Annotated in this window: 98 protein-coding genes, 2 tRNA genes and 1 pseudogene (1 of these 101 running past the window's edge); 47 read left to right on the plus strand and 54 right to left on the minus strand. The window is 68.9% G+C overall.

Annotation, left to right across the window (positions count from 1 at the left end; genetic code table 11):
• Positions 1-149: 149 nt before the first annotated feature.
• Together ACX12L_RS10700 and ACX12L_RS10705 are read left to right on the plus strand one after the other, a co-directional pair.
• Positions 150-761 (plus strand): hypothetical protein, encoded by a 612-nt coding sequence (locus ACX12L_RS10700; RefSeq protein WP_459262532.1) that lies wholly within the window; start codon positions 150-152, stop codon positions 759-761.
• A gap of 213 nt (positions 762-974) precedes the next feature.
• A complete protein-coding gene (locus ACX12L_RS10705; protein WP_459262533.1) occupies positions 975-1334 on the plus strand; it encodes a hypothetical protein in 360 nt (119 codons plus the stop codon).
• Between the two features lie 392 nt (positions 1335-1726).
• On the opposite strand, the gene ACX12L_RS10710 is transcribed toward ACX12L_RS10705, so the two are convergent.
• Positions 1727-2893 carry an AraC family transcriptional regulator gene (locus tag ACX12L_RS10710; protein WP_459262534.1) on the minus strand — a complete coding sequence of 389 codons (1167 nt, stop codon included), beginning with the start codon at positions 2891-2893 and terminating at the stop codon, positions 1727-1729.
• Here ACX12L_RS10710 and ACX12L_RS10715 point away from each other — a divergent pair.
• Genes ACX12L_RS10715 through ACX12L_RS10730 form a run of 4 tightly spaced genes read left to right on the plus strand, consistent with a single transcriptional unit; the run spans position 2892 to position 7690 of the window.
• The gene (locus tag ACX12L_RS10715; RefSeq protein WP_459262535.1) at positions 2892-4556 is read left to right on the plus strand and encodes an AMP-binding protein; all 1665 of its coding nucleotides are present in this window, start codon (positions 2892-2894) and stop codon (positions 4554-4556) included. The two genes, ACX12L_RS10710 and ACX12L_RS10715, sit on opposite strands and share 2 nt — an antisense overlap.
• Before the next feature lie 13 nt (positions 4557-4569).
• Entirely contained in the window at positions 4570-5337 is a 768-nt protein-coding gene (locus ACX12L_RS10720) for a 3-hydroxyacyl-CoA dehydrogenase (protein ID WP_459262536.1), read from the plus strand.
• 21 nt (positions 5338-5358) lie between these two features.
• Positions 5359-6537 (plus strand): acetyl-CoA C-acyltransferase, encoded by a 1179-nt coding sequence (locus tag ACX12L_RS10725; RefSeq protein WP_459262537.1) that lies wholly within the window; start codon positions 5359-5361, stop codon positions 6535-6537.
• A gap of 16 nt (positions 6538-6553) precedes the next feature.
• Complete coding sequence (locus tag ACX12L_RS10730; protein ID WP_459262538.1) at positions 6554-7690, plus strand: acyl-CoA dehydrogenase family protein; 1137 nt, start codon at positions 6554-6556, stop codon at positions 7688-7690.
• A gap of 188 nt (positions 7691-7878) precedes the next feature.
• Here the strand turns inward: ACX12L_RS10730 and ACX12L_RS10735 are convergent, their stop codons facing one another.
• On the minus strand, positions 7879-8217 hold the full coding sequence (locus ACX12L_RS10735; RefSeq protein ID WP_013519133.1) for an ArsR/SmtB family transcription factor: 339 nt from the start codon (positions 8215-8217) through the stop codon (positions 7879-7881).
• Positions 8218-8321: 104 nt separating this feature from the next.
• Between ACX12L_RS10735 and ACX12L_RS10740 the strand changes: the two genes are divergently transcribed.
• The 10 genes from ACX12L_RS10740 to ACX12L_RS10785 all read left to right on the plus strand — a co-directional run bounded on the left by ACX12L_RS10740 (position 8322) and on the right by ACX12L_RS10785 (position 18739).
• Positions 8322-9362 carry an efflux RND transporter periplasmic adaptor subunit gene (locus tag ACX12L_RS10740; RefSeq protein ID WP_459262539.1) on the plus strand — a complete coding sequence of 347 codons (1041 nt, stop codon included), beginning with the start codon at positions 8322-8324 and terminating at the stop codon, positions 9360-9362.
• Between the two features lies 1 nt (position 9363).
• Positions 9364-12600, plus strand: coding sequence for an efflux RND transporter permease subunit (locus tag ACX12L_RS10745; protein ID WP_459262540.1), 3237 nt, complete (start codon positions 9364-9366; stop codon positions 12598-12600).
• A complete protein-coding gene (locus ACX12L_RS10750; protein ID WP_459262541.1) occupies positions 12597-14039 on the plus strand; it encodes a TolC family protein in 1443 nt (480 codons plus the stop codon). Before ACX12L_RS10745 ends, ACX12L_RS10750 begins: the two co-directional genes overlap by 4 nt.
• Positions 14040-14109: 70 nt before the next feature.
• Positions 14110-14733, plus strand: a complete 624-nt coding sequence (locus tag ACX12L_RS10755; protein ID WP_459262542.1) for a class I SAM-dependent methyltransferase — start codon at positions 14110-14112, stop codon at positions 14731-14733.
• 26 nt (positions 14734-14759) lie between these two features.
• Entirely contained in the window at positions 14760-15902 is a 1143-nt protein-coding gene (locus tag ACX12L_RS10760; protein WP_459262543.1) for an NAD(P)/FAD-dependent oxidoreductase, read from the plus strand.
• A gap of 50 nt (positions 15903-15952) precedes the next feature.
• Positions 15953-17296, plus strand: a complete 1344-nt coding sequence (locus ACX12L_RS10765) for an NAD(P)/FAD-dependent oxidoreductase (RefSeq protein WP_459262544.1) — start codon at positions 15953-15955, stop codon at positions 17294-17296.
• Between the two features lie 23 nt (positions 17297-17319).
• Positions 17320-17661, plus strand: a complete 342-nt coding sequence (locus tag ACX12L_RS10770; protein ID WP_459262545.1) for a hypothetical protein — start codon at positions 17320-17322, stop codon at positions 17659-17661.
• A gap of 34 nt (positions 17662-17695) precedes the next feature.
• Positions 17696-17905 carry a YgaP family membrane protein gene (locus ACX12L_RS10775; RefSeq protein ID WP_459262546.1) on the plus strand — a complete coding sequence of 70 codons (210 nt, stop codon included), beginning with the start codon at positions 17696-17698 and terminating at the stop codon, positions 17903-17905.
• 97 nt (positions 17906-18002) lie between these two features.
• A complete protein-coding gene (locus tag ACX12L_RS10780) occupies positions 18003-18296 on the plus strand; it encodes a rhodanese-like domain-containing protein (RefSeq protein WP_459262547.1) in 294 nt (97 codons plus the stop codon).
• Entirely contained in the window at positions 18293-18739 is a 447-nt protein-coding gene (locus ACX12L_RS10785; RefSeq protein WP_459262548.1) for an OsmC family protein, read from the plus strand. The genes ACX12L_RS10780 and ACX12L_RS10785 overlap by 4 nt, the downstream gene beginning before the upstream one ends.
• Positions 18740-18849: 110 nt before the next feature.
• On the opposite strand, the gene ACX12L_RS10790 is transcribed toward ACX12L_RS10785, so the two are convergent.
• The 3 genes from ACX12L_RS10790 to ACX12L_RS10800 are packed head-to-tail and all read right to left on the minus strand — an operon-like array spanning position 18850 to position 21852.
• Positions 18850-19821 (minus strand): Bug family tripartite tricarboxylate transporter substrate binding protein, encoded by a 972-nt coding sequence (locus ACX12L_RS10790; protein ID WP_459262549.1) that lies wholly within the window; start codon positions 19819-19821, stop codon positions 18850-18852.
• Complete coding sequence (locus ACX12L_RS10795; protein ID WP_459262550.1) at positions 19818-21206, minus strand: sensor histidine kinase; 1389 nt, start codon at positions 21204-21206, stop codon at positions 19818-19820. Before ACX12L_RS10795 ends, ACX12L_RS10790 begins: the two co-directional genes overlap by 4 nt.
• Positions 21172-21852 carry a response regulator gene (locus tag ACX12L_RS10800; protein ID WP_094436809.1) on the minus strand — a complete coding sequence of 227 codons (681 nt, stop codon included), beginning with the start codon at positions 21850-21852 and terminating at the stop codon, positions 21172-21174. Before ACX12L_RS10800 ends, ACX12L_RS10795 begins: the two co-directional genes overlap by 35 nt.
• Before the next feature lie 120 nt (positions 21853-21972).
• Here ACX12L_RS10800 and ACX12L_RS10805 point away from each other — a divergent pair, with 120 nt between their 5' ends.
• Positions 21973-22980, plus strand: coding sequence for a Bug family tripartite tricarboxylate transporter substrate binding protein (locus ACX12L_RS10805; RefSeq protein ID WP_459262551.1), 1008 nt, complete (start codon positions 21973-21975; stop codon positions 22978-22980).
• 65 nt (positions 22981-23045) lie between these two features.
• Here the strand turns inward: ACX12L_RS10805 and bioB are convergent, their stop codons facing one another.
• The 7 genes from bioB to scpA all read right to left on the minus strand — a co-directional run bounded on the left by bioB (position 23046) and on the right by scpA (position 32155).
• Positions 23046-24083, minus strand: coding sequence for a biotin synthase BioB (bioB, locus tag ACX12L_RS10810; protein ID WP_459262552.1), 1038 nt, complete (start codon positions 24081-24083; stop codon positions 23046-23048).
• A 359-nt stretch (positions 24084-24442) separates the two neighbouring features.
• A complete protein-coding gene (locus ACX12L_RS10815) occupies positions 24443-24904 on the minus strand; it encodes a VOC family protein (protein ID WP_459262553.1) in 462 nt (153 codons plus the stop codon).
• Positions 24905-24964: 60 nt separating this feature from the next.
• A complete protein-coding gene (gene accC, locus ACX12L_RS10820) occupies positions 24965-27013 on the minus strand; it encodes an acetyl-CoA carboxylase biotin carboxylase subunit (protein ID WP_459262554.1) in 2049 nt (682 codons plus the stop codon).
• Positions 27014-27060: 47 nt separating this feature from the next.
• The gene (locus ACX12L_RS10825; RefSeq protein WP_459262555.1) at positions 27061-27357 is read right to left on the minus strand and encodes a hypothetical protein; all 297 of its coding nucleotides are present in this window, start codon (positions 27355-27357) and stop codon (positions 27061-27063) included.
• Positions 27358-27367: 10 nt separating this feature from the next.
• A complete protein-coding gene (locus ACX12L_RS10830) occupies positions 27368-28900 on the minus strand; it encodes an acyl-CoA carboxylase subunit beta (RefSeq protein WP_459262556.1) in 1533 nt (510 codons plus the stop codon).
• 56 nt (positions 28901-28956) lie between these two features.
• Positions 28957-29964, minus strand: a complete 1008-nt coding sequence (meaB, locus tag ACX12L_RS10835; protein WP_459262557.1) for a methylmalonyl Co-A mutase-associated GTPase MeaB — start codon at positions 29962-29964, stop codon at positions 28957-28959.
• A 49-nt stretch (positions 29965-30013) separates the two neighbouring features.
• Positions 30014-32155 (minus strand): methylmalonyl-CoA mutase, encoded by a 2142-nt coding sequence (scpA, locus tag ACX12L_RS10840; RefSeq protein ID WP_459262558.1) that lies wholly within the window; start codon positions 32153-32155, stop codon positions 30014-30016.
• 116 nt (positions 32156-32271) lie between these two features.
• Here scpA and ACX12L_RS10845 point away from each other — a divergent pair, with 116 nt between their 5' ends.
• The 6 genes from ACX12L_RS10845 (at position 32272) to ACX12L_RS10870 (ending at position 39564) form a co-directional block, all read left to right on the plus strand.
• A complete protein-coding gene (locus ACX12L_RS10845) occupies positions 32272-33723 on the plus strand; it encodes a short-chain fatty acyl-CoA regulator family protein (RefSeq protein WP_459262559.1) in 1452 nt (483 codons plus the stop codon).
• A 93-nt stretch (positions 33724-33816) separates the two neighbouring features.
• A complete protein-coding gene (locus tag ACX12L_RS10850; protein ID WP_459262560.1) occupies positions 33817-35040 on the plus strand; it encodes a CaiB/BaiF CoA transferase family protein in 1224 nt (407 codons plus the stop codon).
• A gap of 37 nt (positions 35041-35077) precedes the next feature.
• A complete protein-coding gene (locus ACX12L_RS10855) occupies positions 35078-36046 on the plus strand; it encodes a Bug family tripartite tricarboxylate transporter substrate binding protein (RefSeq protein WP_459262561.1) in 969 nt (322 codons plus the stop codon).
• An 8-nt stretch (positions 36047-36054) separates the two neighbouring features.
• The gene (locus ACX12L_RS10860; protein ID WP_459262562.1) at positions 36055-36987 is read left to right on the plus strand and encodes a hydroxymethylglutaryl-CoA lyase; all 933 of its coding nucleotides are present in this window, start codon (positions 36055-36057) and stop codon (positions 36985-36987) included.
• Positions 36988-37000: 13 nt separating this feature from the next.
• On the plus strand, positions 37001-37636 hold the full coding sequence (locus ACX12L_RS10865) for a GntR family transcriptional regulator (protein ID WP_459262563.1): 636 nt from the start codon (positions 37001-37003) through the stop codon (positions 37634-37636).
• Between the two features lie 101 nt (positions 37637-37737).
• Positions 37738-39564 carry an AMP-dependent synthetase/ligase gene (locus ACX12L_RS10870; protein WP_459262564.1) on the plus strand — a complete coding sequence of 609 codons (1827 nt, stop codon included), beginning with the start codon at positions 37738-37740 and terminating at the stop codon, positions 39562-39564.
• On the opposite strand, the gene ACX12L_RS10875 is transcribed toward ACX12L_RS10870, so the two are convergent.
• The gene (locus tag ACX12L_RS10875; RefSeq protein WP_459262565.1) at positions 39565-40692 is read right to left on the minus strand and encodes a saccharopine dehydrogenase family protein; all 1128 of its coding nucleotides are present in this window, start codon (positions 40690-40692) and stop codon (positions 39565-39567) included.
• Between the two features lie 236 nt (positions 40693-40928).
• Here ACX12L_RS10875 and dusA point away from each other — a divergent pair, with 236 nt between their 5' ends.
• The 10 genes from dusA to ACX12L_RS10925 all read left to right on the plus strand — a co-directional run bounded on the left by dusA (position 40929) and on the right by ACX12L_RS10925 (position 52711).
• The gene (dusA, locus tag ACX12L_RS10880) at positions 40929-41927 is read left to right on the plus strand and encodes a tRNA dihydrouridine(20/20a) synthase DusA (protein WP_459262566.1); all 999 of its coding nucleotides are present in this window, start codon (positions 40929-40931) and stop codon (positions 41925-41927) included.
• Between the two features lie 82 nt (positions 41928-42009).
• Positions 42010-43068 carry a GTP pyrophosphokinase gene (locus ACX12L_RS10885; RefSeq protein ID WP_459262567.1) on the plus strand — a complete coding sequence of 353 codons (1059 nt, stop codon included), beginning with the start codon at positions 42010-42012 and terminating at the stop codon, positions 43066-43068.
• 176 nt (positions 43069-43244) lie between these two features.
• Complete coding sequence (locus tag ACX12L_RS10890) at positions 43245-44561, plus strand: polyhydroxyalkanoate depolymerase (RefSeq protein WP_459262568.1); 1317 nt, start codon at positions 43245-43247, stop codon at positions 44559-44561.
• Positions 44562-44574: 13 nt separating this feature from the next.
• Positions 44575-45273: an electron transport complex subunit RsxB gene (rsxB, locus tag ACX12L_RS10895; RefSeq protein WP_459262569.1), complete on the plus strand. Its 699-nt coding sequence runs from the start codon at positions 44575-44577 to the stop codon at positions 45271-45273.
• Between the two features lie 146 nt (positions 45274-45419).
• A complete protein-coding gene (gene dapC / locus ACX12L_RS10900) occupies positions 45420-46622 on the plus strand; it encodes a succinyldiaminopimelate transaminase (protein ID WP_459262570.1) in 1203 nt (400 codons plus the stop codon).
• Positions 46623-46629: 7 nt separating this feature from the next.
• A complete protein-coding gene (gene dapD / locus ACX12L_RS10905) occupies positions 46630-47454 on the plus strand; it encodes a 2,3,4,5-tetrahydropyridine-2,6-dicarboxylate N-succinyltransferase (RefSeq protein ID WP_459262571.1) in 825 nt (274 codons plus the stop codon).
• A gap of 61 nt (positions 47455-47515) precedes the next feature.
• Positions 47516-48679, plus strand: a complete 1164-nt coding sequence (locus ACX12L_RS10910) for a PilT/PilU family type 4a pilus ATPase (RefSeq protein ID WP_459262572.1) — start codon at positions 47516-47518, stop codon at positions 48677-48679.
• A 23-nt stretch (positions 48680-48702) separates the two neighbouring features.
• A complete protein-coding gene (gene dapE, locus ACX12L_RS10915; RefSeq protein WP_459262573.1) occupies positions 48703-49878 on the plus strand; it encodes a succinyl-diaminopimelate desuccinylase in 1176 nt (391 codons plus the stop codon).
• The gene (gene prmB / locus ACX12L_RS10920) at positions 49875-50786 is read left to right on the plus strand and encodes a 50S ribosomal protein L3 N(5)-glutamine methyltransferase (RefSeq protein ID WP_459262574.1); all 912 of its coding nucleotides are present in this window, start codon (positions 49875-49877) and stop codon (positions 50784-50786) included. Before dapE ends, prmB begins: the two co-directional genes overlap by 4 nt.
• The gene (locus ACX12L_RS10925; protein ID WP_459262575.1) at positions 50783-52711 is read left to right on the plus strand and encodes an ABC-F family ATP-binding cassette domain-containing protein; all 1929 of its coding nucleotides are present in this window, start codon (positions 50783-50785) and stop codon (positions 52709-52711) included. Before prmB ends, ACX12L_RS10925 begins: the two co-directional genes overlap by 4 nt.
• Positions 52712-53139: 428 nt before the next feature.
• Here ACX12L_RS10925 and phbB read toward each other — a convergent pair whose 3' ends face one another.
• From phbB to ACX12L_RS10940, 3 genes are all read right to left on the minus strand, one after another.
• Complete coding sequence (phbB, locus tag ACX12L_RS10930) at positions 53140-53877, minus strand: acetoacetyl-CoA reductase (protein ID WP_459262576.1); 738 nt, start codon at positions 53875-53877, stop codon at positions 53140-53142.
• Positions 53878-54061: 184 nt separating this feature from the next.
• Complete coding sequence (locus ACX12L_RS10935) at positions 54062-55240, minus strand: acetyl-CoA C-acetyltransferase (RefSeq protein ID WP_459262577.1); 1179 nt, start codon at positions 55238-55240, stop codon at positions 54062-54064.
• A gap of 72 nt (positions 55241-55312) precedes the next feature.
• Positions 55313-57022: a PHA/PHB synthase family protein gene (locus ACX12L_RS10940; RefSeq protein WP_459262578.1), complete on the minus strand. Its 1710-nt coding sequence runs from the start codon at positions 57020-57022 to the stop codon at positions 55313-55315.
• Positions 57023-57179: 157 nt separating this feature from the next.
• Between ACX12L_RS10940 and ACX12L_RS10945 the strand changes: the two genes are divergently transcribed.
• Positions 57180-57467 carry a hypothetical protein gene (locus tag ACX12L_RS10945; RefSeq protein WP_459262579.1) on the plus strand — a complete coding sequence of 96 codons (288 nt, stop codon included), beginning with the start codon at positions 57180-57182 and terminating at the stop codon, positions 57465-57467.
• Here ACX12L_RS10945 and pgeF read toward each other — a convergent pair.
• Positions 57384-58235 (minus strand): peptidoglycan editing factor PgeF, encoded by an 852-nt coding sequence (pgeF, locus tag ACX12L_RS10950; RefSeq protein WP_459262580.1) that lies wholly within the window; start codon positions 58233-58235, stop codon positions 57384-57386. The two genes, ACX12L_RS10945 and pgeF, sit on opposite strands and share 84 nt — an antisense overlap.
• Positions 58228-58893, minus strand: coding sequence for a maleylacetoacetate isomerase (gene maiA / locus ACX12L_RS10955; protein WP_459262581.1), 666 nt, complete (start codon positions 58891-58893; stop codon positions 58228-58230). Before maiA ends, pgeF begins: the two co-directional genes overlap by 8 nt.
• 114 nt (positions 58894-59007) lie before the next feature.
• Between maiA and ACX12L_RS10960 the strand changes: the two genes are divergently transcribed.
• Entirely contained in the window at positions 59008-59703 is a 696-nt protein-coding gene (locus ACX12L_RS10960) for a fumarylacetoacetate hydrolase family protein (RefSeq protein WP_459262582.1), read from the plus strand.
• Positions 59704-59770: 67 nt separating this feature from the next.
• A complete protein-coding gene (locus tag ACX12L_RS10965; protein WP_013519084.1) occupies positions 59771-60319 on the plus strand; it encodes an NUDIX hydrolase in 549 nt (182 codons plus the stop codon).
• On the opposite strand, the gene ACX12L_RS10970 is transcribed toward ACX12L_RS10965, so the two are convergent.
• The 6 genes from ACX12L_RS10970 to smc all read right to left on the minus strand — a co-directional run bounded on the left by ACX12L_RS10970 (position 60312) and on the right by smc (position 71936).
• Positions 60312-61508 (minus strand): MFS transporter, encoded by a 1197-nt coding sequence (locus ACX12L_RS10970; RefSeq protein ID WP_459262583.1) that lies wholly within the window; start codon positions 61506-61508, stop codon positions 60312-60314. The two genes, ACX12L_RS10965 and ACX12L_RS10970, sit on opposite strands and share 8 nt — an antisense overlap.
• A 10-nt stretch (positions 61509-61518) precedes the next feature.
• A complete protein-coding gene (locus tag ACX12L_RS10975; RefSeq protein ID WP_459262584.1) occupies positions 61519-64008 on the minus strand; it encodes a penicillin-binding protein 1A in 2490 nt (829 codons plus the stop codon).
• Between the two features lie 188 nt (positions 64009-64196).
• Positions 64197-65138 carry a patatin-like phospholipase family protein gene (locus ACX12L_RS10980; protein ID WP_459262585.1) on the minus strand — a complete coding sequence of 314 codons (942 nt, stop codon included), beginning with the start codon at positions 65136-65138 and terminating at the stop codon, positions 64197-64199.
• Positions 65139-65141: 3 nt separating this feature from the next.
• On the minus strand, positions 65142-67295 hold the full coding sequence (gene ligA, locus ACX12L_RS10985) for an NAD-dependent DNA ligase LigA (protein ID WP_459262586.1): 2154 nt from the start codon (positions 67293-67295) through the stop codon (positions 65142-65144).
• 11 nt (positions 67296-67306) lie between these two features.
• Positions 67307-68401: a cell division protein FtsZ gene (locus tag ACX12L_RS10990; protein ID WP_459262587.1), complete on the minus strand. Its 1095-nt coding sequence runs from the start codon at positions 68399-68401 to the stop codon at positions 67307-67309.
• A gap of 10 nt (positions 68402-68411) precedes the next feature.
• The gene (smc, locus tag ACX12L_RS10995; protein WP_459262588.1) at positions 68412-71936 is read right to left on the minus strand and encodes a chromosome segregation protein SMC; all 3525 of its coding nucleotides are present in this window, start codon (positions 71934-71936) and stop codon (positions 68412-68414) included.
• A 266-nt stretch (positions 71937-72202) separates the two neighbouring features.
• Here smc and ACX12L_RS11000 point away from each other — a divergent pair, with 266 nt between their 5' ends.
• Positions 72203-72865 (plus strand): cistern family PEP-CTERM protein, encoded by a 663-nt coding sequence (locus tag ACX12L_RS11000; protein WP_459262589.1) that lies wholly within the window; start codon positions 72203-72205, stop codon positions 72863-72865.
• Positions 72866-73017: 152 nt separating this feature from the next.
• On the opposite strand, the gene ACX12L_RS11005 is transcribed toward ACX12L_RS11000, so the two are convergent.
• The 4 genes and pseudogenes from ACX12L_RS11005 to cycA all read right to left on the minus strand — a co-directional run bounded on the left by ACX12L_RS11005 (position 73018) and on the right by cycA (position 79661).
• Entirely contained in the window at positions 73018-73347 is a 330-nt protein-coding gene (locus tag ACX12L_RS11005) for a YnfA family protein (protein WP_459262590.1), read from the minus strand.
• A 14-nt stretch (positions 73348-73361) separates the two neighbouring features.
• Positions 73362-76523: pseudogene (locus ACX12L_RS11010) on the minus strand (bifunctional diguanylate cyclase/phosphodiesterase).
• Positions 76524-76732: 209 nt separating this feature from the next.
• Entirely contained in the window at positions 76733-78151 is a 1419-nt protein-coding gene (gene mdtD / locus ACX12L_RS11015) for a multidrug transporter subunit MdtD (protein WP_459262591.1), read from the minus strand.
• An 85-nt stretch (positions 78152-78236) separates the two neighbouring features.
• Positions 78237-79661 carry a D-serine/D-alanine/glycine transporter gene (gene cycA, locus ACX12L_RS11020; protein WP_459262592.1) on the minus strand — a complete coding sequence of 475 codons (1425 nt, stop codon included), beginning with the start codon at positions 79659-79661 and terminating at the stop codon, positions 78237-78239.
• 314 nt (positions 79662-79975) lie between these two features.
• On the opposite strand from cycA, the gene ACX12L_RS11025 reads away from it, so the two are divergent.
• The 3 genes from ACX12L_RS11025 to ACX12L_RS11035 all read left to right on the plus strand — a co-directional run bounded on the left by ACX12L_RS11025 (position 79976) and on the right by ACX12L_RS11035 (position 81455).
• Positions 79976-80533, plus strand: coding sequence for a C40 family peptidase (locus tag ACX12L_RS11025; protein WP_459262661.1), 558 nt, complete (start codon positions 79976-79978; stop codon positions 80531-80533).
• Between the two features lie 173 nt (positions 80534-80706).
• Positions 80707-80958 carry a GlsB/YeaQ/YmgE family stress response membrane protein gene (locus tag ACX12L_RS11030; RefSeq protein ID WP_459262593.1) on the plus strand — a complete coding sequence of 84 codons (252 nt, stop codon included), beginning with the start codon at positions 80707-80709 and terminating at the stop codon, positions 80956-80958.
• Positions 80955-81455, plus strand: coding sequence for an EVE domain-containing protein (locus ACX12L_RS11035; protein WP_459262594.1), 501 nt, complete (start codon positions 80955-80957; stop codon positions 81453-81455). Before ACX12L_RS11030 ends, ACX12L_RS11035 begins: the two co-directional genes overlap by 4 nt.
• Before the next feature lie 24 nt (positions 81456-81479).
• Here ACX12L_RS11035 and ACX12L_RS11040 read toward each other — a convergent pair whose 3' ends face one another.
• Positions 81480-82364, minus strand: coding sequence for an NAD(P)-dependent oxidoreductase (locus ACX12L_RS11040; RefSeq protein ID WP_459262595.1), 885 nt, complete (start codon positions 82362-82364; stop codon positions 81480-81482).
• A 239-nt stretch (positions 82365-82603) separates the two neighbouring features.
• On the opposite strand from ACX12L_RS11040, the gene ACX12L_RS11045 reads away from it, so the two are divergent.
• Positions 82604-83314 carry a hypothetical protein gene (locus tag ACX12L_RS11045; protein WP_459262596.1) on the plus strand — a complete coding sequence of 237 codons (711 nt, stop codon included), beginning with the start codon at positions 82604-82606 and terminating at the stop codon, positions 83312-83314.
• A gap of 13 nt (positions 83315-83327) precedes the next feature.
• On the opposite strand, the gene ACX12L_RS11050 is transcribed toward ACX12L_RS11045, so the two are convergent.
• From ACX12L_RS11050 to aceE, 9 genes are all read right to left on the minus strand, one after another.
• Complete coding sequence (locus tag ACX12L_RS11050) at positions 83328-84278, minus strand: class I SAM-dependent methyltransferase (RefSeq protein WP_459262597.1); 951 nt, start codon at positions 84276-84278, stop codon at positions 83328-83330.
• 65 nt (positions 84279-84343) lie between these two features.
• Complete coding sequence (locus ACX12L_RS11055; RefSeq protein WP_459262598.1) at positions 84344-85774, minus strand: Fic family protein; 1431 nt, start codon at positions 85772-85774, stop codon at positions 84344-84346.
• A 64-nt stretch (positions 85775-85838) separates the two neighbouring features.
• A complete protein-coding gene (locus ACX12L_RS11060; protein ID WP_459262599.1) occupies positions 85839-86807 on the minus strand; it encodes a Bug family tripartite tricarboxylate transporter substrate binding protein in 969 nt (322 codons plus the stop codon).
• A gap of 158 nt (positions 86808-86965) precedes the next feature.
• A complete protein-coding gene (locus tag ACX12L_RS11065; RefSeq protein WP_459262600.1) occupies positions 86966-87493 on the minus strand; it encodes a hypothetical protein in 528 nt (175 codons plus the stop codon).
• Positions 87494-87519: 26 nt separating this feature from the next.
• Positions 87520-87894, minus strand: a complete 375-nt coding sequence (locus ACX12L_RS11070) for a hypothetical protein (RefSeq protein WP_459262601.1) — start codon at positions 87892-87894, stop codon at positions 87520-87522.
• Complete coding sequence (locus ACX12L_RS11075) at positions 87884-88177, minus strand: hypothetical protein (RefSeq protein ID WP_459262602.1); 294 nt, start codon at positions 88175-88177, stop codon at positions 87884-87886. The genes ACX12L_RS11070 and ACX12L_RS11075 overlap by 11 nt, the downstream gene beginning before the upstream one ends.
• Before the next feature lie 151 nt (positions 88178-88328).
• Complete coding sequence (gene lpdA / locus ACX12L_RS11080; protein ID WP_459262603.1) at positions 88329-90158, minus strand: dihydrolipoyl dehydrogenase; 1830 nt, start codon at positions 90156-90158, stop codon at positions 88329-88331.
• 13 nt (positions 90159-90171) lie between these two features.
• Positions 90172-91827 (minus strand): dihydrolipoyllysine-residue acetyltransferase, encoded by a 1656-nt coding sequence (gene aceF / locus ACX12L_RS11085; protein WP_459262604.1) that lies wholly within the window; start codon positions 91825-91827, stop codon positions 90172-90174.
• A gap of 18 nt (positions 91828-91845) precedes the next feature.
• A complete protein-coding gene (gene aceE / locus ACX12L_RS11090; protein WP_459262605.1) occupies positions 91846-94542 on the minus strand; it encodes a pyruvate dehydrogenase (acetyl-transferring), homodimeric type in 2697 nt (898 codons plus the stop codon).
• Positions 94543-94766: 224 nt separating this feature from the next.
• Between aceE and ACX12L_RS11095 the strand changes: the two genes are divergently transcribed.
• The 5 genes from ACX12L_RS11095 to ACX12L_RS11115 all read left to right on the plus strand — a co-directional run bounded on the left by ACX12L_RS11095 (position 94767) and on the right by ACX12L_RS11115 (position 101717).
• Positions 94767-97328: a PAS domain S-box protein gene (locus ACX12L_RS11095; RefSeq protein WP_459262662.1), complete on the plus strand. Its 2562-nt coding sequence runs from the start codon at positions 94767-94769 to the stop codon at positions 97326-97328.
• Positions 97325-97951, plus strand: a complete 627-nt coding sequence (locus tag ACX12L_RS11100) for a response regulator transcription factor (RefSeq protein WP_459262606.1) — start codon at positions 97325-97327, stop codon at positions 97949-97951. The genes ACX12L_RS11095 and ACX12L_RS11100 overlap by 4 nt, the downstream gene beginning before the upstream one ends.
• Before the next feature lie 82 nt (positions 97952-98033).
• Positions 98034-98888 carry a bifunctional methylenetetrahydrofolate dehydrogenase/methenyltetrahydrofolate cyclohydrolase FolD gene (gene folD / locus ACX12L_RS11105; RefSeq protein ID WP_459262607.1) on the plus strand — a complete coding sequence of 285 codons (855 nt, stop codon included), beginning with the start codon at positions 98034-98036 and terminating at the stop codon, positions 98886-98888.
• Positions 98889-98919: 31 nt separating this feature from the next.
• The gene (locus tag ACX12L_RS11110; protein ID WP_459262608.1) at positions 98920-100953 is read left to right on the plus strand and encodes a M3 family metallopeptidase; all 2034 of its coding nucleotides are present in this window, start codon (positions 98920-98922) and stop codon (positions 100951-100953) included.
• Positions 100954-101075: 122 nt separating this feature from the next.
• Entirely contained in the window at positions 101076-101717 is a 642-nt protein-coding gene (locus ACX12L_RS11115) for a glutaredoxin family protein (protein WP_459262609.1), read from the plus strand.
• 3 nt (positions 101718-101720) lie between these two features.
• Here the strand turns inward: ACX12L_RS11115 and rpiA are convergent, their stop codons facing one another.
• The gene (gene rpiA / locus ACX12L_RS11120) at positions 101721-102410 is read right to left on the minus strand and encodes a ribose-5-phosphate isomerase RpiA (protein WP_459262610.1); all 690 of its coding nucleotides are present in this window, start codon (positions 102408-102410) and stop codon (positions 101721-101723) included.
• A gap of 35 nt (positions 102411-102445) precedes the next feature.
• Here rpiA and ACX12L_RS11125 point away from each other — a divergent pair, with 35 nt between their 5' ends.
• Positions 102446-103492, plus strand: coding sequence for a quinone-dependent dihydroorotate dehydrogenase (locus tag ACX12L_RS11125; RefSeq protein WP_459262611.1), 1047 nt, complete (start codon positions 102446-102448; stop codon positions 103490-103492).
• A 55-nt stretch (positions 103493-103547) separates the two neighbouring features.
• Here the strand turns inward: ACX12L_RS11125 and ACX12L_RS11130 are convergent, their stop codons facing one another.
• The 15 genes from ACX12L_RS11130 to uvrB all read right to left on the minus strand — a co-directional run.
• Complete coding sequence (locus tag ACX12L_RS11130) at positions 103548-103847, minus strand: hypothetical protein (protein ID WP_459262612.1); 300 nt, start codon at positions 103845-103847, stop codon at positions 103548-103550.
• Positions 103847-104242, minus strand: a complete 396-nt coding sequence (locus ACX12L_RS11135; protein WP_459262663.1) for a phage holin family protein — start codon at positions 104240-104242, stop codon at positions 103847-103849. Before ACX12L_RS11135 ends, ACX12L_RS11130 begins: the two co-directional genes overlap by 1 nt.
• A gap of 33 nt (positions 104243-104275) precedes the next feature.
• On the minus strand, positions 104276-104584 hold the full coding sequence (locus tag ACX12L_RS11140) for a DUF883 family protein (protein WP_459262613.1): 309 nt from the start codon (positions 104582-104584) through the stop codon (positions 104276-104278).
• A gap of 125 nt (positions 104585-104709) precedes the next feature.
• Complete coding sequence (locus ACX12L_RS11145) at positions 104710-105822, minus strand: NAD(P)/FAD-dependent oxidoreductase (protein WP_459262614.1); 1113 nt, start codon at positions 105820-105822, stop codon at positions 104710-104712.
• An 86-nt stretch (positions 105823-105908) separates the two neighbouring features.
• Positions 105909-105983, minus strand: a tRNA-Val gene (locus tag ACX12L_RS11150).
• A gap of 34 nt (positions 105984-106017) precedes the next feature.
• Positions 106018-106092, minus strand: a tRNA-Val gene (locus tag ACX12L_RS11155).
• A gap of 26 nt (positions 106093-106118) precedes the next feature.
• Positions 106119-106847: a DNA polymerase III subunit epsilon gene (dnaQ, locus tag ACX12L_RS11160; RefSeq protein ID WP_459262615.1), complete on the minus strand. Its 729-nt coding sequence runs from the start codon at positions 106845-106847 to the stop codon at positions 106119-106121.
• Positions 106847-107185, minus strand: coding sequence for an ISC system 2Fe-2S type ferredoxin (fdx, locus tag ACX12L_RS11165; protein WP_459262616.1), 339 nt, complete (start codon positions 107183-107185; stop codon positions 106847-106849). The genes dnaQ and fdx overlap by 1 nt, the downstream gene beginning before the upstream one ends.
• Before the next feature lie 35 nt (positions 107186-107220).
• Positions 107221-109089: a Fe-S protein assembly chaperone HscA gene (gene hscA / locus ACX12L_RS11170; RefSeq protein WP_459262617.1), complete on the minus strand. Its 1869-nt coding sequence runs from the start codon at positions 109087-109089 to the stop codon at positions 107221-107223.
• 36 nt (positions 109090-109125) lie between these two features.
• Positions 109126-109644 carry a Fe-S protein assembly co-chaperone HscB gene (gene hscB, locus ACX12L_RS11175; RefSeq protein WP_459262618.1) on the minus strand — a complete coding sequence of 173 codons (519 nt, stop codon included), beginning with the start codon at positions 109642-109644 and terminating at the stop codon, positions 109126-109128.
• A gap of 57 nt (positions 109645-109701) precedes the next feature.
• Positions 109702-110025: an iron-sulfur cluster assembly protein IscA gene (gene iscA / locus ACX12L_RS11180; protein ID WP_013519039.1), complete on the minus strand. Its 324-nt coding sequence runs from the start codon at positions 110023-110025 to the stop codon at positions 109702-109704.
• A 7-nt stretch (positions 110026-110032) separates the two neighbouring features.
• Positions 110033-110434 (minus strand): Fe-S cluster assembly scaffold IscU, encoded by a 402-nt coding sequence (gene iscU / locus ACX12L_RS11185; protein WP_459262619.1) that lies wholly within the window; start codon positions 110432-110434, stop codon positions 110033-110035.
• 34 nt (positions 110435-110468) lie between these two features.
• Complete coding sequence (locus tag ACX12L_RS11190; RefSeq protein ID WP_459262620.1) at positions 110469-111689, minus strand: IscS subfamily cysteine desulfurase; 1221 nt, start codon at positions 111687-111689, stop codon at positions 110469-110471.
• Between the two features lie 84 nt (positions 111690-111773).
• Complete coding sequence (iscR, locus tag ACX12L_RS11195; protein WP_459262621.1) at positions 111774-112310, minus strand: Fe-S cluster assembly transcriptional regulator IscR; 537 nt, start codon at positions 112308-112310, stop codon at positions 111774-111776.
• 238 nt (positions 112311-112548) lie between these two features.
• Positions 112549-114356 carry the 3' portion of an excinuclease ABC subunit UvrB gene (gene uvrB / locus ACX12L_RS11200; protein WP_459262622.1) on the minus strand. Its footprint extends 280 nt past the window's final position, so 1808 of the gene's 2088 nt are visible here — the last part of the coding sequence; its start codon lies off the right edge, out of view — the gene reads right to left on this strand; the stop codon is at positions 112549-112551.

Below are 114356 nucleotides of genomic sequence, written 5' to 3' on the forward strand. Positions count from 1 at the left end.
GTGGCCTCATTACGCCGATCCGAGACTGGCTCCAATACGGCGATCACGCCCTGGCTCCATTACGCCGGTCAGCGGGTGGCGCCTATATGCCGATCATGGAGTGGATCCAATATGCCGGTCGGTGACAGGCCGAGGCGTTGTCGTCCTCAATGCCGTTCAGCGATGAACCACCGGGGCATGAAGTTTTCCAAGGACGTCCACCGTCGTTCTATTCAAACGAAGCCGTTGCGGATTTTCTGGGCGTCAGTGGGCCCACCGTCCACGCACTCATCAAAGCCAGAAAAATTGCCATTCCAGCTATGGGTGAGGCCTTCGACATTGATGAACTACTCGGGGCCCAGCGGTTTTTGAGCGACGGTCTGCTGACTCCCGCTGAACTGGCTATGTTGCTCGGCATCCCCCTGTTCGGTGCTGATGATGCTGGCGAGACCGGTTTGCCATCGTGGAATCCCAGAAACAACTCGGACAGGCGCATCGAGCTGGGGGTTGTCATGGAATACCACTTACAGCTGCTCGCCAAGTTCGATGAACATGTGCCTTTGGCCGGGATGGTCTCGCTTGGAAAGCTGGCGACTCGGACGACAAAACCGCTCGACACATTGATTCGCGGCGTGAAGGTGCTGCTGAGCGGGGCTGTTGGCTCGTTTGCCTGGAGCCGACCATTTAGGTGGGCTGACCTGCTTGTTCCAGAGGATGAAGCAAATTTGATATTGGCTGGCGCACAGCAGGCCTGCAATACCGCGATTGGTCAGCAGGAGTAGGCCTGGTAAGCGGCATCAAAAAAATTCCTACGAACCCAGGAATTTAGTCGCTGCCCAATATTTCGTGGACACAATTCCTGCTATCGAAGGAATATTTTGATAATTCCTCTTACTTCCGTCCAGTCCGCCGGTGTTGCGATTCGCACGATGCGTAAGCGTGCCAGAATCCGCATCGACGATTTTGCTCTCACTGCAAGTGTGAGCAAGCAGTTCATGACAGACCTCGAAAATGGCAAAGACACTGTACAAATGGGTATGGTGCTCAGTTTGCTGCAGCGCATGGGCGTTCGCGTCAGCTTGGAACTGCCGGACGAGGTTGCCAACGTTTTTCACGCCGAGTTCGACAGAGTGACTCGCCGACGTTCACTTAAAAGCGCATCAAGGTCCAAGCCTGCTCAAGTCAGTTCAAAGTTTCCCTCTGCTCTGGATAGTGATATTCCCACTATGAGCGAACCAACTCACACAGAGCTACCCGACGTTTGGGACAGTTTCTTCTTGGGGCCCCCTGGGGTCAGTGAGGACTATTTGCCCGAGCGCGCCACGCAGAATCAGCCGGAGCGGGATGCCCTCTGATGCTGGGCTACCAGCTGGACACAACCGTCATCTATGTCCTGAAGTGGCGCCCGGGTGACGTTTCCAACAGTGAAACGAGGGGGGTTTGACTGGCCCTGTTGGACCAATCGCCTGCTACGGTGACACGGCACCAATTAAAGCGGGGTGACGTTGGGGTGTTGGTTACCAAAAATTTGGCCCCGTCTGACGGTCGTCACACGGGGCCAAACGCAAGCTATTGATTTTTAAAGACTTTTGAAAAAGCGCTTCGCCAGGCGAAGAAACACGCGAAGTTTCGTAAGTCGTTGATTTTCTGGCCAACGGGTTACCGAAACTTTGTGGTCCCTACACATGCAACGCTGCACTCGCCGCCCCGGCGCTTGGGCACGACCTTGATTCGGCCATGTCCACTGTCAGGCCAGGCTTTTAAACGGTCGCCGCGGCTCAACAAGCTTCGATACGCCGCGGCGATATGCACCGGGACTGGCCCCGGTCCATTTGCGGAACGCGCGATGAAACGCACTGTGTTCGGCAAACCCCAGTGCGTGCGCGATATCCGAAACCCCCATTTCGGAATTGCTGAGATAGTTGATGGCCAAGTCCCTGCGTAGATCATCCTTTATGGCCTGGTAGGAATAGCCTTCCTGCTCCAGATGACGCCTCAGGGTGGAAGGTGTCGAGTGCATCGAGGCCGCCAGGACCTCGAAGTCCGGCCATTCGGCGGGCTGCATGCGGCAAAGCCGCGTCCGCACCATTGCCGCCGGCCCGTTCTGGTTGCGAAACTTGACCAGGAAGTTGGCCGGCGCTTCGCGCAGGAACTCCCGCGCCGCCCTCGCGTCGCGGACCAGCGGCAGGCCGAGATGGGCGGCGTCCATGACCAGGCTGCTCGCCGGCTGTCCGAACCCCACCGATTCACCAAAGATCAAACGATATTCCGCGGCATGGTCTGGCGCCATCTGACGGAAAGAGGCGGCCAGGATCGGCAGGCGACGCCCTACCAGCCAGCAGGCCAGGCCGTAGATGATCACGAACAGGGTGCCGTGGGCAAAAAGCCGCCCGGGCCGGGCTAGATCGACGAGGGTCAAGACTGCCCGGCCATCGGCCACACTCAAATGACCCGACACGTCGTCCAGCACCAGCGAGAAGAAACGCAGCGCCCGCTCGAGCGCGTGGCGCAGGTCCCGGCAATCGAGCAATGCGTGGCAGAGGATGACGAAACTCCCCGGGCGCATCGGATGCGAGTCCATGCCGAAGAACTCGTCGCCCAGCTCTGCGGCGAGGACATGCCACAACGCCCCGTACTGCTGCGGCGAGACCCGGGCCAGCGGCATTCCGACGAGGTCGGCGGAAAAGCCGGCGCGCGCCGTCAAGGCCGCCACATCCAGTCCACGGCGACGGGCCTCGGCCAGGGCCTCGGCGACAAAGCTGATCGAAATCGTCCCCTTTTTCATCCGTTCTTCAGGTGGCAAAAGCCACCACCCATTTTGACCGATTTGGGCGTAGGACAGCAGCGACCAACTCCCTAGACTGCTGCGCGAATCCCCAGAACCTGTCACCACGATTTCACAGGAGATGACCATGGCCGCCAACGCCACCGAAGGCAGCACCCTGCCCCCGTATCAGGACTTTGTCGCGAACTTCCGCCTGGAGAACCTGGCCAAGGAGTTTTCCGGCGACTTCAAGAACGGCATCAATGCCGCCATCGAGTGCTGCGACCGCCACGCCCAGCCCGGCCGCGTGGCGCTGAACTGGGAGGCGCAGGACGGCCGCAGCGCCAGCTACACCTTCGAGCAGCTGCGCGACCTGTCCTCGCGCTTTGCCAACTTCCTGGTCAGCCAGGGCGTTCAGCCCGGCGACCGCGTCGCGGGCCTGCTGCCACGCACGCCCGAGCTGCTGGTGGTCATCCTGGGCGTCTGGCGCGCCGGAGCCGTTTATCAGCCGCTCTTCACCGCCTTCGGTTCCAAGTCCATCGAGCACCGTGTGGGCTCCAGCGAGGCCAAGCTGATCGTCACCGACACCACCAACCGCCCCAAGCTCGACGACGTCAAGGGCTGCCCGCCGGTGGTCACCGTGGCCGGTGCCGGGGCCGCCACCCGCGCCGGCGACTTCGACTTCCAGGCCGAGATCACCCGCCAGAGCAACGCCTTCACGCCCGTGCTGCGCACCGGCGACGACGCCTGCATGATGCTGTTCACCTCCGGCACCACCGGCCTCGCCAAGGGCGTGGCCGTGCCGCACAAGGCGCTGATGGCGATTTACATGTACATGCGCTACGCGGTGGACCTGCGCCCCGGCGACAACTACTGGAACATCGCCGACCCCGGCTGGGCCTACGGCCTGTACTTCGCCGCCATCGGGCCGCTGCTGCTGGGCCAGGCCACGACCTTCTACGACGGCCACTTCACGGTGGACAGCACCTGCCACGTGATCGAGAAGTACGGCATCGACAACCTGGCCGGCGCTCCCACCGCCTACCGCCTGTTGATCAACGCGGGCGATGAGGTGACCCGGCGCCTGCGCGGCCGGCTGCGCGTGGTCAGCAGCGCCGGCGAGCCGCTGAACCCGGAAGTCATCCGCTGGTTCCGCGAGCACCTGGACTGTCCGATCAACGACCACTACGGGCAGACCGAGATCGGCATGGTGCTGTGCAACTTCCACGGGCTGAAGCACGAGGTGCGCCTGGGCAGCGCCGGCCTGCCGATCCCCGGCTACCGCCTGGTGGTCGTCGATGATGCTGGCAACGAGCTGCCCGTGGGCACGCAGGGCACGCTGGCGGTGGACCGCGAGAGCTCGCCGCTGTACTACTTCCCCGGCTACTGGCGCCAGGAAACCGCGGGCTTCGTCGGCAAGTATTACCTCACCGGAGACACCGTGGAGATGGCGAGCGACGGCACCATCGCCTTCGTCGGCCGCGGCGACGACATCATCACCTCGTCGGGCTACCGCATCGGGCCCTTCGACGTGGAAAGCTGCCTCATCGAGCACCCGGCCGTGGCAGAGACCGCCGTGATCGGCAAGCCCGACCCCGAGCGCACCGAGATCGTCAAGGCCTTCGTGGTGCTGCGCGCCGGCCATGAGCCATCCGACGCCCTGGCCGACGAATTGCAAGCGATGGTCAAGCGCCGCCTTGCCGCGCACGCCTATCCGCGTGAGATCCAGTTCGTGACCGAACTGCCCAAGACCCCCAGCGGCAAGATCCAGCGCTTTCTACTGCGCCAGCAGCAGGCGGCCGGCAACCAATAAGGAATGCGCCACCATGATGATCGAAAACCATACTTTCCTGGTCACCGGCGGCGCCTCCGGCCTGGGCGCGGCCACCGTGCGCATGCTCGCAAACGCCGGCGGCAACGTCGTCATCGCCGACTTGAACGAGCCAGCGGGCAAGGCCCTGGCCGCCGAGCTGGGTGCCAAGGCGCGCTTTGCCGCCACCGACGTGGCCGACGAGGCCAGCGCGCGCGCCGCCGTGAATCTGGCGTGCGACACGTTCGGCGCGCTGCATGGCCTGGTCAACTGCGCCGGCATCGCGCCGGCCGAAAAGGTGCTCGGCAAGGAGGGGCCGCATCGCCTCGCGAGCTTCGGCAAGGCCATCCAGGTGAACCTGGTGGGCGCCTTCAACATGCTGCGGCTGGCGGCCGATGCCATGTCGGCCAACGCGCCGAGCGCCGACGGCGAGCGCGGCGTGATCGTCAACACCGCCTCCGTGGCGGCCTTCGACGGCCAGGTCGGCCAGGCCGCCTACGCCGCCTCCAAGGGCGGCGTCGTGGCCATGGCCCTGCCGGTCGCGCGCGAATTGAGCCGCTTCGGCATCCGCGTCATGACCATCGCCCCCGGCATCATGGAAACGCCCATGCTGCTGGGCATGCCGCAGGAGGTGCAGGACTCGCTGGGCAAGATGGTGCCCTTCCCCTCGCGCCTGGGCAAGCCCGCCGAATTCGCCGGCCTGGTGCGCCACATCGTCGGCAACCCCTACCTGAATGGCGAAGTCATCCGCCTCGACGGCGCCATCCGCATGGGCGCCAAATAAAAACGATCACAGGAGAATTTCATGACCGATCCCATCGTCATCGTCGCCGCACGGCGCACCCCCATCGGCGCCTTCCAGGGGCAGTTCGCCGCCGTCACCGCCCCGCAACTGGGCAGCGCCGCCATTGCCGGCGTGCTCGCCGACATCGGCCAGCACGCTGCCGACATCGACGAAGCCATCCTGGGCTGCTGCCTGTATGCGGGCCTGAAGCAGGCGCCCGCCCGCCAAGCGGTGCTGGGCGCGGGCCTGTCGCCCGCGGTGCCGTCCACCACCCTCACCAAGATGTGCGGTTCGGGCATGAAGGCCACCATGCTGGTGCACGACCTGCTGCTCGCCGGCACCTGCAAGGTGGGCCTGGCCGGCGGCATGGAGTCGATGACCAACGCCCCCTACGTGCTCCCCAAGGCGCGCCAGGGCTACCGCCTGGGCCATGACCAGATCTTCGACCACATGTTCCTCGACGGGCTGGAAGACGCCTACGAGGGCAAGCTCATGGGCTACTACGCCGACCTGTCGGCGCAGGAGCACGGCATCGCGCGCGAGCGCCAGGACGCCTACGCCGTCGAATCGGTGCGCCGCGCCCAGCACGCGGTCGGCAGCGGCGCCTTCCGCGCCGAAATCGCCCCGGTCAAGATCACCGGCCGCAAGGGCGAGGTCGTGCTGGCGGACGATGAAACGCCCGGCAAGTGCGACGCGGCGAAGATCCCGCAACTGAAGGCCGCCTTCCGCAAGGACGGCACGGTGACCCCGGCCAACGCCTCGTCGATCTCCGACGGCGCAGCCGCGCTGGTGCTGATGCGCGCATCGGAGGCTGAGCGCCGCGGCCTGGCGCCGCTGGCGCGCATCCACGCCCATGCCAGCCACGCGCAGGCGCCGGGCCAGTTCACCACCGCCCCCGCCACCGCGATCCGCAACGTGCTGGCCAGGACCGGCTGGAGCGTGGGCGACGTGGACCTGTTCGAGATCAACGAGGCCTTCGCGGTCGTCACGCTGCTGGCCATGGACGCGCTCGGCCTGCCGCACGACAAGGTGAACGTGAACGGCGGCGCCTGCGCCCTGGGCCACCCGATCGGCGCCACCGGCGCGCGCATCATCGTCACGCTGATCCATGCCCTGCGCCAGCGCGGCGGCAAGCGCGGCATCGCCAGCCTGTGCATCGGCGGCGGCGAGGCCACGGCCGTGGCCCTCGAAGTCCTGTAAGCGAGGAGCGACAAAAATGATCTTCACGCAAGAACAGGAAATGATCCGCGACGCGCTGCGCCAGTTCGCCGGCGAGCGCCTGGCGCCCTTTGCCGCCGAGTGGGACAAGCAGCACACCTTCCCCCGGCAGGCGCTGAAGGAATTGGGCGAACTGGGCGTGCTCGGCATGGTCGTGCCCGAGCGCTGGGGCGGCGCCGAGCTGGACTATGTGTCGCTGGCGCTGGCGATCGAGGAGGTCGCGGTCGGCGACGGCGCCACGTCCAGCATCGTCAGCGTGCAGAACTCGCTGGCCTGCGGCATCACCATGAACTACGGCAGCGATGCGCAGAAGGACAAATACCTGACGCGCCTGGCCAGCGGCGAATGGCTGGGCTGCTTCTGCCTGACCGAGCCGCACGTGGGCTCTGACGCCTCCGCCATCCGCACCACGGCCGTGCGCGACGGCGACGCCTGGGTGCTGAACGGCGTCAAGCAGTTCATCACCACCGGCAAGAATGCGCAACTGGCGATCGTCTTCGCCGTGACCGACAGGCAGGCGGGCAAGAAGGGCATCTCGGCCTTCCTGGTGCCCACCGACACGCCCGGCTACCAGGTGGCGCGCATCGAGGACAAGATGGGCCAGCACGCCTCGGACACGGCGCAGATCCTGTTCGAGAACTGCCGCATCCCGGCCGACCACCTGCTGGGCAAGGAAGGCGAAGGCTACAAGATCGCCCTGTCCAACCTGGAGGCCGGGCGCATCGGCATCGCCGCACAGTCGGTGGGCATGGCGCGCGCCGCGCTGGAGGCGGCGCTCAAATACGCCAAGGAGCGCGAAGCCTTCGGCGTGCCCATCGTCGAGCACCAGGCGGTCGCCTTCCGGCTCGCCAACATGGCCACGCAGATCGAGGCCGCACGCCAGCTCGTGCTGCACGCCGCCACGCTCAAGGACGCCGCCAGGCCGTGCCTGAAGGAAGCGTCGATGGCCAAGCTGTTCGCCTCGGAAATGGCCGAGCGGGTGTGTTCCGACGCCATCCAGATCCATGGCGGCTACGGCTACGTCAGCGACTTCCCGGTGGAGCGCATCTACCGCGACGTGCGCGTCAGCCAGATCTACGAAGGCGCGTCCGACATCCAGCGCATGGTGATCGCCCGGGCGCTCATTGCCGACTGATTCGATTTCTAAATCAACCGATTATTTGTCGGCTTCATAAGCGGGGATGAAGCCGCGCGCCAGCGCCACTTCCCGCCCTTCATAGGCGCCATGGCCTCGATGGGGTTGCGCCCCTCGGGGCCATCGCCCGCCTGCCCTGTCATGTGCAGTTTGCTCGACGAGCCCTATCGGCATGGGGTGCCCCATGCTCACAGCCTTGCCCGAAAGGCGCTGTTCGTCTCCGACGCCTGCTCCAGCCGCCGCGCGATGTTGCCACAGACCAGGTCGCACAGGGCATCCACCGATTCGTCCGTCAGGCGGTAGTACACGCTGGTGCCGCGCCCCTCGCGGGCGACGATGCCCTGCTTGGTCATCAGCGACAGATGCCGCGAGATGTTGGCCGCCGTATAGCCGCAGGCCTGGGCCAGTTCGCCCACGTTGTGTTCCCCCTGGCGCAGCAGGTTGAGGATGCGCAGCCGCGTGGGTTCGGCCAGCACCTGGAAATAGGCTGCGACCTGCTCCAGGGCTTCGGGGGGCAATTCCTTCATCACGTGCTCCATGCGGTATTCGGCGGTGCTTGCCTGCCATGATACATTATTGACTAATTAGCTGATTGGTTAAATAATCAAAAAAACTTGCAGGAGAGGATCCCATGCGCCATCGCCTTTGGCTGCTTCCCGTGCTCGCAGGCCTCTCGGGCCTGCCGTCCGCTCAGGCCGCCGGGCCCGCGCCGCTGGCCTATCACGCGGTCCAGCCGACCCAGGCCGGCTGGCTGAGCAGCGACGCCAGGGTGGAGGCCGTGCGCGACACCCAGCTGTCGGCGCAGGTGGCGGGGGCCATCGTCGCCCTGCACGTCAAGGCGGGCGACCGGGTGCGGGCGGGCCAGGAGCTGCTGCGCATCGACGCGCGCATGGCCAGCCAGGGGGCGGCCGCCAGCCAGGCGCAGGTGGCGGCGGCGCAGGCGAACCTGCAGGTCGCGGGCAAGGAGTACGAGCGCCAGAAGCAGCTGTTCGCCAAGCGCTACATCAGCCAGGCGGCGCTCGATGCCGCCGAGGCGCAGTGGCGCGCGGCCCGGGCGCAGGTGCAGGCGCTGCAGGCGCAGGCCGGCGTGGCGGCGACCCAGTCGGGCCTGCACGTGCTCAGGGCGCCCTATGCCGGCGTGGTGGCCGGCGTGCCCGTTGCGCTGGGCGACATGGCCATGCCGGGCAGGCCGCTGGTGTCGGTGTACGACCCCGCGCTGCTTCGCGTGACGGCGTCACTCGCCGAGGAGCAGGCGCAGCGCCTGCGCTCCGGCGGCGGCGTGCAGGTGGAGCTTCCCGGCCTGATGGACACGCGCCTGGATATTGCTGCCGCACAGGTCCAGGTCCTGCCCACGGCCGACCCGCTGAGCCACACCGTGCCGGTGCGCGTGCAGCTGCCTGCCGACCTGCCGGGCGCCCTGCCCGGCTCGTTCGCGCGCCTGTGGTGGCAGGGCGGCGCGGCGGATGCCGGCGCACGCGTGCTGGTGCCCGCCAAGGCGGTGGTGCGCCGGGCCGAGATGACGGGCGTGTACGTGCGCGGCGGCAACGGGCAGCCGCAGCTGCGCCAGGTGCGCCTGGGCCCGCCCCAGGGCGAGATGGTGGAGGTCCTGAGCGGGCTGCGCGCGGGCGACCAGGTGGCGCTCGAACCCCAGGCCGCGGCCAAGGTGCGCTGACATGGACGGCCGCAACAAGCATTCCCTGGGCATCTCGGGCCGCATCGCCCAGGCCTTCCAGGCGGCGCAGATCACGCCGCTGCTGGCGCTGCTGGCGCTGCTGCTGGGCCTGTTCGCGGTGCTGGTCACGCCGCGCGAGGAGGAGCCGCAGATCGACGTGACCATGGCCAACGTGATCGTGCCCTTCCCCGGCGCGTCGGTGGCGGACGTGGAGCAGATGATCGCCACGCCGGCCGAGCAGGTGCTGTCGCAGATGCTGGGCGTGAAGCACGTGACCTCGGTCTCGCGCCCCGGCGTGGCGGTGCTCACGGTGCAGTTCAAGGTGGGCGTGCACCGCAACGACGCCCTGGTGCGCCTGCACGACACGCTGCGCAGCAATGCCGACTGGCTGCCGCGCGGACTGGGCGCGATGGAGCCCATCATCCGCCCCAAGGGCATCGACGACGTGCCCGTGGTCACGCTGACGCTGTACAGCCACGACCAGGACACGGGCGCCTTTGCGCTGGAGCGCGTGGCGCACAGCATGGAGGCCGAGCTGATGCGCGTGCCCGGCACGCGCACCGTGGCGACGGTGGGCGGCCCCGGCCGCGCCGTGCGCGTGGAGCTGGACGCGGCGCGCATGGCCGGCAGCGGCGTGACCGTGGACGCGCTGCGCCAGGCCCTGCAGTCGGCCAACCAGGGGCTGCCCGTGGGCGAGCTGCTCTCGGGCGACCGGTCGGTGTCCATCGAGGCCGGGCCGTTCCTCGCGCATGCGCAGGAGGTGGCCGACATCGTCGTCGGCAACCGCGGCGGCAAGCCGGTGTTCCTGAAGGACGTGGCCCGGGTGGAGGACGGCCCGCTGCCCGCGACGCGCTACGTCTGGCATGCGCAGGTCGAGGACGGCCAGGCCAGCGAATACCCGGCGGTGACGCTGGCGGTCACCAAGAAGGCGGGCGCCAACGCGATCGACGTGGCGCGCGCGGTGATGCAGCGCACGGCCGAGCTGCGCGGCACCGTCATCCCTGCCGACGTGCAGGTGGCCGAGACGCGCGACTACGGCGCCACGGCCAACGACAAGGCGCAAAAGCTCATCCAGAAACTGCTGTTCGCCACCGCCTCCGTGGTCGCGCTGGTGTTCGTCGCGCTGGGCCGGCGCGAGGCGCTGATCGTCGGCGTGGCAGTGGGCCTGACGCTGACGGCCACGCTGTTCGCCTCCTGGGCCTGGGGCTTCACGCTCAACCGCGTGTCGCTGTTCGCGCTGATCTTCTCCATCGGCATCCTGGTGGACGACGCCATCGTGGTGGTCGAGAACATCCACCGCCACCAGGCGCTGCACCCCGAAAAGACGCTGCTGCAGCTCATACCCGGCGCGGTGGACGAGGTCGGCGGGCCGACCATCCTGGCCACCTTCACCGTGATCGCCGCGCTGCTGCCCATGGCCTTCGTCAGCGGGCTCATGGGACCGTACATGGCGCCCATCCCCATCAACGCCAGCATGGGCATGCTGCTGTCGCTGGCCGTGGCCTTCACCGTCACGCCCTGGCTGGCGCGGCTGTGGATGAAAGGCCATGGCGGGCAGGCGCAGGCGCACACGGGCCTGGCCGCCAGGCTGGCGCCGGTGTTCACGCGCATCTTCCGCCCGCTGCTCGACGAGCGGCACGGCCGGCGCAGCCGCGCCCTGCTGGGGCTGGCCGTGGCGGGGCTGATCGCCATCTCGCTGGTGCTGCCCGTGCTGGGCTGGGTGCAGCTCAAGATGCTGCCGTTCGACAACAAGAGCGAGTTCCAGGTCATCGTGGACATGCCCGCGGGCACGCCGCCCGAGAGGACCGCCGCCGTGCTGCACGAGCTGGGCGCCTACCTCGCCACCGTGCCCGAGGTGACCGACTACCAAGCCTACGCGGGCACGGCCGGCCCCATCAACTTCAACGGCCTGGTGCGCCAGTACGACCTGCGCAGCGGCGGCGAGGTGGGCGACCTGCAGGTCAACCTGCTGGACAAGCACGAGCGCAAGGACCAGAGCCACGCGATCGCCATGCGCGTGCGCCCTGCCCTGCAGGACATCGGCCGCAGGCTGGGCGCCAACGTGAAGGTGGTGGAGGTGCCGCCCGGCCCGCCCGTGCTCGCCCCCATCGTCGCCGAGATCTACGGCCCCGACGCCGCGGGCCGCCGCCAGGTGGCCAAAGAGGTGCGCGCGGTGCTGCAGGAAACCGGGGGCATCGTGGACCTGGACGACAGCGCCATCGCCGACGCGCCGCGCAAGCTCCTGCTGGTGGACCGGCGCAAGGCCGCGCTGATAGGCGTGCAGCAGGCCTCCATCGTCTCCGCCCTGCACGCGGGCCTGGCCGGGGAGCGCGCGACCTGGCTGCGCGATGCGAGCAAGTACCCCACGCCCGTGCTGCTGCAGCTGCCCGCCGAGCAGCAGGGCAGCCTGGATACGCTGCTGCAGCTGCCCGTGCGCACCAGCCAGGGGGGCACGGTGCCGGTCCGCGAGCTGGTCACCGTCACCGACACCCTGCGCGAGCAGCCCGTCTACCACAAGGACCTGCTGCCGGTGAACCTGGTGGTCGCCGACATGGCGGGCAAGGTAGACAGCCCGCTCTACGGCATGTTCGCCGCGCGTGCGGCGATCGCGGACATCGCGGCGCCCGACGGCGGCAGGATCGAGGAGTATTTCATCCGCCTGCCCAGCGACCCCTACCGTGGCTACAGCCTCAAGTGGGACGGCGAATGGCAGATCACCTACGAGACCTTCCGCGACATGGGCGCGGCCTACGGCGTGGGGCTGATCCTGATCTACCTGCTGGTCGTCGCGCACTTCGGCTCGTACCTCACGCCGCTGATCATCATGGCGCCGATACCGCTGACCATCATCGGCGTGATGCCCGGCCACGCCATCCTGGGCGCGCAGTACACGGCCACCAGCATGATCGGCATGATCGCCCTGGCCGGCATCATCGTGCGCAACTCCATCCTGCTCGTGGACTTCATACGCCTGCAGGTACAGGCCGGCATGGAGTTCCGGCAGGCCATCGTGCAGTCGGCCATCACGCGCGCGCAGCCCATCATGCTCACGGGCCTGGCGGCCATGCTGGGGGCGTTCTTCATCCTGGACGACCCGATCTTCAACGGCCTGGCGATCTCGCTGATCTTCGGCATCGCCGTCTCCACCGTGCTCACGCTGGTGGTCATCCCCGTCCTGTATTTCATGGCCTACCGCCACCACGTGGACCGGGTGCGCGGCCAGAGAGCGGTGCAATGAAGACTATCAAAAAAATAGCTGCAAGCGCTTGGTACATGGGCGCCAGGGCCCGTTTGGGCTTGTATCTTGCCCTGGGCCTGTGCATCGCCCCCGCCGCCCGGGCCACCGACCTGATCGAGGCCTGGCAGGCCGCCTGGCAGCACGACCGCGAACTGGCCGTGGCGCGCGCCGCCCACGGCGCAGCCCAGCCCCGGCGCGACCAGGCCGCCGCGCTGTGGCGCCCCGGCGTGGCCATGACGGCATCGGCCGGCGTGGCCAGCAGCGACACCGAGATGCGCGGCGCGCAGTTCTCCGCGCCCGGCATGGGGCGGAGCAACGGCGTGGACTTCGGCACCTCGGTGCACGGCGGCACGGCCACGCGCATCGCGCTGCAGGCCAGCCAGCCGCTGTACCACCCCGAGCGCCGGGCCCAGCAGCAGCAGCTCGCGCTGCAGGCCGACATGGGCGACTGGCAGTGGCGCGCCGCGCAGCAGGACGCCATGCTGCGCACGGCCCGGCGCTACCTCGACCTGGCCGTGGCGCAGGAGGCGCTGAGCGTGCTCGACGGCCAGCTCGACGCCGTGCGGAAGGCCGAAACCGAGGCGCAGGACCGCTTCGACATGGGCGCCGCCCCCATCACCGCCGTGCACGAGGCGCGCGCGCAGCGCGCGAACCTGGAGGCCCGGCGCCTGGCCGCGCAGGCCGACCTGGACGTCAAGCGCCGCCAGCTCGCCGACGCCACCGGCCTGCCCCCGGCCGGCCTGGACGCGCGCCTGCCCGCAGCCGCCTGGACAGACCCCGTGCAGGCGCTGGCCCGCGACCAACAGGCGCTGACTGTCTGGCAGGAACAGGCCGACGCCGGCAACCCCGGCATACGCCTGCAGCAGCTCGCCGCCGACGTCGCCCGCGCCGAGGCCGACAAGCACCGCGCCGCCGCCAGCGCCCGGGTGGAGCTGGTCGCGCAGGCCGCGCAGGACCGCCTCTCGGGCAGCGGCGACTTCGGCGGCGGCGCGCGCAACAAGGACACGCGCGCCATGCTGGGCGTGCAGCTCACCGTGCCGCTGTACACCGGCGGCTACCGCTCGGCCAAGGAAGAGGAAAGCCTGGCGCAATGGAACCAGGCCCAGGCGCAGCTGGACGCCACGCGCGAGCAGGTCGGCCGCCAGGTGCACGCCGCCTGGCTGGGCCTGCAGGCCGGGGCCCTGCGCGTGCAGGCGCTGCAGGAGGCGCTGGCCGCATCCCAGGCGCGCCAGGACGCCACGCGCACCGGCTACGAGGTGGGCCACCGCACCCTGCTCGACGTGCTGCACGCCGACAACGACACCGCCGCCACGCGCCTGGCGCTGGCCCAGGCGCGCAGCGCGCTGCTGCTGCACCGGCTGCAGCTGGCGCAGCTGGCCGGCCAGCTCGACGAAGCCGTGCTGCGCCAGGCCAGCCAGGCGCTGGCCCGCGCGCCCTGAGGCACGGCACCGGGTGCTCTTTTATGAATAGCTGCTCGCGCTTCACCCATATACGTTTCAGGCAATTCCAATGACATTCTGGGACCAGGCTTTCGACATTCCGGGCTACAAGTACGGCACCGCCCCCAACGCCTTCGTGCGCGAGCAGGCCGCGCGCCTGCGCCCCGGCGGCCGTGTGCTGGTGCCCGGCGATGGCGAGGGGCGCAACGGCGTGTGGCTGGCCGCCCAGGGGCACGAGGTGCTGTCCGTCGACGGCTCGGCCGTGGGGCTGGCCAAGGCGCGGGAACTGGCGCGGCAGCAAGGCGTGCCGCTGCGCACCGAGCTGGCCGATCTGGCGCAATGGACGCCCGGGCCCGCCGGCTTCGACGCCGTGGTGCTGACCTACGTGCACCTGCCCTCCGCCATCCGTGCCGACGCGCACCGCCGCCTGGCCGCCGCGCTGCGCCCGGGCGGCTGGCTGGTCCTGGAGGCCTTCACGCCGCAGCAGCTCGCCTACGCCAGCGGCGGCCCCAAGGACGCGGACATGCTCTACAGCACGCAGCAGCTGCGCGCCGACTTCGCCGGCCTGCTGCGCGAGGAACTGGCCTGGGACGGCGTGGTGCAGCTCGACGAAGGCCCGGGCCACCAGGGCGCGGCCCATGTGCTGCGCTGGCTGGCGCAGGCCCCTGAGAACGTGTTCATGGTCTTTTCATGAACACGTTCTGAACGAGGAGAAACGCAATGACCGCCACCACCGCCCGCATCACGGTCCTGGGCGCCGGCTTCGGGGCGCTGGCCACCGTGCGCGAACTGCGCCGGCGCGACGCCGGCGCCGAGATCACGCTGGTCTCGCCGCGCGCCGAGCTGCACTACCTGCCCGGCATCATCTGGATACCCAGCGGCCTGCGCACGCGGGAGCAGCTCATCGTGCCGCTCGCGCCCTTCTTCGAGCGCATGCGCGTGCGCCACGTGGCGGCCGACGCGACCGGCCTGCGGGACGGCGGCCGCACGGTGCTGACCAGCGCCGGCGAGCTGCGCAACGACGCCCTGGTGATCGCCACCGGCGGGCGCTTCATCAAGAAGCTGCCGGGCATAGAGCACGCCATCACCCCCTGCGAGGGCATCGCCGCCGCCGAGCGGATCCGCGACCGCCTGCGCGCCATGGAGGGCGGCACCATCGCCGTGGGCTTCGCCGCCAACCCGAACGAGCCCCAGGCCGTGCGCGGCGGGCCGATGTTCGAGTTCCTCTTCGGCATCGACACGCAGCTGCGCCGCGAGGGCCGGCGCGAGCGCTTCGAGCTCGTGTTCTTCAACCCCAGCAAGGAGCCCGGCGCGCGCCTGGGCGCCAGGACGGTGCAGCAGCTGCTGGCCGAGATGGCGCGGCGCGGCATACGCACCCACCTGGGCCACAAGATGGTGCGCTTCGACGCCGGCAAGGTCGTCACCGAAGGCGGCGAGATCGCGGCCGACCTGATCCTCTTCATGCCCGGCATGACGGGCAACGCCTGGTTCGACGCCACCGAGCTGCCGCGCTCGCCCGGCGGCCTGCTGCGGGCCGACGCGCAATGCCGCATCGAAGGCTGGGAGCACGCCTACGTGGTCGGCGACTCGGGCAGCTTCCCCGGACCCGAATGGATGCCCAAGCAGGCGCACATGGCCGACCTGCAGGCGCGCGCGGCGGCGGCCAACCTCGTCGACGCGCTGGCCGGGCGCACGCCCCGGGCGGGCTTCAAGGCGGAGCTGGCCTGCATCATCGACGCGCTGGACCGGGGCACCCTGGTCTGGCGCACGCCGCAGCGCCACCTGATGCTACCGTCGTCGCGGGCGATGCACTGGGCCAAGCGCGCCTTCGAGTCGCGCTACCTGCGCCAGTACCGCGGCTGACGAACACCCGAATCGATGACAACGCCCGACCGGGCCTACAGGAGGCAAGCATGACAAAGATGGAATCTTCACGACCGCAGCGTGCCGTGGCATCGCGGCGCACCTGGCTGGCCGCGGCCGCGGGCACGGGCGCGGCCCTGGGCATGGGCCTGCAGCCGGGCCCCGCCCGGGCGGCCCGGCTGGCCAGCAAGGCGCACATCGTCATCGCGGGCAGCGGCCTGGCGGGCATCGCCATCGCGCACCGGCTGAGCGCCATGCTGGACGGCGCGCGCATCACCATCGTGGACGCCAAGGAGGTGCACAACTACCAGCCCGGCTTCACCCTGGTGGCCACCGGCGTGTGGCCCGTGGGCAAGGTGATCGACCGCAACGCCGACCTGCAGCCCGCGGGCGTCGAATGGGTCAGGGAGATGGTGGCCGAGTTCGACCCCGCCGCCAACGCCCTGGTCACCACGGGCGGCAGGCGCATCGCCTACGACTATCTCGTGGTGGCCACGGGCACGCACCAGGACTGGGCGCAGATCGAGGGCATGGACCTCAAGGCCATCGGCAGCAACGGCCTGGCCAGCGTCTACCCCGGCTCCGACGCCGCCGTGGCCACCTGGGCGGCCATGGACCAGTTCCGCGCCAAGGGCGGCGAGGCCGTGCTCACGCTGCCCGCCACGCCGCTCAAGTGCGCGGGCGCGCCGCTCAAGATGACCTTCATGGTGCGCGACCGGCTGGCCCAGGCGGGCACGCTGCAGAACTCCAGGGTGACGTTCTACTCGGCGCTGCAGAACGTGTTCGGCGTCAAGGCGGTGAACGACAACGTGCTCGAACGCTGGCAGGCGCTGGGCGTGGACGTGCAGTTCACGCAGAAGCTCAAGGCCATCGACATCGGCGCGCGCCGCGCCACCTTCACCAGCCCCGAGGGCGAGGCGACCGAGGTGCCCTACGACTTCATCCACGTGGTGCCGCCCATGCGCGCGCCCGACGCGGTGAAGAACTCCGACCTGGCCTGGAAGGACGGCCCCATGGCCGCCGGCGGCTGGCTGGAGGTGGACAAGGACACGCTGCAGCACCGCCGCTACAAGAACGTGTTCGGCCTGGGCGACATCAACGGCACGCCGCGCGGCAAGACCGCCGCCACGGTGAAGAAGAGCGCGCCCCTGGTCGCGCAGCACCTCGTGGACGTGGTCGCCGGGCGCGAGCCGGGCCAGAAGTTCGACGGCTACACCTCCTGCCCCATGATCGTGCGCGAGGGCTCGGCCATGCTCATCGAGTTCGACTACGAGGGCAGGCTCATCCCGTCGCTGCCCATGATCGAGCCGCTGCAGGAGAGCTACTTCGCCTGGCTCATGAAGGTGCGCATGCTCAAGCCCGCCTACATGGCGGTGCTCAAGGGCCGCGTCTGACACACAACCCGAGGAGACACACCATGTACGAAATCTGGCTGGTCCTGAACATCGTCTACGAAATCGCGCTGGGCATCTGGCCCGCGCTGCTGCTCGCGCTGCTCGTGTGGATCGCCCTGCTGGTGGCCGCGCGCGGGCGCATGGGCCTGCGCGCGCTGCGCCCTGCCCTGCTGCTGGGCGCCATCGTGGCGGCCGTGCTGGTGGCGGCCGTGCCGTCGCTCACGCAGTCGTCGCTGTCCAACATGGACTACTGGGTCGATTGGGCCAACCTGCTGGCCATCGCCCTGGGCCTGGGCGTGCTGGCCGCCCTGTTCGTGTGGCCGCTGGCGGCCCTGGCCTGCCCGCGCTGCCGCAGCGCCGCTTAGTTTTTTTACGGTCTCTATCCAAAGGAGCTTTCAAATGACATCCTGGCAAATCGTGCGCATCGTCGCTGGCGCCTTCGTGCTGCTCTCGCTCGCCCTGGGCGTGCCCGGCAGCCCGATCTTCGTGAGCCCCTGGTGGCTGGCCTTCACCGCCTTCGTGGGCGCGAATCTGCTGCAAAGCGGGTTCACCAAGTGGTGCCTGATGGAGAGCATCCTGCGCAAGCTGGGCGTGCAGCCCGGCTGCTGAGTTTCAGGCAAGAACAGGCTCCAGCGCTTGCCTGACAAGCGCTGGAAGCTATTCATTCAAGAGCAACAACGCCGCGCCCGCGGCCCGCAGGCTTTCCATGACCACGCCCTTCGCCCACCCCCTCGTGGTGGACGTCCGCTCGCCCGGCGAATTCGCCGCCGGCCACATGGCGGGCTCCATCAACCTGCCCCTGAACATGCTGCAGGACGCGGCCTGCGACATACTGCCCGGGCGCGACGCGCCGATAGTGCTGTGCTGCGTCTCGGGCGCGCGCTCGGAAATGGCCGCGCAGTGGCTGCGCGCGCAGGGCTACACCCAGGTGACCAACGGCGGCAGCGTCGGGGCCGTGGCCCTGCGGCTGGGAAACGCGATGGAGAAGGAAAACGCATGAACAACGAACTTGTGACCGTGGAGCTGGCCCAGATCGCCGACTACCGCTACGAGAACCGCTTCGGCGCCGGCGTGCCGCCGCTGGTCTCCGACGAGCCCGCGCCGCTGGGCGGGGGCCAGGGCCCCTCGCCCGTGCACCTGCTGTGCGCGGCCGTGGGCAACTGCCTGAGCGACTCGCTGCTGTTCGCGCTGCGCAAGTTCAAGCAGCAGCCCGAGCCGCTGCACGCCACGGTGCAGGCCGAGGTGGGCCGCAACGCCGAGGGCCGCCTGCGCATCCTGCAGATGACCGCCACGCTGCGCCTGGGCGTGCCGGCGCAGCAGCTGCAGCACCTGGACCGGGTGCTGGGCCAGTTCGAGTCGTTCTGCACCGTCACGCAGAGCGTGGGCCAGGGCATACCGATCGCCGTGCAGGTGCTGGATGCCGAGGGGCGCGTGCTCAAATAGTACGGATTTGCCTTCAACCGTATAACGTTGTTGGGGCGCCTTGCCGTGCTACAGCACTGTCTGCGGCGCCCCGCCTAGTTATCCGCTTGAATTCAAATCCGTAGAAGCCCTCAGCGCATCACGCCGAAGTCGCGTGCCAGGCGCCGGTAGGCGTCCATCTGGCTGCGCACGGCGGCGTCCAGCGCCGCGCCCGTGAGCGCCACGGGCTGCAGGCCGAAGCGCTCCAGTTCCTGCGCCGCCGCGGGATGCTGCATGGCGCGCTCCAGCATGCCCGCCCAGTGGCGGAAGGCCTGCTCGCTCACGCCGGGCCCCAGGTACACGCCGCGCAGGATGGGCCATTCGATGTCCAGCCCCTGTTCGCGCGCCGTGGGCGTGCGCGCCCAGCGGCCCGGCAGGCGATCGGGCGCGAGCACCGCCAGGATGCGGATGGGCGCGCCCTGGTCGATCTGCCGCGCCACCTCGGCCGCGTCGCCGGGCACCACCTGCACGTGGTCGCCCACCAGGGCCGCCAGCGCCTCGCCGCCGCCCTCGAAGGCCACGAAGCGCATGGCCTTGTGGCCCACGCCGGCCGCGCGCGCGAGCAGCGCGGCCTTCATCCAGTCCTGGCTGCCGATGGAGCCGCCCGCGCCGAACACCACGCGAGCGGGCTGCGCGCGCATCGCCTCCACCAGCGCGGGCAGCGTGCGGTAGGGCGCGTCCTGGCGCACGGCGATCACGCCGTAGTCCATGCCCATGCCGGCCAGCCAGCGCACGCTGCGCTCGTCATAGGGGCCGAAGCGCCCCTGCGCCAGGTTGAGCAGCGAGCCCGACGAGAACGCCACCAGCGCCCCGCCGTCGTCCGGCCGCCGGGTGACGCTGCTCTTGAACGCCAGCGCGCCGATGCCGCCGGGCTGGTAGACCGTGGGCAGCGGCTGCGCGAGCTGGCCCGAGGCGTGCAGCAGCCGGCCCAGCGCCTGGCAGGTCAGGTCGAACCCGCCGCCGGGCTTGGCCGGCGCGATGCAGCGCGGGCCCGTCTGCGCCGCGGCGCCGCAGGCCAGCAGCAGCCAGGGCAGCAGCACCCGCAGCAGCAGCCCGGCCTTCATGCGCGCGGCCACCACAAAATGACGCAGGCGCCCTGCCCGGGCGGCGCCGTCTCCAGGCGCAGCGCGCCGCCGTGGCGCCCGATGACCGAGCGCGCGATGGCCAGGCCCAGGCCCGAGCCGCGGCTCTCGCGCCCCTTGGCGAAGCGCTGGCCCGCCCGGCCCGCCAGCTCGGGCGGCATGCCGGGCCCGTCGTCCACCACGCGCAGCCAGCAGCCCTGCGCGTCGGTGCCGGCCGTCAGGGTCACCACGCCGTGTTCGCGCCCGTGCTCGATGGCGTTGTGGGTGATGTTGAGCAGCGCCTGGCACAGCAGCCCGCGGTCGCCCCGGGCCCAGGCCTGGCCGGCGTCGCCTTCCACGCCCAGGTCCACGCCGCGCGTGCGCGCCAGGGGCAGCAGCTCCACGGCCACGTCGCGCGCGAGCTGCGCCAGGTCCACGGGCTCCGCCAGCGCCTGGGCCGTGTCGCTGCGCGCCAGCGCCAGTAGCTGGTTGGTGGCGCGGATGGCGCCGGACAGCGCCGCCGACAGCGCCTGCAGCGCGATCCGCTGACGCCCGGCGTCGGGCTCGCGCAGGGCGTAGTCGAGCTGTGCGCGCAGCGTGGCCAGGGGCGTGCGCAGCTGGTGCGAGGCGTCGTCCACGAAGCTCTGGCGCGCGTCCATGAGCTGGCGCGTGCGCTCCATCTGCTGGTTCACGGCGGCCACCAGGGGCTGGATGTCGCGCGGCAGGCCGTCGGCCTCGATGGGGCGCAGGTCGTCGGGCGCGCGCGAGCGGGTCTGCGCGGCCAGCCGCGTGATGGGCCGCAGCGCCACGCCCAGCACGGCCACCACGCTGGCCAGCAGCACGGCCAGCAGCGCCCCGTCGCGCAGCGCGGCGCGGCGCACGAAGCCGGCGGTGAACTGCTCGCGCGAGGCCGTGCCCTCGGCCACCTGGATCACGAGGTAGCGGCTGTCGCTGCCCTCGGGCGCATCGTCGAGCGCGCGCATGAATGCGCCCACGCGCACGTTCTCGCCGAAGTAGCTCGCGTCGTAGAACACCGGGCGGCCCGGCTGCAGCGCCGCGGGGGGCGCGGGCAGGTCGGGACTGCCCAGCTCCACCAGCCCGTCGGCCGTGGCCACGCGGAAGTACACGCTGCCCTTGGCGGTGAGCTGGAAGAACTCGAACAGCCGGTAGGGCAGCTCCACCGCGAGGCCGCCCGAGGCGGTGGACACGTTCAGGTCCAGCGCCCTGATGGCGCCGAGCAGCGAGCGGTCGTAGGCCGCGTTGGTGGAGGCGATGGCGTCCTCGCGCGTGAACCACAGGCCCACGGCGGCCATGAGCGTCATGGCCGGCAGCAGCAGCGCGAGCAGGCGCTGCCTAGTGCTGGCCTGGCGTATCCAGCTCCAGGACATAGCCGAGCCCCCGGTAGGTGTGGATGCGCACGCCGCTGCCCTCCAGGCGCTTGCGCAGGCGGTGCAGCAGCACGTCGATCACCGAGGGCTGCACGTCCTCGTCGTCGCCGAACACGCGGTCCATGGCCTGCTGGCGCGTGAGCGGCTCGCCGCTGCGCTGCACCAGCGCCTTGAGCAGCGCATGCTCGCGCGGCGAGAGCTGCAGCGGCTCGGCCGAGAGCGTGAACTGGCGCGTCACCGTGTCGAACTGCAGCGGGCCGCAGGCCAGGCGCGGGTGCTCGCTGCCGCGCGCGCGGCGTACCAGGGCGGTCAGGCGCGCCTCCAGCTCGGCCAGCTCGAAGGGCTTGGCCAGGAAGTCGTCCGCGCCCTCGTTGAGGCTGCGCACCCGCTCGCCCAGCGTGTCGCGCGCGGTCAGCACCAGCACGGGGATGCGCTCGTCGCGCGCGCGCAGCCGGCGCAGGATGGTGCCGCCGTCGCGCCCGGGCAGGCCCAGGTCGAGCACCAGCGCGTCGTAGTCGCGCCCGGCCAGCGCGCGCTCCACCAGCCGGCCGTCGTCGCACCAGTCCACGCGGCAGCCGCCCTGTTCGAGGGCCTTGGCCAGCCACTCGCCCAGGGGCCGCTCGTCTTCGGCCAACAGGATGCGCATGGCGCGGATTATCTGCGGCGGCCGCCGGCGTTCCTGAAAGGCAATTGATAGGTCGCCCCGTGCACCATCGCGGCGTGCCCGGGCGACCGGCGCCGGGCCCCACCCACAGGAGACACGCACATGCCCCATTCCCCGACGACCTTCCTCAACCGCCGCCAGCTGCTGGCGGGCGGCGCTGCCGCCGCCACCGCGCCGTGGCTGTCCCAGGCGCGCGCCCAGGCCGCCTGGCCCACCAAGCCGCTGCGCCTGGTGGTGCCGTTCGCGCCCGGCGGCAGCTCGGAGATCGTGGCCCGCGCCGCGGCGGCCGAGATCTCCAAGACCATCGGCCAGAACATGTTCGTGGACAACAAGCCCGGCGCGGCCGGCAACATCGCCATGCAGGAAGTGGCGAACAGCACCGACGAGCACACGCTGATCCTGGGCCACATCGGCACGCTGGCCGTCAACCCCTTCATCTTCCCCAGGCTGCCCTACGACGCCAACCGCGACTTCGCGCCCATCACGCTGCTGTCCAAGGTGCCCAGCCTCTACGTGGTGCACCCCGACCTGCCGGTGAAGAACCTCAAGGACTTCATCGCCTACGTGAAGGGCAAGCCCGGCCAGCTCAACTACGGCAGCGCGGGCAACGGCAGCGCCGGGCACCTGGCGTTCGAGTACCTCAAGATGGCCAGCGGCATCTTCATGCTGCACGTGCCCTACCGCGGCACGGGCCCCATGCTCACCGACCTGATGGCGGGCCGCCTGCAGGCCGCCGCGGTGGGCGCGCCCGCGCTGCTGCCCTTCATCAAGGCGGGCAAGCTGCGCTGCATCGCCACCGGCACCGCGCAGCGCCTGGCCCAGATGCCCGACGTGCCCACGGTGGCCGAGCAGGGCTTCAAGGGTTTCGAGATGACGCAGTGGTACGGCCTGATCGCGCCGAGCAAGTGGCCCAAGGCGCACCTGGCCAAGCTGGAGGCCGAGGCCGTCAAGGCCGCGCGCGGCACGCTGGTCAAGGAGAAGCTGGCGCAGGAGACGGCCCTGGCCGTGGGCAACAGCAGTGCCGAGTTCGACGCCTTCATCAAGGCCGAGCAGGCGCGCTGGAAGCCGGTGATCGAGCGTGCGCAGATCCGGCCCGAGGGCATGGGTTGATTTGGACCAAAATGGCTTGCAGCGCCCATCCACAAAGCGCTGCGAGCTATTGATAGCATAGTGACTCAGGCGCAGCAGGCGTGCTCCGGCGCGGCCTCCCGCGTGTGCCTGCCGTTCAGCCCCAGCTTGGCCAGCAGCCGCTCGTCGGCGGCCGCGCCGGGGTTGCCGGTCACGAGCAGCCTGTCGCCGTAGAAGATGGAGTTGGCGCCGGCCAGGAAGCACAGCGCCTGCACCGCCTCGCCCAGTTCCTCGCGCCCGGCGGACAGGCGCACGCGTGCGCGCGGCATGGTGATGCGGGCCACGGCGATCACGCGCACGAAGTCCAGCGGGTCCACGGGCGCGCTGCCGGCCAGCGGCGTGCCGGGCACCGGCACCAGGCTGTTGATGGGCACGGATTCCGGATAGGGGTCGAGGTTGGCCAGCTGCGCGATCAGGCCGGCGCGGTGCACCGGCGCCTCGCCCATGCCGATGATGCCGCCGCAGCACACGCTGATGCCGGCGGCGCGCACGTGGCGCAGGGTGTCCAGCCGGTCCTGGTAGCTGCGCGTGCTGACCACGTCCCGGTAGTACTCGGGCGCGGTGTCCAAGTTGTGGTTGTAGTAGTCGAGCCCCGCCGTCTTCAGCGCCTGCGCCTGGTGCGGCTGCAGCATGCCCAGCGTGGCGCAGGTCTGCAGGCCCAGGCCCTTGACGGCGCGGATCAGCTCCGACATTTTTTCGATGTCGCGGTCCTTGGGCGCGCGCCAGGCCGCCCCCATGCAAAAGCGCGTGGCGCCGGCGTCCCTCGCTGCCTGGGCGGCGGCGCGCACCTCGTCCACGCCCATCAGCTTGTGTGCCTGCACCCCCGTGTCGAAGTGGGTGGACTGGGGGCAGTAGCCGCAGTTCTCCGGGCAGCCGCCGGTCTTCACCGACAGCAGGGTCGCCAGCTCGATGTCGCCCGCCGGCCAATGCTCGCGGTGCACCGCCTGGGCCTGCCAGAGCAGGTCCAGGAACGGGCGCTCCAGCAGTTCCTGCACCGCCTGCACGCTCCAGCGGCCGGAGCCGGGCGCGGCGGGCGGTTCTTGCGTCATGGGCGTCGGCATGTCTGCCAGCGAAATCGTCGTCATTCATCACTCCAAAAAGCAGCCGGGCTGCAAAGCGGCTGCGATTGTGTGAATGCCGCGGAACCTTGTGAAGCCCTTCGGGTGCAAATAATCGGGGGAGAAAATCTGCCTGCAAAAACACCTAAAACAGCCTATTTTTGGCGGCAGATGCACGCGAATTGACGGCATTTGCCCGCTTTCCAAAGGCGCCGGAATTCCCTGCGGCAACCGCCGTCGAACTGCGCGCAATTGCCGCGAACGCCGGCGAAACGGGCGCTAAAAATCGCGCAGAAATCTCCCTCTGTCACGCACCAGCCAGGCAAAACAAAGGCCCTGGCTGTTTCCAGCCAGGGCCTCGATGCGTTGCCAGACGGTGCTGCGGATCAACCCAGCGCAGCAATCACCTCCGGGGGGGCCTGCACCAGTTCGATGAGCACGCCCTCGCCCGCTATCGGGAATTCGTCATTGCTCTTGGGGTGCAGAAAGCAGATGTCGTAGCCGGCCGCGCCCTTGCGTATGCCGCCGGGCGCAAAGCGCACGCCCTGGGCCGTGAGCCACTGCACGGCGGTGGGCAGGTCGTCGATCCACAGGCCTATGTGGTTCAGCGGCGTGGCGTGCACGGCGGGCTTCTTGTCGATGTCGAGCGGCTGCATGATGTCCACCTCGACCTTGTACGGGCCCTGGCCCATGGCGAGGATGTCCTCGTCCACGTTCTCGCGTTCGCTCTGGAAGGTGCCGGTTTGCGTCAGGCCGAGCATGTCCACCCAGAGCTTTTTCATGCGGCCCTTGTCGGTGCCGCCGATGGCGACTTGCTGTATCCCTAGGACCTTGAAGGGGCGGGTCATGGTGAATATTCCTGTTTTGATAGCTGCTGGCGCTTGCTGGGCAAGCGCCAGGGCCTGTTTTTATTGAAATTCGAGAATCACGTCGTCCACGGCCAGGGACTCGCCCTTGCCGGCAACGATCTTGCCCACCACGCCGTCCTGCGCGGCGAAGAGGATGTTCTCCATCTTCATGGCCTCGATGACGGCGAGCTTCTCGCCCGCCTGCACCTTCTGCCCCGGCTGCACGGCCACGTCCACCAGCAGGCCGGGCATGGGCGAGAGCAGGAACCTGGACAGGTCCGGCGGCGCCTTGTAGGGCATGAGCCTGAACAGTTCGGCGCGCTCGGGCGTGAGCACCAGCGCCTCCACCTGCGTGCCGTTGTGCGCTATGCGCAGGCCCAGCGGGTTCTTGGGCGTGCCGCGCTCGATCTGGGCCGTGAAGCCCTGGCCGTTGCACGCGCCCTGCACGCGGATGCTGCCCAGGTGCGCGGTGCTGCTGATGCGGTAGTCCTTGCCGTTCAGGTGCACGATGCTGGAGCCGGAATCGCTTTCGAAGTCGGTCACCGACAGCGGGTGGTACTCGCGCTTGCCCTCCAGCCCCAGGGTGATGACGACGAATTGCTCGCCCACCTGCACCTCGTGGCCCGCCAGCTGCCCCGTGATGCCGCTGGCGCGCGCGCGGTAGCGGCGGTACATGTAGGCGGCCAGGGCGACCAGGAAGTCCGGGTCTTCGTGCGGCACGTCCTCGGCCACGAAGCCGTTGGCGTAGTGTTCGGCGATGAAGCCGGTGTTGAACTGGCCCGAGACGAACCTGGGGTGCGCCAGCAGTGCCGACTGGAACGGGATGTTGCTGCTGATGCCCTTGATGACGAAGCCGTTGAGCGCGGCGCGCATCTTGGCGATGGCGTCATCGCGGTCCGTGCCGTGCACGATGAGCTTGGCGATCATCGAGTCGTAGTACATGGGGATCTCGCCGCCCTCGTACACGCCGGTGTCCACGCGCACGCCGAAGCGCTTGCCGGTGTCGGACTGGAACATGCTTTGCGCCGGCGGCGAGAAGCGCACCAGGCGGCCGGTGGAGGGCAGGAAGTTGCGGAACGGGTCCTCGGCGTTGATGCGGCACTCGATGGCCCAGCCGTCGCGCTTCACGTCGGCCTGGGTCAGGGGGAGCTTTTCGCCCGCGGCGACGCGGATCATGAGCTCCACCAGGTCCAGGCCGGTGATGCATTCCGTCACCGGGTGCTCCACCTGCAGGCGCGTGTTCATCTCCAGGAAGTAGAAGTCCTGGTCCTTGCCGACCACGAACTCCACCGTGCCCGCGCTCTGGTACTTCACGGCCTTGGCCAGGGCCACGGCCTGCTCGCCCATGGCCTTGCGCGTGGCGTCGCTGATGAAGGGCGACGGCGCTTCCTCGATGACCTTCTGGTGGCGGCGCTGGATGGAGCATTCGCGCTCGTTCAGGTAGACCACGTTGCCGTGGCTGTCGCCCAGCACCTGGATCTCGATGTGGCGCGGCTCCTGCACGTATTTCTCGATGAACACGCGGTCGTCGCCGAAGCTGTTGCGCGCCTCGTTCTGGCAGCTGGCGAAGCCGTCGAACGCCTCCTTGTCGTTGAAGGCCACGCGCAGGCCCTTGCCGCCGCCGCCGGCGCTGGCCTTGATCATCACCGGGTAGCCGATGCCCTTGGCGATCTCCACCGCCTGCTCGGGCGTTTGAATAGCGTCGTTGTAGCCGGGAATGGTGTTGACCTTGGCCTCGTTGGCCAGCTTCTTGGAGGCGATCTTGTCGCCCATGGCGGCGATCGAATGCGCCTTGGGACCGATGAAGGCGATGCCCTCGTCCTCGCAGCGCTTGGCGAAGGCCTCGTTTTCGCTCAGGAAGCCGTAGCCCGGATGAATCGCCTCGGCGCCGGTCTGCTTGGCGGCGGCAATGATCTTGTCCGCCAGCAGATACGACTCGCGCGAAGGCGGTGGCCCCAGGCGCACGGCCTCGTCGGCCAGCTTGACGTGGCGCGCTTCCTTGTCGGCGTCGGAATAGACGGCGACGGTGGCGATGCCCATTTTTTTCGCCGTCGCGATGACGCGGCAGGCGATCTCGCCGCGATTGGCAATCAGAATTTTCTTGAACATGATTGGACTCGAATTGTTAAGTTGGCCGCGATGCCATCGCACGCCGGTTATTGATTCAGCAATCGGATGAAACGCCAGCCGAGGTAGATGCCCACGGGAACCACGGCGCCCGCGAAGCTCCAGCCGAACGGCAGGCCGAACCCCAGATGAAGGGTGAAAAACACGGCGCAGGCCACCACGCCCCACACCGTGACGGTCACGACGTTGAAGTACGCCACCTCGGCAAGATCTTCCCCCAGCGGCCGCTGCGCGCGCCCCCGGCGCTGGCGGTGCTCACGCCGCCACCAGGTGTCGAGCAGCGTGTCGAACACGGTCTCGAGCAGGGAGATCAGTGCGCCCTTCATGCGTTTTCCCTCACAGCGGAATGTTGCCGTGCTTGCGCCACGGGTTCTCCAGCTTCTTCTCGCGCAGCATGACCAGGCTGCGGCAGATGCGCCGGCGCGTTTCGTGCGGCAGGATCACGTCGTCGATGAAGCCGCGCGCGCCGGCGACGAACGGGTTGGCGAAGCGTTCCTTGTATTCGGCCTCGCGGGCGGCGAGCTTCACGGGGTCGTTCTTGTCCTCGCGGAAGATGATCTCCACCGCGCCCTTGGCGCCCATCACGGCGATCTCGGCGTTCGGCCAGGCGAAGTTCACGTCGCCGCGCAGGTGCTTGGAGGCCATCACGTCATACGCGCCGCCATAGGCCTTGCGCGTGATGACGGTGATCTTGGGCACGGTGCACTCGGCATAGGCGTAGAGCAGCTTGGCGCCGTGCTTGATGATGCCGCCGTACTCCTGCGCGGTGCCGGGCATGAAGCCGGGCACGTCCACGAAGGTGACCACGGGGATGTTGAAGGCGTCGCAGAAGCGCACGAAGCGCGCGGCCTTGATGGAGCTCTTGATGTCCAGGCAGCCGGCCAGCACCAGCGGCTGGTTGGCCACGATGCCCACGGTCTGCCCTTCCATGCGGGCGAAGCCGATGATGATGTTCTTGGCGTAGTCGGACTGCAGCTCGAAGAAGTCGCCGTCGTCCACGGTCTTGGTGATCAGCTCCTTCATGTCGTAGGGCTTGTTCGGGTTGTCCGGCACCAGGGTGTCGAGGCTGCGGTCCATGCGGTCGGCCGGGTCCTTGCTGGGGCGCACGGGCGGCTTGTCGCGGTTGTTCAGCGGCAGGTAGTTGTACAGGCGGCGCAGCATCAGCAAGGCCTCGACGTCGTTCTCGAACGCCAGGTCGGCCACGCCGCTCTTGGTGCTGTGGGTGATGGCGCCGCCCAGCTCCTCGGCCGTCACCTCCTCGTGCGTCACGGTCTTCACCACCTCGGGGCCGGTGACGAACATGTAGCTGCTGTCCTTGACCATGAAGATGAAGTCGGTCATGGCGGGCGAATACACCGCGCCGCCCGCGCAAGGGCCCATGATCATGCTGATCTGCGGCACCACGCCGCTGGCCATCACGTTCTTCTGGAACACGTCGGCGTAGCCGCCCAGCGAGGCCACGCCTTCCTGGATGCGCGCGCCGCCGGAGTCGTTCAGGCCGATCACCGGCGCGCCAACCTTCATGGCCTGGTCCATGATCTTGCAGATCTTCTCGGCATGCGCCTCCGACAGCGCGCCGCCGAACACGGTGAAGTCCTGGCTGAACACGAACACCAGCCGGCCGTTGATCATGCCGTAGCCGGTGACCACGCCGTCGCCGGGGATCTTGTTGTCCTGCATGCCGAAGTCGGTGCAGCGGTGCTCGACGAACATGTCCCATTCCTCGAACGTGCCTTCGTCCAGCAGCAGCTCGATGCGCTCGCGCGCCGTGAGCTTGCCCTTCTTGTGCTGTGCGTCGATGCGCTTCTGGCCCCCACCCAGGCGGGCGAGTTCGCGTTTTTGCTCCAGTTGATCGAGGATGGTTTGCATGAGGTTCGTTCCTTCGTTGGTATCTCGTTGACTCTGTATTTGATAGCTGCCAGCGCTTATCCAGCCTGCGCTGCAAGCAGATTTCTTGCCGCAGTGCTGGCGGCGATGCGGCCTGCGGCCACGTCGGCCTGCATCTGCGGCAGCAGCGCGCGCACCTGCGGGTGGGCGCGGAATGCCTGCTTGAGGCCGAAGTCGATGCGCTCCCACATCCAGGCCAGGGCCTGCTTCTCGCGCCGCGCGGCCAGGCGGCCGTTGGCGGTCTGCAGCTGGCGGAATTCGCACACCACGGCCCAGAAGCCCTCCATGCCCTGGTGCTGCAGGGCGCTGGCCTGGATGACCCTGGGGCGCCACTGCGCGGCATTGTGCGGGTCGTGCTCCGGGTTGCCGTGGAAGCCCAGCAGGCGCAGGCTCGACGTGATCTGCGCCTGGGCGCGCGTGGCCGCCGCTGCGTCGATGTCGGCCTTGTTGATGACCACCAGGTCGGCCAGCTCCATCACGCCCTTCTTGATGGCCTGCAGGTCGTCGCCCGCGTTGGGCAGCTGCAGCACGCAGAACATGTCGGTCATGCCGTGCACGGCCGTCTCGCTCTGGCCCACGCCCACGGTTTCCACGATCACCACGTCGTAGCCTGCGGCCTCGCAGACCAGCAGGCTCTCGCGCGTCTTCTCGGCCACGCCGCCCAGCGTGCCGCCGCTGGGGCTGGGGCGGATGTAGGCGTTCTCCTGCATGGAGAGCTGCTCCATGCGCGTCTTGTCGCCCAGGATGGAGCCGCCCGAGACGGAAGAGGACGGGTCGATGGCCAGCACCGCCACCTTCAGGCCCTGGGCTATCAGGTAAACCCCCAGCGCCTCGATGAAGGTGGACTTGCCCACGCCGGGCACGCCGCTGATCCCCAGGCGCAGCGCCCGGCCCGTGTGCGGCAGCAGCTCGGTGAGCAGCGCATCGGCCTGGGCGCGGTGGTCGGGCCGCGTCGATTCCAGCAGCGTGATCGCCTTGGCCATGGCGCGGCGGCGGGCCGAGGGGGCGCCGCGGGTGATGGCTTCGAGCAGGGGGTGGGGTGTCATGCCGGATTGCAAAGTCTCAAAAAACCCGCCCATCGGGCGGGCGGGAGCGTCAAGCGATGGCCTTGCGGATCTGCTCCAGCACGTCCTTGGCGCTGGCCGGGATCGGTGTGCCGGGGCCGTAGATGCCCTTGACGCCCGCATCGTAGAGGTAGCCGTAGTCCTGCTGCGGAATCACGCCGCCGACGAAGACGATGATGTCGTCCGCGCCCTGCTCCCTCAGCGCCTGGATGATGGCGGGCACCAGCGTCTTGTGGCCCGCCGCCAGGGTGGAGATGCCCACGGCGTGCACGTCGTTCTCGATGGCCTGGCGCGCGCACTCCTCGGGGGTCTGGAACAGCGGGCCGATGTCCACGTCGAACCCCAGGTCGGCGAACGCGGTGGACACCACCTTGGCGCCACGGTCGTGCCCGTCCTGGCCCAGCTTGGCGATCATCACGCGCGGGCGGCGGCCTTGGCTTTCGGCGAAGGCATCGATCTCGCCCTTGAGTTTTTCCCAGCCCTCGGCAGAGTCGTAAGCGGCAGCGTACACACCGGTCACCTTTTGCGTATCGGCGCGGTGGCGCCCGAAAGACTTTTCCAGCGCATCCGACACCTCGCCCACCGTGGCGCGCAGGCGGATGGCCTTGATCGAGAGATCGAGCAGGTTGCCCTGGCCGGACTCTGCTGCGGAAGTGAGAGCAGCCAGCGCTTGATCCACGGCGCTTTGGTCGCGTTTTGCCTTGATATCGTTCAGGCGCGCGATCTGGCTCTCGCGCACCTTCACGTTGTCCACTTCCAGGATGTCGACCGGATCTTCCTTGGCGAGCTTGTACTTGTTCACGCCGACGATGACCTCCTTGCCCGAGTCGATGCGCGCCTGCTTCTCGGCGGCGGCGGCCTCGATCTTGAGCTTGGCCCAGCCTGAATCCACCGCGGCGGTCATGCCGCCCATGGCCTCGACCTCCTCGATGATCTTCCAGGCGGCGTCCATCATGTCCTGGGTGAGCTTCTCCATCATGTAGCTGCCGGCCCAGGGGTCGATCACGTTGGTGATGTGGGTCTCTTCCTGGATGATGAGCTGCGTGTTGCGCGCGATGCGGGCGCTGAACTCGGTGGGCAGCGCGATGGCCTCGTCCAGCGCATTCGTGTGCAGCGACTGCGTGCCGCCGAACACGGCCGCCATGGCCTCGATGGTGGTGCGCACCACGTTGTTGTACGGGTCCTGCTCCGTCAGGCTCCAGCCCGAGGTCTGGCAGTGCGTGCGCAGCATCAGGCTCTTGGGGTTCTTGGCATCGAAGCCCTTCATGATGCGGCACCACAGCAGGCGCGCGGCGCGCATCTTGGCGATCTCCAGGTAGAAGTTCATGCCGATCGCCCAGAAGAACGACAGGCGCCCGGCGAACGCGTCCACGTCCATGCCCTTGGCGATGGCGGTCTTCACGTACTCCTTGCCGTCGGCCAGGGTAAAGGCCAGTTCCAGCGCCTGGTTGGCGCCCGCCTCCTGCATGTGGTAGCCGCTGATCGAGATCGAGTTGAACTTCGGCATGTTCTTGGCCGTGTACTCGATGATGTCGCCGATGATGCGCATCGACGGCTTGGGCGGGTAGATGTAGGTGTTGCGCACCATGAACTCTTTCAGAATGTCGTTCTGAATCGTTCCGGAGAGCTTGTCCTGCGACACGCCCTGCTCCTCCGCCGCCACCACGTAGCCCGCCAGCACCGGCAGCACCGCGCCGTTCATGGTCATGGAGACGCTCACCTTGTCGAGCGGGATCTGGTCGAAGAGGACCTTCATGTCCTCCACCGAGTCGATGGCCACGCCGGCCTTGCCCACGTCGCCCGTGACGCGCGGGTGGTCCGAGTCGTAGCCGCGGTGCGTCGCCAGGTCGAACGCCACCGACACGCCCTGCCCGCCCGCGGCCAGCGCCTTGCGGTAGAAGGCGTTGGATTCCTCGGCGGTGGAAAAACCGGCGTACTGGCGGATCGTCCACGGCCGCACCGCGTACATGGTGGCCTGGGGGCCGCGCAGGTAGGGCTCGAAGCCGGGCAGCGTGTCCGTGTAGGGCAAGCCCTTCAGATCGGTGGCGGTGTACAACGGCTTGACGGTGATGCCGTCCGGCGTGATCCAGTTCAAGTTGCCTGCATCGCCCTGCGGGGCCGACTTGCTGGCTGCCTGGTTCCAGCGCTGCAGATCTCCAAAATCGAAATTCATAATGGGTGTCCCTGTCATATCTATATTTACAATGTTCGCAAAAACACCGAACATCCGCAACATCCAGTAGAAAAATTTATGCGAATTGCGAATGTGAATTTGCGATATTTGCAAATATGAGCAAGGCTTTCATGGGGGCGCACCTGAAGACGCTGCGGGAGCAGCGCGGCCTGACCCAGGTGGCACTGGCGCAGGCGCTGAAGGTATCGCCCAGTTACCTGAATCAGATCGAGAACAACCAGCGGCCGCTCACGGTCAATGTACTGCTGCGGCTGCAGGCGGCCTTCGGCATCGACCTGCAGCAATTTTCGGAGGATTCGCAGGCGCGGCAGCTAGGCCAATTGCGCGGCGCCCTGGCCGACATACCGGGCGGCGATCACGTACCGCTGGCAGAGGCCCGCATCCTGGCCGAGCAACTGCCGGCGGCCACGCGCGTCCTGCTGGGCATGCACAAGCGCATCCGCGCGGCGGAGGAGCGCCTGTCGGTGATCGCGGAGAACACGGACAGCGGCCACGCCGCGCATGCCGCCTCCGCCCCCGTGCAACCGTACGAGGAGGTGCGCGAGTTCTTCTACGCGGGCCACCAGCACCTGGCCCTGCTGGACGAGCAGGCCGAGCAGCTCTACCTGCAACTGCGCCCGGAAGACGCGGACCCCCATGCGCCGCACGCGGCCCAGCTCGTGGCGGCGCTGGAGCAGCGGCTGCGCACCCTCCACGGCATCACCGTGCTGCGCGCGGCGGGCTCGCCCGCGATCGAGCAACCACTGCGCACGCTCGAGCGCAAAAGCCATCAATTGCACCTGGGTGCGGGCCTGAGCGCCGGCCAGCAGGCGTTCCAGCTGGGCATCCAGCTCGCGCTGCTGGAATCGGGGCCGACGATCGACGGATTCACCAACGCGGCCAACTTCGGCAGCGACGAGGCGCGCGCGCTGGCCCGCATCGGCTTCGCCAACCACTTCGCGGCGGCGCTGCTGCTGCCCAACCGGCTGTTCCAGACGACCGCCGACGAACTGCGCTACGACATCGACCTGCTCGGCGAGCGCTTCGGCGTGGGCTTCGAGACGGTGGGGCACCGCCTCTCGACGATGCGCCATGCCTCCCCGCACAGCATCCCGTTCTTCTTCGTGCGGGTGGACCGGGCGGGCAACATGTCCAAGCGCCAGTCGTCGGTCGATTTCCACTTCTCGCGCACCGGTGGCACCTGCCCGCTCTGGAACGTGTACGACGCGTTCTCGCAGCCGGGCAAGATCCTCACGCAACTGGCCCGCATGCCCGACGAGCGCACCTACCTGTGGATCGCCCGCACGGTGGAGCACCGGCGCGGCGGCTACGGAACGCCCGGGCGCATCTTCTCGGTGGCACTGGGCTGCGATGCGCGCCATGCCCACCGCCTGGTCTACGGCGACGGCCTCGGGCTGGACGCGCCCGAGCGCGCCGTGCCGATCGGCTCGGGCTGCAAGGTCTGCGACCGCGAGAACTGCGTGCAGCGCGCCTTCCCCGCGCTGGGGCGGCCGCTCTCCATCGACCCGAACGCGCGGCGGTTCGCGCCCTACGCGCCTGCATCCTAGGGTTTCATCGGATGCGGAGCACCCGTGAACCGCGCCAAGATCACGTCCAAGTTGTTTGTAATTATTAATTCAGAATAATTAATTCTTTCCAGCATGACCAGTCCATCTGCCTCCGCGCCTTCTCCCTACCTCGCCCCCGGCGACCTGCCGCTCAAGGGCGTGCGCGTGCTGGAGATCTCGCACATGATCATGGGCCCCGCCACCGGCATGACGCTGGCCGACCTGGGCGCCGAGGTGATCAAGGTGGAGCCCGTGGAGGGCGACCGCACGCGCCGCCTCAAGAGCGCCGGCATCGGCTACTTCCCCGTGTTCAACCGCAACAAGCAGAGCTTCGCGGTCGATCTGAAGTCGGCCGAGGGCCGCAAGCTCGTCCAGGACCTGGCCGACAAGGCCGACATCGTGCTGGAGAACTTCCGCGACGACAGCCTGCTGCAGTACGGGCTGGACCATGCATCGGTGCGCGCGCGCAACCCGCGTGCCATCTACGTCTCGCTCAAGGGCTTCCTGAGCGGCCCCTACCAGGAGCGCACGGCCCTGGACGAGGTGGTCCAGATGATGGGCGGCATGGCCTACATCAACGGCAGCGACGACCGCCCGCAGCGCGCCGCGCCTTCGGTCAACGACATCCTGGGCGGTCAGTTCGGCGTGATCGGCGCCCTGAGCGCGCTGCACGAGCGCGCACGCACGGGCAAGGGCAAGTACATCCGCGCGGGCCTGTTCGAGACCAACCTGCTGCTGGTGGCGCAGTTCATCACGCAGTTCGAGCTGACCGGCACACCGGCCCTGCCCTTCGGCAGCAAGCGCGAGCCGCCCTGGGGCGTCTACGACCTGTTCACGACCAAGGACGGCGCGCGCGTCTTCGTCGCCGTGGTCAGCGACGCGCAGTGGCGCACCTTCGCCGCCACCTTCATGCCCCCGGGCTGGGCCGAGGACGCGCGCCTGTTCTCCGCCATCGACCGCGAGGCCGCGCGTCCGTGGGTCGTGCCCGCCGTGGCCGAAGTGCTCAGGAACTGGAACAGCGCCGACCTGTGCGAAGCCCTCGAAAAGGCCAGGCTGTCGTACGCGCCCGTGAACCAGCCCCATGATCTGCTGAAAGACCCGCACCTCACGCAGGGCGGCGCCTTGATGCCGACGGTGCTCCCGACCGGGGAGCATGTTTCCACGCCCGCTCTGCCCCTCGAATTCGATGGACTCAAGGTGGGCAAGCGCGCCGACCCGCCCCAGGTGGGCGAGCACACCGTGGCGATCCTGAAAGACCTCGGCCTGGACGACGAGGCCATCGCGCTGCTGCGCCAGCACGGAAAGATCGGCGGCTGACGGCCGCCACCCCCCATTCCCCGGAGACACCTTCACCATGCAACGACGAATCCTCATCGCGGCGCTGATGGCCACTGCGGCCTTTGCCCACGCCCAGTCCCCCGCCCCCTTCCCCGCGAAGCCGGTCCGCGTGATCATCCCCTCCACGCCCGGCGGCGGCACCGACTTCATCGGCCGCAACCTGGCCACCCACCTGGCCGAGGCCAAGGGCTGGGTGATGGTGCCCGACAACCGCCCCGGCGCCGGCACGGCGCTGGGCCTGGCCGAGCTGGCGCGCGCGGCGCCCACGGGCTACGACATCGTGATCGGCCAGTCGGACAACGTGTCGCTGATCCCGCTGCTGATGAAGACCTCCTACGACCCCATCAAGGACCTGCAGCCGGTCTCGCTGCTCGCCACCACGCCGATGGTGCTGCTGGTCACCGCCGATTCGCCCTACAAGACCCTGGCGCAGCTCATCGACGCCGCGCGCAAGGAGCCCGGCAGGATCAGCTACGGCACCTCCGGCACGGGCGGCTCGGTGCACATTTCGGTGGAAATGCTGCAGGCGGCGGCCGGCTTCAAGATGCAGCACGTGCCGTACAAGGGGTCGAGCCCGGCGCTGGCGGACCTGATGGGCGGCCACCTGCAGGTCGCCGGCGCCTCGATCTCGTCGGCCACCAACCTCATCCAGAGCGGCAAGGTGCGCGCGCTGGCCGTCACCTCCGCCGCGCGCAACGCCTCGCTGCCCGACGTGCCGACCGTGGCCGAGTCGGGCTACAAGGACTACAGCTTCGTCACCTACTACGGCGTCTTCGCGCCCGCCGGCACGCCCGCCGACGTGGTCAAGACCTTGAACGACGCCGTGGTGCAGGTCATGGCGCGCCCCGACGTGCGCGCCGCCTATGCCAAGCAGGGCCTGGAGGCCAGCTCCACCACGCCGAAGGAATTCTCCCGCCTCATCGAGAACGACATCGCCAAGGCGAAGACGACGATCCAGGCGGCACACATCCAGGTGCAGCAGTAGGCCAGCCCATGTCCGAGCGCGTCACCGTCACCGAGGTCGGCCCCCGCGATGGGCTGCAACTGATCGCCCGGCCTGTTTCCACCGAAGCCAAGATCGCGTGGATCAAGGCGCTGCACGTGGCCGGCTTACAGGACATCGAGGTGGGCAGCTTCGTCTCGCCGCGCCTCGTGCCGCAAATGGCCGACTCCGCGGCGGTGGTGGCGCAGGCGCTGCGGATCGAAGGGCTGACGGTCTACGCCCTCGCCGCCAACCTCAAGGGCGCCATGGCGGCCTACGCGGCGGGCGCGCACGTCATCGTGATTCCGCTATCGGCCAGCGACCGGCACAGCCGCGCCAACGTGAACAAGGGCACGCTGGAGCACATCGCCGCCATCGGCGACATCATCGAATGGCTGCGCGCGCAGCCGCGGCCCGTGCGCGTCGACTGCGTGGCCGCCTCGGCCTTTGGCTGCTCGGTGGCAGGCACCGTGCCGCTGAAAGACGTGGTGGCCGCCGCCAAGGCGCTGGCGCTGGCCGGCGCCGACCGCATCACCCTGGCCGACACGGTGGGCTATGCCCATCCGGCCCTGGTGCAGGGCACCGTGCGCGCCGTGCAAGACGCGGTGGGCCCGCTGCTGCACAAGCTCCACCTGCACGACACCATGGGCCTGGGGCTCGCCAACGCGCTGGTGGGGCTGCAGGAAGGCATCCGCGAATTCGACGCGTGCATGGGCGGGCTGGGCGGCTGCCCCTTCGCGCCCGGCGCGTCGGGCAACATCGTCACCGAGGACTTGGTCTTCATGCTGGAGAGCATGGGCTTCGCCACGCAGATCGACCTCCCGGCGCTCCTGGCGGCTCGCGCCGCCATCGCGCCGCACCTGCCCGCGCAGGCGCTGCGCGGCAGCGTTCCCATGGCGGGCATCCCGTCCACGTACCAGCCGGCCAGCGGTTGCATGCACTGATATTCTCGGGCGCATGAAGACCGTCCCGCTGCCCCGCCAAGCCCTGTACGAAGAAGTGGCCGAACTGCTGCGCCAGCGCATCTTCCGCCATGAACTGGAGCCCGGGAGTTGGATCGACGAGCTCCGGATTGCCGAGGAAATCGGCATCAGCCGTACGCCTCTGCGCGAGGCGCTGAAGGTGCTCGCGGCCGAAGGCCTAGTCACGATGAAGGTGCGGCGCGGCGCCTACGTGACGGAGATGTCGGACAAGGACCTGCACGACGTCTACCACCTGCTCGCGCTGCTGGAAAGCGACGCCGCTGGCGTGGTGGCGGCTGCGGCCTCACCACAGCAGTTGGGCGAGCTGGAGGCGCTGCACGCCGAGCTGGCTGCTGCTGCGGGCGACCGCGAGCGCTTCTTCACCCTCAACGAGCGTTTCCACATGCGCATGCTGGAGATGGCCGACAACCGCTGGCGCAGCCAGATGGTGGCCGACCTGCGCAAGGTCATGAAGCTCAACCGGCACAACTCCCTGCTCAAGCAGGGGCGCATCGAGGATTCGCTGGCCGAGCACGAGGCTATCCTGGCCGCCCTGCGCGCACGCGACCCGCAGGCCAGCGCGCAGGCCATGCGCGCGCACTTCGCCCACGGGCTGGAAGCGGCCGGCTGATTTTCCGCACGATCGTGCGGAAAACCGCGCGTTCGTCCTATGATGGGTGCTTTTTCGGTGAAGCCGGGCCTGCCTTGCCTGGCCCCACCGACATTGCACGCATGAATCCATCCTCCCCCGACTTGCGCGCCGTGCAGACCCTGCCCGAGCTGCTGGCCTTTCGCGCCGCCCTCACGCCCGACCGCGAAGCCTATCGCCAGTGCGATCCCGCCACCGGCCACTGGACCAGCCTGACCTGGTCCCAGGCGCAAGAGCGCGTGGGTCAGTGGAGCCGTGCGATAGCCGCGTCGGGCCTGCCGCAGGGGGCGCGCATCGCCGTGCTGCTGCCCAACGGGCTGGACGCCATGAGCATCGACCAGGCCGCCATGGCCACGGACTGCGTGCCCGTGCCGCTGCATGCCATCGACAATCCGGGCAGCATCGCCTACATCCTGCAGGATGCGGAGGTTTCGCTGCTCGTCGTGCAGGATACCGAGCAGTGGGAGCGCGTGCGCGACGTGGGCCTGCCGCTGCCGCACCTGATGGGCGTGGTGGCGACGACGCAGGCGCCGGCGCAGGGCGCAGGGCCGCAAGGCGTTCCCGTCGCGCCCCTGTCCGCCTGGCTGCAGCATGCCGCGGCCGACACCCCCCTGCCCCCGCCGCCCGGCCCCGGGGATCTGGCCGCCATCGTCTACACCAGCGGCACCACCGGCAAGCCCAAGGGCGTGATGCTCACGCACGCCAACGTGATCGCCGACGTGAAGGCCGTGCTGCAGCGCATCGTCCCCACGCAGGACGACGTGTTTCTGTCCTTCCTGCCGCTGTCGCACACCTTCGAGCGCACGGGCGGCTATTACCTGCCCATGGCCGCGGGCAGCTGCGTGGCCTATGCGCGCTCGGTGGCGCAGCTGGCCGAAGACATGATGGCCGTGCGCCCGACGGTGCTGGTGTCGGTGCCGCGCATCTACGAGCGCGTGCACGCCAGGCTCATCGAGACCCTGTCGCCTTCGCCCTTGAAGATGCAGCTGTTCCAGGCCGCGCAGGCCGTGGGCTGGAGGCGCTTCTGCGCGGCCCAGCGCCTGCCGGCGCCGCAGGACGACGGCGCCGGCGGCTGGATGCGCGCCCTGCCCTGGCCGCTGCTGCGCACCCTGGTGGCCGCGCCGCTGCTGGCCCGGTTCGGCGGCCGCGTGCGCGTGGCGGTGAGCGGCGGCGCGCCGCTGTCGCCGGCCATCGCCCAGTGCTTCCTGGGCCTGGGCCTGCCGCTGGTGCAGGGCTACGGCATGACCGAGACCACGCCCGTGGTCAGCGTGAACACGCTGGACGACAACGACCCCGCCACCGTGGGCCGCGCGCTGCCCGGCGTGGAGGTGCGCATCGGCGAAAACCGCGAACTGCAGGTGCGCGGCCCCATCGTCATGAAGGGCTACTGGAAGCGTCCGGAGGACACGGCGCGCACCATCTCGCCCGACGGCTGGCTGGGCACGGGCGACCAGGCCGAGATCGTCGATGGCCGCATCCGCATCCTGGGCCGCCTCAAGGAAATCATCGTCACCTCCACCGGCGAGAAGGTGCCGCCGGCCGACCTGGAGCTGGCCATCACCGCCGATGCGCTGTTCGAGCAGGCCCTGGTGATCGGCGAGCAGCGCCCCTTCATCGCCTGCGTGGCCGTGGTGCATGCCGAGGAATGGCGCCAGCTGGCCGCCCAGCTGGGCCTGGACGCGGACGACCCCGCCAGCCTGGCCCACCCCAGCGCCCAGCGCGCGGCGCTGGCGCGCATCGAAAAGCTCGCCGCCGGCTTCCCGCGCTACGCGGTGCCGCGCGCCGTGCATCTGGTGAGCGAGCCGTGGACGATCGAGAACACCTTCATGACGCCCACGCTCAAGCTCAAGCGCAACAACCTCATGGCGCATTACGCGGATGCCATCGAAACCATGTACCAGAAGCGCTGATCAGCCATCGGCCGGCACGCCCTCCACGTCATAGACGCGTCCGAAGCGGTTGGCCAGGAAGTCCGCCAGCGCCATCTGCTCCTGCCGGACGAAGCCCGCCTGCGGCAGCCGCCCGCTGCTCACCAGGTCCAGCGCGGCGCAGATGCCGGCGGCCGTGGTGTGCTGGATGGCGCTGAGCGCCTGCCCGCGCAGGCGCCGGCCCACGATGCGGGCGGCATAGCTCTCTTGCACCAGCCGCCCGCCGCGCAGGCCATGGGCGGTGGCCAGGATGACGATCACGTCCTGCCGTGCCGCGGCGACGGCGCCTTCCAGCAGCTCGCGCAGCAGCGCGCGCCGCTCGCGCAGGCGCAGCTCGTGCAGCAGCAGGTGCATGGCGGCGCGGTGGCCTGGGTAGCGGATGGTCTTGTACTCCAGGTGCCCGATCCGCCCTTCCCAGGTTTGCGGCAGCGTGCCCAGGCCGCCCGAGGTGTGGAAGGCCTCGTACTCCACGCCGTCGATCAGCAGCGTCTCCAGGCCGTCGAGCGCCGGCACCTGGGTGGGCCGGCCGTCGATGATGGCCTCGCAGGGGTTGCAGTACTCGTTGATCAGGCCCTCGGTGCTCCAGGTCAGGCTGTAGCGCAGCGCGCCTTGCGGGTAGCGCGGCAGCGCCCCCACGCGCAGATGCAGGGCCTGCGCGCTGTCCAGGCGCCGCGCCAGGTCGTTGCCCACCACGCCGATGAACCCCGGCGCCAGCCCGCACTGCGGCATGAGCACGCTGCGCGCGCCATCGGCCAGGGCGCGAATCGCCCGGGTGCCGGCCACGTCCTCGGTCAGGTCGAAGTAATGCACGCCGTGCCGCGCACACAGCGTGGCAACCGCCACGGCCTGATGGAATGGCAGGGCATTGAGCACCGCATGGCAGCCGGCGACGGCCGCCTCCAGCGCCGCCGCATCGTGCACATGCACGGTGGCTACGCCCGCCAGGGCCTGCACCCGCTGCAGCGAGGAGAGGTTGCGGTCGGCCACCTGCAGCGCGTAGCCGCCGGCATCGGACAGCAGCAGCGCGATGGCCTGGCCGATCTGGCCCGCGCCCAGGACCAGCACGGGGCGGGCCCCCGTCGGGGTGGCATGGGGTTGAGGGGTGAGCATGGCGCGCCTCCTTCCAAACGACCTGCGTGATGGAGGCATGCTAGGCGCGTTTGCCGGCAGTGTGTAGTTCCGCCCGGTGCGATGCGCGCCCTTGGCGCTCATGTATCAATAGCTGCCAGCGCTTTGCCCATAAGCGTTAGAGGCGGAAAATGTCTCAAATGCCATGCCGCTCCGCGCGGAAGCGGGGACCTGGGACAATACCGCCCCCTATCCCGCTCCGTCCCTGAAGAAACACCGTGCAAGCCGCGCCCTCCTCCTTCCCGCACAACCCCTGGCGCATGAGTGTGGCGCCCATGATGGACTGGACCGACAGGCACTGCCGCCACCTGCACCGCCTGCTGTCGGGCCACGCCCTGCTCTACACAGAGATGGTGACTACCGGCGCGCTGCTGCATGGCGACGTGCCGCGCCACCTGCGCTTCGGCGAGGCCGAGCACCCCGTGGCGCTGCAGCTGGGCGGCAGCGAGCCGGCCGACCTGGCGCACGGCGCCCGCCTGGGCGCGCAGTGGGGCTATGACGAGATCAACCTCAACTGCGGCTGCCCCAGCGAGCGCGTGCAGCGCGGCGCCTTCGGCGCCTGCCTGATGAACGAGCCGCGGCTGGTAGCGGACTGCGTGAAGGCTATGGTGGATGTGGTGGATGTCCCCGTCACCGTCAAGCACCGCATCGGCATTGACCAGGGCGAGGACTATGGCTTCGTGCGCGACTTCGTGGGCACCGTGGCCGAGGCGGGCTGCCGCGTGTTCATCGTGCACGCGCGCAATGCCTGGCTCAAGGGCCTGTCGCCCAAGGAAAACCGCGAGATACCGCCGCTGCGCTACGAGGTCGCCGCGCGCCTGAAAGCGGACTTCCCGCACCTGACCATCGCCATCAACGGGGGCTTTCAGACCGACGCGGCCGTGCTGGAACAGCTGGCGCTGGTCGATGGCGTGATGGTGGGCCGCGAGGCCTACCACAACCCCTGGTGGCTGGCGCGCTGGGACGAGCTGTTCTTCGGCACCGCGCCGTCCGCGCTGACGCGCGAGCAGGTCGAGGAGGACATGGTGGCCTACATGGAGCGCGAGGCCGCCGCGTACGGCACGCACTGGTATGCCGTGGCGCGCCACATGCTGGGCCTGCGCAACGGATTGAGCGGCGCGCGCCGCTGGCGCCAAGTGTGGAGCGACCACCGCCTGAAAGACCTGCCCGCGCGCGAGGTGATGGCGCTGGCGCGCACCAGGTCAGTCAAGGGCTGACGGAGGGGCGCCGGCCCATCCAAACACACGCCGGGCATGCTGCCCTACCATTGGAAAAGCCATCTTGCACCCTCACCGCCCCATGTCTTCAATGTCCCAGCCCGCGCACGAGGAGTCCGTCTTCCACGCCTTCTACGCACAGGAGCTGCCGGCGCTGCAGCAGGCCTGCGCGTTTTTCATGGCGCTGCTGCAGTCCATCCTCTCCCAGGCCCGCCACATCGACATCGCCAAGGTCGAGGGCCGCGTGAAGGACCGCGACGAATGCGTGCACAAGTTCTCCCGCAAATACCGCACGGCGCTGGAGGAAAGCGGCACGCCCTACGAAATCCGCCACTACATCACCGACCTGATCGGCGTGCGCGTGGTCTGCCTCTACGAGGACGAGCTGGAGAAGGTGGCGCAGATCGTGCAGTCGCACTTCGACGTGATCGACGTGACAGACAAGGTCAGCGCCATTGAGGGCACCGAGGCCTCGTTCGGCTACAAGGGCCTGCACCTGGACCTGCGGCTCAACGCCGAGCAGGCGGCGCTGCCCCAGAACGCGGCCTACGCCAACCAGCCATTCGAGCTGCAGGTGCGCACCATCATCCAGGACGCCTGGAGCGTGCTGGACCACAAGATCAAGTACAAGAAATCGATTCCCGCGCAGCTCAAGCGCCGCATCAACGTGCTGTCGGCGCTGTTCGAGCTGGCCGACCGCGAGTTCCGCCAGATCCGCGACGCCACCGCGGCCGAGCTGCAGCGCGCGTCCGACGAGATCACCGAGCCCGAATCCGGCGCCGCGCGGGCGCCCGCGCCCGGCAGCGAGCTCAATGCCTTCACCTTCCTGAAGATCGCCAACCATTTCTTCAAGGACGCGGAGTTCGATGCGCAGAAGGTGGACCAGTTCGTGGACGACATCCGGGCCTGGTCGCCGGGCATCACCCGTGCGCGCTTCAATGCGCTGATGCGCGAGACCCTGGCCACGGTCAAGCGCTACAAGCAGTTCTACGAGGAGCACACCCCCGAGGGCAGCTTCACCCCCTTCACCGTGATCCGCCACTGCCTGTACCTGGGCGACAAACAGCTGTTCCGGCGTGCTTTACGCAACAGTTCCCGCGAGGCCTTCGAAGCATGGCTACAGGGAACTTCATATGCCTAGATACAGGTCAAGAACGGCGAAAGCTCCCGGCCGCAAAGCAGCATGTGCTATCAAAAATTTGTGGAAATAAGTCCAAATTTTGTCGCGTAGGCGACGTTGCTTGAGTGTTTCCCCCTACGCATCGGACCGTGCAGGTACTAATATATTGTGCACTGCAACATAATTTGCACATCCCCATGCTGTACACCATCTACGAAACCCAGCGCACCCTTATGGAGCCCTTCGCCGACTTGGCGCAAGCGGCCGCCAAGTTCTATAGCAATCCGCTGTCTCCCTTCAGCGAAACACAACTGGCGCACCGCATGTCGGCTGGCTACGAGTTGCTGTTCCGACTGGGCAAGGACTACGAAAAACCCCAATTCGGCATCCGCACCATCGATGTGGACGGCGTGAGCTGCGCCATCCACGAGCGCGTGGAGATCGACAAGCCATTTTGCGAGCTGCGCCGGTTCAAGCGCTTCTCAGACGACCCCGACACCCTGCTCAAGCTCAAGGAGCAGCCCGTGGTGCTCGTCGTCGCGCCCCTGTCCGGGCACTACGCCACGCTGCTGCGCGATACCGTGCGCTCCATGCTCGAAGACCACAAGGTCTACATCACCGACTGGAAGAATGCGCGCCTGGTGCCTATGTCCGAGGGGGAGTTCCACCTCGACGACTATGTCAACTATGTGCAGGAATTCGTCCGCCACCTGCAGCTCAAGTATGGCAACTGCCATGTGATGAGCGTGTGCCAGCCTACGGTGCCCGTGCTGGCCGCCGTCTCGCTCATGGCCAGCCGTGGCGAGACCACGCCGCTGTCCATGACCATGATGGGCGGACCGATCGACGCCCGCCGCTCGCCCACGACAGTGAACACCCTGGCCACCAAGCGCAGCTACCAGTGGTTCGAAAACAATGTCATCTACCGCGTGCCCAGCAGCTTCCCGGGCGCGGGGCGCCGCGTCTACCCGGGCTTCATGCAGCACATAGGCTTCGTGGCCATGAACCCGGACCGCCACGCAACCAGCCACTACGACTATTTCAAGAACCTGATCCGGGGCGATGACGCGAGCGCCGAGGCGCACCGCAAGTTCTATGACGAGTACAACGCCGTGCTCGACATGGACGCCAACTATTACCTCGAAACCATCAAGACCGTGTTCCAGGACTACAGCCTGGTCAATGGTACCTGGGACGTGCGCTCGCCCGAAGGCAAGCTCGAGCGCGTGTGTCCGCAGGACATCTCCAACACGGCCCTGCTGACCATCGAGGGCGAACTCGACGACATCTCCGGCAGCGGCCAGACAGAAGCGGCCCAGGGCCTGTGCTCCGGCATCGCGGCCGAGCATCGCATGCACTACGAGGTCAAGGGCGCGGGCCACTACGGCATCTTCAGCGGCCGCCGCTGGCGCAAGCATGTGTATGCCAAGGTGCGTGACTTCATTCGCGCCAATCAGCCCGGTCAGCCCTCCGGCGCGGCGGCACGCGTGCGCCGCGCGCGCACCGGTACCTGAACGGAACGGCATCATGGCCCTGGCGGAGGCCTCGTTGTTACCGGCTGCGACGCTGCGGGCGCTGGCCGAACGCATAGACGCGGCCCTGCCCCAGACCCAGTGCACGCGCTGCGGCTACCCTGACTGCGCGGCCTACGCGCGCGCTGTGGCCAGCGGCGAGGCCGGCATCAACCAATGCCCTCCGGGCGGGGCCCAGGGCGTGGCGCGACTGGCGGCAATCACCGGCCGGCCCGAGCTGCCGCTGAGCGCCGCCCATGGCCAGGAGGCGCCCCGCGCCGTGGCCGTCATCGACGAGAACTGGTGCATAGGCTGCACGCTGTGCATCAAGGCCTGCCCCACGGATGCCATCCTGGGCCTGAACAAGCGCATGCATACCGTGATCGCTCCCCATTGCACGGGGTGCGAGCTGTGCCTGCCCGCGTGCCCGGTGGACTGCATCCGCATGGAAAACGCCAGCGGCCAGGCCACCGGCTGGGCCGCCTGGTCCGCACAGCAGGCCGAACAGGCGCGCGTGCGCTATGGAGCGCGGCAGGAACGCCTGCGGCACGAGGAACAGGAAACCCAGGCAGCACTGGCGCAGGCCAGTGCGGCGCCGGGCGAGGGCCGGCCCGGGGCCGACGCCCATGCCGTGCCCATGCCGCACGGCTCCAAGCATGCCGCGATCGCCGCCGCACTGGCGCGCGCCCGGGCACAACGCGCCGAGCACGGCTGAAGCCCAAGCGGCTTGGCCGCGCCTCCCCCTTTCCCCACGCTGCGCGCAAGGGGCGCGATGCGCGATTGGAAAACCGATACGGCCCGGGTGTCTTCCGCGCCGGGCCTGCAGCGCGCGCGGCCGCCCTCCCCGATAATCACCCTCCTATGAATCCCCTGCTCTCCTTATTGCAGCCCTACCCGTTCGAGCGGCTGCGACAGCTTTTCGCGGGGGTCACGCCCTCGGCCCAGCACAGTCCCATCAGCCTGGGCATCGGCGAGCCGCGCCACGCCACGCCGCAGTTCATCAAGGATGCGCTGGCCGAGGGGCTGGCGGGCCTGGCGAGCTACCCGTCCACCCTGGGCGAGCCGCGCCTGCGCGAGGCCTGCGCGGGCTGGATGCAGCGGCGCTACGGCGTCGCCGTGGACCCGGCCACGCAGGTGCTGCCCGTCAACGGCTCGCGCGAGGCGCTGTTCGCCTTTGCCCAGACGGTAGTGGATGCGTCCCGCCCCGGCGCGACCGTGGTCTGCCCCAACCCCTTCTACCAGATCTACGAGGGCGCCGCGCTGCTGGCGGGCGCCACGCCGCACTACACGCCCAGCGACCCGGCGCGCAACTTCGCCGTGGACTGGGACAGCGTGCCCGAGAGCGTGTGGCAGCGCACGCAGCTGCTGTTCACCTGCTCGCCGGGCAACCCCACGGGCGCCGTGATGCCGCTCACGGAGTGGGAAAAACTGTTCGCGCTGAGCGACCGCTACGGCTTCGTGATCGCCTCGGACGAGTGCTACAGCGAGATCTATTTCCAGGGCGAGCCCCCGCTCGGCGGCCTGGAGGCCGCGCACCGCCTGGGCCGCACGGACTACCGCAACCTGCTCGCCTTCACCAGCCTGTCCAAGCGCAGCAACGTGCCGGGCCTGCGCAGCGGCTTCGTGGCCGGCGATGCCACGCTCGTCAAGGCCTTCCTGCTCTACCGCACCTACCACGGCAGCGCCATGGGGCCGGCCGTGCAGGCCGCGAGCATCGCCGCCTGGAACGACGAGGCGCATGTGCAGGAAAACCGCGACCTGTACCGCCGCAAGTTCGCCCAGGTCACGCCCATGCTGGCCCAGGTCATGCAGGTGGGCCTGCCCGACGCGGGCTTCTACCTCTGGGCCAGGGTGCCCGACGCCCTGGGCATGAGCGACACCGAGTTCGCCCGGGCACTGCTGGCTCAATACAATGTGACGGTACTGCCGGGCAGCTATCTGGCGCGCGACGTGAACGGCGCCAACCCCGGCGCCCAGCGCGTGCGCATGGCCCTCGTGGCCGAGGCCGAGGAATGCGAGCAGGCCGCCCGGCGCATCGTGCAATTCATCCAATCCCGTATCTGAGCTCACCATGAGTCAACAACTGCAGACCCTGATCGACAACGCCTGGGACAACCGCGCAAGCCTTTCCCCCGCCTCCGCACCGAAGGAGGTCGTGGACGCCGTGGAACACGTGATCTCCGAGCTCGACAACGGCCGGCTGCGCGTGGCCACGCGCGAAGGCGTGGGCCGCTGGACCGTGCACCAGTGGATCAAGAAGGCCGTGCTGCTGTCCTTCCGCCTGAAGGACAACGCCCTCATGAAGGCCGGCGACCTGGCCTTCTTCGACAAGGTGCCGACGAAGTTCTCCCACCTCACGCCCGACGAAATGGCCGCCACCGGTGTGCGCGTGGTGCCGCCGGCCGTGGCCCGCCGCGGCAGCTTCATCGCCAAGGGCGCGATCCTGATGCCCAGCTACGTGAACATCGGCGCCTACGTGGACGAGGGCACCATGGTCGACACCTGGGCCACCGTCGGCTCGTGCGCGCAGGTGGGCAAGAACGTGCACCTGTCGGGCGGCGTGGGCCTGGGCGGGGTGCTCGAGCCGCTGCAGGCCGGCCCCACCATCATCGAGGACAACTGCTTCATCGGCGCGCGCTCCGAGATCGTGGAGGGCGTGGTCGTCGAGGAGAACTCCGTCATCTCCATGGGCGTGTACATCGGCCAGAGCACTCCCATCTACGACCGCGCCACGGGCGAGACGATCTACGGCCGCGTGCCCGCGGGCTCGGTGGTGGTCAGCGGCAACCTGCCCAAGGACGGCGGCCGCTACAGCATGTACGCCGCCATCATCGTCAAGAAGGTGGACGCCAAGACGCGTTCCACCACCAGCCTGAACGACCTGCTGCGCGACTGACGCGCACGGGCCAGCCGATCGGCGGCCGCGCACGACAACGACCACGAGAGAGGGAGCGAGCATGAGCACGATGGAGCGGATCTTGCGCCTCATGGGCGAGAAAAGGGCTTCCGACGTCTACCTGTCGGCCAACGCACCGGCGCTGATCAAGATCAACGGCGAGTGCGTGCCCATCAACAGCCAGATCCTGCCGCCCGACGCGCCCAGGAACCTGCTGGCCGAGGTCGTGCCGCCCGAGCGCATCGAGGAACTGGAGGAGACGGGCGAGCTCAACATGGGCGTGCCGCTCCCGGGCGTGGGGCGCTTTCGTATCAGCGCCATGCGCCAGCGCGGCACCTACGCGGTGGTGATCCGCTTCATCGCGCAGGAGATCCCGAAGCTGTCCTCGCTGAACCTGCCGCCGGTGCTCAGCGCGCTCATCATGGAAAAGCGCGGCCTGATCCTGGTCGTGGGCGCCACGGGCTCGGGCAAGAGCACGACGCTCGCCGCCATGATCGACGAGCGCAACGAGGCCATGACCGGCCACATCCTCACCGTGGAGGATCCGGTCGAGTACCAGTTCAAGAACAAGCGCTCCATCGTCAACCAGCGCGAGATCGGCGGCGACACGCAGTCGCTGCAGACGGCGCTGAAGAACGCGCTGCGCCAGGCGCCCGACGTGATCCTGATCGGCGAGATCCGCGACCGCGAGACCATGTCGTCCGCCATCGCCTACGCCCAGTCGGGCCACCTGTGCCTGGCCACGCTGCACGGCAACAACAGCTACCACGCGCTCAACCGCATCCTGTCGTTCTACCCCGTCGAGGTGCGCTCCACCATGCTGGGCGACCTGGCCTCGGCGCTCAAGGCCATCGTCTCGCAGCGCCTGGTGCGCACCAAGACGGGCGAGCGCCTGCCGGCCACGGAGGTCATGCTCAACACCAAGCTGGTGGCCGACCTGGTCGAGCAGGGCAACTTCTCCGGCGTGCGCGACGCCATGGAAAAATCCATGGCCGAAGGCTCGCAGACCTTCGAGGAGGCACTGGCGCACCTGATCCTCAGCGACAAGATCGACCGCAAGGAAGGCATGGCCTACGCCGACTCGCCCACCAACCTCATGTGGCGCCTGCAAAACGACTTCTCCATCGCCGCCAAGGCCGCGCAGGCCCAACAGGAGGCGAGCCAGCCGCCCGAGGACGACGAACCCTCGTTCACCGAGATCGTGCTGGACGTCAAGCCCGTTTGAAGCGCCACCCATTGACCTGTCCGATGTCCCCCACCCTGCTGCTGACCGAACAACTCATCGCCCGCCCCTCCGTCACGCCCGAGGACGCAGGCTGCCTCGACCTGCTGGCCGGGCGCCTCGCGCCCCTGGGCTTCGCCTGCGAGCGGCTGGACAGCGGGCCGCCCTCCTTCCACGTCAGCAATCTATGGGCAAAACGGGCTGTGGCGCCCGTCAGCCAAGGGAAAGCAGCTATCAAAACGGTAGTTTTCGCCGGCCATACCGACGTCGTGCCCACGGGCCCCGTGGAGCAGTGGAGCAGCGCGCCGTTCACGCCCACGCAGCGCGACGGCCGCCTGTACGGGCGCGGCGCCAGCGACATGAAGACCTCCATCGCCGCCTTCGTCGTGGCCGTGGAGGAGTTCCTGGCCGCCACGCCCACGCCGGCCATCGCCATCGCCTTCCTGCTCACCAGCGACGAGGAAGGCCCGTCGGTGGACGGCACCAAGGTGGTCGTCGAGCAGCTGCGCGCGCGCGGCGAGCGCCTGGACTGGTGCATCGTGGGCGAGCCCACCTCCGTGCAGAGCACGGGCGACATGATCAAGAACGGCCGCCGCGGCACGCTGTCGGGCAGGCTCACCGTCCGCGGCGTGCAGGGCCACATCGCCTACCCGCAGCTCGCGCGCAACCCCATCCACCAGGCCGTGCCCGCGCTGGCCGAACTGGCCGCCACCGTCTGGGACCAGGGCAACGCCTTCTTTCCGCCGACCAGCTGGCAGATGAGCAACATCCACGGCGGCACGGGCGCGACCAACGTCATCCCGGGCCAGGTGGTCATCGATTTCAACTTCCGCTTCTGCACCGAATCCACGGCCGAGAGCCTGCAGAAGCGCGTGCACGCGGTGCTCGACCGCCACGGCCTGGAATACGACCTGGCCTGGACGCTGGGCGGCCAGCCCTTCCTGACCACGCCGGGCGAGCTGGTCGGCGCCGTGCAGCAGGCCATCCATGCCGAGACGGGCCTCACGACCGAGCTGTCCACCACCGGCGGCACCAGCGACGGGCGCTTCATCGCGCAGATCTGCCCGCAGGTGGTCGAGCTCGGCCCGCCCAACGACAGCATCCACAAGATCGACGAGAACATCCGCCTGACGGACATCGAGCCGCTCAAGAACATCTACCGCCGCACGCTCGAAAACCTCAACGCGCAGGCAGCGGCATGACGTCGGCCGTGCACGGCGCCACCGTGGGCGCGCTGATCGCCAGCGGCGCGCAGCAGCTGGCCCGGGCCGGCGTGGCCTTCGGCCACGGCACCGCCAATGCGCACGACGAGGCCGCCTGGCTGGTGCTGTGGCGCCTGGGCCTGCCACTGGACAGCGCGCTCGACGAGGACGCGCCGGATTCTGTGGCAAATCAGCCCGTAACGCCCGCCAACCAAGCGCTGGTAGCTACGCTTTTCGAAGAACGCATCGCCACGCGCAAGCCCGCCGCCTACCTCACGCGCGAAGCCTGGCTGGTGGGCGTGCCGTTCTACGTGGACGAGCGCGCCATCGTGCCGCGCAGCTTCATCGCCGAGATCCTGGCCGACGGCAGCATCGACGACTGGCTGACCGACCGCACGACGAACGTGCTGGACCTGTGCAGCGGCAACGGCAGCCTGGCCGTGCTCGCGGCGCTGGCCTGGCCCGAGGTGCGGGTGACCGGCGCCGACCTCTCGCCCGACGCGCTCGCCGTGGCGCGCATCAACGTCGAGCGGCACGGCCTGCAGGGGCGCATCACTCTCGTGCAGTCGGACGGCCTGGCCGCCGTGCCCGGCCCCTGGGACCTGATCCTGTGCAACCCGCCCTACGTGAACGCGCAGAGCATGTCCGAGCTGCCCGCCGAATACCGCGCCGAACCCGAGCTGGCGCTGGCCGGCGGCAGCGACGGCATGGACTTCATCCGCCGCCTGCTGCGCGAAGCCCCCGCCTGCATGACGGAGGACGCCGTGCTGGTGCTGGAGATCGGCAACGAGCACGCCAACTTCGAGGCGGCCTTTCCGCAATTGCCCGTGTTCTGGCTGCCAACCAGCGCGGGAGACGAACAGGTGCTGCTCATCACGCGTGCGGCCCTGCTTGATTTCAAACCATGATTTCCTTGAAAAACGTCACCTTGCGCCGCGGCAGCAAGGTGCTGCTCGACGGCGTTTCCGCCACCATCAACCCCGGCGAGAAAGTCGGCCTCGTGGGGCGCAACGGCGCCGGCAAGTCCACCCTCTTCGCACTCCTCAACGGCACGCTGCACGAGGACGGCGGCGACTTCTCCATGCCCCCGCAGTGGCGCATGGCGCAGGTGGCGCAGCACATGCCCGAGACTGGCCAGCCGGCCACGGATTTCGTGCTCGATGGCGATACGCGCTTGTCCCAGCTGCGTGAGCAGCTTCAAAAAGCGGAGCAGTCGGGCGACGGCATGGCCATTGCCCAGGCGCACGCCGACCTGGCGGACGCCGGCGCGCACGACGCGCCGGCGCGCGCCCAGGCGCTGATCCAGGGCCTGGGCTTCCAGGTGGCCGAACTCGACAGGCCCGTCAACAGCTTCTCCGGCGGCTGGCGCATGCGCCTGCAGCTGGCGCGCGCCCTCATGTGCCCCAGCGACCTGCTGCTGCTCGACGAGCCCACCAACCACCTGGACCTGGATGCGCTGGTCTGGCTCGAAGCCTGGCTCAAGCGCTACGAGGGCACGCTCATCGTCATCAGCCACGACCGCGAATTCCTCGACGCCGTGACCCAGGTCACGCTGCACATCGACAACGCCCAGCTCACGCGCTACGGCGGCAACTACAGCCAGTTCGAGGAACTGCGCGCTCAGCAGCTCACGCTGCAGCAGGCCGCGTTCGAGCGCCAGCAGACCAAGATCGCCCACCTGCAGAAGTTCATCGACCGCTTCAAGGCCAAGGCCACCAAGGCGCGCCAGGCGCAAAGCCGCGTGAAGGCACTGGAGCGCATGGAAAGGATCGCCCCCGTGCTGGCGAGCGCCGAATTCACCTTCGAATTCCAGGAACCCGCCAACCTGCCCAACCCCATGCTGGCGCTGACCGACGCGGCCTTCGGCTACCGCGCCGAGGACGGCAGCGAGAAAACCATTCTGAGCGGCGTCAGCCGCACCGTGCTGGCGGGCCAGCGCATAGGCATCCTGGGCGCCAACGGCCAGGGCAAGTCCACCCTGGTCAAGACCATCGCCCGGACCCTGGCGCCCCTGGGCGGCAAGGTTACCGAGGGCAAGGGCCTCGCCATCGGCTACTTCGCCCAGCAGGAGCTGGACGTGCTGCACCCCGGCGACCACCCGCTGGCGCACATGGTCCGCCTGGCGCGCGAGCTGCAGCAGGACGCGCGCGAGCAGGACCTGCGCAACTTCCTGGGCAGCTTCAACTTCAGCGGCGACATGGTGCTGCAGAGCGTGGGCAGCATGAGCGGCGGCGAGAAGGCGCGCCTGGTGCTGGCCATGATCGTCTGGCAGCGCCCCAACCTGCTGCTGCTGGACGAGCCCACCAACCACCTGGACCTGGCCACGCGCGAGGCGCTGGCCATGGCGCTCAACGAGTTCGAGGGCACGGTGATGCTGGTCAGCCACGACCGCGCCCTGCTGCGCTCCGTGTGCGACGAATTCTGGCTCGTGGGCCGCGGGCAGGTCGGGCCGTTCGACGGCGACCTGGACGACTACCAGCGCTACCTGCTCGACGAATCCAGGCGCCTGCGCGAGCAGGCCCGCGCCGCCGCCCCGGCGCCCGCGGCCGCGCCCGCTCCCGACGCGCGCGAGCAGCGCCGCCAGGAGGCCCAGGCGCGGCAGCAGCTGGCCGAAAAGACCCGCCCCTTGAAGCGCGAACGGGAGGCCATAGACCAGCGCCTGGAACTGCTGGCCCAGGAGAAGGCGCAACTGGAAGAGCGTCTGATGCAGCAACTGCCCCCCGCCGAGATCGCGGAATGCGGCCGGCGCCTGAAAACCTGCATCGAAGAGGTCGAACACCTCGAGGAAAGGTGGCTGGATGTGTCCGCCGCGCTGGAGGAATTGGGGCAATGAGCGATCCGCGCGCCTTCCCATGCCAGGTGCGATTCGCCCTTAGCGCTTGCCCATAAAGCGCTTTTTGCTCTCCTATCAGGAGCAATTGCGACCACCCTTCGGGGGTTGCATTTTTTTGCGAGTGCATGTCAACGCCGCGCCAGGAGACCGCGTTGTGGATACATCTAAGGAGTTATCCCTATGACCATGACCGCAATGCTCTCTGCCTGGCCCGAAGACGAACGCGACCGCAAGCGCGCCCCGAGCCGTCTGTAAGAGCGTGGGCAGGCCCGCCGGCGGGCTTATTTGAGCGCCCCTCTTCGATAGGCATTATTCAGGACCCCGAACCAGCGCCCCGCGCCTCGGTTCTCCATAAAAAAAGGAACGTGCCGGCACGTTCCTTTTTGCTTTGCGCATGCCCGCACGAAGCAGCGGGCATGCCTGGGCCGTCAGCGCATGTGCAGGCCGCCGTTGACGGAGAAATCGGCGCCGGTGGCATAGCCGCCCTCATCCGAGGCCAGCCAGGCAACGATGGAGGCGATTTCGCTGGGCTCGCCCAGGCGCTTGACGGGCACGGTGCCGACGATCTTCTCCAGCACCTCGGGACGGATGGCCTTGACCATGTCCGTGCCGATGTAGCCCGGGCTCACGGTGTTCACCGTCACGCCCTTGGTCGCGAGCTCCTGCGCCAGCGCCATGGAAAAGCCGTGCATGCCGGCCTTGGCGGCCGAGTAGTTGGTCTGGCCGGCCTGGCCCTTTTCGCCGTTCACGCTGGAGATGTTGATGATGCGGCCCCAGCCCTTTTCCACCATGTCGCCCACGACCTGCTTGGTCACGTTGAACATGCTGTTGAGGTTGGTCTCGATGACGGCGTCCCAGTCCTCCCGCGTCATCTTCACGAACATGCGGTCGCGCGTGATGCCGGCGTTGTTGACCAGCACGTCGATGCTGCCGTGCTCGGCCTTGGCCTTGGCGAAGGCTTGCACCGTGGAATCCCATTCGCCCACGTTGCCGGCCGAGGCGTAGAAGGTATAGCCCAGCGCCTTTTGTTCGTTCAGCCACTTTTCATAGTCGCGGGTAGGGCCGCAGCCCGCGATGACCTTCATCCCTTCCCGGTGCAGGCGTTGGCAAATGGCAGTGCCAATCCCACCCATGCCTCCCGTTACGTATGCGACTTTCTGGCTCATTATGTGCTCCTGTTTTGTGGATGAAACGGTTATCACTCTACCCAAAAATCAGACCCGTTCCTAAGGGAAAAACGCGCACAAAGGAATTTCCATCCCGGCGCAAGGATCGGGCATGATGTGCGGCTCGGCGCGGGCTTCGAACAGGTTCTTGCGCCAAGCCCACGCCGAGATAGGGCGGCGTTTCTCAGCGCTCCAGGGCCATGGAGACACCCATGCCGCCGCCGATGCACAGGGCGGCCAGCCCCTTGGCGGCGTTGCGGCGCTGCATCTCGTGCAGCAGGGTGACCAGTACGCGGCAGCCCGAGGCCCCGATGGGGTGGCCGATGGCGATAGCACCGCCGTTGACGTTGACGCGTGCCGGGTCGATCGCCAGCTCCTTGTTCACCGCGCAGGCCTGGGCGGCGAAGGCCTCGTTGAGCTCGAACAGGTCCACGTCGGCCGCGTTCCAGCCGGCGCGCTGCAAGGCCTTGCGCGATGCGGGCACGGGCCCCATGCCCATGGTGGCGGGGTCCAGGCCCGCCGTGCCGTAGGCGGCGATGCGCGCCAGCGGCTTCAGGCCCAGGGCGGCGGCCTTCTTGGCGCTCATCACCACCACGGCGGCGGCGCCGTCGTTGATGCCCGAGGCATTGCCCGCCGTCACCGTGCCTGCCTTGTCGAATGCCGGGCGCAGGCCCGCCAGCGCATCGGCGCTGGTCTTGCGGTTGAGGTATTCGTCGGCATTGAACAGGATGGGGTCGCCCTTTTTCTGCGGCAGCGAGACGCCGACGATCTCGTCGGCGAAGCGGCCGGCGTCCTGGGCGGCGGCGGCCTTCTGCTGGCTGGCCAGGGCCAGCGCGTCCTGCATCTCGCGCGTGATGCCGTAGGCCTTGGCCACGTTCTCGGCCGTGATGCCCATGTGGTACTGGTTGTAGACGTCCCACAGGCCGTCCACGATCATGGTGTCGGTCAGCTTCCAGTCGCCCATGCGCTGGCCCTCGCGAGAGCCATTGAGCACGTGGGGCGCCAGGCTCATGTTCTCCTGGCCGCCGGCCACCGCGATCTCGCTGTCGCCCGTGGCGACGGCCTGGGCGGCGAGCATGACGGCCTTCAGGCCCGAGCCGCACACCGCGTTGATCGTGAGCGCGGGGGTTTCCTTGGCCACGCCGGCCTTGATCATGGCCTGGCGCGCGGGGTTCTGGCCGCAGCCCGCGGCGAGCACCTGGCCCATGATGACCTCGCCCACCTGGTCCGGCGCGACGCGCGCGCGCGCCAGGGCCTCGCGAATCACAAGGGCGCCCAGATCCGTGGCCGCGGTCTTGGCGAGTGCGCCGCCAAACTTGCCCACGGGTGTGCGCACGGCGGAAACGATGACGATGTCTTCCATGGTGAGTCCTCTTTGCAGTGATGCCTGCAGGCGCCGCGCCGCAGGCGAATAAAAAATGCTACCGGTGGCAGGTCAGGCCTTTTGCCTGACGTAGCGTCCCGGCGCCGGTTCTATGGCCTTGAAATGCGGCGCCTTGCCATAGCTCTTGGGTGCGGCGATCTGCTTTCCCGCGTGGCCCTTGAGCCAGTCGCACCAATCGTCCCACCAGCTGCCGGGCAGCTCGGTCGCGCCGGACAGCCATTCGTTCAGGGTGGGAGGCAGCTTGCCGTCCTCGCGCACCCAGTGGCTGCGCTTTTTCTTCGCCGGCGGGTTGATCACGCCCGCGATATGGCCCGAGGCGCCCATGACGAAGCGCTTCTTGCCGGGCAGCACCTGGGTGGATGCGTAGGCCGCGGAGACAGGCACGATGTGGTCTTCGCGCGAACCGTAGAAGTACACGGGCAGCTTGACCTTGGACATATCCAGGCTTTCGCCGGACACGGTCAGCACGCCGGGCTTGACGAGGTTGTTTTCCAGGTAGAAGTTGCGCAGGTACCAGGCGTAGTACGGCCCGGGCAGGTTGGTGCTGTCGCTGTTCCAGTACAGCAGGTCGAAGGGCGGCGGCGTCTGGCCCTTGAGGTAGTTGTCGACCACGTAGTTCCACACCAGCTCGTTGGGGCGCAGGAAGCTGAAGGTGGAGGCCAGGTCCTGGCCCTTCATGAGCCCGCCCTGCCCCATCTGCATCTCGCGCAGGCGCACGAAGTTCTCGTCGATGAACACGTCGAGGATGCCGGTGTCGCCGAAGTCGATGAGCGTGGTGAGGAAGGTGGCGCTGGCCACGCTGTCCTGGCCGCGCGCGGCCAGCACCGCCAGCCCGTTGGCCAGCATGGTGCCGCCCACGCAGAAGCCCAGGGTGTTGATCTGCTCGACCCCGGCAATCTTCTGCACGGTGGCGATGGCCGTGAGCACGGCGTCCTCGATGTAGTTGTCCCAGGTCTTTTGCGCGAGCGATGCGTCCGGGTTGCGCCAGCTCACCACGAAGGTGCGGTGGCCCTGGGCCACGGCGTGGCGGATCAGCGAGTTCTCGGGCTGCAGGTCGAGGATGTAGTACTTGTTGATGCACGGCGGCACCATGAGGAAGGGCCGCTCGTACACCTTGGGCGTGAGCGGCTTGTATTCGAGAAGCTGGAACAGGTCGTTCTCGAACACCACCGCGCCTTCGGTGGTGGCCACGTTGCGGCCCACCTCGAACCGGCTCTCGTCGGTCATGGAGATATGGCCCTGGCGCATGTCGTGCAGCAGGTTGGCCACGCCCTTGGCGATGCTCTCGCCATGGGTTTCCAGCGCTTTCTTCTGCGCGTCGGCATTGAGGGCCAGGAAGTTGCTGGGCGCCATGGCGGCCAGCCATTGCTCCACGCTGAAGCGGATGCGCGCACGGGTCTTTTCGTCGGCTTCCACGGCATCGGCCAGCCCCATGAGGGCGCGGGCCTGCAGCTGGTAGGCCGCCACGGAGAAGGCCGACAGCGGGTTGTGCGCCCAGTTCTCCCCGGCGAAGCGCCGGTCGCTGGTCTTCGACGGCTGGGAATGCAGGCCCTGGCCCCACAGCGCGCGCGCATCTTCCATGTACTGCTGCTGCAGCGCGGCGAGCTTGTCGGCCGCGAAGCTCACCGCGGTGGAGGGCGGCATGGACATGGCCTTGCCCAGTTCCCCTGGCTGCAGCATCTGTACTGCCTTGCCCCAGCTCTCGCCGAGTATCTGCTGGAACTGCCGGGCGCTTTCGGTCCAGTCTGTTTGGTCATTCATGCTGCTGCTGTCTCCATTAAATATGCCCGGTACGGGCAAGGCTCTCGATTGTTGCCGAGCCACCCCCGGCTCGGCAATCCGCGGCAGTGCCGCGGGGCTTTGGGTTCACGGTGCAGTCGCCTGCCGGTCACAATCCGTGCGTTCTCAGGATTTAAACATGTACTTGGTGCTTATCGGGTGGTTGTATGTGACCGTTTTGATGGCCGTGGCCGAAGGCCTGTCCACGCAGGGCACGGTACTGGGCGCCATCGTCACCTTTGTGCTCTACGGGCTTCTACCCATTTCCATCGTGCTCTACATCCTGGGTACGCCGGCGCGCAAGCGTGCCATCCGGGCACGCGAGCGGGCCGAGGCAGCGGAATCAGCCGGCCAGCCAGATGCAGGCGGCCATGCGTCCGCTGGTGCCGAGCGCGGGAGTGTCGCGCCGGTGCGAAAAGAACCGTGAGGGGTTGCCCACGGTGCACCAGGCGGGCGAGCCGTCGTTGCCGTAGAGCGCCGTCACGCCCTGCTCGCGCAGGCGCTGGCGCGCCAGCCCCGCCAGATCGGCCAGCAGCTTGCCCTCGCCGCCATGGGGCCTGAAATGCCGGGCGGCCTGCGGGTCCTGCGCGCAGAAGGCCTCGCGCACCTCGGGGCCGACCTCGAAGGCCTGCGGGCCTATGCAGGGGCCCAGCCAGGCGATCACGTCGCCGGGCAATCGCGGTGCTTCATCTTCGATAGCTGCCGGCGCTTGCCCCGCATGGCCTGGGGCGAGAAAATGCTCCAAGGTCTTTTCCAGCACCCCCGCGGCCAGGCCGCGCCAGCCCGCATGGGCGGCCGCCACGCGCGTGCCCGCGCGGTCGGTGAAGAGCACGGGCAGGCAGTCCGCCGCCATGACGATGCAGGCCACGCCCCGCGCCCGGGTGGTGCAGGCGTCGGCGTCGGCGCCCTCGGGCGTGTCCTCGTCGAGCGGCAGCACGTCCGTGCCGTGCACCTGGCGCAGGTACACCGGCCGCACGGGCCGCCCCCCGGCGCCCAGGGCCGCCTGCAGCGCGGCCCAGTTGGCCTGCACGGCCTCGGGGGCGTCGCCCACGTAGCGGCCCAGGTTGAAGCTGTCGTACGGCGGCGCGCTCACGCCGCCGTTGCGCGTGGTGCACAGCGCACGCACGTGGGCGGGGGCCGGCCAGTCGGGCTGCAGCCAGTCGTGGGGAACGGGGTGCGCCACGGGCTCACTCATGGTCCGGGCAGGCGCTGGGCTGGGCGCGCTGGAAGGCCGGCAGCTGCATGCAGGCCTCGAACGCGGCCATGGTGCGCGGCAGGCCGCCCAGGTCCACGCCGAAGCGCTGGCCGTTGAAGATCTGCGGCACCAGGCAGCAGTCGGCCAGCGTGGGCGCGTCGCCCCAGCACAGGCGCGAGGGCGCCAGGCCCGCGGCGGCGCGCTCCCGGTCCAGCAGCGCCAGCTGGCGCTCGAAGGCCTCCAGGCCCTGGCGCACCCAGTGGTGGTACCAGTCGTCCTTGGCCGCGTCCGGCACCTTCAGCTGGTGCTTGAGGTACTTGAGCACGCGCAGGTTGTTCAGCGGGTGGATCTCGCAGGCCACCATCTGCGCCAGCGCCCGCACGTGGGCGCGCGCCAGGGCGTCGCCGGGCAGCAGCGGCGGCTCGGGGTGGGTTTCGTCCAGGTATTCGATGATGGCCATGGACTGCGCGAGCAGGTGCCCGTCATCGGTCTGCAGCGCCGGCACCAGCGCGTCGCCCAGGCGGCCGGCATAGGCCGGGGCCCGCTGCTCGCCCTTCTGCAGGTGCACGGGCACGTAGTCATAGGGCAGGCCCTTGAGCTCCAGCGCGATGCGCACGCGAAACGATGCCGAGGAGCGGAAATAGTTGTAGAGCTTCATGTGGCCGCAGCATAAGCCAGCAGGGCGAAATGCGCCCAGCCGCCCATGGGAAGGCCCGCACCGTGGCACACTGCATCCGTCCTCCACACGTCCCGAAAAAAGCGTCAGAAAACCATGAGCTATGTGATTCCCGCCCCCGTCCAGGCCAGCGTTCCCGTGCTGGGATCGGCCGATCGCTTTCCCGTGCACCGCATCTACTGCGTGGGCCGCAACTATGCCGAGCATGCCAAGGAGATGGGCTTCACCGGCCGCGAGCCGCCCTTCTTTTTCATGAAGCCGGCCGACGCCGTGCTGCCCGTGAACGCGGGCGAGACGGGCAGCATGCCCTACCCCTCGCTCACCAAGGACCTGCACCACGAGATCGAGCTGGTGGTGGCCATCGGCAAGGGCGGCAGGAACATCGCGGCGGCCGATGCGCGCCAGCACATCTGGGGCTACGCCGTGGGCCTGGACATGACGCGCCGCGACCTGCAGGGCGAGATGAAGAAGCAGGGCCGCCCCTGGTGCATCGGCAAGGGCTTCGACGCCGGCGCGCCCATCGGCCCCATCACGCCCGCCGCGCAGGCGGGCGACGTGGAGCGCGCCGCGATCTGGCTGCAGGTCAACGGCGCCGACCGCCAACGCAGCACGGTCGATCAGCTGATCTGGAACATTGCCGAGACCATCGAGCACCTGTCGGCCGCCTGGGAGCTGCAGCCCGGCGACCTGATCTTCACGGGCACGCCCGAGGGCGTGGGCGCCGTGGTGCGCGGCGACGTGCTGGAGGGCGGCATCGATGGCCTGGGCCGGCTGCGCGTGGCGCTGGTCTGATTCAACAAGAATAGCTGCCGGCGCTTGCCACACAAGCGCTTGAAGGCATTTTGACCATAGAAACCCGATGATTTTCCGCCGCCCCATCAAGCACTGCCGCGAATGCGGCGCGGCCGTGGCCTACCGCCTGCCCGGCGACGGCGACACGCGCGAGCGCGCCGTCTGCCCGGTCTGCGGCACCATCCACTACGAGAACCCGCTGATGGTGGTGGGCACGGTGCCGGTGCTGGGCGAGCGCGTGCTGCTGTGCAAGCGCAACATCGAGCCGCGCTGGGGCAAGTGGACGCTGCCCGCCGGCTTCATGGAGCTCGACGAGACCACGGAGCAAGGCGCGGCGCGCGAGACCGACGAGGAGGCCGGCGCCCAGATCGAGCTGGGACCGCTGTTCTCGCTGCTGAACGTGCCGCAGGTGGGCCAGGTCCACATCTTCTACCTGGCCACGCTGCTGAGCGACCGCTTCGACCCCGGCCACGAGACCATCGAGGCGCGCCTGTTCACCGAGGACGAGATCCCCTGGGACGAGATCTCGTTCCGCACGGTCAAGAAGACGCTGGAGCGCTTCTTCGCCGACCGCCGCGCGGGGCGCTTCGGCGTGCACTGCGTGGACATCACCTGAGAGCGCCGCTCCCGCGCCGGCGGCCCAGCCCGGCCAGGCACAGCGCCGCGAACGCGCCGCCGGCCCAGAAGGTCGCAGCCGGCCCCATCGTCTCCCACAGCAGCCCGGCGATCACGCTGGCCGCCAGCATGGCCAGGCCGCTGGCCAGGTTGAACACGCCATAGGCCGTGCCGCGCAGGTCCGCCGGCGCCGCGTTGGCCACCATGGTGGCCAGCAGGCCCTGCGTCATGCCCATGTGGATGCCCCACGCCGCCACGCCCGCGATCACCATGCTCCAATGCTGGGCCGTGGCCAGAAGCGCGTCCGCCACGATCAGCACGACCAGGCCCCAGGCCAGCAGGCGCGTGTGGCCGACGCGGTCCGACAGCCAGCCGAACGGATAGGCCGCGGCCGCGTAGACCAGGTTCATGGCCGCCATCACCAGCGGCACCAGCGCCATGGCAATGCCGGCCTGCTGCGCGCGCAGCACCAGAAAGGCCTCGCTGAACCGCGCCAGCGTGAACAGGGCCCCCACGGCCACCACCCACCAGTAGGCGGGCCCCAGGCGGCGCATGTTCCCGCGCCGTATCGGGTTGGTGCGGCGCGCGCCCTCGTGCCGTTCGGGCTCGCGCACGCCCAGCGCCAGCACGGCCACCGCCAGCAGGCCCGGCACCACGGCCACCCAGAACACGGCGCGGAAGTCGTCCGCCCACAGCAGCATCAGGCCGGTGGCCAGCAGGGGGCCGACGAAGGCGCCCACCGTGTCCAGCGACTGGCGCAGGCCAAAGGCCGCGCCACGGATCTCGGGAGGCGTGATGTCGGCCACCAGCGCGTCGCGCGGCGCGCCGCGCACGCCCTTGCCTACGCGGTCGATCAGGCGCGCGGCCAGGACCAGGCCCGCGCCCGAGGCCATGGCGAACAGCGGCTTGGTGAAGGCGCCCAGGGCGTAGCCCAGCAGCGCCAGGCCCTTGCGCCGTCCGAAATAGTCGCTGAGCGCGCCCGAGAACACCTTGACCATCAGCGCCGTGGCCTCTGCCAGGCCCTCGACGAGGCCGACCGCGAGGGCAGACATGCCCAGCGTGCCCACCATGAACATGGGCAGCAGGCTGTGGATCATCTCGGAGGAGATGTCCATCAGCATGCTGACCAGGCCCAGCGCCCACACGGCGGCGGGGATGCGCGCGCGCGGGGCTTGCCGTGGTGGCTGCATGGGCGAAGGCTCAGCGTGTTTCGGCGAGGAGCGGCGCCGCGCCCTGCGGCCGCGGCACCACTGGCACGATGACCACGCCGGGCGCGGCCGAGGGGGCGGCCGGCTGCGGCTGCGGCGCCTCGGGCGCGGGCTGCTCCACCCACACGGGAGGCTCGGCCGGCGCGTTGGCGCGCGGCGCGACTTCCTGCAGCGGAATGAGCGGCGCCTCGATGATCTCGGGGCGCTCCTCCTGCGGCGGGGCGCTGGCCGCGGGCGCGGGTGCGCGCGGCAGGTCGGGCTGCGGCGCGGGCGGCGCCCCTGCCGGGCCGGCCTGCTCGCCCGTGGGCCGGCCGAACAGGTCGTAGACCCAGTTGCGCAGCGTGCCCGTGGCCGAGGCGATCCAGGAGCTTTCCTCCTCGTCGACGAAGCGCTCGCGCGCGTCGATGATCTTGCCGCGCAGGGCCTGGCGGAACACGTCGCCCACGATGGGCAGCGCGCTGTGCGCGCCCTGCCCCCAGTAGTCGCTGCGCAGCGTGATGCGCCCGTCGTTGAAGCCGGCCCAGGCGCCGGCCACGAGCTGCGGGTGCATGAGGATGAACCAGCCGTCGGTGTTGTCCTGCGTGGTGCCGGTCTTGCCGGCCACGTCGGCCGTGATGCCGTAGCGGCTGCGTACGGCCGCGCCCGTGCCCTTGTCCACCACGCCGCGCATGGCGTCGCGCAGCTCCTGTGCGGCCGTGAGGCCCAGCGCGCGCTCGGGCGATGCAGGCTTGAACGCTTCGAGCAGCTTGCCGTTCTTGTCCTCGATGCGCGTGATCACCTGGGGCGCCATGTAGCGCCCGCCATTGGCGATGGTGCCGTAGGCGGCCACCATTTCCTTGAGGGTGACCGGGCTCGTGCCCAGCGCCAGCGCGGGCACGGCCTCCAGCTTGGATTCGCGCACGCCCATGGCGCGCGCGAGCTGCGCCACGCGCTCGGGCCCCACCTGCTGCATGAGCTGGGCGGTGATGGTGTTCTTGGAGTACGCCAGGCCGTCGCGCAGCTGCATGGGCTCCTCGCTGGGTGGCGTGCGGCCGTCCGTGGGGCGCCAGACCCGCCTGCCGCCCAGGGGGATTTCCACGGCCGTGTCCATGAGCTCGTCCGTGGGCAGCATGCCCTTGGCGAAGGCCGCGCCATAGACGAAGGGCTTGAAGGTGGAGCCGGGCTGGCGCCTGGCGGCCTGCACGTGGTCGAACGGGTCCACGCCGTAGTCGCGGCTGCCCACCCAGGCCAGCACCGCGCCGTTCCTGGGGTCCAGCGCCATGAAGCCGGCCTGCACGCGGGTCTTGGCCTGGCGCAGGCTGCGCAGGAAGCCGGCGTCGTCGAGCAGGCGCCTGGCCGCCTCCTCGGGCGCGGCGCCGGCGGCCACGGCCTTTTCGTACTGGGGCGATTCGCGCACCAGCTGCTGCACCAGGGGGCTCTTGGCGCCCCACGCGCCGCGCGGCGCCCAGGCGGCGTCGGCCACGCCCTGCAGCTGCCGGCCCTGGCGCTGCACGGCCTGGTTGGCGATCTCCTGCAGGCGTCCGTCGATGGTGGTGTGGATCACCAGCCCGTCGGAATACAGGCTGTAGCCGTTGCGGTCCGCCCAGTCGATAAGCTGGCGCCGCAGCTGCTGCGCCAGGTGCGGCGCCAGGCCCGCCACCTCGTTCTGGCGCTCGAAGCGGATGCGCAGCGGGCGCTTGACCAGCTTGTCGTATTCGGCCGCGGAGAGCTTGCCGCGCTTCTTCATCTGCGCGAGCACCGTGTTGCGCCGGGCCTGGGCGCGCTCGGGGTTGAGCACGGGGTTGTAGTAGGCCGTGCCCTTGAGCATGCCGATGAGCGTGGCGCTCTCGAGCACCGTGAGCTTGTCGGCGGATTTGTCGAAATAGGTGCGCGCCGCCATCTCTATGCCGTAGGCGTTGTAGAGGAAGGGCACGGTGTTCAGGTAGGTTTCCAGGATCTCGTCCTTGGAGTACAGCCACTCGATCTTGAGCGCGGTGATCGCCTCCTTGATCTTGCGCGTGAGCGTGGGCGCGCGGCCGATGTCCTCGGGGTAGAGGTTGCGCGCGAGCTGCTGGGTGATGGTGGAGCCGCCCTGCTTGTCGCCGCCCAGCGTGCGCACCAGGGCCGACGCCGTGCGCTGCCAGTCCAGGCCGAAGTGGTCGTAGAAGCGGTGGTCCTCGGTGGCGATCAGGGCATCGACCACCGGCTGGGCGATCGTGGCCAGCGGCACCCACTCGCGGTTCACCCAGCGGTATTCGGCCAGCAGGCGCCCGTCGGCGGACAGCAGTTGCGCGGGCTGGTCGCTCTTGGCCTTGCGGATGTCGCTGATGGCGGGCGTGAACGGGATCAGCGCCAGCACGTACAGGAAGACGGCCAGCGCCAGCGCGGCCAGCAGCCACAGCAGGCCATGCGCGGATGCCCAGCGCTCGGGCCGGCGCGCCAGGCGTGCCAGACGCGGCCACAGCAGGGCCCAGCGCGCGCGCAGGGAGGCGGGAAACGTCATGAATGTCTACAGTGAAAATGGCCTCCAGCGCTTGTGCAGCAAGCACTGGCAGCTATGGAATTGGAAGCTTTCATCCCTGGAGGCCGGACGGCATGGGCCATGGGTGGCACCAGGGGCCGGGCGGAGGAAAGGCCTGCTTTATACCGCCAATCATTTGAAATCAACGGGTTACCGGTTTTTCCAGGCGTTCAGCCCATGAACTGCCGCAGCTGCGGCAGGCTGTCGCGGGCGGCGCGGCGGCCCTCTTCGATGGCCTCCTTCGCGCGGTGGAAGTCCAGCTGGCCCAGGTGCGCCAGGCGCGGCGCGACCACCATCTCGGGCGGGTCGCCCGCCATGCGGCTGCGCGTGATGCGCATCTGCATGATGTTCACGCTGGTCATCATCACGTCCAGCATGGAGGGCTGCCTGGGCGCGGGCGCCTTGCCGTCCGTGCCGGCCCAGAACTTCAGGCGGCGCATCCAGTCGCCGTTGCGCGCCGGCTCGGGCTCGGGCAGCGGCGCGCCGTCCTCCGGCTCGTCGGCATCGGGCGCGCGCACCACGGCCAGCGGGTGCATGTGGCGGTGCAGGATGTCGGCGTTCAGGTCCACGCCGATGACGATGTCGGCCCCCATGGCGCGCGCGAGCGACGTGGGCACGGGATTGACGAGGCCGCCATCGACCAGCAGCCGCCCGTCGGCGCGCACCACCGGCGTGAACAGGCCCGGCAGCGCGATGGAGGCGCGCACCGCGTCGGCGATCGAGCCCTCGCGCAGCCAGACCTCGGCGCCCGAGTGCAGGTCGGTGGCCACGGCGCCGAAGGGCAGCGGCGAGTCCTCGATGGTGAAGTCGGCGAAGTTGCGGCGCCAGAAGGCGATGAGCTTCTCGCCCTTGAGCATGCCGCCCGCGAGGTTGAAGTCCATGAAGCCGAACACGTCGCGCATGCCCAGGCCCTGCACCCATTCGCCGAAGCGCTCCAGCTCCCCTGCCGCATAGGCCGCGCCCACGAGCGCGCCGATGGAGGAGCCGCACACCACGTCGGGCCGGATGCCCTCCTCCTGCAGCACCTGCAGCACGCCGATGTGCGCCCAGCCGCGCGCCGAGCCGCTGCCCAGCGCCAGGCCGAGGCGGGGTGCGCGGCGCGCCAGTGCCATGGCTCAGCCCTCGCCCCGCAGCAGCGCGCGCAGGCCGTCCTCGTCGAGCACGGGGATGTCCAGCGCCTGGGCCTTCTCCAGCTTGCTGCCCGCCTCGGCCCCGGCGACCACATAGTGGGTCTTCTTGCTGACCGAGCCCGCCACCTTCGCTCCGGCAGCTTCGAGCATGTCCTTGGCCTCGTCGCGGCTCAGCGTGGGGAGCGTGCCGGTCAGCACGATGGTCTTGCCCGCGAGCGGCAGCGTGGCGCCCGCCGCGGGCTCGCCCTCTTCCCAGGCGACGCCGCACTCGCGCAGCTGCCCGACCACCTCACGGTTGTGCGGCTGGGCGAAGAAGGTGTGGATGCTTTCCGCCACCACGGGGCCCACGTCGTTGACCTGCAGCAGCTGATCGACGCCCGCGTCCATGATGGCGTCGAGCGCGCCGAAGTGCCGCGCGAGGTCCTTGGCCGTGGCCTCGCCCACGTGGCGTATCCCCAGGCCGAACAGGAAGCGCGGCAGCGTGGTTTGCTTTGATTTTTGTAGCGCATCGAGCACGTTCTGCGCGGACCTCTCGGCCATGCGGTCCAGGCCCGCCAGGGTGGACAGCTCCAGCCGGAACAGGTCGGGCAGCGTGCGGATCACGTGGCCGTCGACGAGCTGGTCCACGAGCTTCTCGCCCAGGCCCTCGATGTCCATCGCGCGGCGCTGGGCGAAGTGCAGCACGGCCTGCTTGCGCTGCGCGGGGCAGAACAGGCCGCCCGAGCAGCGGTGGTTGACCTCGCCCGGCTCGCGCACCACGCTGCTCCCGCAGATCGGGCACTGCGCTGGCATGCGGAAGTTAGGTACGTAGGATGCACGCGGCGCGGGCACCACGCCCACCACCTCGGGAATCACGTCGCCCGCGCGGCGCACGATGACCTGGTCGCCCACGCGCACGCGCTTGCGGCGCAGCTCGAACAGGTTGTGCAGCGTGGCGTTGGTGACGGTGACGCCGCCCACGAACACGGGCGCCAGGCGCGCCACGGGCGTGAGCTTGCCCGTGCGGCCCACCTGCACGTCGATGCCCTCCACGCGCGTCATCATCTCCTGCGCCGGATACTTGTGCGCCACGGCCCAGCGCGGCTCGCGCGTCACGAAGCCAAGCTGCCTTTGCAGCGCCAGGCTGTTGACCTTGTAGACCACGCCGTCGATGTCGTAGGGCAGCTGGTCGCGCTCTGCGCCGACCTGCTGGTGGAATGCGATGAGTCCGGGAGCACCCAGCGCGATCCGCACCTGCGCCGCGACCGGAAAACCCCATGCCTTCAGGCGCTGCAGCAGCTCGTAGTGCGTGGCGAACTCCGGCCCGCCTTCCACCTCGCCCAGGCCGTAGGCGAAGAACGAGAGCGGGCGCTGCGCGGCGATGCCCGAATCGAGCTGGCGCACGGCGCCGGCCGCGGCGTTGCGCGGGTTCACGAAGGTCTTGTCGCCCTTCTCGCGCTGGCGCTCGTTGAGCTGCTCGAAGTCCGCGCGGCGCATGTAGACCTCGCCGCGCACCTCCAGCACGGGCGGCGCGGTTTCGCCGCCGGGCCGCCCCAAGGCGAAACGCGCCCCCTCGGGGGGCAGCGAGGACGCGTCAGCGCCGAGCGTGGGGGCGCTCAACTGCAGCGTGAGGGGGATCTGGCGGATGGTGCGGATGTTGTGCGTCACGTCCTCGCCCACCTCGCCGTCGCCGCGCGTGGCGGCCTGCACGAGGCGGCCGCGTTCGTAGCGCAGGCTCATCGCCAGGCCGTCGAACTTGGGCTCGGCCACGTATTCGACGGGCGGGTCCTCGGGGGCGAGCTTGAGCTCGCGGCGGATGCGCGCGTCGAACGCCTCGGCGCCGCTGGCCTCGGTGTCGGTCTCGGTGCGGATCGAGAGCATGGCCACGCGGTGCCGCACGGACGCGAGGCCGTTCATCACCGCGCCGATCACGCGCTGCGTGGGCGAGTCGGGCGTGACGAGGCCGGGGTACGCGCCCTCCAGCGCCTGCAGCTGCTGGAACACGCGGTCGTACTCGGCATCGGGCACGCTGGGCTCGTCCAGCACGTAGTACTCGTGCGCCCACTGGTTGAGCCGGGTGCGCAGCGCTTCTACTTTGCTAGCTACCAGCGCAGGCACAGCGGGCGCTGGAGCCGAAAAAAGCTCAGGTTGTTCCGTCATGCGGCTAGGGCCTAACTGAACAGGCGCCGCGCGAGCGCCGAGCCGGCCGAGAGCTCGCGGCTGTCGAGCTTGTCGTAGAGCAGCTCCAGGTCGGCGGCGATGGGCTCCATGGTCATGGCGGGCAGCGGCGTGCCGTTCTGGTCGCACAGCACGCCATCCATGGCCTGGCACAGGGCGGCGGCGACCTCGCGCAGGCGCTTGAAGGGCTGCTCGCCGCGGTGCACCTGGGCCACGTCCAGGCTCAGCAGGATGTCGCGCACGGCGGACTGCTCGGGGTCGTCGGACATGGCGGCCTGCGCGTCGTAGGTCAGCGTCAGCATGGGCGGCAGCCCGGCGCCGCTGGCCGGCAGCACCAGGCGCCCCGGTATGGCGCCGGCCACCAGCCCCAGGCGCGCGGCGTTCTGCTGCACGTAGCCGGGGCTCCATGCCGCCTGGCGCGCGCGCAGCATGAAGGCGAGTTGCGCGTCATGGTCGCTGGCGAACTGGTCGAGCTCGCGCGCGCGTGCCACCTCCTGCAGCATGTCGGGGAAGTCGGGCGTGGCGTTGATGGCGTCCGCGAAGCCCTGGGTCTTCATCACGAACTCGGAAAACTCGATCTCGTTGAGCGCGCCCAGGCGGTTGGCCAGCTGCACTCCGGCCTGGAAGTGCAGGTAGCGCTGGCCCGGCTGGGGCGTTTCCCACTGCTGGGCGGCCTCGTTGAAGCCCTCGATGGCGAAGGGCTTGCTGCCGGCGCGGCGCGTGGGCGGCATGGCGGCGAGGGCCGCGTCGCCCGAAACCTGCTGCTCGGCCACGATGGGGGCGATGGCGTCGATCAGCGGGTCCAGCCCGCTGCGGCGCTCGGCGGGCGGCACGGGCAGGTCGATCGCGTCGCCCGGGTCCACGGCATGGCCTTCGAAGTGGGGCTCGGGGCCGGCCGCGGCGGGGCTGCCCAGGCCGGCGCCGTCGAACGCGGGCTCCTGGCGCACCGCGGGCTCCTGCGCGCCTTCGCCCTCGGGCGGGCGGGCGCGCTTGGGCGCGTTGCGATAGGTGGTCCAGGCGTTGTAGGCGACGACGGCGACGAGTACTAGCGCGCCGGCGAGGATGAGTCCGAGTTGGAAGTTGCTCATGATGGGATTTTCAAGCCTCTGCCATCGACAGGGCGGACTCCATGTCCACCGCCACGATGCGCGAGACGCCCTGCTCCTGCATGGTCACGCCGATCAGTTGCTCGGCCATTTCCATGGCGATCTTGTTGTGGCTGATGAATAGGAACTGCGTGCCCTTGGACATGCTGGTGACCAGCTTGGCATAGCGCTCGGTGTTGGCGTCGTCCAGCGGCGCGTCCACCTCGTCGAGCAGGCAGAACGGCGCGGGGTTGAGCTGGAAGATGGCGAACACGAGGGCGATGGCCGTGAGCGCCTTCTCGCCGCCCGAGAGCAGGTGGATGGTCTGGTTCTTCTTGCCCGGCGGCTGGGCCATGACCTGCACGCCGGAGTCGAGAATCTCGTCGCCCGTCATGATCAGGCGCGCCTGGCCGCCGCCGAACAGCTCGGGGAACATGCGCCCGAAATGGTCGTTGACGGTCTCGAAGGTGCCCGACAGCAGGGTGCGCGTCTCGCCGTCGATCTTGCGGATCGCGTCCTCCAGCGTGGTCATGGCGAGCTGCAGGTCCTCGGTCTGCGCGTCGAGGAAGGTCTTGCGCTCGCGCGCGAGGGTCAGCTCGTCGAGCGCCGCCAGGTTCACGGCGCCCAGGGCGGCGATCTCGCGGTGCAGGCGGTCGATCTCGCCCGAGAGGCCCGCGGCGCGCACGCCGCCCTCCTCGATCGAGCGGGCCACCGCCGCGAGGTCGGCCTGCGCGTCCTGCAGCAGCTGGCTGTACTGCTCCAGCCCCAGGCGCGCGGCCTGCTCCTTGAGCTGGAATTCCGTGATGCGCGCGCGCAGCGGGTCGAGCTGGCGTTCGTGCTGCATGCGCCGCTCGTCGCTGGCGCGCAGCCGGGCCGTGAGCTCGTCGTACTGGCTGCGCTGCGCGCCGAGCTGCTTTTCGCGCTCCATCTTCAGCTCCAGCGCCTGCTGCAGCCCGCCCTGGGCCGCGGCGTCGGACAGCCGCGCGAGCTCGTCCTGCGCGCGCTGGCGCTCGTCGTGCAGCGTGCGGGCCTGCGTGGCCGCCGTGTCCACGGTGCGCGCGAGCTCGGCGCGGCGCGCCTGCAGGCTGCGGTGGGAGAACTGGGCCTCCTGCACGCGCCGCTCCAGCTGGCGCTGCTGCTCGCGGCATTCGGCCAGGCGCCGCTCGGCCTCGATCACGCGGTCACCCAGCTGGGCGTGGCGCTCCTGGCTGTCGGCGAGCTGCATGTCGAGCTCCTCGAAACGCGCCTCCGATGCCACGCGGCGCTCCTGCAGGTCGGCGAGCTGCGCCTCGACCTCGGCCAGGTCGGCGCCGATCTGCTCGCTGCGCGCGCGGGTCTGCTCGGCCAGCTGGGCCAGGCGCAGGGTCTCCACCTGCAGCTCGTGCGCGCGGCCCTGGGCCTCGGTGGCCTCGCGGCGCGCGGCGACGAGGCGCTGCGAGGCGTCGGCGTACGCGGCCTCGGCGCGCACCAGGGCCGTGCGCGCCTCCTCGGCGATCAGGGCCTGGGCGCGCAGCTCTTTCTCCAGGTGCTCGATCTCCTGCGCGCGCGCGAGCAGGCCCGACTGCTCCGAGTCCTGCGCGTAGAAGCTCAGGCTGTGCGCGCCCACGGCGTGGCCGCCGGCCACGTAGAAGGCCTCGCCCGGCTGCAGCTGCGCGCGCTGGGCCAGCGCCTCGTCGAGCGACGGCGCGGTGTAGCAGCCCTGCAGCCAGTCCACGAGCACGGCGCGCAGGCCCGCGTCGTGCACGCGCAGCAGGTCGGACAGGCGTGGCTGGCGCGCGCTCGCGTCGGGCGCGGGGGCGGCCGGCGCGCTGTAGAAGGCCAGGCGTGCGGGCGGCGCGTCCTGCCCGCCCGCGCCGAGAAAGCCGCGCACCATGTCCAGCCGGCCCACGGGCAGCGCGGACAGGCGCTCGCGCAGCGCGGCCTCCAGCGCGTTCTCCCAGCCGGGCTCGATGTGGATGCGGCTCCACAGGCCCTGCAGCCCGTCCAGCCCATGCCTGGCGAGCCAGGGCTGGAGCTTGCCATCCACTTTCACCTTTTCCTGCAGCGCCTTGAGCGCCTCCAGGCGCGCCGACAGGTCGGCCTGGCGCGCGGTCTCCTGGTTCACGGCCTGCTGGCGCGCGCGGCGCTCCTCGTCGAGCTGGGGCACGCTGTCCTGCAGCTCGGCCAGGCGCGCCTCGGCCATCTCGGCGGCTTCCTGCGCCTCGTCCCATTGCTGGCGCAGCTGGGCCAGGCGCGCCTCGTCGGGCGCGGCCAGCGCGTTCCTGTCGGCGCGCAGGCGCTCGAAGCGCGCGTCGAGCTGGCGGCTTTGCTCGTCCAGGCTGCGCTGCTCGGCGGCCAGCACCTGGATCTGCTGCTGGACCTGCACCACGGCGGCGCGCTGCTCCTCGCTGCGCTGCTGGCTCTGGCGCAGGGCGTCCTCCAGCTCGGGAAGCTGGGCGGCCTGTTCCTCCACCTGGGCGGCGAGCAGCTCGGCCTGCTCCTCGGCATTCATGCCCGCGCCTTCGAGGGTTTCCAGCTCGGCCTCGGCCTCCTCCTTGCGCGCGGACCAGTCCTGGATCTGCGCGGCCAGCTGCACCAGGCGCTGCTCCACGCGCTGGCGGCCCTCGACCACGTAGCGGATCTCGGCCTCCAGCTTGCCCACTTCGGCCGTGGCCTCGTACAGCTTGCCCTGGGCCTGGTTGACCTGGTCGCCGGCCTCGTAGTGCGCCTGGCGTATGGTCTCCAGGTCCGCCTCCACGCTGCGCAGGTCGGCCATGCGCGATTCCAGGTCGTTCACGGCCTGCAGGCCCTCGGTGCGCACGCGGGCCTGCTCGGCCTCGGCGTCGGCGCGCTTCAAGTACCACAGCTGGTGCTGCTTGAGCGTCACGTCCTGCTGCAGGGCGTTGTATTTGGCCGCCACCTCGGCCTGCTTCTCCAGCTTCTCGAGGTTGGCGTTGAGCTCGCGCAGGATGTCCTCCACGCGCGTGAGGTTCTCGCGCGTGTCGGCCAGGCGGTTCTCGGTCTCGCGCCGACGCTCCTTGTACTTGGAGACGCCCGCGGCTTCCTCCAGGAACAGGCGCAGCTCCTCGGGGCGGCTCTCGATGATGCGGCTGATCGTGCCCTGGCCGATGATGGCGTAGGCGCGCGGGCCCAGGCCCGTGCCCAGGAACACGTCCTGCACGTCGCGCCGGCGCACCGGCTGGTTGTTGATGTAGTAGCTGCTCGTGCCGTCGCGCGTGAGCACGCGCTTGACGGCGATCTCGGTGAACTGGTTCCACTGGCCGCCGGCGCGGTGGTCGGCGTTGTCGAAGATCAGCTCCACGCTGGCGCGGCTGGCGGGCTTGCGGCTCGTGGTGCCGTTGAAGATCACGTCCTGCATGGACTCGCCGCGCAGCTCGCTGGCCTTGGACTCGCCCAGCACCCAGCGCACGGCGTCCATGATGTTGGACTTGCCGCAGCCGTTGGGGCCCACCACGCCCACCAGCTGGCCCGGAAGCATGAAGTTGGTGGGCTCGGCGAACGACTTGAAGCCGGCGAGTTTGATCGAGTTGAGACGCACGAATTACTGTAACACCGCGCCGCTGGCGTACCCGGCGGTTCAAAGGGTGGATGTTAACTGAGCCGATGGCGCCGCTGCGCGGCATGCGCATGCCCGCCCGCCCCTGCCCCACAGCGATCTGACCCGTGACTGTCGGTTTTCTTTACACCGCGGCGGCCATCACGCTTGCCTCCCGGGCCAAGCCATTGAATCGAATACGCTTTTTATTTTGGCATGGATCATGCTTGTAACTGCACATACATACATGAACCCCGGAGGGCCCCACCATGAAACTCAAGAAAGCTCTGCAAGCCGTCGCCCTGTGCTGTGGCCTGGCGGGAGTCGGCAGCGCCAATGCCTCGGTCATGCTTTTCGACAACGCAGGGGACATCAGCTCCATCCTGTATTCGACGACCTACCAGGGCGCCACGCTGTCCGCGACGGTGCAGTTCACCCTCACCTCGCTGACCGCCACGCAAGCGGTCTTCGGGGTGCAGATCTCGAACGACTCCTCCGGCCCGGGGAATAACCGGCTGACGTCGTTCGGGATCGACATCGTGAGCCCCACATTGATATCCGCCGCAGCCAACGGAGGCTGGGGGGCTTCGCGGAACGTCAACTTCCCGTCCTTCCAATCGGTGGACCTGTGCCTCTGGGATGGGAACAACTGCTCCGGCGGTGGCAACCAGGGCGTTGGCGAAGGGTTGATCGAGTCCTTCACCCTGACGCTGGGCACCTCGGGGAACTTCCTCACGAACGGGATCGAGTTCACGAGCCCCTACAGCGTGAAGTTCCAAAGCGTTGGCACCGGTGGCGGGTCGCGTGAATTCGCGGGCTGCATCGTGGGCACGGCCGGTTGCGGCGGCTCGCAGGTTCCCGAGCCCGCCTCGCTCGCGCTGGTGGGCCTGGGCCTGCTCGGTGCCGGGCTGGCACGCCGCCGCAAGGCTTGAGACAGCGGGCGATTTGCTCGCCCTGCCCCCCGCAAGAAGCGCCCGCCGGGCGCTTCTTCGTTTTTGGGCAGCCCGCCGTGCATTTATGGCAAAAAATGCCTCCAGCGCCCATCCAGCAAGCGGCGGCAGCTATGGATTGAAGAGCGAGAAACTCAGCCGCGCGGCGCGAACGCGATGATGGCCATGCCGCACAGCGTGACGGCCACGCCCAGCCAGTCCCAGGGGCCGGGGCGTATGCCGTCCACGGCCCACAGCCAGGCCAGCGCCACGGCCACGTAGACGCCGCCGTAGGCCGCGTACACGCGGCCCGCCGCCGCCGGGTGCAGCGTGAGCAGCCAGGCGAACAGCGCCAGGCTGGCGGCGGCCGGCAGCAGCAGCCAGGCGCTGCGCCCCTGGCGCAGCCACAGCCAGGGCAGGTAGCAGCCCACGATTTCCGCCAGGGCCGTGGCGAAGAAAAGGCCGAGGGTCGCGAGCGCCTGCATATGCCAGGGAATATTCAGGCGGTGGCGCCGGCGCTGGCGGCATGTTCGAGCACCAGGTCCTCGAAGGCCAGCCCGGGCAGCGGCCGGCTCAGCAGATAGCCCTGCCAGGCGTGGCAGCCGCTGCGTTCCAGGAAGACGCGCTGTGCCTCGGTTTCCACGCCCTCGGCCACGACCTGCAGGCCCAGGCTGGTGCCCAGCGCGACGATGGTGCGCGCGATGGCGGCGTCGTTGGGGTCGGTGAGCACGTCGCGCACGAAGCTCTGGTCGATCTTGAGCTCATGCAGCGGCAGGCGCTTCAGGTAGGCCAGCGAGGAATAGCCCGTGCCGAAGTCGTCCAGCGAGAAGCCCACGCCATAGCCGCGCAGTTGCACCATCTTGGCGACGGTGTCCTCCACGTCCTGCAGCAGCAGGCCCTCGGTCAGCTCCAGCCGCAGCCGGCGCGCGTCGGCCCCGGTACCGGCCAGCGCCTCCAGCACCTCGGGCACGAAGCTCGCCTCGTGGAACTGGCGCGGACTCACGTTGACGGCCACCGACAGCTGGCCCAGCACCGGATGGCTGCTCCACAGTGCCAGCCGCTCGCAGGCCGCGTGCATCACCCACTGCCCCAGGCGCAGGATGAGCCCGGACTGCTCGGCCAGGGGGATGAATTCCGACGGCGGGATGTAGCCCTTGGCCGGATGCTTCCAGCGCAGCAGGGCCTCGGCGCCCGTGATGCGCCCGCGAACCATCTTGGGCTGGTAGAACAGTTCGAACTCGCCGGCCTCCAGGCCGGAGCGCATGTCCGCCTCCAGCGCCACGCGCGCCGTCATCTGGGCCTGCACCTGCGGGTCGAAGAAACGCAGGGCGTCGCGGCCCGCGGCCTTGGCCTCGTACATGGCCATGTCGCTGCGCTTGAGCAGCTCGTCGGCCGATTCGCGCAGGCCCTGGAAGATGGTGATGCCCACGCTCAGCGTGGTGTGGCGCGGCTCGCCGGCGCCGATCGCGAAGGGCTCGCGCATGGCGTCCAGGATCTGCAGGCCCATGGCCTCGGCATGGGTCGCGGCCTCCTGCGGGCTGCCCCCCAGGTCCTTGAGCACGACGACGAACTCGTCGCCGCCATGGCGCGCCAGCGTGTCGTCCTCGGGTATGCAGCCGCGCAGCCGCAGGGCCACGGCGTGCAGCAGGCGGTCGCCCATGTCGTGGCCCTGGGTCTCGTTGATGTGCTTGAAGTTGTCCAGGTCCAGCATCAGCACCGCGCCGCACAGCTGGTGGCGCGCGCTCACCGCCAGGGCCTGCTGCAGGCGGTCGAGCAGCAGGCGCCGGTTGGGCAGCCCGGTGAGCGGGTCGTTGTAGGCCAGGTAGCGCACCTCTTCCTCGGCCTGCCTGCGCTGGCTCTGGTCCACCATGGTCACGATATGGCTGTCTTCGAGCATCACGCCCGATATCTCCACGGTGCGCGGCAGCCCCGCCTTGGAGGTGATCCGGCACTCCACCGGACGGATGGAGCCATCCGCAGCGTGCCGCGCCGCCGCGCAGGCGGCCTTCCATGCCTCGCGCGCCTGCTGGCGCTCGGCGGCGTCGGGCATGACCAGGCGCCACCAGCTGTCCACGTCGGGCGCCTCCTGCGCGCCATAGCCGCAGATCTGCACGTGGCGGTCGTTGCGGAACACGATGGCCCTGTCCCGCACCAGGTTCACCCCCACGGGCATGTGGTTGAGGATGCCGAGCAGGCGCTGCTCGCTGTCGCTCAGGGCCTGCTCCATCTGCTTGCGCTCGCCGATGTCCTGCACCACGGCCAGGTGGCTGTCGGGCCTGCCCGCCAGGCACAGGCGCGAAACCATGAGCTCCGCCCACACGATCTCCCCGTCCTTGCGGTGGTAGCGCTTTTCCATGCGAAATTCACTGATCTCGCCCGAGCGCATGCGCTCCATGAAGGCCAGGCCCGCGTCCAGGTCCCGCCGGTCGCTGATGTCCTGGAAGCGCAGCTGCTGCAGTTCGGCCTCGGTGTAGCCCAGCAGGTCGCAGAGCTTGCGGTTCACGCGCACCATGCGGTCGCTGTGCAGGTCGATCTGCGCCATGCCCACGGCGGCCTGGCTGAACACGGCGCGAAAACGCTCCTCGCTCTCGCGCAGCGCCACGCCCGCCTGCCGCACGTCGCCCAGGGCCCGGACGCGGCGCAGCACCAGCATGCTGACCATGGCCGTGAGCAGCGCCGTGACCAACAGGCCTCCCAGGCCCAGCAGCCAGGGCAGGCGTGCCTCCTGGGCCGACAGGAAGGCGCCCGTCGGCTGGAACTGCAGGCGCCAGCGCCGCCCGCCTACCTGCACCTCCTGCACGCGCTTCATGTCGGAATGGGCGGGCGTGGCCGCGGAATCGAACAGCACGGCGGCGGCGCCCGCCGCTGCGCCGACCGGGCCGATGTCGGACATGGCCAGCGCCAGCCCCTGGAGGTAGCCTTCACCGCGCAACGCCTGCACGATATCGTCCATGCGCATGCTCACGCCCACGGTGCCCAGGAAACGCGCGGCCTCGCGCCGGCCCGGCGGCGCGCCATGGGCAAACACCGGGATGCGGATGGTGATGCCGGTGCGGCGTTCGGTCTCCTGGTGCAGGTCGAAGGGCGCCGATGCCACCAGCTCGCCGCCAGCGCGCGCGCGCAGCATGGCTTCCAGGTTGTCTGGCTGCGAATGGATTTCCAGCCCCTGGACATCGGCGTTGCCCTCTTGGGGCCAGAGAAAATCGACGACATAGTATTCGGGCCGCTCCTGCCCGGGGTGGACGGCGAAGTCCCCGGGCAGGCTGCCGTCCATGTGGGCGTCGCCGCGGGCCTGCGCCTCGAAGGCGGCGCGCTGCTCCCCGGGCACTTAGCGGGTGAAGTTGATGTTCTTCACGCCGGGGTGGTTGCGCTCCAGCGACAGTTCGCTGGCCACGCGCTCGAACTCGGCGCGTCGCAACTGCGGGTCCACGGTGAGCAGGCCGCGCATGCCCTGCAGCAGATCGGTATGCGACTCCATGCGCCGCTGCAGCGCGCCGGCAAACAGGCGCGTCTCCTGCTCGAAGCGCAGTTGTGCGATGGCGTCCATGGACGCCTGCTGCTGCCGCCACAGCGCATGGCTCGCCGCGCAGCCTGCAAGTGCCACTGCCATGCCCGGTAGCCAGAGTCGGGGCGAAAAGCGTGCGGCGGTGAAAAAAGACATGGTCAAGGCAAACAACGGTGGCAGCACGCGGGCCGCACATGCGCCGTGCAGCATAGCGGCATTTGTCGGCGGTTTTTTCCGGCGAGGCTCCTACCGTGCGCAAAATCCCGGCACGGCACATGCCCGGCGGCGGCAAAGCAACATCCGGGAAAACACGGTTTGACCCATGACCAGGATCAAGGTTTCGCGAGGCAATACAGGTCCTGTCTTCAGCCCTGCTCCTCCGGCACCTGGGGGTGCGGGCGCGGCGGCTCGTGGGCCGGCAGCTGCAGGAACAGCGCCGTGGCCGCGAGCGTCAGCAGCCCCATGCAGGCGAAGGTGGCGCGAAAGGCGTTGAGCGCGTGCTGGTCGGGGCCAAAGTAGCCCTCGAAGCTCGCCAGCACCGCGCCCGCCGCCGCCACGCCCATGCCCAGGGCCAGCATCTGCACCATGGACAGCAGGCTGTTGCCGCTGCTCGCGTCCGGCCCTTCCAGGTCCTTGAGCGTGACCGTGTTCATGGCCGAGAACTGCATGGAGTTCACCGCGCCGAACAGGGCCAGCTGCGCGAGCAGCAGCGCGAACGGCGGGCTGGGCGACAGCAGGGAGAAGCTGGCGATCAGCAGCGCCAGCGCGCAGGTGTTGGCCACCAGCACCTCGCGGTAGCCCCAGCGCCGCACGATGCGGGTGACCAGGGGCTTGACGGCCATGCTGCCCAGCACCGTGGGCAGCATCATCATGCCGGCCTGCATGGGCGTGTAGCCCAGGCTGACCTGCAGCACCAGCGGAATCATGAAGGGCATGCAGGAGCTGCCCAGGCGCGAAAACAGATTGCCCAGCAGGCCCACGCGCAGCGTGCGCACCTCGAACAATCCGGGCACGAACAGCGGGTTCGGGCTGCGCAGCGCATGCAGCCAGTAGGCGGCCAGGCTGGCCAGGCCGAAGACCATCATCACCAGCGCCGACGCGCCGCGCACGCCGCCGCCGGCCATGCCCTCCACCGCCAGCGAAACGGCCGCCATGCCGAAGGCCAGAAGGCCGTAGCCCACGGCGTCGAAGCCTCGGCTGGACTGCGCCTCCCCGCCCGCCATGAAGCGCCGCGCGGCCACCAGCCCCGCCAGGCCCACCGGCACGTTGACCCAGAAGATCCAGTGCCACGAGGCGTACTCCACGATCCAGCCGCCCAGCGTGGGCCCGATCAGCGGCCCCACCAGGCCGGGAATGGCCACCAGGCTCATGGCGCCGATGAACTCCTCGCGCGGGAAGGCCCGCAGCACCGCCAGCCGCCCCACGGGCAGCAGCAGCGCGCCGCCCAGGCCCTGCACCACGCGCGCACCCGACAGCATGCCCAGCGTGGGCGCCAGCGCGCACAGCACCGAGCCGGTCACGAACAGCGCGATGGCCGACATGAACACGCGCCGCGTGCCGAAGCGGTCCGCCAGCCAGCCCGAGGCGGGAATCAGGACCGCCATGGCCAGCGAATACGCCACGATCACCGAATGCATCTGCAGCGGGCTCTCGTTGAGGTCGCGCGCCATGGCCGGCAGGGCCGTGTTGACGATGGTGGCGTCCAGCGTCTGCATGAAAAAGCCCAGGGCCACGAGCCACAACAGGGCCGGGCGCGAGGCCGGAGCGGCGGGGGCAGGCGTCATGGATTGCAAGGTGCAGAGGCGTTGAGGGCGTCCGAGTGTGCCACCGGCCCGCCCGCGGGCGGGGCTTGCGACCGAAGCGAAGGCATCAGGTCCGCACCGGGACCTGGCCCGCCGCCCCGCCCTGGCGGCGCAGCATGGCCCGGTACGCCAGCCCCAGCAGCGCGAACCACAGCGGCGTGACGGCGAGCGCCTGGCGCGTATCCGCCTCCAGGCACAGCAGGACCAGGATGGCGGCAAAGAACGCCAGGCAGGCCCAGCACATGGCCACGCCGCCCGGCATCCTGTATTTGGAGGCCGCATGCAGCCCCGGGCGCCGGCGCCGGTAGGCGATGTAGGACAGCAGGATCAGCGACCACACGAACATGAACAGGATGGCCGACACCGTGGTCACCAGCGTGAAGGCCTGCACCAGGTCGGGAACGACCCACATCAGGAAGGCGCCGGCGAGCAGGCACGCGCAGGAGAACAGCAGGCCGCGCGCAGGCACGCCGGCGCGCGACAGCCGGTGGAACGCCCGCGGCGCGTCGCCCTTGAGCGCCAGCCCGTAGAGCATGCGGCTGGTGGAGAACACCCCGCCGTTGGCCGACGACGCGGCCGACGTCAGCACCACGAAATTGACCACCCCGGCCGCGGCGGGCAGGCCGGCCAGCACGAACAGCTCGACGAAGGGGCTCTTGCCCGGCACCACGTCGCGCCAGGGCGTCACGGCCATGATGGCGATCAGCGCGCAGACGTAGAACACGATGATGCGCACCGGGATCGAGTTGATCGCGCGCGGCAGCGTGCGCTCGGGGTCCTCCGCCTCGGCCGCCGTGGTGCCCACCAGCTCGATGCCCACGAAGGCGAAGACCGCGATCTGGAAGCCCGCGAAGAAGCCCATGGCCCCATGCGGGAACATGCCGCCGTCGTTCCACAGGTTGGCCAAGCTGGCGGCGCGCCCCGCGGGCGAGACGAAGCCGCCGGCCACCATGGCCAGGCCCGTGCCCACCAGCGCGACGATGGCCACGATCTTGATCATGGCGAACCAGAACTCGATCTCGCCGAACAGCTTCACCGTCAGCAGGTTCAGGCCCAGCAGCAGGCCCACGCACAACAGGGCCGGCGCCCATTGCGGCAGGCCGGGGAACCAGAACTGGGCATAGGACGAGATGGCGATCACGTCGGCGATGCCGGTGACGATCCAGCAGAACCAGTAGGTCCACCCCGTGAAGAAGCCGGCCCAGGGCCCCAGCAGGTCGGACGCGAAGTCGATGAACGACTTGTAGCGCAGGTTGGACAGCAGCAACTCCCCCATCGCGCGCATCACGAAGAACAGCATCGTGCCGATGATCGCGTACACGAACACGATCGACGGCCCCGCCAGGCTGATCGTCTTGCCCGAGCCCATGAACAGGCCCGTGCCTATGGCGCCGCCGATGGCGATGAGCTGGATATGGCGATGGGTGAGATGGCGCTGCAGGCCAGCGTGGCCGTGCCGGTCCTGGCCCGGTGGCGGGGTTTCGTGGGTCATCGGGAAGCAGTTCCGCGGCGGAGGAGCGATAGCACATGAAAAACAACCATGCGCACAGCACCCAAATGCCTTTTGTTTATTGCCGTAAAAACATCGAGACAGCAATTAAACACCGACATGAGCCGAAAAAAGGCCCAACACCCCCACGGACGGGCAACGCCTTCCATCCCACTTGCGAGCATTTCGCCGTGGCCCGGCACCGCTTGCAAGGTAATGCCTATGGGGTGGCGCACCTCATTGAAATTCAAGCAAATCAACAATCTGCGACATTCCGGGGGGCGCCGCCGGCCATTCCCGTGGTACCCTCGCGCTCCATGTTCCGCCGGTTCTTCTTTTTGTTACTATTTTGCGCGAATGCTTACGCAGCTCCTGCGGACGAGATGGAGCGCATGCTGGCCGAACGTGGCCTGGTCGTGCAGCTGCAGGAAATGCGCCACAACGTCGCCGACCGCACCTCCGACCTGATCTCCACCGCCATGGGTTTCATCGGCGTGCCCTACCGCCGCGGCGGCAGCAGCGCGGAAACGGGGTTCGACTGCAGCGGCTTCGTGCGCACCATCTACGAGCAGGCCAAGGGCATGGTGCTGCCGCGCCGCGCCAACGAGCAGGCCGCGGCCACCGAAGTCATTGACAAGAAAGACCTGCAGCCGGGCGACCTGGTGTTCTTCAACACCATGCGCCGGGCCTTCAGCCACGTCGGCATCTACGTGGGCGATGGCAAGTTCATCCATGCCCCGCGCTCGGGCGCCAAGGTCCGCGTGGAGGACATGGGCGCGTCCTACTGGCAGCGCCGCTTCAATGGCGCCCGCCGGGTCACGCAGGACGATGCCGACGCGGCCGCCGCCGCCATCACGGCCTCGGTGCCGCGCTGACGGGCAGCGAACATCCCAGCCACCGGCCGCCCTGTCGCGGCCGGTTTTCATTGGAAAACTCCATTCAGATCTCCGCTTGTCCGACATGCGGGCGCCGCGGCCGGGCCTAGAGTGGAGCCTTCTTCCACCCCCGCCAGGGTTTCCCCATTCCTCCTGCGAAGGCATCCACCACCATGATGAATTTTCTCGGTATCGTGCTGATCGGTCTGGTCGTCGGCCTGCTGGCCCGCGCCATCAAGCCGGGCGACGACAAGCTCGGCTGGCTCATGACCATCCTGCTGGGCGTCGCCGGCTCCTTCGTCGCCACCTACGTGGGTGTCGCCATGCACTGGTACCAGCAGGGCGAGACCGCCGGCTGGATCGCCTCCGTCATCGGCGCCATCGTGCTGCTGGTGCTCTACGACCTGCTGCGCCGCAAGCCATGATCGCGCCCGGCCGGCCGGCCGGCTACTGGCTCATGAAGTCCGAGCCCGCCGAGTGCTCCATCGACGACGCCCTGGCCGCCCCGCAGGCCACCGTGCCCTGGACCGGCGTGCGCAACTACCAGGCGCGCAACTTCATGCGCGACGAGATGCGGGTAGGCGACGGCGTGCTGTTCTACCACTCCAGCTGCCCCGAGCCCGGCATCGCCGGCATCGCGCGCGTGGCCTCGGGGGTGCGCGCGGACCCCACGCAGTTCGACCCCGCATCGCCCTATTACGACCCCAAGGCCACGCCCGGCAAGCCGCGCTGGCTGCTGCTGGACGTGCAGGCGCTCCGCAAGACGCGGCTCGTCGGGCTGGCCGAGCTGCGCGCGCATCCGGCGCTCGGTGAGATGCGCGTGCTCCAGCGCGGCAACCGCCTGTCGATCACGCCGGTGCAGGCGCAGGAATGGGATGCCATCCTGCGCGACTGCCTTGCCGTGGAAGTATCAATTCGATAGCTGCCAGCACTTGCAGGGCAGGCGTTAGACGGATTTTTTGCCCAAAATTGCAACCAGCTCCGGCACCAGCTGCTGCGGCCCGCCCTCGGCCACGGCACCGGCGAAGGTGTCATGCACGGCCTGGGCGATGCCATGCGCGGCGGCGCCGTCCTGCGCCATGGTGGTGTAGTAGCCCATGTCCTTGAGCGCGTTGGACATGGAAAAGCGCAGCCCGGACGGGTCCTGCTGCAGCAGGTAGGGCCGCAGGCGCTCCAGCGCCACGCCGCCGCCGCCGCCCTTGGCGAGCACGTCCACGAACACCTGCGGCGACACCTGCGCGGCCAGCGCGCAGGCGGCGGCCTCGGCGATCAGCGCCACGCTGCCCAGCGACACGTAGTTGTGCAGCAGCTTCATGCGGTGGCCGCTGCCCACGGCGCCGGTGTGGGTGATGTTCTCGGCGAAGCACTGCAGCAGGGGCAAGCATTCCTGCAGCAACTGGGCGTCGCCGCCGACGAGCAGGTTAAGACGGCCCTCGGCGGCCTCCCTGGGCGTGCGCGTCATGGGCGCGTCCAGGAAGCGGCCCCCGGCCGCCGCCACGGCGCGGGCCACCGATTCGGTGGACGCGGGGATGGCCGTGGAACAGTCGATCACCACCGTGCCCGGCTGCAGCGCGGCCAGTGCGCCCTGTTCTCCCAGCAGCACGGCCTCGACCTGCGGCGAGCCTGTCACGCACAGGATCAGCACCTGCACCTGCCGCGCCAGGTCCTGCACCGTCGCGGCGCTGGCCACGCCCAGGGCGCGCAGCTCGTCCAGCGGCTGGTTGCCGGGGTGCTCCAGCACCGTCAGGGCATGGCCCTTGCGCGCGATGTTCAGTGCGATGCCGTGGCCCATCAGGCCTACGCCGACCAGGCCAATGCGGGGAGTGTTCATGTATTGCTCGCTTGAAGACAGGGAATGCCACGATTGTGGCCCGGCCGGCCTGCGGCGCGCATCCTGGCCAGCCCTGCGTCCGCTACGATGGCGCGATGACGGAAGCCGGCTGCCCATCGCGCCGGTGGCGCCGGCGCAGCGGGACGCGGCCCTGCGCATGGCGCTACCGGATCAATAGCTGCCAGCGCTTGATGGACAAGCGCTGGCAGGTTTTTTGACGTATAAACCACGACGATCCCATGCGCTCCGTGATCGACTTCAGTTCCTGGCCCTCGGCCCTCGCCACCCTGCTCGGGCTGCTGCTGGCCACGCTGCTGATGGTGGGCATCCGGCTGCTGTTCATGCAGACCATGCAAAAGCGCCGCGAGCGCGAGAACCGGCAGATCAACGAGCGTCTGAAGACGCTGATCGCGGCCTACAAGACGCTGGGCGGCTCGTTCACCGGGTCGCTGCACGTGCGCCCTACGCACCTGCACGAGCTGCGGCAGGCCGGGCCCGCAGAGGCCGCCGCCAGCTCCGAGCGCCAGCGCCGCACGCGCGACGCGGTGGAGGCCGCCCTGTCCGACGTCATCCTGCTGGGCACGCCCGAGCAGGTGGCGCTGGCCGCCGCCGCCGCGCGCGACCTGGCGGCGGGCCGCAGCGTGGAGACGGCGGCGCTCGTCGTGTCGCTGCGCCAATTCATCCGCGAAGCGCTGGACCTGGAGCCTATCGCCCCCAGCACCGAGATTCCCCCGCAAGGCCCGCTGCGCCCCGGCTCCGGCCAGGGCGGCGGGCGCCGCGCGGGCGCCGGGGAAGAAGGTGGCGCCCGGCGTGGAGCGGGAGGCGGTGGCGGCGGCGGTGGCGGCGGCGCAGCAGGCGCCGGCGGCGCGGGCATGGGCGGCATGGCCATGGGCGCCGGCCTGCACCGGGCCGCGAGCGGCAGCCCGGACGATCCCGCCGCATCCGATTAAATGGAATGGGCCATCAAGCCCTGAACGCCAGCACCTTCAGCGCGCGCTCCCCGTCCACGTCGGCGAACGCGGCCGGGTTCGGCACGCGCCCCGCGAAAGCCAGCGTCGGCGCCAGGTCGCCCACCAGGCCGCGCACGAAGCCCTCGCCCAGCTCGGGCGCGTTCAGGCACAGCAGCGCATGGCCGCCGGGCGCCAGCAGGCCGGGCAGGCGGCGCACCACGCGCGCATAGTCCTTGGCGGCGACGAAGCTGCCCTTCTGGTAGCTGGGCGGGTCTGCGATCACCAGGTCGTACGGCCCGCCGCGCGCGATCCTGCCCCACGACGCGAAGATGTCGTGCGCCAGGAAGCTCGCGCCGTCCAGGCCGTTGAGCCGGTGGTTCTGCTGCCCCGTGGCGATCGCGCCGCGCCCCATGTCCACGTTCACCACCTGGGCCGCGCCGCCCGCCAGCGCGGCGACCGAGAAGGCGCAGGTGTAGGCGAACAGGTTGAGCACGCGCGCGCCCCGCCCCCCGCCCGCTTCGCGCGCCTTGAAGTCCGCAGCCCATTCGCGCACCCAGCGGCGGCCCTCGGCCATGTCGAGGAACAGCCCGTGGTTCTGCCCGCGCAGCACATGCACGCGAAAGCGCAGCCCGCCTTCGGCGACGACGTGCGGATCGGGCACGCCGCCCGCCATCAGCCGCGTATCGCTGCGCCCTTGCAGGCGCAGCGCCTCGCCCCGGTGCTGGAACACCCAGTCGAGCGGCTCGCCCGGCGCCAGCTGCGCCCAGCGCGCCCGCAGCGCATCGCCGACCGCGGCCAGCGACCCTTCGTCTACCGGCGCGAAGCTGGTGAGCACGAAGACGGGCGGGTAGGCGTCGAGCGTCCACTGCTCGCAGCCCGGGTGGAGCCCGCCCCGGCCGTGGAAGATGCGCCGCGCATCGCCCGGCAGGGGCATGGCGGCAATGGCGTCGAGCAGGGCTTGCATAAGGGGAAATTTTCAGATCATTTTGGCCCGCAGCGCTTGTACAGCAGACCCTGGAAGCTATCAGATCAATAGCCGCCTTGCGCCGCGATCCACTCCCGCCACTGCCCGGGCCGCAGGCGGTAGCGGGCCAGCACGCCTTCGTGCAGGCGGCGCAGCTCGTCGAGGATGAGGGCCTGCACGGCGGCGCGCTCGGGTCCGGGCACGTGAGCGGCCACGGCCTGCTCCACCAGGCCCACGGCGTCGGCACCGGGTTGGGTGACGACGGCGTGCACCGTGTCCTTGATGAGCTGGCGCCACGCCAGGCGCAGCGGGTCGGGCTCGGCCAGGGTCTGGCGGATGGCGACATATTCCTGCGTGCTGCGCTCGTAGGCCCAGACCAGCAGGTCGCGCAGCAGTTCCACACGGCCCATCTCGTACACGCCGAGCATGGCACGCGCGTAGATCCCGGGCGGCACGTCCACGAAGGTCAGCGGGCACAGGTTGGCGCGGAACAGCGGCAGGTTGGCCGCCAGGCGCGAGGTGCGCTTGTTGATGTCGGCGAAGGGCTGCAGGTACGGCAGGTGCACCATCATGAAGAAGGCCTGTTCGAACGGGTCGGCGATGGCGTTGGCCTTGGCGATGAGCACGTCGACCAGTTCGTCGAGCACCTGCGGCGCGTCGAGCGGGCGGAACACGCTCTGGCCGATGTCCACCGCATGCTGGCGCACCCGGCCCTCGTCGGCCGGGTTGGGCAGCAGGTTCTCGGCCAGGGTGGCGTGCAGGTTCATCAGCAGGTAGCGGCTGAACGGCGGGCCGGGCTGGGCCGACGCGTCCACCAGCAGCTCGATCGCGGCCTTGTGGTTCAGGATCATCTGCGTCTCGACGCGCGCCTTGCCCTCGGCCGCCGTGCCATGGCGGATCAGCTCGCGCGTGTCCAGGCGCGAATAGGTGTTGCCCTCCAGGTGGCTCGACGCCCAGGACAGGTCGATCAGCAGCCGGTCGAGGACCGCGCGGCTGTACGTGCCCGCCGGGGCCTGCTCGTCGGGCGTGCGCCCCATGGCGTGCAGCTGGCGCCGCACGGGCTCGGGCAGGTAGAAGGTGCGCCCGGGTACGTAGCCGTCGATCCAGTCGCGCTGGTAGCCCACGGGCGCGCGGGCCGTGAGCGGCTGGCTTACGTAGGCCCAGACCTCGCGCCCCTCGGGCGAGAGCGCGAGGCTGCCGGGCAGGTCGTCGGTGCTCCAAGGGGGCGCGGCGCTCTCGCGCACCTGGTGCACGGCGGCAGGCAACGGCATGGCGCGCACGGCCACGTAGCGCCGCCCCCGCCCTGCCCCGATGGCGCGGGCCTGCCCTGCCTCCACGCATTGCGCCAGCCAGCGCTGGGCCGTGCGGCGCGGTATGCCGGGTAATTGCGCCAATAATTGCGCCACGGAGGCGCCCTGCAGACCCGCACCGCGCAATGCCCGCAGCAGGAGATGCGGCGAAGCAGGCGGATTGGCGGTATCGGCGGGGGGACTCATGATGGCGCGATTATGGCGCAATTGGAGAAATGCGCCACAACCCGCCATTCCAGAAGATTCGCGTTCAGTCCACCGAAGCCCCGGACTGCTTCACCGCCTTGCCCCACTCCACGATCTCGCTGGCGACGAACTGGTCCATCTCCTGCGGCGTGGTGGGCGCGGGCTCGGAGCCGCGGTCGCGGATGAACTTCTGCATCTCCGCGCTGCGCAGAATGCCCACCGCCTCGCGGTTGAGCGTGTCGATGATGGCCTGCGGCGTGCCCTTGGGCGCCATCAGGCCCAGCCAGCCGACGGCCTCGAAGCCCTTGAACTCGGGCAGGCCCGATTCGGCGATGGTGGGCACGTCGGGCAGCTGGGACGAGCGCGTGCTGGAGGTGACGCCCAGCGGCACGGCCTTGCCCGCCTGGATGTTGGCGAGCCCCGCCGTGACCGAATCCACCATCAGCGGCACCTGCCCGCCGATGAAATCGGCCTGCGCCGGGCCGCTGCCCTTGTAGGGGATGTGCTCGATCTCGATCTTCGCGCGGGCCTTGACCATCTCGGCGCTCAGGTGCTGCGTGCCGCCGATGCCGGCGCTCGCGTAGCTCAGCTTGCCGGGCTCGGCGCGGGCCCTGGCCACCAGGCCCTGCATGGACTTGATGCCGCTGCCCGGATGCGCCAGGAACACCAGCGGCACCTTGGCCACGAGCGTGATGCCCTGCAGGTCCTTGCGCGGGTCGAAGTTCACCTTGCGGTAGAGCGTCTGGTTCACCGCCATGGCGCTGCCGGCCACCAGCAGCGTGTAGCCGTCCGGCTTGGCACGCACCACCTGCTCGGAGCCGATGTTGCTGCCCGCGCCCGCCTTGTTCTCCACCACGATGGCCTGCCCCAGCCGGGGGCCCAGCCTTTCCGCCAGCGCGCGGGCGAAGATGTCCGTGGCCTGCCCCGGCGGGAACGGCACGACGAGCGTGACGGGCCGCTCGGGCCATGCCGCGAGCGCGGCGCCCGAAAAAGCCAGAGCGGCGGTCATCGCCACGGCGATCTTCTTGAACATGGGTCCATCTCCTTGTGTTTTATAGATAAAAAGCCGCGCAGCCCTTTTGGTAACTGCGCGGGGCGCTATTGATTTGACAGCGCTGCCACGATTGTAGGTGTGCCGCTTGCGCTGCGGGGGCACAGCATCCCCGGATATTCGTGTTCTTGCCGGCAGGGTCAGGCCGCGTTGCGCTGTCTGGACGCGATGACGACGCTGCCCACGACGGCACAGGCGAGCCACCCCATGCCGAAGCTGAATACCGCATCGCTCCAGACCGAACGGTGAATCAGGGACCACCCCGCCAGGAAGGCGGCCCACAACGAAAACACTTCGAGCTGGTACGACAGATGGCGCGCCTGCCGGGCCAAGGCAAGTACCAGGGACACGAGGGCCAGCAGTGCCAGAGAAGCGATCGCCTCATAGTGGACAGGGCCGGGGAGCCAATTGCGCACGCCCCGGCTGACGGCGCCCAGGAAGACCCCTGTTGCGATGACCGCCGCGGCCCGCCCGAGAAGCAGGCCAAGCGGGCGCCGGGGAACTGCGGGGGGCTCGCCCTTGCGAGCCGGGGCCAGGGGCGATGGCGATGGCGTATTGGCAGGCTTGGAATCGCGACTCTCAAGATGGTGTTTCAGCCACACCGAGCCAAGCGCCGTTGCCAGTGAGAACACACCGGCGATGAGGGAGGTGATGACAGCCGTTTCCATGGTGCGGTGGATCCACGGTTCTCACCTCAGGTATTGCCGCCTCCTGACCCACCTGGCCTGGCATCCTTTCCCAGGAGATAACCTGCGATGGCGCCAAAAAGGCCTACTATCGGCGTGAGTTGCTCGTTGCTGAAGCCGGTGATCAATAGCAGGGCCGAAAGTCCCACGATACTCAGGATTCCGAATGTCCTCAGGATTTCCGACGCCTCCGCATTGCGCCTCCACAGCAAGGTGGTGCAAAGAATCAGCGAGACCATCATGAAACCGAGAACCGATATTGAAAGATATTTCACCAAGGACTCGGACCAAGGCTGGACCGACGATCCAGATGCCGATGCAACGGTCTGGTTGAAGGCGTTCTGGGCCTTGTCCATGGCGGCTAGCGCGTCTTCAATGGCCATTTGACGCCCCCTTGTCTTCCAGTTTCTTGACTCTTTGCTCGAGCAGCTTCATTTGCTGCGCCAGTTCCTTGATGGCCTCCGTCTGGCTGTTTATCAGCAGCCTCTGCTGCATGAGCGCCTCCTGGTCCGATCCGAAAGTTCCGGGGGGATTTCTGGGAATATCGGGCCTTTGTGCGCTAGGGCCGGGGTCTCTGGGAAGTCCTCCCGGTATCGCAGGCACCTGCTGCGCATTACACAGGGCGGGCAGGCCCGCCAGCAGAATCAGTGCAAGGTTTGATTTCATCGAGCCTGCCTCCTTGGTTTTCAATGTTTAGGCAATGAATCGCACGCAAACTGCTGAAATCAACGGCAGTTTAAACCTGTAGGCAGGAATGGAATAAAAAAGCCGCGCGGCCCTTGCGGAGCCTGCGCGGCCAGCTACGAGAAAAGTAGCGTTACTTGCGCTGCGGCGGCACGTCCGTGCAGCTGCCGTGGGCGATCTCGGCGGCCATGCCGATGCTCTCGCCCAGCGTGGGGTGCGGGTGGATGGTCTTGCCGATGTCCACGGCGTCCGCGCCCATCTCGATGGCCAGGGCGATCTCGCCGATCATGTCGCCCGCGTGCGTGCCGACGATGCCGCCGCCAAGGATACGGCCGTGGCCGTGCGCCTCGGGGCTGTCGTCGAACAGCAGCTTGGTGTAGCCCTCGTCGCGGCCGTTGGCGATCGCGCGGCCCGAGGCCGTCCAGGGGAACAGGCCCTTCCTGACCTTGATGCCCTGGGCCTTGGCCTGGTCTTCGGTCAGGCCCACCCAGGCGACCTCGGGGTCGGTGTAGGCCACGCTCGGGATCACGCGGGCGTTGAACGCGGCGGATGCCAGCGCCTTGTCGCCCTGCAGTTCGCCGGCGATGACCTCCGCCGCCACGTGCGCCTCGTGCACCGCCTTGTGCGCCAGCATGGGCTGGCCCACGATGTCGCCGATGGCGAAGACGTGCGGCACGTTGGTGCGCATCTGGATGTCCACGTTGATGAAGCCGCGGTCGGTCACGGCCACGCCGGCCTTCTCGGCGCCGATCTTCCTGCCGTTGGGCGTGCGGCCCACGGCCTGCAGCACGAGGTCGTAGGTCTGCGGCCCGGGGGCGGTACCGCCCTCCTCGGCCGGGGCGAACGTGACCTTGATGCCCTCGGGCGTGGCCTCGGCGCCCACGGTCTTCGTCTTCAGCATGATGTTGTCGAAGCGGTGGGCATTCATCTTCTGCCAGACCTTGACGAGGTCGCGGTCGGCGCCCTGCATCAGGCCGTCCAGCATCTCCACCACGTCCAGGCGCGCGCCCAGCGTGGAGTACACCGTGCCCATCTCCAGGCCGATGATGCCGCCGCCGAGGATGAGCATGCGCTTCGGCACGCCCGCCAGCGCAAGCGCGCCGGTGGAATCGACCACGCGCGGATCGTCGGGCATGAAGGGCAGGCGCACGGCCTGCGAGCCCGCGGCGATGATGGCCTTCTTGAACGCCACGACCTTCTTGCCGCCGGTCTTGTCCTGGCCGGTGCCCGAGGTTTCCTCCACCTCGACGTGGTTCGCGCCGACGAAGCTGCCGTAGCCGCGCACCACGGTCACCTTGCGCATCCTGGCCATGGCGGCAAGGCCCCCGGTCAGCTTGCCGATGACCTTTTCCTTGTGGCCGCGCAGGCCGTCCACGTTGACCTGCGGCGCGCCGAAGTCGATGCCCGCGCTCTTCAGGTGGCTCACCTCGTCCATCACGGCCGCGACGTGCAGCAGCGCCTTGGACGGGATGCAGCCCACGTTGAGGCACACGCCGCCCAGCGTCGCGTAGCGCTCGACGATCACGACCTTCAGGCCCAGGTCGGCCGCGCGGAACGCGGCGGAGTAGCCGCCGGGGCCGCCGCCCAGGACGAGCACGTCGCACTCCAGGTCCGCCGTGCCGCCGAAGCTGCTTGCTATCGCGACAGGAGCTGCCGGCGCTTGGCTGGCGGGCGCCGGAGCCGGTTTTTCCTGTGCCGGTGCGGCCGCGGGCGCGGCCGCGCCCTCGGTCACCTCCAGCGTCAGCAGCACCGAGCCCTCGGCCACCTTGTCGCCCAGCTTGACCTTGAGCTCCTTGACCACCCCGGCATGGCTGCTGGGGATTTCCATGGAGGCCTTGTCGCTCTCCACCGTGACCAGGCTTTGCTCGGCCTTGATGGTGTCGCCCACCTGCACCAGCACTTCGATCACGCCGACCTCGGCGAAGTCGCCGATGTCCGGCACCTTGATGTCAATCACTGCCATGACGATGTCTCCTTCACAGCAGGATGCGGCGGTAGTCCGCCAGCACTTGGCCGAGGTAGGCGTTGAAGCGCGCGGCCGCGGCGCCGTCGATCACGCGGTGGTCGTACGACAGCGACAGCGGCAGCATGAGGCGCGGAACGAACTGCTTGCCGTCCCACACGGGCCTCATCTGGCCCTTGGACAGGCCCAGGATCGCGACCTCGGGCGCGTTGATGATGGGCGTGAAGTGCGTGCCGCCGATGCCGCCGAGCGACGAGATGGACATGCATCCGCCCTGCATGTCGGCCGCGCCCAGCTTGCCGTCGCGCGCCTTCCTGGCCAGCTCGCTCATCTCCTGGCTGATCTGCAGGATGCCCTTCTTGTCGGCGTCCTTGAGCACGGGAACCACCAGGCCGTTGGGCGTGTCGGCCGCGAAGCCGATGTGGTAGTAGCTCTTGTAGACCAGGGTGTCGCCGTCCAGGCTGGTGTTGAACTCGGGGAATTTCTTGAGCGCGGCGACGACGGCCTTGATGACGAAGGCCAGCATGGTGACCTTGACGCCGCTCTTCTCGTTCTCCTTGTTGGTGGAGACGCGGAAGGCTTCGAGCTCGGTGATGTCGGCCTCGTCGTTGTTGGTGACGTGCGGGATCATCACCCAGTTGCGGTGCAGGTTGGCGCCGCTGATCTTCTTGATGCGCGAAAGATCCTTGCACTCGATCGCGCCGAACTTGCTGAAGTCCACCTTGGGCCAGGGCAGCAGGTCCATGCCCACCCCGCTGCCGCCGCCGGCCGGGGCCCTGGCGGCCTGGGCCTGGGTCTGCACGGCGCCGCTCATGACGGCGCGGGTGAAGGACTGCACGTCCTCGGCCGTGATGCGGCCCTTGGGGCCCGTGCCCTTGAGCTCGGCCAGCGGCACGCCCAGTTCGCGGGCGAACTTGCGCACCGAGGGGCTGGCGTGCGGCAGCTGGCCCGACGGCGCCGCCGTGGGGTCGTGCGCGGGCGCGGACTGCGCGGGCGCCGGTGCTGCAGCTGCGGCAGCCACGGGCGCGGCTGGTGCCGCCGCGGGGGCAGGCGCCGGCGCGGCGGGCGCTGCCGCCTGGGCCGCGGGGGCGGCGCCTTCGAGTACCGCCACCAGGTCCCCGATGTTGACCTTGTCGCCCAGCTGGACCTTGAGCTCCTTGAGCACGCCGGCCGCAGGCGACGGGATCTCCATCGAGGCCTTGTCGGATTCGACGGTGAACAGCGACTGTTCGACGCGGATGCTGTCGCCGGGCTTGACCAGCAGCTCGATCACGGCCACGTCCTTGAAGTCGCCGATGTCGGGCACGCGCACCTCGATGGGGCCGCCTGCCGCGGGCGCTGCGGGCGCCGCTGCGGGCGCTACGGATTCCGCAGCTGCTGGCGCTTGGCTGGCGGGCGCTGGAGCCGGTTTCGGCTCGGAAGCGGCCGCGTCGGCCGTTTCCAGTTCGGCGATCACGCTGCCCTGCTTGACCTTGTCGCCCAGCTTCACTGTGAGCGCCTTCACGACGCCCGCGTGGCTGGACGGGATTTCCATCGAAGCCTTGTCGGACTCGACGGTGATCAGCGATTGCTCGGCCGCGACCTGGTCGCCGGGCTTGACCAGCAGCTCGATCACGCCCACTTCGTCAAAGTCCCCGATGTCGGGTACCTGGATCTGAATCAATGCCATGGTTCTCTCCCTCGGTCCTCAAGCGTGCAGCGGGTTGATCTTGTCGGCGTCGATGCCGTACTTGGCAATGGCCTCGGCCACCTTGGCGGCGGGCAGCCGGCCCTCGTCGGCCAGCGATTTGAGCGCGGCCACGGCGATGTAGTGGCGGTTGACCTCGAAATGCTCGCGCAGGCGGTAGCGGAAGTCCGAGCGGCCGAAGCCGTCCGTGCCCAGCACGGTGTAGGAGCGGCCGGTCGGAACGAAGGCGCGGATCTGCTCGGCGAAGGCCTTCATGTAGTCGGTCGATGCGATGACAGGGCCGCCGTGGTCCGCGAGCTGCTGGGCCACGAAGGACGCACGCGGCGCCTCCAGCGGGTGCAGCAGGTTCCAGCGCGCCGTGTCCTGGCCCTCGCGGGCGAGTTCGGTGAAGCTTGTGCAGCTCCACACGTCGGACTGCACGCCCCAGTCGGTGGCCAGGAGCTTCTGCGCCTCCAGCGACTCGCGCAGGATGGAGCCCGAGCCCAGCAGTTGCACGCGCAGCTCGCCTTGCGCGCCGGCCTTGCACAGGTACATGCCCTTGAGAATCTGCTCCTCGGTGCCGGCGACGAGGCCCGGCATGGGGTAGTTCTCGTTGAGCAGCGTGATGTAGTAGAAGACGTTCTCCTGCTTCTCCACCATGCGCTTGAGGCCATGCTGCATGATCACCCCCACCTCGTGCGCGAAGGTCGGGTCGTAGCTCACGCAGTTGGGAATGGTGGACGACAGGATGTGGCTGTGCCCGTCCTCGTGCTGCAGGCCCTCGCCGTTGAGCGTGGTGCGCCCGCTGGTGCCGCCCAGGATGAAGCCGCGCGCCTGCATGTCGCCCGCGGCCCAGGCGAAGTCGCCGAAGCGCTGGAAGCCGAACATCGAGTAGTACACGAAGAACGGAATCATGATGCGGTTGTTCGTCGAGTACGACGTGGCCGCCGCGATCCACGAGCACATGCCGCCCGCCTCGTTGATGCCCTCCTGCAGGATCTGGCCGTTCTCCTGCTCCTTGTAATACATGACCTGGTCGCGGTCGACCGGGGTGTAGCGCTGGCCCAGGGGGTTGTAGATGCCGATCTGGCGGAACAGGCCCTCCATGCCGAAGGTGCGTGCCTCGTCCACCAGGATGGGCACGACGCGCGGCCCCAGCGCCTTGTCGCGCAAGAGCTGCGTGAGGAAGCGCACGTAGGCCTGCGTGGTGCTGATCTCGCGCCCCTCGGTCGTGGGGTCCAGGATGGCCTTGAAGGTCTCGAGCGCGGGCACGGTGAAGCTCTCGTCCGCATGGGTGCGGCGGTGCGGCAGGTAGCCGCCCAGTGCCTTGCGGCGCTCGTGCAGGTACTTCATCTCCGGCGTGTCGTCGGCCGGCTTGTAGTAGGGCAGCTTGTCGAGCTCGCTGTCGGGGATCGGGATGTTGAAGCGGTCGCGGATGTAGCGGATGTCCTCGTCGTCCAGCTTCTTGGTCTGGTGCACGGTGTTCTTGGCCTCGCCGGCCTTGCCCATGCCGTAGCCCTTGACGGTCTTGACCAGCAGCACCGTGGGCTGGCCATGGTGTTCATTGGCCGCATGGAAGGCCGCATAGACCTTCTCGGGCTCGTGGCCGCCGCGGCGCAGCTCCCAGATGTCGTCGTCGGAGAGATGCTCGACGAGCTTGAGCGTCTCGGGGTACTTGCCGAAGAAATGCTTGCGGATGTAGGCGCCGTCCATGGCGCGGTAGGTCTGGTAGTCGCCGTCGAGCGTCTCCATCATCACCTGCTTGAGCTTGCCGCTCTTGTCGCGCGCCAGCAGCTCGTCCCAGCCCTTGCCCCACAGCAGCTTGATCACATGCCAGCCGGCGCCGCGGAAGTCGCCCTCGAGCTCCTGGATGATCTTGCCGTTGCCGCGCACCGGGCCGTCCAGGCGCTGCAGATTGCAGTTGATGACGAAGATCAGGTTGTCCAGGTTCTCGCGCGCGGCCAGGCTGATCGCGCCCTTGCTCTCGGGCTCGTCCATCTCGCCGTCGCCCAGGAACACCCAGACCCTGCGGTTGTCGGTCTTGGCGATGCCGCGCGCGTGCAGGTACTTCAGGAAGCGCGCCTGGTAGATGGCCATCATCGGGCCCAGGCCCATGCTCACCGTGGGGAACTGCCAGAAGCCCGGCATGAGCTTGGGGTGGGGGTAGCTCGACAGCCCCTTGCCGCCCACTTCCTGGCGGAAGTTCTCCAGCTGCTCCTCGGTGATGCGGCCTTCCAGGTAGGCGCGCGCGTAGATGCCGGGCGCGCTGTGGCCCTGGAAGTAGATGCAGTCGCCGCCGTGGCCTTCGCTCTCGGCGTGCCAGAAATGGTTGAAGCCCGCGCCCCACATGGAAGCGAGCGAGGCGAACGAGCCGATGTGCCCGCCCAGGTCACCGCCGTCCTCGGGATGCAGGCGGTTGGCGCGCACCACCATGGCCATGGCGTTCCAGCGCATGTAGGCGCGCAGGCGTTTCTCGATCGCGATGTTGCCGGGGCAGCGCGCCTCCTGCTCGGGCTCGATGGTGTTCACGTAGCCCGTGTTGGCCGAGAACGGCAGGTCGATGCTGCTCTGGCGCGCCTGCTCGAGCAACTGCTCCAGCAGGAAGTGGGCACGCTCCGGTCCCTCCTTCTCGATCACCGCGGAGAGCGCTTCCAGCCATTCGCGTGTCTCTTGTTGATCGATGTCGCTTGCGCTCAGGCCTTTGGTTGTATCGGACATAGCCGGTGGTCTCCTTGTGAATCCATGGTGGCGGGTGGAATATTGCCCCAAGTTTCTCATAGTTTTTTAAAATTTCAAATGGTGCCCATTGATTTCTTAATATGAAATATTGCTGCGGACGCACATTATTTCTTCAGATGAAATCGCATCCAGCCAGGCCCTGGAGCGTGCCGTGACTCTGCCCTGCCCGCAAAAGTGCCATGGCACGCTCTAAACTGACACCCATGGACTCTGCCGACGCGCCTGCCACCCCGACCGCCTCCGCCGTGAGAGCACCGGCCCGCTGGTGGCGTGCCTGGTGGCGCAGCCTCTCGCCCGGGCGCCAGGACCGCTTTGCCGCGCTGGCGCCCCTGGCGTCCGTGCTGATGTTCATGGCCGCCATCGCGGTGTCCTTCTGGTATTTGCGCACGGAAGAAGTCGAGCGCGAAAAGGAAGCCCTCAAGCGCGACGTGGAATACGCCCAGCAGCGCGTGCGCCTGCGCCTGCTCGAACGCCAGGAGCAGGTCATGCGCATCGCGCGCGACCTCTCCAACGAGGAACTCACGCGCGCCGACTTCGTGGGCCGCGCCGAGGCGCTCATCAGCCAATACCCCGAGCTGCAGGCCATCACCTGGATCGACGAGCGCCGGCGCATCCGCGCGAGCCACGCCGCCCCCACGGTGACGAGCAACCAGCTGCGCGTGAACGGCGAAGTGCTCAAGACCGGCGAGGCGGCAGACCTCTTCAGGCTGGCGCGCGACATGCAGCAGCCCATGTACTCCCAGCCCGAGGCCGGCGGCACCGACGACGCCACGCCCCTGCTGCAGCTGCAGGTGCCGCTGTCGCCGCAGGGCAAGTTTGGCGGCGTGGTGCTGGCCGAATACTCGATCGACAGCCTGCTGCGCTACGCCACGCCCACGGAGGTGCTGGCGCGCTATGCCGTCACGCTCGTCGACGGCCAGGGGCGCATACTGGCCGGCACGCCGCTCGCCCCCCGGCACAACGCCCTGCTGCCCTGGACCACCAAGGCCAACGAGTACGAGATACCGGTATCCCCCGTGGGCAATGGCCTGGTGCTGCGCGCCCAGGCCTATCGCACCTCGCTGGGCATGGTGGGCAGCGGCCTGTTCTGGCTGGTGGGCACGCTGAGCGCCATGACCACGTGGATGCTGATCGCCACCTGGCGCCATACGCGCCGGCGCATGCAGGCCCAGCAGGCGCTGGTGGCGGAAACCAATTTCCGCCGCGCCATGGAAAACTCCATCCTCACCGGCATGCGCGCGCTGGACCTGGAGGGCCGCATCACCTACGTGAACGCCGCCTTCTGCCAGATGACGGGATGGACCCAGGCCGAATTGATCGGCCAGACCCCGCCCTACAGCTACTGGCCCGAGGCCGAGTACGAGAGGCTGCACGCCAACCTGCGCGAGGAGCTTGCCGGCAAAACCGTGCCCGGGGGCTTCCAGGTGCGCGTGCGGCGCAAGAGCGGCACGCTGTTCGACGCGCGCCTGTACGTCTCGCCGCTGATCGATGCCCGCGGCCAGCAGACCGGCTGGATGACGTCGATGACGGACATCACCGAGCCCAACCGCGTGCGCGAGCAGCTCACGGCCTCGCACGAGCGCTTCACCATCGTGCTCGAGGCGCTGGACGCCTCGGTGTCCGTCGCTCCCCTGGGCAGCCAGGAGCTGCTGTTCGCCAACCGCCTGTACCGCCAGTGGTTCGGCTCGCAAACCGGCGGCCACCTGGAAATGGTCGCGCAGGCGGGCGTGCTGCCCGCGCACGGCGGCGGCGGCGGGGTGGACGAAGGCGGGGACGACAGCCTCATGGGCCTGCTGTCCATCGATCCCCTGGCCCATGCCCGCTCGGAGAACGCCGAGATCTACCGGCCCGACCTGGGCAAGTGGCTGGAGGTGCGCTCGCGCTACCTGAACTGGGTGGACGGGCGCTTGGCGCAGATGGTGATCGCCACCGACATCACGCCGCGCCGCCAGGCCGAGGAGCAGGCGGCGCGCCAGGCAGAGCGCGCCGAATCGGTGAGCCGCCTCATCACCATGGGCGAGATGGCGTCCAGCGTGGCGCACGAGCTCAACCAGCCGCTCACCGCCATCAGCAACTACTGCAGCGGCATGGTCTCGCGCATCAAGGGCGGCCAGCTCAGCGAGGAGGCCCTGCTCGCGGCGCTGCAGAAGACCGCCCACCAGGCCCAGCGCGCGGGCCAGATCATCCAGCGCATCCGCGCCTTCGTGAAGAAGAGCGAACCCAACCGCACGCTGGCCGACGTACACGAGATGGTCGGCGAGGCGCTGGAGCTGGCCAGCATCGAACTGCGCCGCCACAACGTGCGCCTGACGCACTACGTGGCGGCCCGCCTGCCCCAGGTCATGGCCGACACCATCCTGATCGAGCAGGTGCTGATCAACCTGATGAAGAACGGCGCCGAATCCATCGCCCAGGCCCAGCGCCCGCCGGCGCTGCGCAGCGTGGAGCTGCGCGTGGTGCCGCGCCAGGTGGACGGCTGCGACGTGATCGAGTTCTCGGTGCAGGACACCGGCAGGGGCCTGGCGCCCGAGGTGCTGGCCCACCTGTTCGAGGCCTTCTTCTCCACCAAGAGCGAGGGCATGGGCATCGGCCTGAACCTGTGCCGCAGCATCGTCGAATCGCACCACGGACGCATGCATGCCGAGAACCTCTACAATGCCGGCGAGGTCACCGGTTGCCGGTTCTCTTTCTGGCTGCCGCTCGCCAACACGGCCGAGACCACTATCAATTCCGCAGCAACGCCAACCCCTGGGACTATTGCATGAGCTTGATTCCGAAAAAAGGCACCGTCTATGTCGTCGATGACGACGAAGCCGTCCGCGATTCACTTCAGTGGCTGCTCGAAGGCAAGGACTACCGCGTGCGCTGCTTTGATTCGGCCGAGTCCTTCCTCACCCGCTACGACCCGCGCGAGGTGGCCTGCCTGATCGTGGACATCCGCATGGGCGGCATGACCGGCCTGGAGCTGCAGGACCGGCTGGTGGAGCGCAAGTCGCCCCTGCCCATCGTGTTCATCACCGGCCATGGCGACGTGCCCATGGCCGTCAACACCATGAAGAAGGGCGCGCTGGACTTCATCCAGAAGCCCTTCGACGAGGAAGAGCTGCTCGGCCTGGTCGAGCGCATGCTGGACCACGCCCGCGAGGCCTTCGCCGGCCACCAGCAGGCCGCCAGCCGCGACGCGCTGCTGTCCAAGCTCACCGGCCGCGAGGCCCAGGTGCTCGAGCGCATCGTCGCCGGCCGCCTGAACAAGCAGATCGCCGACGACCTGGGAATCAGCATCAAGACCGTGGAGGCGCACCGCGCCAACATCATGGAAAAGCTCAACGCCAACACCGTGGCGGACCTGCTCAAGATCGCCCTGGGGCAGCAAGCAGCCAAGGCCTGATCGCTATTATTTCCGCAGCTGCCGGCGCGCACCTATCAAGCGCTAGGCAGCTTTTTCATTTGTATCTCTCGAAAATCCAGACATGACTGCCCAACTGATTGACGGCAACGCCCTCTCGCGCCAGCTGCGCGCGCAAGTCGCCCAGCGCACCCAAGCACTGAAGGCGCGCGGCATCACCCCGGGCCTGGCCGTCGTGCTGGTGGGCGAGAACCCGGCCAGCCAGGTCTACGTGCGCAACAAGGTCAAGGCCTGCGAGGACGTGGGCTTCCACTCGGTGCTGGAGAAGTACGACGCCGGCATGACAGAAGCCGAGCTGCTCGCGCGCGTCGAGGCGCTGAACAACGACCCGGCCATCCACGGCATCCTGGTGCAGCTGCCATTGCCCAAGCACATCGACGACCACAAGGTCATCGAAGCCATCTCGCCCCTGAAGGACGTGGACGGCTTCCACGTCGCGAGCGCCGGCGCGCTCATGGTGGGCGAGGTCGGCTTCAAGGCCTGCACGCCCTATGGCTGCATGAAGATGCTCGAATCCATCGGCATGAAGGACCTGCGCGGCAAGCACGCCGTGGTCATCGGCCGCAGCAACATCGTCGGCAAGCCCATGGCCATGATGCTGCTGGCGGCCAACGCCACGGTCACCGTCTGCCACAGCGGCACGGCGGACCTGGCCGCCATGACGCGCCAGGCCGACATCGTGGTCGCCGCCGTGGGCAAACGCAACGTGCTCACGGCTGGCATGGTCAAGCCCGGCGCCGTGGTCATCGACGTGGGCATGAACCGCAACGACGAGGGCAAGCTCTGCGGCGACGTGGACTTCGACGGCGTGAAGGAAGTGGCCGGCTACATCACCCCGGTGCCCGGCGGCGTCGGCCCCATGACCATCACCATGCTGCTGGTCAACACGCTGGAAGCGGCAGAGCGCCTCCGAGCTTGAACCCCTGCATGGCGACGCCATCTAAACCCGCATGAACAACCCCCTCCTCGACTTCTCCGGCCACATCCCGTTCGATCGCATCACGCCGGCCGACGTGGCTCCGGCCGTGGACCGGCTGCTAGCACGCGCCGACGCCGCGCTGGAAACCGTCACCCAGACGGACTTCCCGGCGCGCTGGGACTCGGTCGCCCGCGTGCTCGACGTGGCCACCGAGGAGCTGGGCCGCTCCTTCGGCGCCGTGAGCCACCTGAGCAGCGTGGCCGACACGCCCGAGCTGCGCGCCGCCTACAACGCCGCCCTGCCCCGGGTCACCGAGTTCTGGACCCGCCTGGGCGCCGACGAGCGCCTGTACGCCAAGTACAAGGCCATCGACCCGGCCACGCTCAACGCCGAGCAGCGCCAGGCCCTCAGCAACGCCATGCGCAACTTCCGGCTCTCGGGCGCCGAGCTGCAGGGCGCGGCCAAGCAGCGCTTCGCGGCCATCCAGGAACGCCAGGCCGAGCTGCAGCAGAAGTTCAGCGAAAACGTGCTCGACGCCACCGACACCTTCGCCTGCTACGCGAGCGCCGATGCGCTCGAAGGCGTGCCCGCCGACGTCGTCCAGGCCGCGCGCGCCGCGGCCGAAGGAGAGGGCAAGGAGGGCTACAAGCTCACGCTGAAGATGCCCTGCTACCTGCCGGTGATGCAGTTCGCCAGGAGCAGCGCGCTGCGCGAGACGCTCTACCACGCCTACGTCACGCGCGCCTCCGACCAGGCCGCGGGCGACGCCGTGCGCTTCGACAACAGCGCCGTCATGGCCGAGATCCTGGCGCTGCGCCAGGAAGAGGCGCGGCTGCTGGGCTACGGCAACTTCGGCCAGGTGTCGCTGGTGCCCAAGATGGCCCACACGCCGGAGCAGGTCACGCACTTCCTGCGCGACCTCTCGCGCCGCGCGCGCCCTTTCGCTGAGAAGGACGTGGCCGACCTGCGCGCCTTCGCCGCCGGGCAGCTGAACCTGCCCGACCCGCAGCCCTGGGACTGGCCCTACGTCTCCGAAAAGCTCAAGGAGGCGCGCTACGCCTTCAGCGAGCAGGAGGTCAAGCAGTACTTCCCGGCGCCCAAGGTGCTGGCCGGCCTGTTCAAGATCGTCGAGACGCTGTTCGAGGTCGCCATCCGCCCCGACCAGGCCCCCGTGTGGAACCCCGCCGTGGAGTTCTACCGCATCGAGCGGGGCGGCCAGTTGGTAGGCCAGTTCTACCTGGACCAGCCCGCCCGCCAGGGCAAGCGCGGCGGCGCCTGGATGGACGACGCCCGCGCGCGCTGGCTGCGCCCCGACACGGGCCAGCTGCAGACGCCCGTGGCGCACCTGGTGTGCAACTTCGCCGAGGGCGTGCAGGGCCGCCCGCCGCTGCTCACGCACGACGACGTGATCACCCTGTTCCACGAGTTCGGCCACGGCCTGCACCACATGCTCACGCAGGTGAACGAGCGCGACGTCTCGGGCATCAGCGGCGTGGAATGGGATGCCGTGGAGCTGCCCAGCCAGTTCATGGAGAACTTCTGCTGGGAGTGGGAGGTGCTCAGGCACATGACCGCCCACGTGGAGACGGGCGAGCCCCTGCCGCGCGCGCTCTACGACAAGATGATCGCGGCCAAGAACTTCCAGGCCGGCATGCAGACGCTGCGCCAGATCGAGTTCGCGCTGTTCGACATGCTGCTGCACACCGAGCACGACCCGAAGGACGACCCGCGGCCCCTGCTCGAACGCGTGCGCGACGAGGTCGCGGTGCTCAGGCCCCCGGCCTTCAGCCGCACGGCCCACAGCTTCAGCCACATCTTCGCGGGCGGCTACGCGGCCGGCTACTACAGCTACAAGTGGGCCGAGGTGCTCTCGGCCGACGCCTACGCCGCCTTCGAGGAAACCACCGGCGAGGACGGCATGCCCGACATCGGGACCGGCCGGCGCTACCGCCAGAGCATCCTGGAGGCCGGCGGCAGCCGCCCCGCGATGGAGTCCTTCAAGGCCTTCCGCGGCCGCGAGCCCACGCTGGACGCGCTGCTGCGCCACCAGGGCATGGCATCATGAAAAAGTGAGCTGCCAGCGCTTTCCAGTCAATGGTTCAAGATTGTTTTCCATCTGAAACCAATGCATGCCAAGCGCCAGCAGCTATGATTTTTGAAATCGGGCAAGACACGAGGAGCACCTGCATGACCGTCATCCGCCATGCCGCCGCGGCGGCCGCCTGCACGCTGCTGGCACTGGCCGCGCAGGCCCAGCAGGTCTACCGCATCGTCGGGCCGGATGGCAGGGTCACGTTCTCCGACCGCCCGCCCGCCGCCAGCGCCGAAACCGCGCCGGTCGGCGCCGGCCCGCACGGCAGCGGCGGCGGCAGCGACGCCCTGCCCTACCAGCTGCGCCAGATCGCCGCGCGCTTTCCCGTGACGCTGTACACCGGCAGCGACTGCGCGCCCTGCGACAGCGCGCGCAACCTGCTCGTCAACCGCGGCGTCCCGTTCACGGAGCGCACCGTGGGCAGCAACGAGGACATCGACGCGCTCAGGCGGCTCAGCGGCGAATCCAGCCTGCCGTTCGGCACCATAGGCGGGCAGCAGCTCAAGGGCTTTTCCGACAGCGAGTGGAGCCAGTACCTGGACGCGGCCGGCTATCCCCGCCAGTCGCAGCTGCCCGCCGGCTACCGCCGCCCCGCGGCAACCCCGCTCGTCGCCGTGCAGGCCAGGCCCGCGGCACCGGCTGCAGAGAACGCGCCGGCACCCGCGGCGCGCACCCCGGCGCCTGCCAAGCCGGCCACCGGCCGCACGCCCGCCAACCCGGCGGGCATCGTCTTCTGATCTTCAGAACTTGAGCGTGCGCACGCCCTGGGCGGTGCCCAGCAGGCACACATGGGCCTTCTGGTGCGCGAACACGCCCACGGTGACCACGCCGGGCCACTGGTTCACCTCGCTCTCGAACGCCAGCGGGTCGCCGATCGCCAGGCCTCGCACGTCCAGGATGTGCTGGCCGTTGTCGGTCACGAGCGGCTGGCCGTCCCTGAGGCGCAGCGTGGCCTGCCCGCCCAGCGATGCGAAGCGCCGCGTGATCTGCGACGCGGCCATGGGAATCACCTCGACCGGCAGCGGGAAGGCGCCCAGCACGCTGACCAGCTTGGACTCGTCCGCGATGCAGACGAAGCGCTGCGCCAGCGCCGCCACGATCTTCTCGCGCGTGAGCGCCGCGCCGCCGCCCTTGACCATGTAGCCGCGGCCGTCGATCTCGTCGGCGCCGTCGATGTAGACCGACAGCGAGGCCACCTCGTTGGCGTCGAGCACCGGGATGCCCAGCGCCTTGAGCCGCGCGGTGCTGGCCTCCGAGCTCGACACCGCGCCGCCGATGCGCTCCTTGACCGCCGCCAGCGCATCGATGAACTTGTTGACCGTGGAGCCTGTGCCCACGCCCACGATCTCGCCGGGCACCACGTAGTCCAGCGCGGCCCGGCCGACCAGGGTCTTGAGTTCGTCTTGGGAGAGGGAGGTGGGTGCAGTCATGGGGGAGAATCGCGAGTGAATCCGCAATTATCCCCATGTCCCTACTTCCCTACGCCCTCGCCCGCCCTTTTCTCTTCGGCATGGATGCCGAAGCCGCCCACGAACTGACCATGGACATGCTGGCGCGCGGCCAGCGCACCCCCCTGCAATGGGCCTGGTGCAATGAAACGGTGAGCGATCCCGTGCAGCTGGCCGGACTCACCTTCCCCAACCGCGTGGGCCTGGCCGCGGGGCTGGACAAGAACGCGCGCTGCATCGACGCCCTGGCCGCCATGGGCTTCGGCTTCGTCGAGGTGGGCACGGTCACCCCGAAGGCGCAGCCGGGCAACCCCAAGCCGCGCATGTTCCGCCTGCCCGAGGCGCGCGCGCTCATCAACCGCCTGGGCTTCAACAACGAGGGGCTGGACGCCTTCATCGCCAACGTGCGCCGCTCGCAGGTGCGCGCCCAGGGCAAGCCCCTGCTGCTGGGCCTGAACATCGGCAAGAACGCCGCCACGCCCATCGAGCAGGCCACGGGCGACTACCTCGCCTGCCTGGAGGGCGTATACCCCCACGCGGACTACGTGACGGTGAACATCAGCTCGCCCAACACCCAGAACCTGCGCGCGCTGCAGAGCGACGAGGCGCTGGACGCGCTGCTGGGCGCGATTGCCGGCCACCGCGAGAAGCTGGCCGCCGCCCAGGGCCGGCGCGTGCCCATCTTCGTGAAGATCGCCCCCGACCTGAACGAGGAGCAGGTCGCCGTGATCGCCGCCACGCTCACGCGCCACGGCATGGACGGCGTGGTCGCCACCAACACCACCATCGCCCGCGACGCCGTGCAGGGCCTGCCTCACGCGGGCGAGGCCGGCGGCCTGAGCGGCGCGCCCGTGCGCGAAGCCAGCAACGCCGTCATCCGCCAGCTGCGCGCCGCGCTGGGCCCGGCCTTCCCCATCGTCGGCGTGGGCGGCATCATGAGCGCCGAAGACGCCGTCGACAAGATCCGCGCGGGCGCCGACGTGGTGCAGATCTACACCGGCCTGATCTACGAGGGCCCTGCCCTCGTGGGCCGCGCCGCGCGCGCCATCCAGGCCATGCGCTGATGCAAGAACAAGGGCCGCACGTGGCGGCCCTTGGCAATGAGGTGCGGTGGCTGGCTCAGCCGCGCCGCATGCGCAGGATGGCAGGCAGCACCACGCCCGCCCAGCGCACCACGCGGCCGGGCCCTGCCAGCGCGGCAACGCCCAGCGCGGCCGCGACCACCAGGGGATGCAGGCGCGCAAAAGTGGCAAGGCGCGCGAGCAGCGGATCCCCGGGGTTCACGCGCCCCGGCGTGGCCGCCGCGGCGCGCGCCTTGCGCATGGCATTGCGGCGCGCGCGCAGGCGCTCGCGCTGCGCCACGATGCGGTCGAGCACCTGTTGCTGCTCCGGTGTGGGTTGAGGTGGGACCATCGGCATCAAAGCTGCTCCTTGATCACATGCCAATCCTGCGCCAGCTCCCGGCGCGTGAGCGCGAAGGCGCTGCGGGCCCGGCGCGCCAGCGACACCAGGGCCACCAGCACGCCGCCGCAAGCCACGCACCACACGCCCGCCAGAACCCAGGCCACCAGCGCGCGCTGGGGCGTATCCCAGAATTGCACCAGAACGGCGGCCGACAGGAACAGCAAAGCCACCACGGCCAGAGCACCGAAGACGACCAGCAGCAACGCCAGCAGCGCCAGGCGGCGCTTGTGCTCGGCCCATTCCAGGCGCGCAAGCGCCATGCGGTCTTCCGCCGCGGCCGCGCCCTCGGAAATGGCGGCGCGCCAGCGCACGGCCAAGCCCTGCAGGTTCAGCAGCGAGGTCCAGTTGATGCGCCCCATCGATCGACTGCCGGCAAGCGGCGCTCAGCGGCGCGCCAGCAGAAAGCCCACCAGGGCGCCCACGGCCAGCGCCGCGCTGGCCACGCGCCAGGGTTCGTCGTGGGCGTAGCGGTCTGCCGCGCGGGCGGCGTCCTTGGCCTGGTCGGCAGCCTGCTGGGCGGCGCGCACGGCGGCGTCGCGCACGGTCTGGACGCCATCGTCGAGGCGCTGGCGCAGCTGCTTGATCTCGGGAATGCCGTCCAGGTCCCTGTTGGCCAGCAGGCCGCGCAGGTCGCCGACCAGCTTCTCGAGCTCGCCCTGGGTCGTGGAGATGGTTTCGGATACGGTGGTCATAGACAAGCCTTTCATAGCAGGAAATAACGGCAAGACGCCATCCATGTCAAACATGTAGGCGGACGCTTCATCTTAGCCCAGCCAGCCCGTTTCCAGAATGACACATGGCCAGGACGTGCTTTTCGTCAAGCGCTTCGGCTGCAGAGCATGTCCGACACATGCGCGCCGATGGCCAGCGCGCTGGTCAACCCGGGCGACTCGATGCCGAACAGGTTGACCAGGCCGGCCACGCCATGCTGGCGCGGCCCCTGGATCACGAAATCGGCCGCGGGCTCCTGCGGCCCGTGGATCTTCGGGCGAATGCCTGCATAGCCCGCGGCCAGGGCCCCATCGCGCAGGCCCGGCCAGTACTTGCGCACCTCGGCATAGAAGCCCTGGGCGCGGCCGGCGTCCACCACCAGGTCGTCCGGGCCATCCACCCATTGCACGTCGGGCCCGAACTTGGCCTGGCCGCCCAGGTCCAGCGTCAGGTGCACGCCCAGCCCGGCGGCCTCGGGCACCGGGTAGATCAGCCGGCTGAACGGTGCGCGGCCGGACAGCGTGAAGTAGTTGCCCTTGGCATACGCCGCCTGCGGCACGTGGGCGGGATCGAGCCCCGCGAAGCGGCGCGCCAGGTCCGGCGCATGCAGGCCGGCCGCGTTCACCACCGTGCGCGCGCTGATGCGGGTGCCGTCCTTTGCTTCCAGATGAATAGCATCTGGAGCACACTGGGCAAGCGCCAGAGGCGAATTCAATGCCAGAAGACCGCCGGCGTTCTCCAGGTCGCCGAGCAGTGCCAGCATGAGCGCGTGGCTGTCAACGATACCCGTGCTGGGCGACAGCAGCGCGGCCACGCATTCGAGCTCGGGCTCCAGCGCCCGGGCCTCTTCGCGCGTGAGCCACTGCAGATCGTCCACGCCGTTGGCGGCCGCGCGCTGCCTGATGCCCTCCAGCTGCGCCTGCTGCCGGGGCGAGGTGGCCACGATGAGCTTGCCGCAGCGGCGGTGCGGCAGGCCGCGCTGCCTGCAGTAGTCGTACAGCATGGCCTTGCCCTGCACGCACAGCCGCGCCTTGAGCGAGCCCTGGGGGTAGTAAATGCCGGCGTGTATCACCTCGCTGTTGCGCGAGCTGGTTTCCGTGCCGATGGCGTTGGCCGCCTCCAGCACCATCACCTCGCGCCCGGCCAGGGCCAGCGCACGCGCCACGGCCAGTCCCACCACTCCCGCGCCGACGACGACGCAATCCACCATCTCGCTCATTGCTTATCCCCTTCGAGGCTTCATACGGGTTTTGGCGATCGAAAAAAGAAAACCCCCTGCAGGCACGCCTTGCAAGGGGTTTGATGTGGTGGGCGATACATGGATCGAACATGTGACCCCTGCCGTGTGAAGGCAGTGCTCTACCGCTGAGCTAATCGCCCAAGGCTTCGACCCGATGGACCGGAGCTTGAAAACTGGTGGGTGATACATGGATCGAACATGTGACCCCTGCCGTGTGAAGGCAGTGCTCTACCGCTGAGCTAATCACCCGTTGCCGCTGTAGCGACAGCCAACGATTATGGCATAGCTTTTTGCGCCTCTGCGCGAGTACGCCAAATTGTTTTGCCCGCGCTCGATTTGTCGATCTGCGCGAGCAGGTCCTCGTGCTCGGCCAGTTCCTGGTCGTTGGCGAGCAGCACCGGCAGCACCAGGCGGCTCAGGTCGACGGCCGCCACCTTCACGCCGCCCTCGCCATCGGCCGTCTCGTCCATGATCAGCAGCGCGTCCTGGCCGCGGGTCAGGTTGATGTAGACGTCGGCCAGCAGCTCGGCGTCGAGCAAGGCGCCGTGCAGCGTGCGGCCCGAGTTGTCCACCTCCAGGCGGTCGCACAGCGCGTCCAGCGAATTGCGCTTGCCCGGGAACATCTCCTTGGCCATGGCCAGGGTGTCGATGACGCCGTCCACGTGCGCGGCCAGCGGCGGCAGGCCCGCGAGCTCGAGCTCCTTGTCCAGGAAGCCGACGTCGAAGCTCGCGTTGTGGATGATGAGCTCGGCACCCCGCAGATACTCCAGAATGTCGTGCACCACCTCGGCGAACTTGGGCTTGTCGCGCAGGAACTCGTTGCTGATGCCGTGCACCTTCAGCGCGTCCTCGTGGCTGTCGCGCTCGGGGTTCAGGTACAGGTGCAGGTTGTTGCCCGTGAGCTTGCGGCTCAGCAGTTCCACGCAGCCCAGTTCGATGATGCGGTCGCCGTTCTCGGCGGACAGGCCGGTGGTTTCCGTGTCCAGGACGATCTGCCGCGACATCAGTGGTTCTCCTTGGCGTGGTTGATGGAGTACCTGGGGATTTCCACCGTCACGTCGCTCTGCGCGAGGATGGCCTGGCACGACAGGCGCGACTGCGGCTCCAGGCCCCAGGCGCGGTCGAGCAGGTCTTCCTCCTCCTCCTCGGCCTCGTTGAGCGACTCGTAGCCCTGGCGCACGATGACGTGGCAGGTGGTGCAGGCGCAGCTCATGTCGCAGGCATGCTCGATCTTGATGTTGTTGTCCAGCAGCGCCTCGCAGATCGAGGTGCCCGCGGGCGCGGTGATCTCGGCCCCCTCGGGGCAGTATTCGTGGTGGGGCAGGATTCTGATGACGGGCATGGCAGCCTAGGTTCCGGTGTCGATGATGGTGTGGGTCAGAGCGTGTCCACGTTCCTGCCGGCCAGCGCCTCGCGGATGCCGCGGTTCATGCGCCGGGCCGCGAAGGCCTCGGTGCCCTTGGCCAGGGCGCTCGTCGCGGCCTCGATGGCGGCCGCGTCCCGGCCCGCCTCGAGCGCCGTGCGCAGCGCCTGCATCAAGGCATCGACGGCCGTGCGCTCGTCGGGCGCGAGCATGCCGCCGTCGGCGTCCAGAGCGCTTTGCGTGGCAACCAGCAGGCGGTCGGCATCGACGCGCGCCTCGACCAGGGCGCGCGCCTGCATGTCCTGCTGCGCCGTGGCGAAGCCGTCCTGCAGCATGCGGGCGATCTGCTCGTCGGAGAGACCGTACGAGGGCTTGACGTCGATGCGCGCCTCCACGCCGCTGGTCTGCTCGCGCGCGCTCACGCTGAGCAGGCCGTCGGCATCGACGGTGAAGGTCACGCGTATGCGCGCCGCGCCGGCGGCCATGGGCGGAATGCCGCGCAGCTCGAAGCGCGCGAGGCTGCGGCAGTCCTGCACCAGGTCGCGCTCGCCCTGCACCACGTGGAGTGCGAGCGCGGTCTGGCCGTCCTTGTAGGTGGTGAAGTCCTGCGCCTTGGCCGTGGGGATGGTCTCGTTGCGGTTCACGATGCGCTCGACCAGGCCGCCCATGGTCTCCAGCCCCAGGGACAGGGGGATCACGTCGAGCAGCAGCAGGTCGCCCGCGGCGTCGTTGCCGGCGAGCTGGTTGGCCTGGATGGCCGCGCCCATGGCGACCACCTCGTCGGGGTTGAGGTTGGTCAGCGGCTCGCGGCCGAAGAACCCGGCCACCGCCTCGCGCACCTGCGGCATGCGCGTGGAGCCGCCCACCAGCACCACGCCCTGCACGTCGTCCCGCCCGATCTGCGCGTCGCGCAGCGCGCGGCGCACGGCCGCGAGCGAGCGCTGGGTGAGCGCGGCAGTGACCGCGTCGAAATCCGAACGCTTTACGTCAAAATGGACTCTTTCGCCCGCCACGTCTGCGCTGAATGCTGCGGTTTCCGTAGCAGTAAGAGCTTCCTTACAGGCCCGCGCCGCCAGGCGCACGGCGGCCTTGTCCTCGGGCCTGCGCGCCTGCAGGCCCAGCTGCTGCAGCACCCAGTCGGCGAGGAGCGCGTCGTAGTCGTCGCCCCCCAGGGCCGAGTCGCCCCCCGTGGCGATGACCTCGAACACGCCCTTGGTGAGGCGCAGCACGGAGATGTCGAAGGTGCCGCCGCCCAGGTCGTACACGGCGTAGATGCCCTCGGCGGCATTGTCGAGGCCGTAGGCAATGGCGGCTGCCGTGGGTTCGTTGATCAGGCGCAGCAGGTTCAGGCCGGCCAGGCGCGCCGCGTCCTTGGTGGCCTGGCGCTGCGCGTCGTCGAAGTAGGCCGGCACGGTGATCACGGCGCCGTAGATGTCGCTGTCGAAGCTGTCCTCGGCGCGAAAGCGCAGCGTGGCCAGGATATCGGCGCTGACCTCGACGGGCGACTTCATGCCCGCGGCCGTGGACAGGCGCAGCATGCCGCCCGTGCCCGGCGCGGCGACGAAGTCGTAGGGTAGTGCCTCGTGCCCGGCGATGTCGGCGAGGTCCCGCCCCATGAAACGCTTGACGGACGCCACCGTGTTCGACGGGTCCAGCGTCTGCGCTGCGGCGGCCTCATGCCCGATATGGCGGGCGCCGCCCGCCAGGTAGCGCACGACCGAGGGCAGCAGCACCCTGCCCTGCGCATCCAGCAGGCATTCGGCCACGCCGCTCTTCACCGCGGCCACCAGCGAATGCGTGGTGCCCAGGTCTATGCCTATGGCGATGCGGCGCTGGTGCGGGTCGGGGGACTGGCCGGGTTCGGATATCTGCAGAAGCGCCATGGAGTGAGTCGAAGGCAAAGGTGTGGAGGCAACCCGCTATTGTCCCAGTTGCTCGCGCCGCGAATCGATGTCCTGCGCAAATCGCGCAATGAACATGAGGGCTCTGACCTCGCGCGCCGCGCCTGCGTAGTCCTGCCGCGCATCGATCAGCTCGCCGCAGCGCGCGAGGGCGGCGCCGCGCGCGGCCCGAGTCTCGTCGTCGAGGGCGTCGAGCTCGGCCATGCCGGTGGCCTCTTCGAGCGCCTCGCGCCACTGCATCTGCTGCATCAGGAAGGCCGCGGGCATGGCCGTGTTGTCCTCGGCGCGTATCGGCGCGCCATGGAGCTCGCACAGGTAGGCGGCGCGCCTGAGCGGGTCCTTCAGGCGCTGGTAGGCCTCGTTGATGCGCACCGACCATTGCATGGCCACGCGCTGCGCGGCCGCGCCCTGCGCGGCGAAGCGGTCGGGATGGGCCTCGCGCTGCAGGTCCTTCCAGCGGGCATCGAGCGTGGCCCGGTCCTGCGCGAAGCGGCGCGGCACGCCGAAGAGTTCGAAGTCGTCGGATTGAAGATTCATAAAAAAAACCGCCAGCGCGGCGGGCGATGGCGGTTGCGGCGCTGGCTCACGGCACGGTCACACGCGGAAGCTCTCTCCGCAGCCGCAGCGGTCGCGCTCGTTGGGATTGATGAAGCGAAAGCCCTCGTTGAGGCCTTCGCGCACGAAGTCGAGCTCCGTCCCGTCGATGTAGGCCAGGCTCTTGGGGTCGATCAGCACCTTGACGCCATGGTTTTCGAAAACGATGTCCTCGGGGGCCTGCTCGTCCACGTATTCGAGCTTGTAGGCCAGGCCCGAGCACCCCGTGGTCTTGACGCCAAGACGCACGCCCAGTCCCTTGCCCCTGCGGGCAAGGTAGCGGGTCACATGCCGGGCGGCGGCTTCGGTCAGCGTGATGGCCATGGTCGTATCAGGCGGCTTCCACGGCCGCTTCGTGCTTGGCCTTGTAGTCGTTCACGGCCGCCTTGATCGCGTCCTCGGCCAGGATGGAGCAGTGGATCTTCACGGGCGGCAGCGCCAGTTCCTCGGCGATCTGGCTGTTCTTGAGCGCAGCCGCCTCGTCCAGCGTCTTGCCCTTGACCCATTCGGTCACGAGCGACGACGACGCGATGGCCGAGCCGCAGCCGTAGGTCTTGAAGCGCGCGTCCTCGATCACGCCGGTGTCGGGGTTCACCTTGATCTGCAGCTTCATCACGTCGCCGCAGGCGGGCGCGCCCACCATGCCGGTTCCCACCGAGTCGTCACCCTTGTCGAACGAGCCCACGTTGCGCGGGTTCTCGTAATGGTCGATCACTTTGTCCGAGTAAGCCATGATGTATCTCTCCTAGTTCAAGCCTGTCGCGCGCTCAATGCGCCGCCCATTGGATGGTGCTCAGGTCCACGCCGTCCTGGTACATCTCCCACAGGGGACTGAGCTCGCGCAGCTTGGCCACGTTGTGGCGGATGGTGCTGATCGCGTAGTCGATTTCTTCCTCGGTCGTGAAGCGGCCGATGGTCATGCGCAGGCTGCTGTGCGCCAGCTCGTCGCTGCGCCCCAGCGCGCGCAGCACGTAGCTGGGCTCCAGGCTGGCCGAGGTGCAGGCCGATCCGCTCGATACCGCCAGGCCCTTGATGCCCATGATCAGCGATTCGCCCTCCACGTAGTTGAAGCTCATGTTCAGGTTGTGGGGCACGCGCTGCTGCAGGTCGCCGTTGATGAACACCTGCTCGATGTCCGAGAGGCCCTCCAGCAGGCGCTGGTGCAGCGCGCGCACCTTGGCCAGGTCCTGGGCCATTTCCAGCCTGGCGAGGCGGAAGGCCTCGCCCATGCCCACGATCTGGTGCGTGGGCAGCGTGCCCGAGCGCATGCCGCGCTCGTGGCCGCCGCCATGCATCTGCGCCTCGATGCGCACGCGGGGCTTGCGGCGCACGTACAGCGCGCCTATGCCCTTGGGGCCGTAGGTCTTGTGCGAGGCCAGGCTCATCAGATCCACGGGCAGCGCACCCAGGTCGATCTCGACCTTGCCGGTGGCCTGGGCGGCGTCCACGTGGAAGATCACGCCCTTCTCGCGGCACAGGGCGCCGATGGCCGGGATGTCCTGCACCACGCCGATCTCGTTGTTCACGAACATGACGCTGGCGAGGATGGTGTCGGGGCGCAGCGCGGCCTTGAACTTCTCGATGTCGAGCAGGCCGTTTTCCTGCACGTCGAGGTAGGTGACCTCGAAGCCCTGGCGTTCGAGTTCGCGCATCACGTCCAGCACGGCCTTGTGCTCGGTCTTGACGGTGATGAGGTGCTTGCCCTTGCCCTTGTAGAAATGGGCCGCGCCCTTGATGGCGAGGTTGTTCGACTCGGTCGCGCCGCTGGTCCAGACGATCTCGCGCGGGTCGGCGCCGATCAGCTCGGCCACATGGCCGCGGGCCTTCTCCACGGCCTCTTCCGCCTCCCAGCCCCAGGCATGGCTGCGCGACGCGGGATTGCCGAAGTGCTCGCGCAGCCAAGGGATCATGGCGTCTACGACGCGGGCATCCACGGGAGTCGTGGCGCCGTAGTCGAGGTAGATGGGGAAATGCGGGGTCATGTCCATGGCTGGCTCAAATAAAAGGCGCTGGCTCGGGGAAGGTCTGGAATCAAACGAAGGCGATTCTGTAGCGGAACACTGCCCGAGCTCTCAGGATTTGGCAAAAACGTTGCCGAGGGCGAACACCGAGTTGGGCGCATTCACGCGGATCGGCTTGACCACCGGCGTGGTCGAGATCGCGCGGCGCGTGACGGGCTTGTCCTCGATCTGCACGCCCTTGGCGAGCTGGTCGTCCACCAGCTTCTGCAGCGTGACGGAGTCCAGGAACTCGACCATGCGCTGGTTCAGCGTGGCCCACAGCTCGTGCGTCATGCAGCGGCCCGCCTCGCCCAGGCAGTTTTCCTTGCCGCCGCATTGCGTGGCGTCGATGGGCTCGTCCACGGAGACGATGATGTCGGCTACGGTAATATCGCCTGCCTTGCGTGCCAGCGTATAGCCGCCGCCGGGGCCGCGCGTGGACTCCACCAGTTCGTGGCGGCGCAGCTTGCCGAACAGCTGCTCCAGATAGGACAGCGAGATCTGCTGGCGCTGGCTGATGGCCGCCAGGGTGACGGGGCCGTTGTTCTGGCGCAGGGCCAGGTCGATCATGGCGGTGACCGCAAAACGGCCTTTGGTAGTGAGACGCATCGCAAGCTCCTTGTCTAGGCTAGATCGTTATCAAAACGCCTTGGGCATGGCCTGAACCGCGCCCTGGCACCGTCTCCGCCCTTTTCACGGAGCATGGCAGCTACCGACCGCTGCCCCGGGGCCCTTCTCTTGCAAAAGGCCCTATTAGTTGAGTAATTGGTGGGAGTATAGCACAAAGTCCCATCAATTTTGTCGGGTAACTAGACTGGCCGGTCGCACTTTCTCCCGATTGGTCACATCACGCCGCGACATGGTCGCCGCCATGGGCGCCAAATACCCGGTCCTTCAGGCGGGCCAGTTCGTCGCGCACGCGCGCGGCCTGCTCGAATTCCAGGTTGCGCGCATGCTCCAGCATGCGTTTTTCCAGCCGCTTGATCTCGCGCGCGATGTCCTTTTCGGACATCTCGTCGAGCTCGGCGTGGCGCGCGGCCTCCTGCTCCAGACGCAGCGCCTCCTGGCCCGCCTTTTCGCTGTAGACGCCGTCAATCAGGTCTCTTACCTGCTTGACAATGCTGCGCGGCGTGATCCCCATTTCCTCGTTGTGTGCGATCTGTCTGGCGCGCCGGCGTTCCGTCTCGCCGATGGCTTTTTTCATCGAGTCGGTCACGCGGTCGGCGTACAGGATGGCCTTGCCGTGCAGGTTGCGCGCCGCGCGGCCTATGGTCTGGATCAGGCTGCGCTCGGCGCGCAGGAAGCCTTCCTTGTCGGCGTCCAGGATTGCGACCAGCGACACCTCGGGAATGTCCAGGCCCTCGCGCAGCAGGTTGATGCCCACCAGCACGTCGAACGCGCCCAGGCGCAGGTCGCGGATGATCTCCACGCGCTCCACGGTGTCCACGTCGGAGTGCAGGTAGCGCACCTTCACGCCGTTGTCGGCGAGGTAGTCGGTCAGCTGCTCGGCCATGCGCTTGGTCAGCGTGGTGATGAGCACGCGCTCGTTCTTCTCCACGCGCAGGCGGATTTCCTGCAGCACGTCGTCGACCTGGGTGCTGGCCGGGCGCACCTCCACCTCGGGATCGACCAGGCCCGTGGGGCGCACCACCTGGTCCACGATCTGGCCCGAGTGTTCCTTCTCGTAGTCCGCCGGCGTGGCCGAGACGAAGACCACCTGGCGCATGCGCTGCTCGAACTCCTCGAACTTGAGCGGGCGGTTGTCCAGCGCCGATGGCAGGCGAAAGCCGTATTCCACCAGCGTGGTCTTGCGCGAGCGGTCGCCGTTGTACATGGCGTTGAGCTGGCCGATCATCTGGTGGCTCTCGTCGAGGAACATCAGCGCATCGGGCGGCAGGTAGTCGGTGAGCGTGCTCGGCGGCTCGCCCGGGGCGGCGCCCGAGAGGTGGCGCGTGTAGTTCTCGATGCCCTTGCAGTGCCCCACCTCGCTGAGCATCTCCAGGTCGAAGCGCGTGCGCTGCTCCAGGCGCTGGGCCTCGACCAGCTTGCCCTCCCTGGCGAAGAACTCCAGGCGCTCGCGCAGCTCCTCCTTGATGGTCTCCACGGCGCCCAGCACCACGTCGCGCGGCGTCACGTAGTGGCTGCTGGGGTAGACCGTGAAGCGCGGGATCTTCTGCTGCACGCGCCCGGTGAGCGGGTCGAACAGCTGCAGGCTCTCGACCTCGTCGTCGAAGAGCTCGATGCGCACCGCGAGCTCGGAATGCTCGGCCGGGAACACGTCGATGGTGTCGCCGCGCACGCGGAACTTGCCGCGCGAGAAGTCCTGGTCGTTGCGCTGGTACTGCATGCGGATCAGCTGGGCGATCACCTCGCGCTGGCCCATCCTGTCGCCGGCGCGCAGCGTCATCACCATGCGGTGGTAGCTCTCGGGGTTGCCGATGCCGTAGATGGCCGACACGGTGGCGACGATGACCACGTCGCGGCGCTCCAGCAGGCTCTTGGTGCACGACAGGCGCATCTGCTCGATGTGCTCGTTGATGGCGCTGTCCTTCTCGATGAACAGGTCGCGCTGCGGCACGTAGGCCTCGGGCTGGTAGTAGTCGTAGTAGCTGACGAAATACTCCACCGCGTTCTTGGGGAAGAACTCGCGGAACT

Source organism: Alicycliphilus sp. T452 (genome assembly GCF_054512775.1).

Coding starts and splice junctions, on each gene's coding strand:
- ACX12L_RS10865 (WP_459262563.1), top strand. CDS start 37,001: ATGAAGACCGTCCCGCTGCCCCGCCAAGCCCTGTACGAAGAAGTGGCC.
- ACX12L_RS11035 (WP_459262594.1), top strand. CDS start 80,955: ATGATCGCGCCCGGCCGGCCGGCCGGCTACTGGCTCATGAAGTCCGAG.
- ACX12L_RS10960 (WP_459262582.1), top strand. CDS start 59,008: ATGAGCTATGTGATTCCCGCCCCCGTCCAGGCCAGCGTTCCCGTGCTG.
- ACX12L_RS11110 (WP_459262608.1), top strand. CDS start 98,920: ATGAACAACCCCCTCCTCGACTTCTCCGGCCACATCCCGTTCGATCGC.
- ACX12L_RS10760 (WP_459262543.1), top strand. CDS start 14,760: ATGACCGCCACCACCGCCCGCATCACGGTCCTGGGCGCCGGCTTCGGG.
- ACX12L_RS10975 (WP_459262584.1), bottom strand. CDS start 64,008: ATGACGTTTCCCGCCTCCCTGCGCGCGCGCTGGGCCCTGCTGTGGCCG.
- ACX12L_RS11045 (WP_459262596.1), top strand. CDS start 82,604: ATGCGCTCCGTGATCGACTTCAGTTCCTGGCCCTCGGCCCTCGCCACC.
- ACX12L_RS10850 (WP_459262560.1), top strand. CDS start 33,817: ATGACCAGTCCATCTGCCTCCGCGCCTTCTCCCTACCTCGCCCCCGGC.
- ACX12L_RS10830 (WP_459262556.1), bottom strand. CDS start 28,900: ATGCAAACCATCCTCGATCAACTGGAGCAAAAACGCGAACTCGCCCGC.
- hscB (WP_459262618.1), bottom strand. CDS start 109,644: ATGAATCTTCAATCCGACGACTTCGAACTCTTCGGCGTGCCGCGCCGC.
- ACX12L_RS11100 (WP_459262606.1), top strand. CDS start 97,325: ATGAGCTTGATTCCGAAAAAAGGCACCGTCTATGTCGTCGATGACGAC.
- aceE (WP_459262605.1), bottom strand. CDS start 94,542: ATGTCCGATACAACCAAAGGCCTGAGCGCAAGCGACATCGATCAACAA.
- ACX12L_RS10790 (WP_459262549.1), bottom strand. CDS start 19,821: ATGAAGGCCGGGCTGCTGCTGCGGGTGCTGCTGCCCTGGCTGCTGCTG.
- ACX12L_RS11060 (WP_459262599.1), bottom strand. CDS start 86,807: ATGTTCAAGAAGATCGCCGTGGCGATGACCGCCGCTCTGGCTTTTTCG.
- iscR (WP_459262621.1), bottom strand. CDS start 112,310: ATGCGTCTCACTACCAAAGGCCGTTTTGCGGTCACCGCCATGATCGAC.
- ACX12L_RS10885 (WP_459262567.1), top strand. CDS start 42,010: ATGTCTTCAATGTCCCAGCCCGCGCACGAGGAGTCCGTCTTCCACGCC.
- ACX12L_RS10990 (WP_459262587.1), bottom strand. CDS start 68,401: ATGAGCAACTTCCAACTCGGACTCATCCTCGCCGGCGCGCTAGTACTC.
- aceF (WP_459262604.1), bottom strand. CDS start 91,827: ATGGCATTGATTCAGATCCAGGTACCCGACATCGGGGACTTTGACGAA.
- ACX12L_RS10770 (WP_459262545.1), top strand. CDS start 17,320: ATGTACGAAATCTGGCTGGTCCTGAACATCGTCTACGAAATCGCGCTG.
- cycA (WP_459262592.1), bottom strand. CDS start 79,661: ATGACCCACGAAACCCCGCCACCGGGCCAGGACCGGCACGGCCACGCT.
- phbB (WP_459262576.1), bottom strand. CDS start 53,877: ATGAGCCAGAAAGTCGCATACGTAACGGGAGGCATGGGTGGGATTGGC.
- ACX12L_RS10730 (WP_459262538.1), top strand. CDS start 6,554: ATGATCTTCACGCAAGAACAGGAAATGATCCGCGACGCGCTGCGCCAG.
- ACX12L_RS10795 (WP_459262550.1), bottom strand. CDS start 21,206: ATGTCCTGGAGCTGGATACGCCAGGCCAGCACTAGGCAGCGCCTGCTC.
- mdtD (WP_459262591.1), bottom strand. CDS start 78,151: ATGACGCCTGCCCCCGCCGCTCCGGCCTCGCGCCCGGCCCTGTTGTGG.
- ACX12L_RS11000 (WP_459262589.1), top strand. CDS start 72,203: ATGAAACTCAAGAAAGCTCTGCAAGCCGTCGCCCTGTGCTGTGGCCTG.
- ACX12L_RS11070 (WP_459262601.1), bottom strand. CDS start 87,894: ATGGCCATTGAAGACGCGCTAGCCGCCATGGACAAGGCCCAGAACGCC.
- ACX12L_RS10965 (WP_013519084.1), top strand. CDS start 59,771: ATGATTTTCCGCCGCCCCATCAAGCACTGCCGCGAATGCGGCGCGGCC.
- folD (WP_459262607.1), top strand. CDS start 98,034: ATGACTGCCCAACTGATTGACGGCAACGCCCTCTCGCGCCAGCTGCGC.
- ACX12L_RS11030 (WP_459262593.1), top strand. CDS start 80,707: ATGATGAATTTTCTCGGTATCGTGCTGATCGGTCTGGTCGTCGGCCTG.
- ACX12L_RS10780 (WP_459262547.1), top strand. CDS start 18,003: ATGACCACGCCCTTCGCCCACCCCCTCGTGGTGGACGTCCGCTCGCCC.
- ACX12L_RS11145 (WP_459262614.1), bottom strand. CDS start 105,822: ATGAGCGAGATGGTGGATTGCGTCGTCGTCGGCGCGGGAGTGGTGGGA.
- ACX12L_RS10705 (WP_459262533.1), top strand. CDS start 975: ATGACAGACCTCGAAAATGGCAAAGACACTGTACAAATGGGTATGGTG.
- ACX12L_RS11130 (WP_459262612.1), bottom strand. CDS start 103,847: ATGCCGATGGTCCCACCTCAACCCACACCGGAGCAGCAACAGGTGCTC.
- ACX12L_RS10785 (WP_459262548.1), top strand. CDS start 18,293: ATGAACAACGAACTTGTGACCGTGGAGCTGGCCCAGATCGCCGACTAC.
- ligA (WP_459262586.1), bottom strand. CDS start 67,295: ATGACGGAACAACCTGAGCTTTTTTCGGCTCCAGCGCCCGCTGTGCCT.
- dapE (WP_459262573.1), top strand. CDS start 48,703: ATGTCCCCCACCCTGCTGCTGACCGAACAACTCATCGCCCGCCCCTCC.
- ACX12L_RS10845 (WP_459262559.1), top strand. CDS start 32,272: ATGAGCAAGGCTTTCATGGGGGCGCACCTGAAGACGCTGCGGGAGCAG.
- ACX12L_RS10815 (WP_459262553.1), bottom strand. CDS start 24,904: ATGACCCGCCCCTTCAAGGTCCTAGGGATACAGCAAGTCGCCATCGGC.
- rpiA (WP_459262610.1), bottom strand. CDS start 102,410: ATGACTGCACCCACCTCCCTCTCCCAAGACGAACTCAAGACCCTGGTC.
- ACX12L_RS10935 (WP_459262577.1), bottom strand. CDS start 55,240: ATGGAAGACATCGTCATCGTTTCCGCCGTGCGCACACCCGTGGGCAAG.
- ACX12L_RS10825 (WP_459262555.1), bottom strand. CDS start 27,357: ATGAAGGGCGCACTGATCTCCCTGCTCGAGACCGTGTTCGACACGCTG.
- ACX12L_RS11095 (WP_459262662.1), top strand. CDS start 94,767: ATGGACTCTGCCGACGCGCCTGCCACCCCGACCGCCTCCGCCGTGAGA.
- dnaQ (WP_459262615.1), bottom strand. CDS start 106,847: ATGTCGCGGCAGATCGTCCTGGACACGGAAACCACCGGCCTGTCCGCC.
- prmB (WP_459262574.1), top strand. CDS start 49,875: ATGACGTCGGCCGTGCACGGCGCCACCGTGGGCGCGCTGATCGCCAGC.
- iscA (WP_013519039.1), bottom strand. CDS start 110,025: ATGGCCATCACGCTGACCGAAGCCGCCGCCCGGCATGTGACCCGCTAC.
- hscA (WP_459262617.1), bottom strand. CDS start 109,089: ATGGCGCTTCTGCAGATATCCGAACCCGGCCAGTCCCCCGACCCGCAC.
- ACX12L_RS11140 (WP_459262613.1), bottom strand. CDS start 104,584: ATGACCACCGTATCCGAAACCATCTCCACGACCCAGGGCGAGCTCGAG.
- ACX12L_RS10750 (WP_459262541.1), top strand. CDS start 12,597: ATGAAGACTATCAAAAAAATAGCTGCAAGCGCTTGGTACATGGGCGCC.
- ACX12L_RS11115 (WP_459262609.1), top strand. CDS start 101,076: ATGACCGTCATCCGCCATGCCGCCGCGGCGGCCGCCTGCACGCTGCTG.
- ACX12L_RS10940 (WP_459262578.1), bottom strand. CDS start 57,022: ATGAATGACCAAACAGACTGGACCGAAAGCGCCCGGCAGTTCCAGCAG.
- ACX12L_RS10980 (WP_459262585.1), bottom strand. CDS start 65,138: ATGGCACTGGCGCGCCGCGCACCCCGCCTCGGCCTGGCGCTGGGCAGC.
- ACX12L_RS11065 (WP_459262600.1), bottom strand. CDS start 87,493: ATGGAAACGGCTGTCATCACCTCCCTCATCGCCGGTGTGTTCTCACTG.
- ACX12L_RS10720 (WP_459262536.1), top strand. CDS start 4,570: ATGATGATCGAAAACCATACTTTCCTGGTCACCGGCGGCGCCTCCGGC.
- meaB (WP_459262557.1), bottom strand. CDS start 29,964: ATGACACCCCACCCCCTGCTCGAAGCCATCACCCGCGGCGCCCCCTCG.
- accC (WP_459262554.1), bottom strand. CDS start 27,013: ATGTTCAAGAAAATTCTGATTGCCAATCGCGGCGAGATCGCCTGCCGC.
- iscU (WP_459262619.1), bottom strand. CDS start 110,434: ATGGCTTACTCGGACAAAGTGATCGACCATTACGAGAACCCGCGCAAC.
- ACX12L_RS11055 (WP_459262598.1), bottom strand. CDS start 85,774: ATGAGTCCCCCCGCCGATACCGCCAATCCGCCTGCTTCGCCGCATCTC.
- ACX12L_RS11025 (WP_459262661.1), top strand. CDS start 79,976: ATGTTCCGCCGGTTCTTCTTTTTGTTACTATTTTGCGCGAATGCTTAC.
- bioB (WP_459262552.1), bottom strand. CDS start 24,083: ATGACGACGATTTCGCTGGCAGACATGCCGACGCCCATGACGCAAGAA.
- ACX12L_RS11040 (WP_459262595.1), bottom strand. CDS start 82,364: ATGAACACTCCCCGCATTGGCCTGGTCGGCGTAGGCCTGATGGGCCAC.
- ACX12L_RS10970 (WP_459262583.1), bottom strand. CDS start 61,508: ATGCAGCCACCACGGCAAGCCCCGCGCGCGCGCATCCCCGCCGCCGTG.
- ACX12L_RS10745 (WP_459262540.1), top strand. CDS start 9,364: ATGGACGGCCGCAACAAGCATTCCCTGGGCATCTCGGGCCGCATCGCC.
- ACX12L_RS10875 (WP_459262565.1), bottom strand. CDS start 40,692: ATGCTCACCCCTCAACCCCATGCCACCCCGACGGGGGCCCGCCCCGTG.
- ACX12L_RS11075 (WP_459262602.1), bottom strand. CDS start 88,177: ATGAAATCAAACCTTGCACTGATTCTGCTGGCGGGCCTGCCCGCCCTG.
- ACX12L_RS10800 (WP_094436809.1), bottom strand. CDS start 21,852: ATGCGCATCCTGTTGGCCGAAGACGAGCGGCCCCTGGGCGAGTGGCTG.
- rsxB (WP_459262569.1), top strand. CDS start 44,575: ATGGCCCTGGCGGAGGCCTCGTTGTTACCGGCTGCGACGCTGCGGGCG.
- lpdA (WP_459262603.1), bottom strand. CDS start 90,158: ATGGCAGTGATTGACATCAAGGTGCCGGACATCGGCGACTTCGCCGAG.
- ACX12L_RS10740 (WP_459262539.1), top strand. CDS start 8,322: ATGCGCCATCGCCTTTGGCTGCTTCCCGTGCTCGCAGGCCTCTCGGGC.
- ACX12L_RS10755 (WP_459262542.1), top strand. CDS start 14,110: ATGACATTCTGGGACCAGGCTTTCGACATTCCGGGCTACAAGTACGGC.
- ACX12L_RS10775 (WP_459262546.1), top strand. CDS start 17,696: ATGACATCCTGGCAAATCGTGCGCATCGTCGCTGGCGCCTTCGTGCTG.
- ACX12L_RS11190 (WP_459262620.1), bottom strand. CDS start 111,689: ATGGACATGACCCCGCATTTCCCCATCTACCTCGACTACGGCGCCACG.
- ACX12L_RS10765 (WP_459262544.1), top strand. CDS start 15,953: ATGACAAAGATGGAATCTTCACGACCGCAGCGTGCCGTGGCATCGCGG.
- ACX12L_RS11125 (WP_459262611.1), top strand. CDS start 102,446: ATGTCCCTACTTCCCTACGCCCTCGCCCGCCCTTTTCTCTTCGGCATG.
- ACX12L_RS10805 (WP_459262551.1), top strand. CDS start 21,973: ATGCCCCATTCCCCGACGACCTTCCTCAACCGCCGCCAGCTGCTGGCG.
- ACX12L_RS11050 (WP_459262597.1), bottom strand. CDS start 84,278: ATGCAAGCCCTGCTCGACGCCATTGCCGCCATGCCCCTGCCGGGCGAT.
- ACX12L_RS11005 (WP_459262590.1), bottom strand. CDS start 73,347: ATGCAGGCGCTCGCGACCCTCGGCCTTTTCTTCGCCACGGCCCTGGCG.
- ACX12L_RS10925 (WP_459262575.1), top strand. CDS start 50,783: ATGATTTCCTTGAAAAACGTCACCTTGCGCCGCGGCAGCAAGGTGCTG.
- dapD (WP_459262571.1), top strand. CDS start 46,630: ATGAGTCAACAACTGCAGACCCTGATCGACAACGCCTGGGACAACCGC.
- fdx (WP_459262616.1), bottom strand. CDS start 107,185: ATGCCCGTCATCAGAATCCTGCCCCACCACGAATACTGCCCCGAGGGG.
- scpA (WP_459262558.1), bottom strand. CDS start 32,155: ATGAATTTCGATTTTGGAGATCTGCAGCGCTGGAACCAGGCAGCCAGC.
- dapC (WP_459262570.1), top strand. CDS start 45,420: ATGAATCCCCTGCTCTCCTTATTGCAGCCCTACCCGTTCGAGCGGCTG.
- ACX12L_RS10855 (WP_459262561.1), top strand. CDS start 35,078: ATGCAACGACGAATCCTCATCGCGGCGCTGATGGCCACTGCGGCCTTT.
- ACX12L_RS10725 (WP_459262537.1), top strand. CDS start 5,359: ATGACCGATCCCATCGTCATCGTCGCCGCACGGCGCACCCCCATCGGC.
- ACX12L_RS10700 (WP_459262532.1), top strand. CDS start 150: ATGCCGTTCAGCGATGAACCACCGGGGCATGAAGTTTTCCAAGGACGT.
- ACX12L_RS10890 (WP_459262568.1), top strand. CDS start 43,245: ATGCTGTACACCATCTACGAAACCCAGCGCACCCTTATGGAGCCCTTC.
- ACX12L_RS10715 (WP_459262535.1), top strand. CDS start 2,892: ATGGCCGCCAACGCCACCGAAGGCAGCACCCTGCCCCCGTATCAGGAC.
- pgeF (WP_459262580.1), bottom strand. CDS start 58,235: ATGAGTGAGCCCGTGGCGCACCCCGTTCCCCACGACTGGCTGCAGCCC.
- ACX12L_RS10870 (WP_459262564.1), top strand. CDS start 37,738: ATGAATCCATCCTCCCCCGACTTGCGCGCCGTGCAGACCCTGCCCGAG.
- ACX12L_RS10735 (WP_013519133.1), bottom strand. CDS start 8,217: ATGAAGGAATTGCCCCCCGAAGCCCTGGAGCAGGTCGCAGCCTATTTC.
- maiA (WP_459262581.1), bottom strand. CDS start 58,893: ATGAAGCTCTACAACTATTTCCGCTCCTCGGCATCGTTTCGCGTGCGC.
- ACX12L_RS10710 (WP_459262534.1), bottom strand. CDS start 2,893: ATGGTCATCTCCTGTGAAATCGTGGTGACAGGTTCTGGGGATTCGCGC.
- ACX12L_RS10945 (WP_459262579.1), top strand. CDS start 57,180: ATGTACTTGGTGCTTATCGGGTGGTTGTATGTGACCGTTTTGATGGCC.
- ACX12L_RS10910 (WP_459262572.1), top strand. CDS start 47,516: ATGAGCACGATGGAGCGGATCTTGCGCCTCATGGGCGAGAAAAGGGCT.
- ACX12L_RS10860 (WP_459262562.1), top strand. CDS start 36,055: ATGTCCGAGCGCGTCACCGTCACCGAGGTCGGCCCCCGCGATGGGCTG.